This window comes from Deinococcus metalli (assembly GCF_014201805.1).
Classification (GTDB): Bacteria; Deinococcota; Deinococci; order Deinococcales; family Deinococcaceae; genus Deinococcus; species Deinococcus metalli.
On sequence record NZ_JACHFK010000011.1, the window covers coordinates 1 to 112,796 of the forward strand.

At 71.1% G+C, this 112,796-nt stretch carries 106 protein-coding genes, 4 tRNA genes and 1 pseudogene (1 of these 111 running past the window's edge); 54 read left to right on the forward strand and 57 right to left on the reverse strand.

Annotated elements, in window-relative coordinates; genetic code table 11:
• The 5 genes from HNQ07_RS24525 to HNQ07_RS17910 all read right to left on the reverse strand — a co-directional run.
• On the reverse strand, positions 1–92 hold a 92-nt coding region (locus tag HNQ07_RS24525; RefSeq protein WP_221275291.1), incomplete at its 3' end, for a GTP-binding protein.
• Between the two features lie 152 nt (positions 93–244).
• A tRNA-Thr gene (locus HNQ07_RS17895) sits at positions 245–319 on the reverse strand.
• A gap of 8 nt (positions 320–327) precedes the next feature.
• Positions 328–400, reverse strand: a tRNA-Gly gene (locus HNQ07_RS17900).
• Positions 401–421: 21 nt separating this feature from the next.
• Positions 422–507: transfer RNA gene (locus HNQ07_RS17905), tRNA-Tyr, on the reverse strand.
• A gap of 9 nt (positions 508–516) precedes the next feature.
• Positions 517–592: transfer RNA gene (locus HNQ07_RS17910), tRNA-Thr, on the reverse strand.
• 236 nt (positions 593–828) lie between these two features.
• On the opposite strand from HNQ07_RS17910, the gene HNQ07_RS17915 reads away from it, so the two are divergent.
• The 3 genes from HNQ07_RS17915 to msrB all read left to right on the forward strand — a co-directional run bounded on the left by HNQ07_RS17915 (position 829) and on the right by msrB (position 5,228).
• The gene (locus HNQ07_RS17915; protein ID WP_229832157.1) at positions 829–2,769 is read left to right on the forward strand and encodes an ABC transporter ATP-binding protein; all 1,941 of its coding nucleotides are present in this window, start codon (positions 829–831) and stop codon (positions 2,767–2,769) included.
• A complete protein-coding gene (locus HNQ07_RS17920) occupies positions 2,766–4,631 on the forward strand; it encodes an ABC transporter ATP-binding protein (RefSeq protein ID WP_184114308.1) in 1,866 nt (621 codons plus the stop codon). Before HNQ07_RS17915 ends, HNQ07_RS17920 begins: the two co-directional genes overlap by 4 nt.
• Positions 4,632–4,766: 135 nt before the next feature.
• The gene (gene msrB, locus HNQ07_RS17925; protein ID WP_184114316.1) at positions 4,767–5,228 is read left to right on the forward strand and encodes a peptide-methionine (R)-S-oxide reductase MsrB; all 462 of its coding nucleotides are present in this window, start codon (positions 4,767–4,769) and stop codon (positions 5,226–5,228) included.
• A gap of 136 nt (positions 5,229–5,364) precedes the next feature.
• Here msrB and HNQ07_RS17930 read toward each other — a convergent pair whose 3' ends face one another.
• Together HNQ07_RS17930 and HNQ07_RS17935 are read right to left on the reverse strand one after the other, a co-directional pair.
• Positions 5,365–5,892 (reverse strand): CAP domain-containing protein, encoded by a 528-nt coding sequence (locus HNQ07_RS17930; RefSeq protein WP_184114318.1) that lies wholly within the window; start codon positions 5,890–5,892, stop codon positions 5,365–5,367.
• A gap of 106 nt (positions 5,893–5,998) precedes the next feature.
• Complete coding sequence (locus HNQ07_RS17935) at positions 5,999–8,056, reverse strand: phosphodiester glycosidase family protein (protein ID WP_373298101.1); 2,058 nt, start codon at positions 8,054–8,056, stop codon at positions 5,999–6,001.
• A 147-nt stretch (positions 8,057–8,203) separates the two neighbouring features.
• Between HNQ07_RS17935 and mglB the strand changes: the two genes are divergently transcribed.
• Positions 8,204–8,689, forward strand: a complete 486-nt coding sequence (gene mglB / locus HNQ07_RS17940; RefSeq protein WP_184114320.1) for a GTPase-activating protein MglB — start codon at positions 8,204–8,206, stop codon at positions 8,687–8,689.
• 52 nt (positions 8,690–8,741) lie between these two features.
• On the forward strand, positions 8,742–9,332 hold the full coding sequence (gene mglA, locus HNQ07_RS17945; protein ID WP_184114322.1) for a GTPase MglA: 591 nt from the start codon (positions 8,742–8,744) through the stop codon (positions 9,330–9,332).
• 72 nt (positions 9,333–9,404) lie between these two features.
• Here mglA and mnmE read toward each other — a convergent pair whose 3' ends face one another.
• A complete protein-coding gene (mnmE, locus tag HNQ07_RS17950) occupies positions 9,405–10,724 on the reverse strand; it encodes a tRNA uridine-5-carboxymethylaminomethyl(34) synthesis GTPase MnmE (protein WP_184114324.1) in 1,320 nt (439 codons plus the stop codon).
• Between the two features lie 73 nt (positions 10,725–10,797).
• Positions 10,798–11,370 (reverse strand): DUF4258 domain-containing protein, encoded by a 573-nt coding sequence (locus HNQ07_RS17955; RefSeq protein ID WP_229832159.1) that lies wholly within the window; start codon positions 11,368–11,370, stop codon positions 10,798–10,800.
• A 342-nt stretch (positions 11,371–11,712) separates the two neighbouring features.
• Between HNQ07_RS17955 and HNQ07_RS17960 the strand changes: the two genes are divergently transcribed.
• Together HNQ07_RS17960 and HNQ07_RS17965 are read left to right on the forward strand one after the other, a co-directional pair.
• Positions 11,713–12,579: a GNAT family N-acetyltransferase gene (locus tag HNQ07_RS17960; RefSeq protein WP_184114328.1), complete on the forward strand. Its 867-nt coding sequence runs from the start codon at positions 11,713–11,715 to the stop codon at positions 12,577–12,579.
• A 259-nt stretch (positions 12,580–12,838) separates the two neighbouring features.
• Complete coding sequence (locus HNQ07_RS17965; protein WP_184114330.1) at positions 12,839–13,156, forward strand: hypothetical protein; 318 nt, start codon at positions 12,839–12,841, stop codon at positions 13,154–13,156.
• A gap of 13 nt (positions 13,157–13,169) precedes the next feature.
• Here HNQ07_RS17965 and HNQ07_RS17970 read toward each other — a convergent pair whose 3' ends face one another.
• Positions 13,170–13,814, reverse strand: a complete 645-nt coding sequence (locus HNQ07_RS17970) for a DUF305 domain-containing protein (RefSeq protein WP_184114332.1) — start codon at positions 13,812–13,814, stop codon at positions 13,170–13,172.
• A 45-nt stretch (positions 13,815–13,859) separates the two neighbouring features.
• Here HNQ07_RS17970 and HNQ07_RS17975 point away from each other — a divergent pair, with 45 nt between their 5' ends.
• The 5 genes from HNQ07_RS17975 (at position 13,860) to HNQ07_RS17995 (ending at position 19,408) form a co-directional block, all read left to right on the forward strand.
• The gene (locus HNQ07_RS17975; protein WP_184114334.1) at positions 13,860–14,663 is read left to right on the forward strand and encodes a YdcF family protein; all 804 of its coding nucleotides are present in this window, start codon (positions 13,860–13,862) and stop codon (positions 14,661–14,663) included.
• Between the two features lie 525 nt (positions 14,664–15,188).
• Complete coding sequence (trmFO, locus tag HNQ07_RS17980; RefSeq protein WP_184114336.1) at positions 15,189–16,607, forward strand: methylenetetrahydrofolate--tRNA-(uracil(54)-C(5))-methyltransferase (FADH(2)-oxidizing) TrmFO; 1,419 nt, start codon at positions 15,189–15,191, stop codon at positions 16,605–16,607.
• Between the two features lie 37 nt (positions 16,608–16,644).
• Positions 16,645–16,908, forward strand: coding sequence for a hypothetical protein (locus tag HNQ07_RS17985; protein ID WP_184114338.1), 264 nt, complete (start codon positions 16,645–16,647; stop codon positions 16,906–16,908).
• An 83-nt stretch (positions 16,909–16,991) separates the two neighbouring features.
• Positions 16,992–18,299, forward strand: a complete 1,308-nt coding sequence (gene murD, locus HNQ07_RS17990; protein WP_229832162.1) for a UDP-N-acetylmuramoyl-L-alanine--D-glutamate ligase — start codon at positions 16,992–16,994, stop codon at positions 18,297–18,299.
• Complete coding sequence (locus HNQ07_RS17995; RefSeq protein WP_184114340.1) at positions 18,296–19,408, forward strand: FtsW/RodA/SpoVE family cell cycle protein; 1,113 nt, start codon at positions 18,296–18,298, stop codon at positions 19,406–19,408. The genes murD and HNQ07_RS17995 overlap by 4 nt, the downstream gene beginning before the upstream one ends.
• A gap of 10 nt (positions 19,409–19,418) precedes the next feature.
• Here HNQ07_RS17995 and HNQ07_RS18000 read toward each other — a convergent pair whose 3' ends face one another.
• The 4 genes and pseudogenes from HNQ07_RS18000 to ychF form a co-directional block, all read right to left on the reverse strand.
• A complete protein-coding gene (locus HNQ07_RS18000; protein ID WP_184114342.1) occupies positions 19,419–20,924 on the reverse strand; it encodes an FAD-dependent monooxygenase in 1,506 nt (501 codons plus the stop codon).
• A gap of 39 nt (positions 20,925–20,963) precedes the next feature.
• Positions 20,964–21,494: a TrmH family RNA methyltransferase gene (locus HNQ07_RS18005; RefSeq protein ID WP_260323077.1), complete on the reverse strand. Its 531-nt coding sequence runs from the start codon at positions 21,492–21,494 to the stop codon at positions 20,964–20,966.
• Positions 21,471–21,704: pseudogene (locus tag HNQ07_RS24530) on the reverse strand (hypothetical protein); the annotation flags it as partial. The pseudogene HNQ07_RS24530 and the gene HNQ07_RS18005, both read right to left, overlap by 24 nt.
• A gap of 149 nt (positions 21,705–21,853) precedes the next feature.
• Complete coding sequence (gene ychF / locus HNQ07_RS18010) at positions 21,854–22,951, reverse strand: redox-regulated ATPase YchF (RefSeq protein ID WP_184114350.1); 1,098 nt, start codon at positions 22,949–22,951, stop codon at positions 21,854–21,856.
• A 310-nt stretch (positions 22,952–23,261) separates the two neighbouring features.
• Between ychF and HNQ07_RS18015 the strand changes: the two genes are divergently transcribed.
• Positions 23,262–24,080: a GAF domain-containing protein gene (locus tag HNQ07_RS18015; protein WP_184114352.1), complete on the forward strand. Its 819-nt coding sequence runs from the start codon at positions 23,262–23,264 to the stop codon at positions 24,078–24,080.
• A 352-nt stretch (positions 24,081–24,432) separates the two neighbouring features.
• On the opposite strand, the gene HNQ07_RS18020 is transcribed toward HNQ07_RS18015, so the two are convergent.
• Positions 24,433–24,690, reverse strand: a complete 258-nt coding sequence (locus HNQ07_RS18020; protein ID WP_184114354.1) for a hypothetical protein — start codon at positions 24,688–24,690, stop codon at positions 24,433–24,435.
• Between the two features lie 159 nt (positions 24,691–24,849).
• On the opposite strand from HNQ07_RS18020, the gene HNQ07_RS18025 reads away from it, so the two are divergent.
• Entirely contained in the window at positions 24,850–25,389 is a 540-nt protein-coding gene (locus tag HNQ07_RS18025; RefSeq protein WP_184114356.1) for a GNAT family N-acetyltransferase, read from the forward strand.
• A gap of 7 nt (positions 25,390–25,396) precedes the next feature.
• Here HNQ07_RS18025 and HNQ07_RS24450 read toward each other — a convergent pair whose 3' ends face one another.
• From HNQ07_RS24450 to HNQ07_RS24455, 4 genes are all read right to left on the reverse strand, one after another.
• Complete coding sequence (locus HNQ07_RS24450; protein ID WP_184114358.1) at positions 25,397–26,953, reverse strand: GGDEF domain-containing protein; 1,557 nt, start codon at positions 26,951–26,953, stop codon at positions 25,397–25,399.
• A complete protein-coding gene (locus HNQ07_RS18035; RefSeq protein ID WP_184114360.1) occupies positions 26,950–28,560 on the reverse strand; it encodes an HD domain-containing phosphohydrolase in 1,611 nt (536 codons plus the stop codon). Before HNQ07_RS18035 ends, HNQ07_RS24450 begins: the two co-directional genes overlap by 4 nt.
• A gap of 145 nt (positions 28,561–28,705) precedes the next feature.
• Positions 28,706–30,238: a glutamine-hydrolyzing GMP synthase gene (gene guaA / locus HNQ07_RS18040; protein WP_184114362.1), complete on the reverse strand. Its 1,533-nt coding sequence runs from the start codon at positions 30,236–30,238 to the stop codon at positions 28,706–28,708.
• Between the two features lie 95 nt (positions 30,239–30,333).
• The gene (locus tag HNQ07_RS24455; protein WP_184114364.1) at positions 30,334–32,214 is read right to left on the reverse strand and encodes a PEGA domain-containing protein; all 1,881 of its coding nucleotides are present in this window, start codon (positions 32,212–32,214) and stop codon (positions 30,334–30,336) included.
• Positions 32,215–32,326: 112 nt separating this feature from the next.
• Here HNQ07_RS24455 and HNQ07_RS18050 point away from each other — a divergent pair, with 112 nt between their 5' ends.
• The 7 genes from HNQ07_RS18050 to HNQ07_RS18080 all read left to right on the forward strand — a co-directional run bounded on the left by HNQ07_RS18050 (position 32,327) and on the right by HNQ07_RS18080 (position 38,262).
• On the forward strand, positions 32,327–33,382 hold the full coding sequence (locus tag HNQ07_RS18050) for an Mrp/NBP35 family ATP-binding protein (protein ID WP_184114366.1): 1,056 nt from the start codon (positions 32,327–32,329) through the stop codon (positions 33,380–33,382).
• A gap of 124 nt (positions 33,383–33,506) precedes the next feature.
• Positions 33,507–34,151 carry a helix-turn-helix transcriptional regulator gene (locus HNQ07_RS18055; RefSeq protein WP_229832165.1) on the forward strand — a complete coding sequence of 215 codons (645 nt, stop codon included), beginning with the start codon at positions 33,507–33,509 and terminating at the stop codon, positions 34,149–34,151.
• A gap of 19 nt (positions 34,152–34,170) precedes the next feature.
• The gene (locus tag HNQ07_RS18060) at positions 34,171–34,767 is read left to right on the forward strand and encodes a 2'-5' RNA ligase family protein (RefSeq protein WP_184114370.1); all 597 of its coding nucleotides are present in this window, start codon (positions 34,171–34,173) and stop codon (positions 34,765–34,767) included.
• 144 nt (positions 34,768–34,911) lie between these two features.
• On the forward strand, positions 34,912–36,681 hold the full coding sequence (locus HNQ07_RS18065; RefSeq protein ID WP_184114372.1) for a hypothetical protein: 1,770 nt from the start codon (positions 34,912–34,914) through the stop codon (positions 36,679–36,681).
• The gene (locus HNQ07_RS18070; protein WP_184114374.1) at positions 36,678–37,121 is read left to right on the forward strand and encodes a pilus assembly FimT family protein; all 444 of its coding nucleotides are present in this window, start codon (positions 36,678–36,680) and stop codon (positions 37,119–37,121) included. The genes HNQ07_RS18065 and HNQ07_RS18070 overlap by 4 nt, the downstream gene beginning before the upstream one ends.
• Complete coding sequence (locus HNQ07_RS18075) at positions 37,118–37,543, forward strand: PulJ/GspJ family protein (RefSeq protein ID WP_184114385.1); 426 nt, start codon at positions 37,118–37,120, stop codon at positions 37,541–37,543. Before HNQ07_RS18070 ends, HNQ07_RS18075 begins: the two co-directional genes overlap by 4 nt.
• Complete coding sequence (locus HNQ07_RS18080) at positions 37,540–38,262, forward strand: PulJ/GspJ family protein (RefSeq protein WP_184114387.1); 723 nt, start codon at positions 37,540–37,542, stop codon at positions 38,260–38,262. The genes HNQ07_RS18075 and HNQ07_RS18080 overlap by 4 nt, the downstream gene beginning before the upstream one ends.
• A gap of 57 nt (positions 38,263–38,319) precedes the next feature.
• Here HNQ07_RS18080 and HNQ07_RS18085 read toward each other — a convergent pair whose 3' ends face one another.
• From HNQ07_RS18085 to HNQ07_RS18120, 8 genes are all read right to left on the reverse strand, one after another.
• On the reverse strand, positions 38,320–39,408 hold the full coding sequence (locus HNQ07_RS18085; RefSeq protein WP_184114395.1) for a bifunctional 3-deoxy-7-phosphoheptulonate synthase/chorismate mutase: 1,089 nt from the start codon (positions 39,406–39,408) through the stop codon (positions 38,320–38,322).
• A gap of 242 nt (positions 39,409–39,650) precedes the next feature.
• Positions 39,651–40,055, reverse strand: coding sequence for a globin domain-containing protein (locus HNQ07_RS18090; RefSeq protein WP_184114397.1), 405 nt, complete (start codon positions 40,053–40,055; stop codon positions 39,651–39,653).
• Positions 40,056–40,125: 70 nt separating this feature from the next.
• On the reverse strand, positions 40,126–40,899 hold the full coding sequence (locus HNQ07_RS18095) for a DUF2705 family protein (protein ID WP_184114399.1): 774 nt from the start codon (positions 40,897–40,899) through the stop codon (positions 40,126–40,128).
• Between the two features lie 52 nt (positions 40,900–40,951).
• On the reverse strand, positions 40,952–41,896 hold the full coding sequence (locus tag HNQ07_RS18100; protein ID WP_184114401.1) for an ABC transporter ATP-binding protein: 945 nt from the start codon (positions 41,894–41,896) through the stop codon (positions 40,952–40,954).
• Positions 41,897–42,053: 157 nt separating this feature from the next.
• Positions 42,054–43,463, reverse strand: a complete 1,410-nt coding sequence (locus tag HNQ07_RS18105; RefSeq protein ID WP_373298119.1) for a superoxide dismutase family protein — start codon at positions 43,461–43,463, stop codon at positions 42,054–42,056.
• Positions 43,464–43,473: 10 nt separating this feature from the next.
• On the reverse strand, positions 43,474–44,727 hold the full coding sequence (locus HNQ07_RS18110; protein ID WP_184114405.1) for a PQQ-dependent sugar dehydrogenase: 1,254 nt from the start codon (positions 44,725–44,727) through the stop codon (positions 43,474–43,476).
• Between the two features lie 92 nt (positions 44,728–44,819).
• Positions 44,820–45,716, reverse strand: a complete 897-nt coding sequence (locus tag HNQ07_RS18115; protein WP_184114407.1) for an alpha/beta fold hydrolase — start codon at positions 45,714–45,716, stop codon at positions 44,820–44,822.
• Positions 45,717–45,959: 243 nt separating this feature from the next.
• A complete protein-coding gene (locus HNQ07_RS18120; protein ID WP_184114409.1) occupies positions 45,960–46,817 on the reverse strand; it encodes a 1,4-dihydroxy-6-naphtoate synthase in 858 nt (285 codons plus the stop codon).
• Positions 46,818–47,364: 547 nt separating this feature from the next.
• Between HNQ07_RS18120 and HNQ07_RS18125 the strand changes: the two genes are divergently transcribed.
• A complete protein-coding gene (locus HNQ07_RS18125) occupies positions 47,365–47,901 on the forward strand; it encodes a DUF6174 domain-containing protein (protein ID WP_184114411.1) in 537 nt (178 codons plus the stop codon).
• A 3-nt stretch (positions 47,902–47,904) separates the two neighbouring features.
• Here the strand turns inward: HNQ07_RS18125 and HNQ07_RS18130 are convergent, their stop codons facing one another.
• The 3 genes from HNQ07_RS18130 to HNQ07_RS18140 are packed head-to-tail and all read right to left on the reverse strand — an operon-like array spanning position 47,905 to position 49,939.
• Positions 47,905–48,816 carry a bifunctional riboflavin kinase/FAD synthetase gene (locus HNQ07_RS18130; RefSeq protein ID WP_184114413.1) on the reverse strand — a complete coding sequence of 304 codons (912 nt, stop codon included), beginning with the start codon at positions 48,814–48,816 and terminating at the stop codon, positions 47,905–47,907.
• On the reverse strand, positions 48,813–49,313 hold the full coding sequence (locus tag HNQ07_RS18135) for an NUDIX domain-containing protein (RefSeq protein ID WP_184114415.1): 501 nt from the start codon (positions 49,311–49,313) through the stop codon (positions 48,813–48,815). Before HNQ07_RS18135 ends, HNQ07_RS18130 begins: the two co-directional genes overlap by 4 nt.
• A gap of 32 nt (positions 49,314–49,345) precedes the next feature.
• Positions 49,346–49,939: a CGNR zinc finger domain-containing protein gene (locus HNQ07_RS18140; protein WP_184114417.1), complete on the reverse strand. Its 594-nt coding sequence runs from the start codon at positions 49,937–49,939 to the stop codon at positions 49,346–49,348.
• 376 nt (positions 49,940–50,315) lie between these two features.
• On the opposite strand from HNQ07_RS18140, the gene HNQ07_RS18145 reads away from it, so the two are divergent.
• The 6 genes from HNQ07_RS18145 (at position 50,316) to HNQ07_RS18170 (ending at position 57,182) form a co-directional block, all read left to right on the forward strand.
• Positions 50,316–51,491, forward strand: coding sequence for a hypothetical protein (locus HNQ07_RS18145; RefSeq protein WP_184114419.1), 1,176 nt, complete (start codon positions 50,316–50,318; stop codon positions 51,489–51,491).
• A 131-nt stretch (positions 51,492–51,622) separates the two neighbouring features.
• Positions 51,623–53,026 (forward strand): mercuric reductase, encoded by a 1,404-nt coding sequence (locus tag HNQ07_RS18150; RefSeq protein WP_184114421.1) that lies wholly within the window; start codon positions 51,623–51,625, stop codon positions 53,024–53,026.
• 54 nt (positions 53,027–53,080) lie between these two features.
• Positions 53,081–54,058 (forward strand): SDR family oxidoreductase, encoded by a 978-nt coding sequence (locus tag HNQ07_RS18155; protein WP_184114423.1) that lies wholly within the window; start codon positions 53,081–53,083, stop codon positions 54,056–54,058.
• Between the two features lie 588 nt (positions 54,059–54,646).
• Positions 54,647–55,522 (forward strand): ABC transporter ATP-binding protein, encoded by an 876-nt coding sequence (locus HNQ07_RS18160; RefSeq protein ID WP_184114425.1) that lies wholly within the window; start codon positions 54,647–54,649, stop codon positions 55,520–55,522.
• Complete coding sequence (locus tag HNQ07_RS18165; RefSeq protein WP_184114427.1) at positions 55,519–56,403, forward strand: ABC transporter permease; 885 nt, start codon at positions 55,519–55,521, stop codon at positions 56,401–56,403. The genes HNQ07_RS18160 and HNQ07_RS18165 overlap by 4 nt, the downstream gene beginning before the upstream one ends.
• A 47-nt stretch (positions 56,404–56,450) precedes the next feature.
• On the forward strand, positions 56,451–57,182 hold the full coding sequence (locus HNQ07_RS18170) for an MBL fold metallo-hydrolase (RefSeq protein ID WP_184114429.1): 732 nt from the start codon (positions 56,451–56,453) through the stop codon (positions 57,180–57,182).
• Here HNQ07_RS18170 and HNQ07_RS18175 read toward each other — a convergent pair.
• The 3 genes from HNQ07_RS18175 to HNQ07_RS18185 form a co-directional block, all read right to left on the reverse strand.
• Positions 57,179–57,652, reverse strand: a complete 474-nt coding sequence (locus tag HNQ07_RS18175) for a MaoC family dehydratase (protein ID WP_184114431.1) — start codon at positions 57,650–57,652, stop codon at positions 57,179–57,181. The genes HNQ07_RS18170 and HNQ07_RS18175 overlap by 4 nt on opposite strands.
• Positions 57,649–58,509, reverse strand: coding sequence for an HpcH/HpaI aldolase/citrate lyase family protein (locus HNQ07_RS18180; protein ID WP_229832167.1), 861 nt, complete (start codon positions 58,507–58,509; stop codon positions 57,649–57,651). The genes HNQ07_RS18175 and HNQ07_RS18180 overlap by 4 nt, the downstream gene beginning before the upstream one ends.
• Positions 58,510–58,594: 85 nt before the next feature.
• Positions 58,595–59,233: a hypothetical protein gene (locus HNQ07_RS18185; protein ID WP_184114433.1), complete on the reverse strand. Its 639-nt coding sequence runs from the start codon at positions 59,231–59,233 to the stop codon at positions 58,595–58,597.
• A gap of 233 nt (positions 59,234–59,466) precedes the next feature.
• Between HNQ07_RS18185 and HNQ07_RS18190 the strand changes: the two genes are divergently transcribed.
• Positions 59,467–59,946, forward strand: a complete 480-nt coding sequence (locus HNQ07_RS18190) for a GreA/GreB family elongation factor (protein ID WP_184114435.1) — start codon at positions 59,467–59,469, stop codon at positions 59,944–59,946.
• Positions 59,947–60,124: 178 nt separating this feature from the next.
• Complete coding sequence (gene aspS / locus HNQ07_RS18195; RefSeq protein ID WP_184114437.1) at positions 60,125–61,474, forward strand: aspartate--tRNA(Asn) ligase; 1,350 nt, start codon at positions 60,125–60,127, stop codon at positions 61,472–61,474.
• 59 nt (positions 61,475–61,533) lie between these two features.
• Here aspS and HNQ07_RS18200 read toward each other — a convergent pair whose 3' ends face one another.
• From HNQ07_RS18200 to HNQ07_RS18210, 3 genes are all read right to left on the reverse strand, one after another.
• The gene (locus tag HNQ07_RS18200; RefSeq protein ID WP_184114439.1) at positions 61,534–62,133 is read right to left on the reverse strand and encodes a tetratricopeptide repeat protein; all 600 of its coding nucleotides are present in this window, start codon (positions 62,131–62,133) and stop codon (positions 61,534–61,536) included.
• Between the two features lie 98 nt (positions 62,134–62,231).
• The gene (locus tag HNQ07_RS18205) at positions 62,232–62,708 is read right to left on the reverse strand and encodes an FKBP-type peptidyl-prolyl cis-trans isomerase (protein ID WP_184114441.1); all 477 of its coding nucleotides are present in this window, start codon (positions 62,706–62,708) and stop codon (positions 62,232–62,234) included.
• Between the two features lie 107 nt (positions 62,709–62,815).
• Complete coding sequence (locus HNQ07_RS18210) at positions 62,816–63,898, reverse strand: CAP domain-containing protein (protein WP_184114443.1); 1,083 nt, start codon at positions 63,896–63,898, stop codon at positions 62,816–62,818.
• Between the two features lie 61 nt (positions 63,899–63,959).
• On the opposite strand from HNQ07_RS18210, the gene HNQ07_RS18215 reads away from it, so the two are divergent.
• The 7 genes from HNQ07_RS18215 (at position 63,960) to HNQ07_RS18245 (ending at position 73,657) form a co-directional block, all read left to right on the forward strand.
• Positions 63,960–65,159, forward strand: a complete 1,200-nt coding sequence (locus tag HNQ07_RS18215; RefSeq protein WP_184114445.1) for a molybdopterin molybdotransferase MoeA — start codon at positions 63,960–63,962, stop codon at positions 65,157–65,159.
• Positions 65,160–65,428: 269 nt separating this feature from the next.
• On the forward strand, positions 65,429–66,790 hold the full coding sequence (locus HNQ07_RS18220; RefSeq protein ID WP_184114447.1) for an alpha/beta hydrolase family protein: 1,362 nt from the start codon (positions 65,429–65,431) through the stop codon (positions 66,788–66,790).
• A gap of 83 nt (positions 66,791–66,873) precedes the next feature.
• Entirely contained in the window at positions 66,874–67,149 is a 276-nt protein-coding gene (locus tag HNQ07_RS18225; protein ID WP_184114449.1) for a hypothetical protein, read from the forward strand.
• 89 nt (positions 67,150–67,238) lie between these two features.
• Complete coding sequence (locus tag HNQ07_RS18230; RefSeq protein ID WP_184114451.1) at positions 67,239–67,622, forward strand: MmcQ/YjbR family DNA-binding protein; 384 nt, start codon at positions 67,239–67,241, stop codon at positions 67,620–67,622.
• A complete protein-coding gene (locus HNQ07_RS18235) occupies positions 67,619–68,167 on the forward strand; it encodes a class I SAM-dependent methyltransferase (RefSeq protein WP_184114453.1) in 549 nt (182 codons plus the stop codon). Before HNQ07_RS18230 ends, HNQ07_RS18235 begins: the two co-directional genes overlap by 4 nt.
• 196 nt (positions 68,168–68,363) lie before the next feature.
• A complete protein-coding gene (locus HNQ07_RS18240; RefSeq protein WP_229832169.1) occupies positions 68,364–68,768 on the forward strand; it encodes a hypothetical protein in 405 nt (134 codons plus the stop codon).
• Positions 68,769–68,770: 2 nt separating this feature from the next.
• Positions 68,771–73,657, forward strand: coding sequence for a DUF4132 domain-containing protein (locus tag HNQ07_RS18245; RefSeq protein ID WP_184114455.1), 4,887 nt, complete (start codon positions 68,771–68,773; stop codon positions 73,655–73,657).
• A gap of 69 nt (positions 73,658–73,726) precedes the next feature.
• On the opposite strand, the gene HNQ07_RS18250 is transcribed toward HNQ07_RS18245, so the two are convergent.
• From HNQ07_RS18250 to HNQ07_RS18260, 3 genes are all read right to left on the reverse strand, one after another.
• Positions 73,727–75,112: a serine hydrolase domain-containing protein gene (locus tag HNQ07_RS18250; protein WP_184114457.1), complete on the reverse strand. Its 1,386-nt coding sequence runs from the start codon at positions 75,110–75,112 to the stop codon at positions 73,727–73,729.
• A 129-nt stretch (positions 75,113–75,241) separates the two neighbouring features.
• Entirely contained in the window at positions 75,242–77,914 is a 2,673-nt protein-coding gene (alaS, locus tag HNQ07_RS18255; protein ID WP_184114459.1) for an alanine--tRNA ligase, read from the reverse strand.
• A 380-nt stretch (positions 77,915–78,294) separates the two neighbouring features.
• A complete protein-coding gene (locus HNQ07_RS18260) occupies positions 78,295–79,329 on the reverse strand; it encodes an AfsR/SARP family transcriptional regulator (RefSeq protein WP_184114461.1) in 1,035 nt (344 codons plus the stop codon).
• Between the two features lie 103 nt (positions 79,330–79,432).
• Between HNQ07_RS18260 and HNQ07_RS18265 the strand changes: the two genes are divergently transcribed.
• Positions 79,433–80,932, forward strand: a complete 1,500-nt coding sequence (locus tag HNQ07_RS18265; RefSeq protein WP_184114463.1) for an amidohydrolase — start codon at positions 79,433–79,435, stop codon at positions 80,930–80,932.
• A 4-nt stretch (positions 80,933–80,936) separates the two neighbouring features.
• Here HNQ07_RS18265 and HNQ07_RS18270 read toward each other — a convergent pair whose 3' ends face one another.
• The 3 genes from HNQ07_RS18270 to arsB all read right to left on the reverse strand — a co-directional run bounded on the left by HNQ07_RS18270 (position 80,937) and on the right by arsB (position 85,501).
• The gene (locus HNQ07_RS18270; RefSeq protein WP_184114465.1) at positions 80,937–81,524 is read right to left on the reverse strand and encodes a hypothetical protein; all 588 of its coding nucleotides are present in this window, start codon (positions 81,522–81,524) and stop codon (positions 80,937–80,939) included.
• 51 nt (positions 81,525–81,575) lie between these two features.
• Positions 81,576–84,056, reverse strand: a complete 2,481-nt coding sequence (gene leuS / locus HNQ07_RS18275; protein WP_184114474.1) for a leucine--tRNA ligase — start codon at positions 84,054–84,056, stop codon at positions 81,576–81,578.
• A gap of 167 nt (positions 84,057–84,223) precedes the next feature.
• On the reverse strand, positions 84,224–85,501 hold the full coding sequence (arsB, locus tag HNQ07_RS18280) for an arsenical efflux pump membrane protein ArsB (RefSeq protein ID WP_184114476.1): 1,278 nt from the start codon (positions 85,499–85,501) through the stop codon (positions 84,224–84,226).
• A 123-nt stretch (positions 85,502–85,624) separates the two neighbouring features.
• Between arsB and HNQ07_RS18285 the strand changes: the two genes are divergently transcribed.
• Positions 85,625–86,719 carry an acyltransferase family protein gene (locus HNQ07_RS18285; protein WP_184114478.1) on the forward strand — a complete coding sequence of 365 codons (1,095 nt, stop codon included), beginning with the start codon at positions 85,625–85,627 and terminating at the stop codon, positions 86,717–86,719.
• 30 nt (positions 86,720–86,749) lie between these two features.
• On the opposite strand, the gene hpt is transcribed toward HNQ07_RS18285, so the two are convergent.
• Positions 86,750–87,277, reverse strand: coding sequence for a hypoxanthine phosphoribosyltransferase (hpt, locus tag HNQ07_RS18290; protein WP_184114480.1), 528 nt, complete (start codon positions 87,275–87,277; stop codon positions 86,750–86,752).
• A gap of 62 nt (positions 87,278–87,339) precedes the next feature.
• On the opposite strand from hpt, the gene trpC reads away from it, so the two are divergent.
• From trpC to HNQ07_RS18320, 6 genes are all read left to right on the forward strand, one after another.
• Entirely contained in the window at positions 87,340–88,131 is a 792-nt protein-coding gene (gene trpC / locus HNQ07_RS18295; RefSeq protein ID WP_184114482.1) for an indole-3-glycerol phosphate synthase TrpC, read from the forward strand.
• An 81-nt stretch (positions 88,132–88,212) separates the two neighbouring features.
• On the forward strand, positions 88,213–88,923 hold the full coding sequence (locus HNQ07_RS18300; RefSeq protein ID WP_184114484.1) for a TVP38/TMEM64 family protein: 711 nt from the start codon (positions 88,213–88,215) through the stop codon (positions 88,921–88,923).
• Between the two features lie 52 nt (positions 88,924–88,975).
• A complete protein-coding gene (gene purM / locus HNQ07_RS18305) occupies positions 88,976–90,031 on the forward strand; it encodes a phosphoribosylformylglycinamidine cyclo-ligase (RefSeq protein WP_184114486.1) in 1,056 nt (351 codons plus the stop codon).
• Positions 90,028–90,741 (forward strand): histidine phosphatase family protein, encoded by a 714-nt coding sequence (locus HNQ07_RS18310; protein WP_184114488.1) that lies wholly within the window; start codon positions 90,028–90,030, stop codon positions 90,739–90,741. Before purM ends, HNQ07_RS18310 begins: the two co-directional genes overlap by 4 nt.
• On the forward strand, positions 90,738–91,682 hold the full coding sequence (gene meaB / locus HNQ07_RS18315) for a methylmalonyl Co-A mutase-associated GTPase MeaB (RefSeq protein ID WP_184114490.1): 945 nt from the start codon (positions 90,738–90,740) through the stop codon (positions 91,680–91,682). The genes HNQ07_RS18310 and meaB overlap by 4 nt, the downstream gene beginning before the upstream one ends.
• Positions 91,679–92,209 carry an isoprenylcysteine carboxyl methyltransferase family protein gene (locus tag HNQ07_RS18320; protein ID WP_184114492.1) on the forward strand — a complete coding sequence of 177 codons (531 nt, stop codon included), beginning with the start codon at positions 91,679–91,681 and terminating at the stop codon, positions 92,207–92,209. Before meaB ends, HNQ07_RS18320 begins: the two co-directional genes overlap by 4 nt.
• On the opposite strand, the gene HNQ07_RS18325 is transcribed toward HNQ07_RS18320, so the two are convergent.
• Positions 92,200–92,649 (reverse strand): hypothetical protein, encoded by a 450-nt coding sequence (locus tag HNQ07_RS18325; protein WP_184114494.1) that lies wholly within the window; start codon positions 92,647–92,649, stop codon positions 92,200–92,202. The two genes, HNQ07_RS18320 and HNQ07_RS18325, sit on opposite strands and share 10 nt — an antisense overlap.
• 156 nt (positions 92,650–92,805) lie before the next feature.
• Here HNQ07_RS18325 and HNQ07_RS18330 point away from each other — a divergent pair, with 156 nt between their 5' ends.
• The gene (locus HNQ07_RS18330) at positions 92,806–93,972 is read left to right on the forward strand and encodes an MFS transporter (protein ID WP_184114496.1); all 1,167 of its coding nucleotides are present in this window, start codon (positions 92,806–92,808) and stop codon (positions 93,970–93,972) included.
• A gap of 51 nt (positions 93,973–94,023) precedes the next feature.
• Positions 94,024–94,593 (forward strand): hypothetical protein, encoded by a 570-nt coding sequence (locus tag HNQ07_RS18335; protein ID WP_184114498.1) that lies wholly within the window; start codon positions 94,024–94,026, stop codon positions 94,591–94,593.
• 13 nt (positions 94,594–94,606) lie between these two features.
• On the opposite strand, the gene HNQ07_RS18340 is transcribed toward HNQ07_RS18335, so the two are convergent.
• Positions 94,607–95,659, reverse strand: coding sequence for an LLM class flavin-dependent oxidoreductase (locus HNQ07_RS18340; protein WP_184114500.1), 1,053 nt, complete (start codon positions 95,657–95,659; stop codon positions 94,607–94,609).
• 64 nt (positions 95,660–95,723) lie between these two features.
• Positions 95,724–96,539: a class I SAM-dependent methyltransferase gene (locus HNQ07_RS18345; protein ID WP_184114502.1), complete on the reverse strand. Its 816-nt coding sequence runs from the start codon at positions 96,537–96,539 to the stop codon at positions 95,724–95,726.
• 77 nt (positions 96,540–96,616) lie between these two features.
• On the opposite strand from HNQ07_RS18345, the gene glcF reads away from it, so the two are divergent.
• From glcF to HNQ07_RS18360, 3 genes are all read left to right on the forward strand, one after another.
• Positions 96,617–97,894 (forward strand): glycolate oxidase subunit GlcF, encoded by a 1,278-nt coding sequence (gene glcF, locus HNQ07_RS18350; protein WP_184114504.1) that lies wholly within the window; start codon positions 96,617–96,619, stop codon positions 97,892–97,894.
• Positions 97,895–98,009: 115 nt separating this feature from the next.
• Complete coding sequence (locus HNQ07_RS18355) at positions 98,010–99,449, forward strand: FAD-binding oxidoreductase (RefSeq protein ID WP_184114506.1); 1,440 nt, start codon at positions 98,010–98,012, stop codon at positions 99,447–99,449.
• Between the two features lie 69 nt (positions 99,450–99,518).
• Positions 99,519–100,178, forward strand: a complete 660-nt coding sequence (locus HNQ07_RS18360) for an FAD-binding oxidoreductase (protein WP_184114508.1) — start codon at positions 99,519–99,521, stop codon at positions 100,176–100,178.
• Positions 100,179–100,245: 67 nt separating this feature from the next.
• On the opposite strand, the gene HNQ07_RS18365 is transcribed toward HNQ07_RS18360, so the two are convergent.
• The 8 genes from HNQ07_RS18365 to HNQ07_RS18400 form a co-directional block, all read right to left on the reverse strand.
• Positions 100,246–100,938 (reverse strand): hypothetical protein, encoded by a 693-nt coding sequence (locus HNQ07_RS18365; protein ID WP_184114510.1) that lies wholly within the window; start codon positions 100,936–100,938, stop codon positions 100,246–100,248.
• Complete coding sequence (locus HNQ07_RS18370) at positions 100,935–101,675, reverse strand: class I SAM-dependent methyltransferase (protein ID WP_184114512.1); 741 nt, start codon at positions 101,673–101,675, stop codon at positions 100,935–100,937. The genes HNQ07_RS18365 and HNQ07_RS18370 overlap by 4 nt, the downstream gene beginning before the upstream one ends.
• A 19-nt stretch (positions 101,676–101,694) precedes the next feature.
• Positions 101,695–102,903: a polysaccharide deacetylase family protein gene (locus HNQ07_RS18375; RefSeq protein ID WP_229832171.1), complete on the reverse strand. Its 1,209-nt coding sequence runs from the start codon at positions 102,901–102,903 to the stop codon at positions 101,695–101,697.
• Positions 102,900–104,024 (reverse strand): MGDG synthase family glycosyltransferase, encoded by a 1,125-nt coding sequence (locus HNQ07_RS18380; RefSeq protein WP_229832173.1) that lies wholly within the window; start codon positions 104,022–104,024, stop codon positions 102,900–102,902. The genes HNQ07_RS18375 and HNQ07_RS18380 overlap by 4 nt, the downstream gene beginning before the upstream one ends.
• Positions 104,021–105,166 carry an LptF/LptG family permease gene (locus HNQ07_RS18385; RefSeq protein WP_184114514.1) on the reverse strand — a complete coding sequence of 382 codons (1,146 nt, stop codon included), beginning with the start codon at positions 105,164–105,166 and terminating at the stop codon, positions 104,021–104,023. The genes HNQ07_RS18380 and HNQ07_RS18385 overlap by 4 nt, the downstream gene beginning before the upstream one ends.
• Before the next feature lie 135 nt (positions 105,167–105,301).
• On the reverse strand, positions 105,302–105,730 hold the full coding sequence (gene fabZ, locus HNQ07_RS18390; protein WP_184114516.1) for a 3-hydroxyacyl-ACP dehydratase FabZ: 429 nt from the start codon (positions 105,728–105,730) through the stop codon (positions 105,302–105,304).
• 92 nt (positions 105,731–105,822) lie between these two features.
• Positions 105,823–106,869: a rod shape-determining protein gene (locus tag HNQ07_RS18395; protein ID WP_184114518.1), complete on the reverse strand. Its 1,047-nt coding sequence runs from the start codon at positions 106,867–106,869 to the stop codon at positions 105,823–105,825.
• Positions 106,870–106,957: 88 nt separating this feature from the next.
• Positions 106,958–107,212 (reverse strand): hypothetical protein, encoded by a 255-nt coding sequence (locus HNQ07_RS18400; protein WP_184114520.1) that lies wholly within the window; start codon positions 107,210–107,212, stop codon positions 106,958–106,960.
• Positions 107,213–107,319: 107 nt separating this feature from the next.
• On the opposite strand from HNQ07_RS18400, the gene HNQ07_RS18405 reads away from it, so the two are divergent.
• The 4 genes from HNQ07_RS18405 (at position 107,320) to HNQ07_RS18420 (ending at position 110,362) form a co-directional block, all read left to right on the forward strand.
• Positions 107,320–107,577 carry a hypothetical protein gene (locus HNQ07_RS18405; RefSeq protein WP_184114522.1) on the forward strand — a complete coding sequence of 86 codons (258 nt, stop codon included), beginning with the start codon at positions 107,320–107,322 and terminating at the stop codon, positions 107,575–107,577.
• Positions 107,578–107,608: 31 nt separating this feature from the next.
• On the forward strand, positions 107,609–108,775 hold the full coding sequence (locus tag HNQ07_RS18410) for an acyl-CoA dehydrogenase (protein ID WP_373298121.1): 1,167 nt from the start codon (positions 107,609–107,611) through the stop codon (positions 108,773–108,775).
• A 76-nt stretch (positions 108,776–108,851) separates the two neighbouring features.
• On the forward strand, positions 108,852–109,859 hold the full coding sequence (locus tag HNQ07_RS18415) for a potassium channel family protein (RefSeq protein ID WP_184114523.1): 1,008 nt from the start codon (positions 108,852–108,854) through the stop codon (positions 109,857–109,859).
• Positions 109,860–109,930: 71 nt separating this feature from the next.
• Complete coding sequence (locus HNQ07_RS18420; RefSeq protein ID WP_184114525.1) at positions 109,931–110,362, forward strand: DUF4174 domain-containing protein; 432 nt, start codon at positions 109,931–109,933, stop codon at positions 110,360–110,362.
• Between the two features lies 1 nt (position 110,363).
• On the opposite strand, the gene HNQ07_RS18425 is transcribed toward HNQ07_RS18420, so the two are convergent.
• The 3 genes from HNQ07_RS18425 to ilvD form a co-directional block, all read right to left on the reverse strand.
• Entirely contained in the window at positions 110,364–110,897 is a 534-nt protein-coding gene (locus HNQ07_RS18425) for a GNAT family N-acetyltransferase (protein WP_184114527.1), read from the reverse strand.
• Positions 110,894–111,805 carry a restriction endonuclease gene (locus tag HNQ07_RS18430; protein WP_184114529.1) on the reverse strand — a complete coding sequence of 304 codons (912 nt, stop codon included), beginning with the start codon at positions 111,803–111,805 and terminating at the stop codon, positions 110,894–110,896. The genes HNQ07_RS18425 and HNQ07_RS18430 overlap by 4 nt, the downstream gene beginning before the upstream one ends.
• 89 nt (positions 111,806–111,894) lie before the next feature.
• Positions 111,895–112,796, reverse strand: partial view of a dihydroxy-acid dehydratase gene (gene ilvD / locus HNQ07_RS18435; protein ID WP_184114531.1) — the 3' portion only. 790 nt of this gene lie beyond the right edge of the window; only the last 902 of its 1,692 coding nucleotides appear in the window; its start codon lies off the right edge, out of view — the gene reads right to left on this strand; the stop codon is at positions 111,895–111,897.

Here is a 112,796-nt window from a genome sequence, read left to right on the forward strand (position 1 = left end):
GCCGCGGTCAGGGTGGTCTTGCCGTGGTCCACGTGTCCGATCGTCCCCACGTTCACGTGGGGCTTGTTCCGCTCAAACGTTCCTTTCGCCATGTTGGTGTTCCTCCTGAAATGGATCTGCCCGGACGGCCGGGCAAGCCTTGCCAGTGTACTCGCCCCCCTGGAAAACGCCAAGAGTCCATGCTCCAAAGCGCCTGAGGGGTTCAAGGAAGGCACGGCCTGCAGATTCTGCAGGCCGTGCCGGATGGAGCTTCTGGTCGGGATTGAACCGACGACCTCTCCCTTACCAAGGGAGTGCTCTACCACTGAGCTACAGAAGCGGAGAAAAAGCGGGAAACGAGACTTGAACTCGCGACATTCAGCTTGGGAAGCTGACGCTCTACCAACTGAGCTATTCCCGCGCGCCGTGCTCGATGAAGATGTGGTGGGCAGGGGCGGATTCGAACCGCCGTACACGTACGTGAACAGATTTACAGTCTGTCGCCTTTAACCACTCGGCCACCTACCCACACGTTGATGGAGCCACCCAGGAGAATCGAACTCCCAACCTTCCGATTACAAGTCGGGTGCTCTACCAGTTGAGCTAGGGTGGCACCGTTCCCGCACGCGGGCGTTGGGTGCCCTGAGCGCGGAAGCGCCCGCGCAGGCGCGTTCACTTCCGGCTGGGAATAGTAGCACCGGCCCCCAGGGGTGTCAATCGTTCCTTAAGTCGCCTGCCGGATGCGCCATTACGCGCATTGCGCGCCTGGCCAAGGAGCGTATGCTGGCCCCGCACGGGCGCCGGCTGCGCCCCGATGGTCCTGATTTCACGTTCAGAACGAGGTTTCCCTTGGAAAGTCTACGCACGCTGTGGCCGTACCTGATGTTTCACCGGCGGCAGTATGTGATCGGCCTGCTGGCGATTGCCATCGCCAACGCCGTGAACCTGCTGCCGGCCTATTTCATCCGCTGGACGATCGACGGCCTGACCGGCCAGATCGACACGGACCCCACCACCCCCGGCCTGACCCTGGCCCGGGCCGGTCTGTACGCCGTGGGCATCGTCGTGGCGGCCCTGATCGCGGGCGGGTTCACGCTGCTGATGCGGCGCATGATCGTCGTCGCGTCCCGGCAGAGCGAGTACGAGGTGCGGCGCGACATCTTCGCCCACCTTCAGACACTCGACAAATCCTACTACGACCGCGCCCGCACCGGCGACCTGATGAACCGCTTGACCGGCGACCTGGGTGCGGTGCGCGAAATGCTGGGCTTCGGCGCGTGGCAGATCGTGAACATCGTGTCGGGCTTCGTCACAGCCTTCGCGGTGATGTTCAGCCTGTCGTGGCAGCTCACGCTGATCGTGATTGCCCTGATTCCGATCATCGTGGGCATCCTGTCGTACCTGGCGCGGCAGATCAACGTGCGCCACAAGGCCGCCCAGGAACAGAACAGCGCAATCGCGGCGATGGCCCAGGAGAACTTCAGCGGCGCGCGCGTCGTGAAGGGCTACGCCATCGAGGACCGCGAGATCGAGACGTACCGCGAGATGAACCTGGAGCTGCTGCGCCGCAACGTCGCCCTGACGAAGGTGGACGGGCCGCTGCGGTCGTTCACCACGCTGCTGATCGGCGTGGCCTTCGGGCTGATCCTGCTGGTCGGCGGCCGCCTGATCCTGTACGGCGGCGCGGGCGGCGCGTTCACGGTCGGGATGCTGGTGCAGTTCCTGATCACGGTGGGCCGCCTGACCTTCCCGATGATGATGATCGGCTGGATCACCGGCGTGACCCAGCGCGGCCTGGCGTCGTGGCTGCGGCTGCGCGAGCTGCTGGACGCCGGGGCGCAGATCCACGACACCCCCGGGCGCACCGACCCCACCATCCACACGCTGCGCGGCGAGATCGCCTTCGAGCACGTGAGCGTGCGCTACGGCGGCATGAGCGTGCTGGACGACGTGAACCTGCACATCCCGGCTGGCACCTTCGTCGGCGTGACCGGCCCGACCGGCAGCGGTAAGACCGTGCTGATGCAGCTCCTGACGCGCAGCCTGGATCCCAGCAGCGGCACCGTGCGGATCGACGGCAACGACATCCGCTACATTCCGCTCTCGCGGCTGCGCGAGCACATCAGCGTGGTGCCGCAGGAGCCGTTCCTGTTCAGCGACACCATCGCCAACAACATCGGCTTCGGGATCGAGTCGCGTGACCTGCCCATCGTGCCCACCGGCGTGAGCGTGGTGGGACTGCCGGCCACGCCGAACGTGCCGCAGCAGCCGGACCTCGCCCGCGTGCGCAACGCCGCGCGGCTGGCCGGGCTGGACGGCGACATCGAGGGCTTCCCCGACGGCTACGACACCATGCTCGGCGAGCGCGGCGTGACGCTCTCCGGCGGGCAGCGTCAGCGCACTGCAATTGCCCGCGCCATCGTGCGCGAGCCCGCCATCCTGATCCTCGACGACAGCCTGTCGGCCGTGGACACCGAGACCGAGCGCCGTATTCTGGACGGCCTGCGCGAGGTCAGCCAGGGCCGCACCGTGATCCTGATCGCGCACCGGATCAGCACCCTGCGGCACGCCGACCGCATCGTGGTGCTCGAGCACGGCCGCGTGACCGAGCAGGGCAGCCACGAGGAACTCGTTGCCCTGGGCGGCCACTACGCTGAACTCGAGCGCCTCCAGCGCCTCGCCAGCGACCTCGACGCCGACGGCGAAGCGGTCAGCGATCCCGAGCACGCGGCCGACGACCTCGAAGACCGTCTCCCCCGGGGAGCACAGGACGTGAAGGTGAAGTCATGACCCAGCCCGAAGACGCCTTCTCCAAGAGTTTCGACGCGCACCTGACGCGGCGCGTGCTGGGCTACCTGAAGCCCTACCGCGGCCTGGCGGTGCTGGGCGTGCTGCTCGCGCTGGTCACCGCGGCGCTCCAGCCGCTGCCCACGCTGCTCCAGCGCTACGCCATCGACCACGCGCTCCAGCCGTACGCGAGCAACCCCGCGCAGAACCCGGCGCCGCTGTTCCAGGTGCTGCTGATCGCGTCGCTGGGGTACATCGCCATCCAGGCAGTCGCGTTCGCGGTCACGTACTTCTCGACCCTGGCGATCGGCTACCTGGGCCAGAACGTGCTGCGCGACATCCGCGCCGACGTGTTCACGAAACTCCAGCGCCTGCAACTGAGCTTCTTCGACCAGAACCCGGTGGGCCGCCTGATCACGCGCGTGACCAGCGACGTGGACGCCATCAACCAGTTCATCACCGGCGGGCTGATCTCCCTGATCACCAGCACGTTCCTGATCATCGTGTACATGGTCGTCATGCTGACCATCGACTGGCGGCTGTCGCTGATCGCCTTCACGGTGCTGCCCATCCTGTATTTCGCCACGAACTACTTCCGGGGCAAGATGCGCCTGGCGTACCGCGACACCCGCATCCAGCAGGCCATCGTGAACACCAAGCTCAACGAGAACATCACCGGCATGCTGACCGTGCAGCTCTTCGGCCGCCAGCGCCGCAGCGCCCTGGATTTCGACGGGTCCAACCGCGCCCTGCTGACGGCCAACGAGACCAGCGTGAAGTGGTTCTCGCTGTTCATGCCGGTCGTGGCGGTCCTGGGGCAGGTGGCGGTGGCGCTGGTGCTGTACTTCGCCGCGCGGCAACTGCTGGGACCTGACGCGGTCGGCACCGGCCTCAGCGCGGCCGTGACGGTCGGGACGCTCTTCGCGTTCGTGCAGTGGACGCAACAGCTGTTCCAGCCCATCCAGGACCTCAGCGACGTGTTCAACACCCTGCAGGCCGCAATGGCCAGCAGCGAGCGCATCTTCGGCGTGCTCGACACCGAGGAGACCATCACCGACAAACCCGGCGCCCAGCGGCTGGAGCACTTCGCGGGCCGGGTGGACTTCGACGGCGTGTGGTTCGCGTACGACGGCAGCGTCACGGCGGACGTCCCGGACAGCGACGACCGCTGGATCCTGCGCGGCCTCGACCTGCACATCGCCCCCGGCGAGAGCGTGGCCCTGGTCGGCGCGACGGGCGCGGGCAAGACCAGCGTGACCGCCCTGGTCTCTCGCTTCTACGACGTGCAGCGCGGCAGCGTGAAGGTGGACGGCGTGGATGTCCGTGACCTGGCGCAGCACGACCTGCGCCGCCACGTAGGCGTGGTGTTGCAGGACGTGTTCCTGTTCGCCGGCACCATCGAGAGCAACCTGACCCTGAACAACCCCGAGATCAGCCACGAGCGCGTGGTGGAAGCCTGCAAATACGTCGGCGTTCACGACTACATCCTGTCGCTGGAGGACGGCTACCGCACGGAAGTGCGCGAGCGCGGCGCCACGCTGTCGACCGGGCAGAAGCAGCTCCTGGCCTTTGCGCGCGCGCTGATCCAGAACCCCGACATCCTGCTGGTGCTGGACGAGGCCACCGCGAACGTGGACACCGAGACCGAGATCCGTATCCAGGAAGCGCTGGAGAAGGTCATGCTGGGCCGCACCAGCGTCATCATCGCCCACCGCCTGAGCACCATTGAGCACTGCGACCGGATCGTGGTGATGCGCAAGGGCCGCATCGTCGAGCAGGGCAGCCACCGTGAACTGCTCGACAAGGGCGGCTACTACGCCCGCCTGCACCGCCTCCAGTACGCCAAGGGCGAAGCGGCGGACTGACGCGCAGATGGACATCCTGACGGGCACCGGCCTTGCTGGCCGGTGCCCGTGTCCGTCGGCTCCGGCCGAGCCCGAAGAATCCATGAAGCGGCGCCCGCCACGGTTGCGCCCCCCGGTCCCGCCTACACTCCGCGCATGACCAGCACCGACAAGGCCGCGTTCGTCAAGCCCTCGGACGCCGAACTGCGCGGGCAGCTCACGCCCATCCAGTACCAGGTGACGCAGCACGAGGGCACCGAGCGGGCCTTCACCGGCGAGTACTGGGACCACACCGGCGACGGCATCTACGTGGACGTCGTGTCCGGCGAGCCGCTGTTCTCCAGCCGGGACAAGTACGACGCCGGCTGCGGATGGCCCAGCTTCACGCGGCCCATCGAGAAGGTCGGCCTGACCGAGAACACCGACTACAAGATCGGGTACGCCCGCACCGAGGTCCGCTCGCCCGTCGCGGACTCTCACCTGGGCCACGTCTTCCCGGACGGCCCGCGTGACCAGGGCGGCCTGCGCTACTGCATCAACTCCGCGGCGCTGCGCTTCGTCCCGGCAGACCGCCTGGAGGCCGAGGGCTACGGCGAGTACGCGGCCCAGTTCCGCTGAGCGGGGCTGACGTCAGGTCCGCTCAGCGGGGATGACGGGGAGGGGTGCCGGACAGGCGCTCCTCCCCGTCATCGTGTGGAATGTTCCAGAGGGTGGACGGCTCTCCAGGCTGTGCGGGCTGCCGTGCGGCTTCCTGTTATTTCTGCGTGCCGAAATCCTGCACCCAGTACGTGCCGTACTTGCCGCTGCTGGCGGGCGTGTACCCCACACCGATCTCGCGCAGGTCCGGCGCCATCATGTCCGCGCAGTGGCCCTCGCTGTCCAGCCACGCCTGCACGACCTCCTCGGGCGTGACCTGACCGGCGGCAATGTTCTCGGCCACCACGGACCACGTGTAGCCGGAAGCGGTGACGCGCTGGTCGAAGGTGCGGCCGTCCTGGCTGGTGTGGCTGAAGTAGTTGTTCACGGCCATGTCGTTCGCGTGCGCCTGCGCGGAGAGTTCCAGTTCTGCGTTGTACGTCAGCGGTGTGGTGGCGGCGTAGGGCGTGGTGCCGCAGGTGCGGGCCTGGGCGCGCGCGGCGTTCGTCAGGTCGAAGACCCGCTGCGCGAAGGCGGTCGACGGCGTGCCCGCCGTGACGTGCCCGGCGCTGAGGCCCGGGACGGCCGGCGTGGAACTGCACGCACTCAGGAGCAGCAGGAACAGGGCAGAGAGGGAGCGTCGCATCCTGACCGTATTCGACCCTGCGGAGCAGGACACGCGCCGTACGGTAGTGCACGCCGCGCCGCCCGGTCGGGGGCGGGGGGGCTGGGGTACGCCCGGACGCTGAAGTTCAGCGGGTGGCGTTCACGTCCCGCGGCACGAACACGATGGCGTTCGGCACGGCGCGGCTCCACACGGTGTTCAGGTACCCGCCCAGACCGCCGTAGCCGCCGGTCAGGTACGCGGTGGCGCTGCTGCCACTGTCCAGGCGCATGGCGACCTGCACGCCGGCTCCCGCCAGGGCCGTGGCGAAGGCCTCCGGGCTGCCGTACTCCAGAAACGCGATCACCGGCTGGCCGCCCATCATGCCGATCCCGACCTGACGGGTGGGCCGCCAGATACTGGCCGCCGTGTTGAAGCCCTCGCGGGCCGGGTCAAGCACCACCCGGCCGCCCGACACGAGCAGCGGTCCGGCGCCCAGCGCGTCCACGACCGTGGTCCACGGCGCGTCACTGGCCTGCCAGTTCAGCGTGACGGTCAGTGGGTCGTCGGCCGCGTGTGGGAGCTGCGGGAAGTGCTGTGGATCGAAGGTGAAGGCCAGCGTGCCCGCGGGCGGCACCACCGCGCCCACGCCGGCCCGCGTGACCGTGGTGGCGCCTGGCGCGAGCTGCAGGGTCACGAAGGTCGGGCCGCCGACGCTGGTGCGGCCGTCGCCCACGAAGGCGGTGAGCAGGCTGGCGTCGGGCCGGGCGCGCACGGCGTTCACGGTGATCGTCCCGAACACGCCGCCCAGCACGTAGCGCGGGCGGGGGTAGCCGAACACCGCCTGGCCCTGGGCGGTAAAGCCCACCGCGCCGCGTTTTTCCAGGCTGCCGGAGGTCATCACGCCGCCCAGCGCGACCAGATCCACCGGCAGGTTGCTGGCCGGGTCGAAGTACCCGCCGTTCACGCCCGCCACGCCGCCCACCGCGCGCACGAGGTCCGCCACGCCCGACGCGCGGCCTTGTGGAGCGCTCACCACGCGCGGCTGGAAGCGGGCGGGATCGAAGCCCAGCAGGTGCAGGGCGCCGCGCCGGGTGTAGGTCACGCCGTCCGGCAGCGCCGCCGGGTTCACGGGCGGCGGCACGCTGCTGTCGGTGTACGTCACGGTGTCCACCACGATGCGGTACGGGTCATCCAGCGTGAAGATGGTGCTGCGCCCGCCAGCCGTGTCCAGCCGCACCGCGCTGCCGCCCGGAGTGGTCTGGACGGCCAGGGTGTCTCCGGACGGCAGGGCCTGCGTCTGCGCCTGCGCGGTGACGCCCGGCAGTTGCAGGCTCACGCCCACCGCGCCGCGGTCCACGCTGTAGGGGGCCACGTCGCTGAACTCCAGCACCACGCGCTGCACCTCCACGGTGCGGTACATGGAGCGGCTGACCCGCACGGTGTCCAGGTTCGCCAGCGCCCGCGTCGAGAGGGGTGGCGGCGTGATCGGCACGCCCGGCACCAGGGGCGGCGCCGGCACGCCCGGTGTGGTCACGGGCGGAATCTCGGCCGTGACCGGCGCGGTCGGAGCCGGGGCCGGCGTCACGGGCGCCGGGGTCGCGGGGCTGGGCGACGGCGCGGGGCCTGGCACGATGGTCGTGGTGGCCGGGGGCGTGGTGCTGGGCGGTGTGGTGCTGGCGGGGGGCGGGCTGGCGGGCGCGGCCGGCGTGGTCGGCACCGCCGGCTTCACGGGCGAGGGCGTGGCCGGGGCGGGAGTTGCCGTCACCGTCCCGGAGGGCGGCAGCGTCGCGGCTGGCACGCTGGCCGGCGCGGCGAAGTCCAGCAGGGTGGGTGTGTCGGCCAGCACGCCCACGCCCAGCTGCGTCACGGCGGCCAGCGGCACCAGCAGGCTGCCCTCCAGCACCTGCGGCAGCGGCAGCGGCGCGGCCAGCGTGAAGCCCAGCGCCTTCCAGCCGCTCACCGGCGAGAAGCGCAGTTCCCGCGCGCCCAGCACCAGGCGCAGGTCTGCCGGATCGTTGCGGACCGCCACACCCACGCGTGGCAGCGCCCACACCGGCAGCAGCTCCACGCCGCCGATCATGCGGGAATCGATACTGGACGGCTGCATGAAGCCGCCGATCGCCACCGGCCGGGCCAGCGCGCTGCCCATCAGCGCCAGTCCGGCCGTCACTGCCCACCCCGCCACTCTGCGCCTGAAGGTCACGCGGGCGAGTGTACAGGCCGTCCCTGACGCGATCATGAACGCCTGACCCGCGGCCAGCGCGCGCCTGGCGCGATCACGAAGGATTTCACGCGGCGGGGCCGTTCCGTCAGGCTTGTGTGCGAGTCCGTACCCTATCCTGGCGGGCGTATGATCGAACCCTCACTTGAGCTGTACGGCGACGCCTACGAGCGCGTGGATCAGCAGCTTCAGGATCTCCTGGACACCACGGGGGTGCGCTACGGTCTGCTGGTCGACCGCAACGGCTTCGTGCTCTCGCACAAGGAGGCGCTGTGGGCGCCGCGCCCGCCGGCGCTGGACTCGGTGGCGACGCTGGTCGCCAGCAACGCCGCCGCCACCGCCGCCCTGGCGAACTTGCTGGGCGAGCGCACCTTCAGCGAACAGATCCACCAGGGCGAGAACGGCACGCTGTACGTGGAATCCGTCGGTGACCAGACGCTGCTGACCCTGATCTTCGACGCGAGCGTGCCGCTGGGCAAGGTGAAGGTGTACGCGAAGAAGACCGTGACGCAGATCGCCGCGATCCTCGACGAACTCAAGGACGCGCCCACCCCGCAGCTCGGCGAGGATTTCAACAAGGGCGTGAACGCGCTGCTCGACGACCTGCTCGGCTGATGTTCCCCCCGCGCTCCCTCACGACCCCCGGCCCGACACAGGAGACAGCGTCATGAGCACCATCAACTTCGCGGCCCGCGAAATCAACTGCAAGATCGTCTACTACGGCCCGGGCATGAGCGGCAAGACCACCAACCTCAAGCACGTCTTCTCGCGCGTGCCCGGCCACCTGCGCGGCGACATGGTGTCCCTGGCGACCGAGGACGAGCGCACCCTGTTCTTCGACTTCCTGCCGCTGGACCTCGGCACCGTGCAGGGCTTCAAGACCCGCTTCCACCTGTACACCGTGCCGGGCCAGGTGTTCTACAACGCCAGCCGCAAGCTGATCCTGCGCGGCGTGGACGGCATCGTGTTCGTCGCGGACTCCGCCCCGGATCGCCTGCGCGCCAACGCCGAGAGCATGCGCAACCTGCGCGAGAACCTCGCCGAACACGGCATCGACGTGCGCGAGGTGCCGATCGTGCTGCAGATCAACAAGCGCGACCTGCCCAACGCGCTGCCAGCCGACATGATCCGCGCCGTGATCGACCCCGGCAAGGAACTCACGATGTTCGAGGCGATGTCCGACAAGGGCGTGGGCGTGTTCGAGACCCTCAAGACCGTGAGCCGCCTGGTGCTGGAACGGCTGTCGAAGACCAGATAACTGCGGGCGCTGGACGGTGGGCTATGAGGGCACGATGTTCTTCATAGCCCACTGCTCATGGCGCACAGCCCGTCATTTGCCCACGCAGAAGTTCATGAATACGGCGTCCACCACGTCCTCCTGCACGTCCCGGCCGGTGAGTTCCGACAGGCAGCGCAGCGCCTCTTCCAGTTCGTAGCTCGCCAGGTCGTCGGGGAGGGTCGCGGCGGCCTCCACGTGGTCCAGGGCGCGCCGGGCGGCGTCGGCCTGCCGCTCGGTGGTCAGCCACGCCTCGCTGCGGGAGGTGTCGCCCAGCAGCGCCGTATTCACGGCGTCCCGCAGGGCGCTCAGGCCCTCGCCGGTCACGGCGCTCACGGCCAGGGCGCTGTCGTCCGTCCACGCGGGCGGCAGGTCGGCCTTCGTCCGCACGCGGATCACCCGCGCGTCCGGCGGGAGGGTCACCGGCAGGGTCTCGCGGGGAGCGGAGCCGTCCTCCAGCGCGATCACGAGGTCTGCGCCGCCCGCCAGGGTCAGGGCCTGCCGCACGCCCGCCGCCTCCACCTCATCTGCGGTGTCGCGGATACCGGCGGTGTCCACCAGCGTGACCGGCACACCTGCAAGTTCCAGACCCGCTTCCAGGTAGTCGCGCGTGGTGCCGGGAATGGGCGTCACGATGGAGCGCTCGTAGCCGACCAGCGCGTTCAGCAGGCTGCTCTTGCCGGCATTCGGGCGGCCGATCAGGGCCAGCCGCGCGCCGCGCGTGGCGACCTGCCCGGCCCGCGCGGTGCCCACCAGGGCGCGCAGTTCGTCGCGCGCGGCCGCCAGGGGCTGTTCGCGGTCCTCCTCCGGCACGCCTTCCTCCGGGTAGTCGAGCATCGCCTGGAGCGCCGCGAGGGTGCGTGTGAGGTGTGCGCCGATCCGCGCCACCCGTGTGCCGAGGGCGCCCGACAGCCCCAGCGCCGCCTGCCGCCGCGCGGCGTCCGTGTGCGCCTCGACCAGACCGAGCACGGCCTCGGCCTGCGCGAGGTCGAGACGCCCGGCGAGGTACGCGCGCAATGTGAACTCGCCGGGCCGAGCCAGCCGCGCGCCGAGTTCCAGCGCCCGCGCCAGCACGCGCGCCAGCACCGCCGGACTGCCGTGCGTCTGTACCTCGGCCACGTCCTCGCCGGTGTAGCTGCGGCCCTCCCGGAAGATCAGGCACAGGCCCTCGTCGAGCACCTCGCCGTCTCCGGCGACCAGCGTGCCGAACAGAAACCGGCCGCCCGGCGTGCGCGACGGCCGCCGCCGCCCGCGGAACACGCCGTCCGCGACATCCAGCGCCCGCGGGCCGCTCACGCGCACGATGCCCACCCCGGCGCTTCCCGGCGCGGTGGCGATGGCGGCGATGGTGTCCGAGAGGCCGGTGCGCGTCACGCGGGGCAGGCTAGCAGGCGCGGCGGGCGGGCGACCGTGCTGTGGTGTGCCGGTGCTCCTCCCGCCTGCCGCGTCACTTTTTCCAGCGGCCCCGCCCGCGGTGCCCGGCGCGCGGCGCGGGCGCGCTGGTGTGCGTGCGGATCTGGCCCTCGTCGTAGCGCAGCATGACGGCCAGCCGGGCGCGGCTGATGACATGGTGCGGCTGCTTGGGCACGAAGGCCGTCACGATGTCGATGTGACCGTCCCGGTAGTGCTGCACGACCACGTGCAGGGGCAGCGCCACGCCGCAGGCCTCGAAGCGCCCGCACACCAGCCAGCGGTGATCGTCGGGGTACACCGCCCGCACCCGCCCGGACAGCAGCACGTTCATGATGTCGTGCTCTAAGAAGCCCTCGGCGCGGGCGTGGCCGACGGCATGCGGGCACAGGGTGTAGCGGCCGTCGTACACGGCGTCGCGGAGTTTGGCATGGGCGCGGTGCAGCGAGAAGTCGTCGGTCAGTACGCCCGCGAGTTCCGCCTCGCGCTGCGGGGGCACCGGCGTAGGGCGCGAGACGCGGGCCGGCGGCGGCGTGGGCGCGCGGCGGGCCGCCTTCTCCGCGCGGGCCAGCTGGGCGCGCAGGGCGAGCAGGTCAGTGCCGGTCTGCACGGCGTCCCCGATACCAGATGGGGGACCATTCCGGTGTGGACGGGTGGACGGGGCGGCTTTCCCCGGCTTGCTGGACTGTTTCGTCACGGCGGCACCTCCGGTCACGGCACCCCTGCTCCTTGCTCCTGGGCGCACGGTCGCCCAAAACGGAAAACTCCCCTCAAACACGGCTTCGTGTTCGGTGGGAGGCAGGCGGCGTACCCTGTTCAGGGCATACATGCAGGATAGCACGCCGCGGCCCGCGCGGGGCGTGAAGCGGGCGGCAGACAGCGCTGCCCGGCCCGCCTACCCTGGGGAACGAAGCTCCGTCCGCGCCCCGTCCGCACCTGGAGGTTGCCCGCCATGATCCGCCCCATGCAGTCCACCGACGCCGCCGACCTGCTGGCCCTGCTGCACTGGATGGACGATGCCCCGGAACGCGAGGTGTTCGCCCCGGACGCCCGCGATCCGGCCGAACTGCTGCTTGAATGCGAGGACAGCCGCTGCCTGGTCATGGAGGACGACGCCGGCGAGGGGGTACGCGCGTACTGCGCCCTGTCGCCGTTCCGGGACGGCCTGGTGCTCGAAGGGCCGATCGGGGACGGCGGCCATCTGCGCGCCCTGGTGGGCCGGGCGGTGGACGGTGCCCAGGGACTGCCGGTGTACGCGTTCTGTGCCCGCGACAACCAGGACGTGCGCGACGCGCTGGAAGCGGCAGGGTTCGCGCCCATGCACACCACGGACTTCTACAGCGCGCCGCTGCCGGACCTGTCCCGCCGGGCCGCGCTGCCGGACGGGCACACGCTGCGCCGCACGCTGCCCATCGCGGAGTACCGCGCGCTGTACCGCGCCTCGGAGGACACCTGGGCCAACCGTCTGGACTGGACGCCCGAAGAGTACGACGCTCACTTCGGCCGGGACGACGTGCGCCTGCTGGCCCTGATGCGCGGCTCGCACGCGGTCGGCTTCGCGGAACTGGAGTTCAACCCGGACGCCGCCCGCGCCGACGTGACGTACCTCGCCGTGCACCCCGCCGAGCGCGGCCAGCGCTACGGGCAGCACCTGCTGGCCCTGGCGGCGGCCGAGGCACAGACGCACCCGGAACTGCGGACGCTGCGGGTGCGCGCCCACGACCACATGCGGCCCGCCCGTGCCCTGTACACCCACGCGGGCCTCACCCACTGCCGCGCGGTGGTCACGTACCTGCGCGACGGTGACGAGGACGTCTGAACGCAGGCCCCACTGAAGTCCGTCGTGGCCCTCGACCCGCAGGAGGGGAGTCCGGATGGGGTTCGTCCATCGCCTCCCGCTCATCTCGGCGTCAGACCTTCTCCGGTCTGGAGCCATCCGACTGCTCCAGATGATCCGCGGGCTGGTGGCAAAAACACCTCTGGCCCGGTCGGACGTGGCGTCACCGTGGGCGGACGCTCCTCGACACGACCGCCCCGCACACAAACGCGCGCCGCAGGGCGCAGTAGCCTCGGCGTCTATGGGCAAGAAAGACCGGAATGCGCCGCGCACCGCGTATGTCACCCTGCGCGACATGCCCGGCACCCGCGTGATGTTCTGGGTGGTGGACGAGTGCCCGTACTGCGGCGAGCGCCACCTCCACCTCGCCGGCAATCTGCGTGACGCCGACCCGGCCGACACGCTGGTCGAGGTTGCAGCCCCCTGCGCGCCTGAACGCCGCTACGAGCTGACCCTGCCGCCCCGCCCGAAACGCAAGGTTGCCAAGGACGAGCGCCGCAAGGCCCGCCGCGCTGCCCGCGCCGATACCCTCACCGACGACTGGGACGACGAGCCGTAGAAGCGGGCCGCCGTCAGTGCATCGGCATGTCGTGCGAGTCGCTGCCCATGTCCATGCCGGGCATCTGATCCGCACCGCCCGGCGTGGGCAGGGGAGACGCCCCACGCTGCTTCAGCAGGCTGTCCATCACGCGGATCTCGGCGGACTGCGTGGCATTGATCTGCCGGGCCAGCGCCTGCACCTCCGGCCGGGCCGGCTGGTCGAGCACCGGCCGCACCATCGCCAGCGCGCCCTGGTGGTGGCGGCGCATCAGCTGTAGGAACGTCACCTCGGCCCTCGCCTCCGGCAGGGTGTCCAGGGACGCCACCTCGGTCGGGGTGGCCATGCCCATCATGCGGGCGTGCTCGGCGTCCATGCCCGCCCCCGCCCACGGACGGTTCCACAGCGTCAACCACCCGCGCATCTGCCCGATCTGCTCCTGCTGCGACAGGATGATGTCCAGTGCCAGAGAGCGCAGCGTGCGGTCACGGCTGCGGTCGCGGATGCGGGTCGCCATGTCCACCGCCTGCGCGTGGTGCTGGATCATGCCGCGCACGAACGTCACCTCGCGGCTGGTCTCAGCGGGCGCCGAACGGCCGGGCGCGAACAGCGCGAAGGCGGCCAGGCCCGCTAGGAGCAGCAGGAGCAGCAGCGCGGGCCAGCGGGGACGGGGCGTCACGCGCCGGAGTATAGGGGGCGCTGTGGCCCGTACACTGGGCGCGGCATGAGGACATTCCAGGTCTCCCGTCTCTCCGGACTGCTGGAGGGCGCCGCCATCGGCGCAGCTCTGGGCGTCCTCGCCGCGTTCCTGGGCGAAGTGCGGGCCAGCGTGCCGGTGCTCCTGCTCCTGCTCGTCGTGTGTACGGTCGCTGGCGCATTTGGGTGGCCGCGCCGGGTGCTGCGCTGGGGCGCGGGCGCGGTGGCCGCGCTTCTCGCGGTGTGTGTGCTGACTCCGGTGCTGCGCGCGCCGCTGGCTGCCCTCACTCTGGCTCAGCCGCCCGGAAAAGCCGACCTGATCGTGGTGCTGGGCGGCGGCGTACAGTGCGTCTCGGGTGTGCTGGAGGCGTCCAGCGCCACGCGGCTGCTCCGGGGGCTGGAACTGTGGCGGGCCGGCTACGCGCCGGTCGTGACCGTCTCGGAACAGTCCGGCATCATCGGCCCGGCCGACTGCCCCAAGATGAGCACCCTGGAACGCGCGCAGATCGCGGCCCTGTACCCGCAGGGCGGCCCCGACGTCCTCACGCTGGCGCACGTCACCACCACCAAGGACGAAGCGGCGCGCGTCCGCGCTTACGCCCAGCAGCGCGGCTGGACGCGCATCCTGCTCGTCACCACGCCCAGCCACTCGCGCCGCGCCGCCGCGCTGTTCCGCGCGAACGGCCTGAACGTCGTGTCGGTGCCGGCGCGCGAAATCCGGTTCGACGACACGCTTCCCACGCCGCTGGACCGGCTGTGGGCGGTGCGGGTTCTGGCGTATGAGGGGACGTCGCGCGTCAAGAACTGGCTTGGCGGCACGCCGGAACGCTGAGGTTGGTAGTTCAGGTGCTGGCAGGGGTGGCGGCGCGGGGAAGATGGACTGGTTGTGAGGGTGGACGCCTGCGGCGGGCTTCCCCACCCCCCGGCCCCCTCCCCCGGAGGGGCAGGGGGAGAGCGCTGCGCTGGGCAGGTGGTCGCCACGTCGTTCAAGCTGGCCTGACACGGGGTCTCGTTAGCGAGGGGCCGCGTTCCTGCCTCATGCGTTGTCGCCGTCACCGCCCGCGCGCTTCGCGCACGACGGCTTTCAGTCAGTTGCAGGGTGGGAGCTTCGGTTTTAGCTGCTCCCCTTGTGGGGGACTCGCAGAGGCTGGTAGGCGGTTGCAAGCCATGCTCGCCTGTTCACCGTGCACAACCAAGCGGCGAGCTGAGATGGACGAGGAATGATCGATCTCACCCTCCCAGTCAGCGACTCCGTTCTCATGCCGGTTCCGCCCTCTGGAAGATCCTGCGGCTTTGTCGCCCCTCCCCGCACGTCCGCACACTTTCATTCACTTCCGTCACCTACACTGGCGGATTGATGAGCGCCGCCGAGTCCACCTCCACTCCCACCATTTCTGTCGTCGGGGCCGGTCTGGCCGGTTCCGAGGCTGCGCTGGCCGCTGCCCGGCTGGGCGTGCGCGTCCGGCTGCACGAGATGCGCCCCGTGAAGATGACGCCCGCGCACCGCAGCGGGAACTTTGCGGAACTGGTGTGCAGCAACTCCCTGGGCGGCGAGGGCGAGCAGCAGAGCAAGGGGCTCCTGCAGGCGGAACTGCGCGCGGTGGGCGGGCTGATCGTCGGGGCCGCGGACGCCTCGAAGCTGCCGGCGGGGAACGCCCTGGCGGTCGAGCGCGACGAGTTCAGCGGGCGCGTGACGCGGGCCGTGCGTGAGCATCCCCTGATCGAGGTGGTGGAGGGCGAGGTCACGGCCGTACCGGACGGCATCGCCGTGATCGCCTCGGGGCCGCTCACGTCCGACGCGCTGGCCGCGGATCTCGCCCGCGTCACCGGCAGCGAGCGCCTCAGCTTCTACGACGCCGCGGCGCCCGTGATCGCCGCCGATTCCATCGACTTCACGGTGGCGTGGCGGGCCGGGCGCTACGAGCAGAGCGCCGACTACGTCAACTGCCCCTTCACCAAGGACGAGTACCTCGCGTTCTTCGCTGCGCTGGAGCAGGCGCGCGCGCACACGCCGCACGACTGGGAGAAGCTGGAGTTCTTCGAGGGCTGCATGCCCATCGAGGAGATCGCCCGGCGCGGCGTGGACACCCCCCGCTTCGGGCCGATGTCGCCCAAGGGCCTGGACGATCCCCGCACCGGTCGCTGGCCGTACGCGGTCGCGCAGCTGCGCCAGGAAGACCGAGAGGGCCGCCTGTGGTCGCTGGTGGGCTTCCAGACCGGCCTGAAGTGGGGTGACCAGAAGGCGGTCGTGCAGCTCATCCCAGGCCTTCAGAACGCCGAGATCGTCCGTTACGGGGTGATGCACCGCAACACCTACCTGAACGCGCCGCAGGTGCTCGACGCGACGCTGGGCCTGCGCGCCGACCCGCAGACGCTTGTGGCAGGTGTGCTGGCCGGCACCGAGGGCTACCTGGAGTCCGCCGCGACCGGGTGGCTGGCCGGCACGAACGCCGCGCGGCTCGCGCTGGGCCGCGCTCCGCTGGTGCCGCCGGCCGAGAGCATGCTGGGCGGCCTGGTGCGCTACCTCGCCACCGCGAATCCGCAGGGCTTCCAGCCCATGAACGTGAACTGGGCGCTGGTGCCGGAGCTGCCGGCCACGGTGAATCCCACGACCGGCAAGGTGCGCAAGCTGGGCAAGCGCGAGAAGCGCCCCCTGCTGTACCGCCGCGCGCTGGAGGCCTTCGCCGCGTGGGCACGGGACGAGGCCGGGCTGGACGTGACTCCGCCCACGTGGCCCGCCGTGACGCAGGACGAGCCCGCCGTTCTCGCCACCTGAGACGCAACTTCTCCCGCGCCCATCCCGTACCGCTGGCATGACCGCCCTGCTGATCGTCGGGATCGTCGTGCTGGGGACTGTGTTTGTCGTCCGGTGGGTTGCCACGGCGGCGCGTCGCGGCGGCTGGTCGGCGGGGAACAGTCCGGAGACGTGGACGGCTGGCAGCGGTCTGGACGTCTGGACCAGCGCTGACGATGAAGACCGCTCCCACACTCACTCCACGGGTGGACATGACTCCGGTGGGGACGGCGGCGGTGATTCGGGCGGCGGGGATTCCGGCGGATCGTCCGGCGACAGCTGACGCCGGCCGGGAACGGCGTTCCCGACGCTGCCGCGACCGTGCCGCGCTCACCATCAACGCCGGTTTTCGCTTATGGTGTGGGCGTGAATCCAGCCGAACCGGTGCTCATCTACGGCCTGGGCCGCAGCGGCCGGGGGGTTGCCCGTTTCCTGGCGGCGCACGGCCTTCGCCCTGAGTGGCTCGACGCCCGTCCCGGCCCCGAGGACGACGCCCTGACCCGCGACCTGGGGCTGGAACGCGGCGATCCGCAGCGCGCCTACGCCACAGTGATCGCCGCGCCCGGCGTGCCCATCGACCACCCGGACCTGGAGGCGCTGCGCGCGCACGGCGCGGAGGTGATCGGGGAGGTCGCCCTGGCCGCCCGGATGCGCCCGCACCTGCCGATGGTCGGCGTGACCGGCACGGCCGGCAAGGGCAGCACCACCGTGCTGATCGCCCACCTGCTGCGGGAGTGCGGTGTGAACGCGCGGGAGGGCGGCAACATCGACCCGCCGCTGCTGGACGTGGTGGACGCCGCGGAGGTCGCGGTGGTGGAACTGTCGAGCTTCCAGCTCGAGCGCGTGCCCGGCCTGCGCCTCCCGGTGGCCGTGATCACGAACCTGGGGGTGGATCACCTCGACCGGCACCGCACCGTGGAGGCGTACCACGCCGCGAAACTCGCCATCACCGCCGGGCAGGACCCGGGCGACGTGCTGGTCGTCCCGGCCGGGCTGGACGTGCCCACCCGCGCGGCCTTGCGGTCCTTTGGCGCCGCCCACCTGCGTCTTGCGGACGGCACCGAGGTTTTGCCCGTCGGCGACCTGCCGGACGGCATTCATCCCGCAAACGCCGCCGCCGCGCTGCTCGCGGTGGAGGCCATGCTCGGGTTTCTGGGCCACCCCGTGGACGCCGGCGGGCTCGCGGCGGCCCTGCGCTCGGCCCGGCCGGTGTCCGGGCGCTTCGAGACGGTCGCCCACGTCGGGGACGTCCAGTTCGTCGAGGACTCCATCGCCACGCGCACCATTGCCGTGCAGGCTGCGCTGGAACGCGCCCGGCCGCCCATCGCGTGGCTGGTCGGCGGGCGGGACAAGGGCGCGGAGCTGGAGCCGCTACGCGCCGCCGCGCAGGGCCGCGTGCACCGCGTGATCGCCTTTGGGCAGGATGGCCCCGCGCTGGCCGCCGGTCTGGGCCTGCCCCATGACACCGTGAGCGGCGCGGACGGCGACGAGACCATGCGCCTCGCGGTGCGTGCCGCGCTGGACGCCCTGCCGGGCCACGGCACGGTGCTGCTCGCCCCGATCGGCACGAGTTTCGACCAGTTCCGCGATTACAAGGCGCGGGGCGACGCCTTCCGCCGCGCCGCGCAGGCCCTGGTGCCGGACGGCGCGGTGCCCGCCGGAGCGTCCGCGTGAGCCTGCAGCTCCTGATCGCGCAGGTGCTGCTGCTGGGGCTGGGCCTGCTCGGCGTGGCGGCGGTGCGCCCGGACTTGATCCTCGACCACGGCGGCAAGATCGTGCTCAGCCTGCTTCTCACGGCGCTGGTGGCCCGGCTGCGGCCGCGCGCGTACCTGCGGCTCGGGCCGGCGTTCTGGGGCTTCACGCTGCTGCTGCTGGTGCTGGTCCTGTTCATCGGCGTGGGCAGCGCGGAGAGTTCCGCCACCAAGCGCTGGCTGGACTTTCCCGGCCTGCGCTTCCAGCCCTCCGAACTCGCCAAGCTGGGGCTGGTGCTGATGCTCGCGTCGTTCTTCTCGCGCCGGGGCGTGCAGCACAAGCTGATCAGCGCCACCGCCATGATCGTCGTCACGACTGGGCTGGTCTTCGTGGAACCGGACCTGGGGTCCAGCGTGCTGATCTTCGGGCTGGGCATCGTGGTCATGTACGGAGCGGGCGTGCGGATCAGCAACATCGCCGGGTTCATGCTGGCGCTGGGCCTGGTGTCCATCCCGATTGCCGGCGTGTACCTGGAAAAGCACCCCTACATCGCTGACCGCCTGTTCGGACACATGAACCGCGAGGAGATCACGAAGGTGGGCCTCGACCAGATCGGGTACGCGCACCGCGACATGACCTTCGGCGGGCTGTGGGGCCAGGGCCCGGACGGCCTGCGCTTCGAGTACTTCGCCGCGCACACCGACATGATCGTGGCGGCGGTGGGCTTCACGTCCGGCCTGCTCGGCGTGGCCATGATCCTGCTCGCGTACTGGCTGATCATGCAGACTGCGCTGGAGACCTCGCAGCTGGCCGCCCGTATCCGCCCGATGACCGCCGAGATCCACGGCGCCAGCATCCTGGCGACCGGCGCGATGTTCATGATCGTGGGGCAGGCGGTCGTGAACCTGCTGGTGGCCGCCGGCTTCTTCCCGGTCACGGGCGTGCCGCTGCCGCTGGTCAGTTACGGTTTTTCCAGCATGCTCACCATGAGCGTCGCGCTGGGCCTGATCCACTCGGCGCTGCGCGAGGTGCGCCGCAACCTGCCCGCGGAAGTGAACGAGGCCGACGTGGTCGCCCTGCCCGCCGACTGACGCCGGGCGTTCACAGCCAGCGGTCTGTGTAGGCGTCCAGCCGCTCCCGGTCGAAGGAGGGGAGGGCCAGCCCCACGTAGCCGTCCGGCCGGATGACGTATATGGCGTCCTGCGCCAGCCCGGCCCGCTTCGCGCGGGCGCTGAAGGGAAACGCGCGGAGCGGCAGGTCGCGGACCCCGCACCATGTCAGCAGCGCGGGGTCCGGCGTACCGTACACGTGCACCTGCCACGACAGGCTCCGCAGCGCAGCGAAGTTGTCGCCCTCGCCCGCCGCGCCGCGCACCCACGGCAGCCGCTGGCCGCCCGCGATCCGCCCGGCCCGGCCCTCACTGAGTGGACTGTCCGGGTAGTGCAGCCGCGTCTGCGAGATGGTCAGAAACAGGAAGCGCCGCATGGGCCGGAAGTGCATCACGCGCGGCATCACCAGCGGCACCAGCACGGTGCGCACCCACCCCGCCAGCGCGGACGGGTTGACCACGGTCGTGAAAATCCGGTCCGTGGTGTTCACCAGCGACAGCGCGAAGGGCCGCCGCTCGGCGTCGTACGTGGTCAGCGCCGCCGGCCGCCCCCGCACCGCCTGCGCGAGTTTCCACGCGAGGTTCGACGCGTCCCCCAGCCCGGTGTTCATGCCCTGCCCGCCCACCGGCGTGTGCACGTGCCCGGCGTCCCCCAGGATGAAGGCCCGGCCGCGCTGGAAGGTGTCGGCCACGCGGTGGTGCACGCGGTACGTGGCGAACCAGTGCACCGCCGACACGCCCGCCAGCCGCGACGCCTCCAGCTGCGGCTGCACCGCCGGGAAGCCCACCGCCTCGTCCACGCCGGGCGGATACTCGCCCACCACGCGGTAGCGGTCCGGCTGCGGCATGGGGAAGAACGCCAGGAACTGGTGCGAGTCCAGTGAGAGGTTCAGGTTGCCCTCGCGCACGGCGCCGTGGGCGTCCACGTCGGCCACGAAGAAGCGCTGGCTGTACGTGCCGCCGCTCAGGGAAATGCCCAGGGCGTGGCGCACCACGCTGCCCGCGCCGTCGCACGCGGCCACGTAGGCGGCGCGCACGCCCTCGTCCTGCCCGGCGCGGCGGAACATGACGGTCACGCCGTCCTCGCCTTGCGTCACGGCCATCACCTCGGTCTGCCAGTCCACGGTCACGCCCAGCCGCGACAGCTCGGAGACGAGCAGTTCCTCGTTCTGGTCCTGCGTGAGGATGTACAGGTACGGGTGCGGCGTGAGGTCGTCTCCGACGTCCTTCAGGCGAACGGCCGCCCGCTGCATGCCCCGCACGAACAGGCTGATCCGGTCGAAGTGCCGCCCGCGGCGGAGCGCCTCCTCCCCGATGCCGAGCTGGTCGTAGAACTCCAGCGTCCGCGCCTGCACGGCGATGGCGCGCGTTTCCAGCACCGGCCCGGCCTTCAGGTCGGCCACGCGCACCCGCACGCCCAGCCGCGCGAGCCACAGCGCCAGCATCAGGCCCGTCGGTCCGGCCCCCGAGATCACCACGTCCGTCCCGCTCCCGGTCATGACTGTCACCTCTGCCTCAGGGTAGTCCTGCGCGGCCCCTCAGGTGGAGTGGCCGGCCCGGCGCTGCCGGCCGACCTCGTACCGCAGGACCGAGCCGGCCGCCGCGACGTTCAGCGAGGACGCCGAGCCGTGCATGGGAATCCGGACGACGTGGTCGCAGGCCGCCAGGAAGGCCCGGCTCAGTGGGTGGGCGTCGGCGTCCACCGCGCCGTCCTCGGCCGCGCCGATCAGGGGCACGTCCCCCAGCGCGCCGCGCAGCGAGTCGCGCCACGCCAGTACGTCTGGCACGCGCTCCATCTGCACCACCGGCACCGCGAAGAACGATCCGGTGGACGCGCGGATCACCTCCGGGTCGTACACGTCGGCCGCGTGGCCCACCACGATCAGCCCGTGTCCGCCCAGTGCGTCGATGGACCGCAGCAAGCTCCCCAGGGTGCCGGGCAGGCCTGGCCGGTCGATCACCACCACGCACAGGTCGGGGCGGGACTGCTGCCGTCCCGGATCGTCGGCAGGGATGGGCAGCACCGCGATCAGCTCCGACCGGTCGTGCCGGTCGCTGAGTTCGGCCATCCCGGCGTCCGGCAGCGTGTCGTGCACCTCGGCGCCGGCGCGCTGCACCACGCCCTGCGCCCACGCGGACAGCGGGCGCTCGCTCGAATGCGCCAGCGCCCGCACCCGCCAGCCGTGCGCGAGCGCCAGCGTGATCGCGCGGACACCCTCCACGAAGAACTCGCCGTGCCGGTGCCGCTTGTCCTGGCTGCGGCGCAGCGTCTGGAGGTGCTGGAAGGCCGCTCCCCGTGACCGGAGGTGAACAGTGCGCGCCCTGTCTCCCGACCCTACGCGGTGACGTGCTGCGCGGCGAGACGATCTGCGGCGGGTTCCACCGCCCTGGAGGCGTCACTGATGGAGACCGGCGGCTCCTCTGGCCCTCACATGTTGTGCAGCACGTTCATGATGTCGCCGTCCTTCATCACATAGTCCTTGCCCTCGGTGCGGACCCAGCCCTTGCTCTTGGCCGCAGCCCACCCGCCGGCCTCCACCATCTTGTCCCACTCGATGACCTCGGCGCGGATGAAGCCGCGTTGCAGGTCGCTGTGGATCTCGCCGGCGGCTTCCGGGGCGGTCTCGCCCCGGTGAATCGTCCACGCGCGGACCTCCTTCTCGCCGGACGTGATGAAGGTGATCAGGCCCAGCGTCTCGTATCCGACCTTCACGAGCTGGTCCAGGCCGCTCTCCTCGACGCCCAGATCGTGCAGGAACGCGCGCGCCTCGTCCTCGGGCATCTCGGCCAGTTCGCCCTCGATCTGCGCGCTGATCTTCACGACCTGCGCGCCCTCGGCCGCCGCGTACTCGCGCACCCGCTGGACGTGTGCGTTGTCCTGCGTCAGGTCGTCCTCGCCCACGTTCGCCACGTAGATCACGGGCTTGATGGTGATCAGACCGAACTCCTTAGGAATCGGCGCGTCGTACGATCCGGCCCGCGCCGGCCGGCCCGCGCCCAGCACCTTCAGGATCGCCTCGGCGAGGTCGAGCTGCTCGCGGGCGTCCTTGTCGCCGCCCTTGGCCTTCTTGCTCAGGCCCTGCACGCGCTTTTCCAGGCCCGCGAGGTCCGCGAGGATCAGCTCGGTGTTGATGGTCTCGATGTCGTCGATGGGATCGACGCGGTTTGCCACGTGAATGACGTTGCCGTCCTCGAAGCAGCGCACCACGTGCGCGATCGCGTCGGTCTCGCGGATGTTCGCCAGGAACTGGTTGCCCAGCCCCTCGCCCTGGGACGCGCCCTTCACGAGCCCGGCGATGTCCACGAATTCCACGAAGGTCGGAATGATCGGCGGTACCCGGTCCCCCTTCGTGAAGACCTTGCTCAGCGCGGCGAGGCGCTCGTCCGGCACCGTGACGCGGCCGACGTTGGGTTCGATGGTGGCGAAGGGGTAGTTCGCGGCGAGCGCCCCCGCGCGCGTGATGGCGTTGAACAGCGTGCTCTTCCCGACGTTCGGCAGTCCGACAATTCCGATGGCTAGTCCCATGCTCCTGACTCCTTCACTCGCCGGACTTGAGCGCCCAGGCGAGGCAACCCTGACAGTGTACGGGATGCCCACACGGGCGCGCCGGGAATGGCGCGGGCAGGTCCGGGCCGCAGCACCCGTGCGCCAGGGCGGCCGGCGGGGTTCACGTCCTCATCTCCGCTGGGCATTGATGAAGCGCGCTTGGCCGTTGACCTACCCGGCTCCCGACCCCAGGCGCTATCATCAAGGACCAAATCCACCAGCCTGTGTTCCCGGTGTGCACTCCCTGGTCTCCTGTCTTCGGACCCACCCACACCCGGAAGAGGCACGCATGGACAAGCTCACTGCGAAGGTGGAGCACGCCCGTCTGACCGAACTCCACCGCCACGCCATCGTCGGCACGCCCCCAGAGCGGACCTTCGACCTGATCGCTGCGGGCGCCGCCCGCCTCGCCCACACCCCGATCGCGCTCGTGACGTTCGTGGACACCCACCGCCAGTGGATCAAGGCGGCCGTGGGTGCCGACCTCCAGAACACGCCGCGCGACGTGGCGTTCTGCACGCACGCCCTCGCGTCCTCCCAGGTGCTGGTGGTGCCGGACACCACGCAGGACGCCCGGTTCCGGGACAATCCCCTGGTGACCGGCGCACCGCACCTGCGCTTCTACGCCGGCGCGCCCATCATGACCGGCGGCGTGGTTCTCGGCACCGTCTGTGTGCTGGACACGCAGCCCCGCCACCCCACCGACCACGACCTGCAGGGTCTCGCGCAGCTTGCCCGGATCACGGCGAACCTGCTGGAGCACCGGCGGCTCGGCACGCCCTACGCCACCGTCACCGCGGGCCTGCCCATCGCGTTTCTGGTGGTGGACGGCCAGGGCGGCGTGACCCGTGTGAACGCCGCCGCGACCCCCGCCCCGAGCACCCCGTGGGACACGGCCGGCCGGGACCTCACGGAGGTGCTGCCGGTCCGCTGGAGCGAGGGCCGACATGAGGACGAGATCCGCGGCGCGCTCGCCCGCGGCACGCCCTGGACCGGCCGCGTGACCCTGGCCGCCCCGGACGACGCGGGCGTGGAGGCCATGCTGACGGTGGTGCCCTCCCGGCTCGGCCACAGCGCCGCCCTGTACGTGTGGAACTACCAGGACTGAGCGTGGTCCCGGCGCGGCCGGGCACGGCGCCATTCAGGGCGTGAACGGGAGGGTGGCCGGAACGAGCCGCCGCAGGTCGTGGATGACCGGCTTGCCCAGGTCCGGATACCCGAGCGTCTGCACCGTTCGCTCTCCGAAGCTGCCGAGCAGGAGGGATCTCTGCCCGTCCGGTGTGGGCTGCGGCAGGCACGTGATCTCACGCCCACCCGCAGGGCGCGCATGATCCGGCGGCCGTCATCTGGCGGCACGGCCAGCATGGCCTGATGCAGGGGAATGGTCGTGTCGGCCATGTTCGCAGGGGACACGCTCGGGTCGGACACCGGCCTCAACGCCGGGGCGCATGAATGGCGGATCAGATCACCCGGCCCAGATGACCCGAGACCAGGGCGCTCAACTCGTCCACCAGACCGGCGTGGACGCGGCGGTGGCCGCCAGTGCGCAGCATCCGCCCGGCGACCTCGACCTCCAGCGTGAAGCGCGGCTCGCCCCCTTGCCCGCTCACCACGCAGATGATGCCGGGACATACATCGTCCAGGAGGGCCAGATGGTTCCGGCTGTCCGGTGGAAGCAGGTGGGACAGTTGCGTGAGGGTGACGGGCAGGCTGGTCATGCGGTCAGGATGCCGGGCTGGCCCTCAGTGCGCCCTGACAGCCGCCAAGGATGAAGGGGGAGAGGGGGCCGCCCACGCCACCCGCTCCGGGCCGTAGTCTTGTGCCATGTCCGGTTCCCCAATCCGGCGTGACGTCCCGGTGTGCCGGAGGGCGGCGCGGTGACTCCCGTGGTGCTGGTCACGCCCCGCCTGCACCTGCGGCCCCTGAGCGCGGCGGACGCTCCGGTGCTGGCCGCGTACCGGGCCGATCCGGCCGTGGCGGCCTTTCAGGGATGGACGCTGCCCTACACGCCACAGCACGCGCACGCGCTGATCGCGGAGATGGCTGGGAAGCAGCTGGGCGATGCAGGCTGGGTGCAGTACGGCGTGTCCCTCCCGGGGGGCGCGCTGGTCGGGGACGTGGCGCTGCGGACGCACGGTGCCCAGGCAGAATTCGGCGTGACGCTCGCGCCGTCCGCGCATGGCCGTGGGTACGCCACAGAGGCGGGGGCCGCCGTGATCGCGCACGCGTTCGGGACGCTGGGCCTTCACCGCCTGCACGCGAGCATCGACCCGCGCAACGTGCCCGTGGCGCGGCTGCTGGTCCGGCTGGGGTTCCGGCACGAGGGCACCCTGGTCGAGGCGTACGAGCACCGGGGCGCGTGGACCGACGACGCCCTGTACGGCCTGCTGCGCCGCGAGTGGGCCTCGCCGGACTGACCCGGCCTCAGGCGGGAGCCGGCGCGACCATCACGCGGTTGCGGCCGGCGGCCTTCGCGGCGTACAGCGCAAGGTCCGCGGCCTTGAGGGTGGCGGTGACGTCCTGCACGCCGTCAAGGGCGGCCACGCCGAAGCTGCCGGACATCACCAGCCCCGGCGCCAGGGTGCTCCACGCGGCGCGGTGCAGCGTGTCGCGCAGCCGCGCGCACACCGCGGCCGCGGCGCCCACCGGCACGTCCGTGAGGATCACGATGAACTCCTCGCCGCCCAGGCGCGCGAGCAGGTCCTGGGCGCGCAGTTCGGCGCTCAGCAGGCGCGTCGCCTCGATCAGCACGGCGTCCCCGACCAGGTGGCCGTAGGTGTCGTTCACGCGCTTGAACAGGTCGAGGTCCAGCAGCGCGATCGCGCTGGGGTGGCCCTGCTGGGCCCGGTCGTGCAGGCGGCCCAGCACCTGCATGGCCCGCGTGCGGTTGGGCGCGCCGGTCAGCGGATCGCGCAGCGCGGCTTCGGCCAGCGCCTGGGCGCGCACCTCGGCCTCGCGGGCCTGCTGCTCCACCTGCCCGACCAGGGCGCGCTGCTGGTGGTAGTCGCGGTACAGGTGCTCCACGCCGCGCGTCACGGCCTGCTGCGTCTCGAAGGCCTCGCGGTAGCGGCCGGCGCGGGCGTAGGCGTCGGCGAGCGTCTCGCGCGAGCGCACCTCCCACAGGCCGGACGCGGCGAAGTACTGCACGGCCTGCTCCGCGTCGCGGATGGCGCCCTCGGGATGCCCGGAGAGGGAATGCACGCGGCTGCGGTCGAGCAGCGCGCGGCCGTACAGCACCGGCAGGTCCGCGGTGTTCGTGAGCTGCACGTGCTCGTCGGCGAGCGAGCGGGCGGTGTGCAGGTTGCCCTGCCACAGGGCGTAGCGGGTCAGGGCGTCCAGCACGCCGGCTGCGTCCACCGCCGCCATGCCGCCCGACGACTGCGCGGCGCGGCGCAGGCTCGCCGCGGAGACCTGCACCTGGGCCTCCACCACCGCCCGCTGTTCGGGCAGGACGGTGCCGGCCAGCAGCGACTCCGAGGCGCTGACCACCAGGTTGATGTGGAAGGTGCTGTTCAGGTGCGTGGAGTCCGGCGTGGCCAGGCTGTGCATGTGCGGCGACTGCAGCAGTGCCAGCAGCAGCGCCAGCGCCGCGCCGTACTCCCGGCGCTCCAGCTCGTAGTGCGAGGCGTTGATGGCGACCAGCGCCACGCCGCGGGCGTCTCCGGCCTCGCGCGCCAGGGTGTCGGCCAGCGCGAAGCGGGTGCTGGCGCCCAGGTCGTCGTAACTGTCGGCCTGCACCAGCGCCAGCGCCACGTGCGCCTTGACCTGCAGCGGCGGGTCCCCGCTGGACCGCGCCAGTTCCAGGCACGTCAGGGCGTGCGACATCGCCATGCCCAGCTCGCCCAGGTCGAGGGCCAAGTACACCGCGTCGCGGTGCAGCAGCGCGCGGTCGGTCATGGTCAGGTCCGTGCGCTCGGCAAGCTGACGCTCCGCGTCCTGAAGCTCCATGCGCCGGGACGGCACGAGCGGCCCGGCCGTCACGACGGACCCCCGCCGCAGCCGCACAGCGCCACGAAGGCCTCGACGATGCCCGGGTCGAACTGCGTGCCCGCGCTACGCCGCAGCTCCGCGACGGCGGCGGCGTGCGGCCACGCGCGCTTGTACGGCCGCTCGCTGACCAGCGCGTCGTACACGTCCGCCACGCTGAAAATGCGGGCCAGCAGCGGAATCTGCGTGTCCCGCAGGCCGTCCGGATACCCGGTGCCGTCCCAGCGCTCGTGGTGGGACCGCACCACCGCCCGCACCTCACGCGGTACGAAGCACTCGTCGCGCAGCAGGTCGTCGCCGGTCACCGCGTGCTGCTGCATCAGTTGCCGCTCGTCCGGCGTGAGCGGCCCCGGCTTGAGCAGGATCGCGTCGGGCACCGTGACCTTGCCGATGTCGTGCAGGTACGCGCCCCAGCGCAGGTGCTGGATGGACGCCGCGTCCAGCCCCAGCGCCTCGCCCAGCCGCACCGCCAGGATGGTCACGCGGTCGGTGTGGCCGAAGGTCTCGCCGTCGCGGCCCTCGATCACGCGGCCCATGGCGCGCAGCGCCGCCTCGCGCGTCTGGCGCAGGTGCTCCAGGCCCGCCGCGCGTTCCAGCGCGTGCTCGATGCGCGCCGCGACCGCGTCCAGCAGGGTCAGGAGTTCCGCCGGGATGTCCACCCGCTCCCGCAGGTTCATCAGCGCGAGCACGCCCACTGCCCGCCCCCCGACGTGCAGGGGCGCCGCCACCGCCGAGCGCAGGAGGATCACGTCCGGCCGCGCGAACGGCGACGACCGGTAGTCCGGCACCGCGAGGCTGCGCCCCGTGGCGAGCACGTGCGCGATCATGCCCCGCGCCGGCTGGGGCGTGCCCAGCACCGTCTCCACCCGCGGGCGGAAGCGGTCGTCGCCCTCCAGGACCGTCAGGTTCACCAGCCCGCCGTCGTCCAGGTTGACCGCGATGCCGGTCGTGAATCCGCTGAGTTCCAGCAGGGTGTGCAGGCCCTCCCGGGCGATCTCCGCGGGGCTTGTCAGCTGTTCCAGCCGGGCGGACAGCGTCGCCAGCCGCTCGGCCTGGCGGGCGTGCTGCCGGGCGTGGTCCAGCGCCTGCCAGCGGCTGAAGGCCACGCCCGCCGCCTGGCCGAGCAGCAGCAGGGCGGCGGCGTCCGCCTCGGTCAGGCGCTCGTCACTGCCGGTCGTGTCGGCGGTGAGCACGCCCAGCACCCGGCCGTCCGGGTCGATCAGCGGCACGCCCAGGTACATCCCCGGCGACCGCCGGCCCGACACGAACGCCGCCTCGGGCTCGATGTGTGCCTGCTCGACCAGCTGCGCCTTCCCGGAATCGATGACCCGCCAGCCCAGCGCCTCGCCCCGCGCCAGGAAGCGCCCGCGCGCCTCGCTCGCCAGGTGCCCGGCCGCCGCGACGACCTCCAGCATGTCCCGCTCGGGCCGCAGCAGCATCACGGTGGAGGTGGTCGCGCGCGTGGTGCGCAGCGCCTGCTCCACGCAGCGCGTGAAGGCGTCCGCTGCCGACTGGGCCAGCAGCACCACGGACGCCACGTCCAGCGCCGGTTTGGGCTGACGGCGGGTCCACGAGACCTCGCTCAGGGCCGGGGTGGGCATTATGCCCGCTCCCGGCGCGGCGCCCGGAAGCAGCTCCGTGGAGTCGAGCGGCGGTGCATACCAGTACTGTACGCCGCCCGCCTGTCAGGGCTCTGACGGAAACCGACCCGGGGGTCACTTCACGCCGGGGGCAGGCGCGCCGGGCTCACTCCCACTCGATGGTCGCGGGCGGCTTGCCGGTGATGTCGTACACCACGCGGTTGATCTCGTGGACCTGGTTCACGATGCGGTTACTCATGGTCGCCAGGAACTCGTACGGCAGCCGGGCCCACTCGGCGGTCATGAAGTCGTCGGTGGTCACGGCGCGCAGCGCGGCGGTGTACGAGTACGTGCGCTCGTCGCCCATCACGCCCACCGACTGGATCGGTGTGAGGATCGCCAGCGCCTGCGAGCAGCCGTCGTACAGCCCGAACTCGCGCAGCCCCGAGATGAAGATGTCGTCCACCCGGCGCAGGATGTCCATCTTCTCCTCGCTGATGGCGCCCAGACAGCGGATCGCCAGGCCCGGGCCGGGGAAGGGATGGCGCATGCGGATGTGCTCCGGCAGCCCCAGCAGGCGCGCGATCTCGCGCACCTCGTCCTTGAACAGCGTGCGGAAGGGCTCGACCAGCTTGAAGTTCAGGTCGTCTGGCAGGCCGCCCACGTTGTGGTGGCTCTTGATGTTCGCCGCGCCCGATTTGTCACCGTGCTGGCCCCCGGCGGACTCGATCACGTCCGGGTACAGCGTGCCCTGCGCCAGGAAGTCGAAGTGCCCCAGCCCGCGCGCCTCGCGCTCGAAGGCCCGGATGAACTCGCGGCCGATGATCTTGCGCTTCTGCTCCGGGTCGGACACGCCGTCCAGCGCGCCCATGAACTCGGCGCGGGCGTCCACCGTGATCAGGTTCACGCCCAGCGGCCGCAGCGCCGCCTCGACCTGCTCGCGTTCGCCCAGCCGCAGCAGGCCGTGGTCGATGAACACCGCTGTGAGCTGCTCCCCGACCGCGCGGGCCAGCAGCAGGCCCAGCGTCGAGCTGTCCACCCCCCCGGAGATCGCCAGCAGCACCTTGCCACTGCCCACCTGCGTCCGCACGTCCTCCACCAGCTCGTCGATGATGTGCTCGGCCGTCCAGTCGCGCGTGACACCGCAGATCTCGAGGAAGTTCGCCAGCAGCTGCCCACCCTTGGGCGTGTGCACGACCTCGGGGTGGAACTGCACGCCGTAGCGGCGCGTCTGCGCGTTCTCGATGGCCGTGACCGGCGTGTCCTCCGTCTCCGCGACCACCTCGTAGCCCTGGGGCAGGCGGGTCACGGAATCGCTGTGGCTCATCCACGCGACGAACTCGCCCTGGATGCCGGCGAACAGCTGCCCGCCGTAGCGCGTGAGGTCGGCCTTGCCGTACTCGCGCTTCCCGGCGCGCTTGACGTCCCCGCCCGCCTGCTGCGCGAGGTACTGCATGCCGTAGCACACGCCCAGGATCGGCACGTCCAGGTCCAGCACGCCCGGGGCGGGCCTCGGCGCACGGTCGTCGTACACGCTGCTCGGCCCGCCCGACAGCACGATGCCCTGGGGGCGTTCCTGCAGGATGCGCTCCAGCGGCGCGGTGCCCGGCAGGATCACCGAGTACGCGCCCAGCTCACGGAACCGCCGCGTGATCAGCCGCGTGAACTGACTGCCGAAATCCAGAATGACGACGCTCATCGCGCCCGATTGTGCCACGCATGGAGCAGGGACGGTCGAACCGTCTAAAAGTCAGGCAGTCGGACCGTTCAGAGGTTCGACGGTCCAGCCACCGGTCACGGCCCCAGGTTGATACTGACCGGCAGCGACCGCGGCACCGTCACGCTCAGCTCGCCCGGCGCGTAGCCGTCCGCCACCACCCGCAGCCGGTATGTGCCCGCCGCCGGCAGGTGCAGCTGCCCCGGCGCGCGGCCCAGCTCCTGGCCCGGAGTCAGGTTGGCGCCGGCGGGCGCCTGCTCCACCGTCAGCCGGGCGGTCGCGCCGGCCGCGCCGCGCAGCGTGAAGGTCACGTCACAGCACGCCGCGCGCGCGGCCGGGCGGGGCAGGTGCATGGCGATCCCGCCGGCCAGGGCCAGCACCAGGGCCGAGCCCAGCAGAGGCAGCAGCCAGCGCGGCGCGCGGCGCGGCGGGCGCGCCGGCGGGCCCTCGACCGTCTTGACCACCCGCCATGAGTCGTCCTCGTCCCAGCCGATGCGGATCGGCGCGCCCGCCACGTGCCGGGCCGGCAGCCGGCCACTCGGCGGCGGCTCCGGTACGGGCTCGGGTTCTGGCGGCCGGCGCAGCGATTCGGGCAGGCGCTCCACGGTGCGCATCTTCAGGGTGGGACGCGCCGTGCCCGGATCTGTGTGGCCGTCCTCCGGCGGCGTCCAGTCGGGCAGGTCGTCGCTGCCCAGCACGCCCGGTCCCGCGTCCGCGCCCCCGATGCGGATGGGCTCGGCGGGCCGGTCCTGCGCCTCGGCCCGGAGCCGCGCCGCCTTGCGGGCCGCGGCCGCCTGGGCGTCCAGCTTGGCCTGCTCCAGGCGCTCCGCGTTCTGCCGCCGCCGCCGCTCCTGCGGCGTCTCGACCGTGCCCGCCGGCGCGCTGGAGTACGCCGGCACGGGCGACCCGGTCGCCGGAACGTCGGCGCTGTCGGTCGCGGGCGGCGGGGAGTCCGCTGCCGCCTCCAGGACCGGGGAGCCCGGGACAGGTGCTGGCGTCGCGGATACGACGGGAGACTCCGCCGAGGCGTCGGGGGAGACCTCCACCGGTTCGGGAGCCGGAGGCGGCGCCGGTGTCACTGGGGGCGGTGCGGTCGGGCGGTCCTCCACCGGGGCAGCGGGCGGCGCCGCGCGGCTGGCCGGCGTGCGGTTGAGCACGGGCCGGGCCTTCTTCGTCCGGCCGGAACCCGCACCCGGCACCGGGTGCGGCAATGCCGGCGCCTCGACCGTGGGCGCGGCACCTGGCTCGCCAAGCACGATGGGCGACCCGTCGTGGGGCGTGTCCGCGACGGTATCGGCGGGCAGCTCTGGCGGTCGGCTCCCGGTCGTGGTCTCTGCCTGAGTGTCAGCCGGTCCGGGCTTGGCTTCTGAAAGTGCAGCCGTCACGGGTGGTGTCTCCTGCGCCGGAGCGGCTGTCGTCCCCGCAGACGGCGGGGCGTCCAGCAGGGCCAGCGCGTCGGTGGCCGTCATGGCGTCTGGCGCGTCCCGGAGGGGTTCCAGCGCCGCCGGGAGCAGGCCGATGTCCTCGACGGCCCGCACCAGGGCGCGCAGGTCCCCGCCGGTCGTGGGCTGGTCCTGCCACGGCAGCCCCATGCCGGCCAGGGCCACGCGGCCGTCCACCTCCCACAGCTGCGCGGCGCTGATGCCGCCGTGCGCGAGGCCCCGGCGGTGCAGCGGCCCAAGCGCGGTGAGGACGTCCCGCGCGGCCAGCAGCGGGTCGCTGGCCGGGGCGGCCTGCATGGGCAACTCCGACACGATGTACGCGTCCTCGCCGTCCATGCCGCGGTCCACGACCGGCAGCAGACTGGGGTGGTCCGGCAACTCCGGCAGGCGCGGCGCGAACGGCAGCACGTGCAGCAGCACCGGCATGCCGGTCAGGCGGTCCGTGGCCCGCAGCGTGCGGACCGGCCCGCCGCCCGGCATGTCCCGCACCGCCACATAGGGACCGATGGGCTTCACGACGGTGAGTATAAATGCTGGGCTGCCCCTGCCCCGCTGCCCGCGTGCGGACATGACCGTCTGTAACCCTGTGGCTTGCCGCGTGCGCCTGCATGCGGTACTAATGGCCCATATGCGTGAAGCCGTGATGGCTGCCCTGAGCACCGTGAATGACCCCGAACTGCACCGCGACCTCGTGTCCCTGGGCATGATCGAGCGGGCCGAGGTGGACGCGGCGGGCGTGGCCCACGTGAAGGTGAACCTCACCACGCCCGCGTGTCCGCTCAAGGGCCAGATCGAGAGTGATGTGCGTGAGGCCGTGCAGCGCGTGCCCGGCGTGCAGGACGTCGCCGTGACCTTCGGCGCGGTGGTGCGCGCGCCCGCTCAGTCCGCGCTGCCCGGCGTGAAGCACGTGGTGCTGGTCGGCAGCGGCAAGGGCGGTGTGGGCAAGAGCAGCGTGGCCGTGAACATCGCCGCGAGCCTCGCCCGCGACGGCGCGCGCGTGGGACTGCTCGACGCCGACGTGTACGGCCCCAGCGTGGCGCACATGATGGGCCAGGGCGCCGCGAAGGTCACCGCCACCGCCGACCGCAAGATGCAGCCGCTCGGCGCCCACGGCGTGACGTTCCTGAGCATGGCGAACCTTTCGCCGGCCGGGCAGGCGCTGGTGTGGCGCGGACCGATGCTGCACTCGGCCATCCAGCAGTTCGTCAAGGACGCCGCGTGGGGCGAACTCGATTACCTGATCGTGGACCTGCCGCCCGGCACCGGGGACGTGCAGCTGTCGCTGACGCAGACCGTGCAGGTCACGGGCGCCGTGATCGTGACCACACCGCAGGACGTCGCGCTGATCGACGCGGCGCGGGCCATCGACATGTTCCGCAAGGCCAGCGTGCCGGTGCTGGGCGTCGTGGAGAACATGAGCTACTTCGTCGCCCCCGACACCGGCGTGACCTACGACCTGTTCGGGCGGGGCGGCAGCCGCCGCCTGGGCGAGCAGTTCCCGCTGCTGGGCGAGGTGCCCATCGACATCGACCTGCGCTCGGACGCCGACCGGGGCCTGCCCGGCGTTCTGGCGCACCCGGACTCTGCCGCGTCGCTGGCGCTCGCCCACGTCGCCCGCACCCTGGCTGGGCAGATCAGCGTCCGTTCGCTCGCCAGCCTGCCGGATCAGCTCACCGTCGTATGAACTGGACTTCAGGTGGGCCGGAGGCGCATCCGGGTGGCGCTGGAGTGACATGCGTGCTGGACTGGGGCGTTGGAGTGGCGTGCCGGTCCGTTCCCAGCCCGTCGTGGACCCACAGAGGCCCGCTGTGAGCGCCCTGCCCGCCCTGGCCACGCCCATGCCCGAGCGCACCAAGTCGCGGCTGCTGGAACTCGTCAAGCGCCACGGCCCGCTCACCGCGCAGGACCTCGCGCAGCGGCTGGATGTCAGTGTTCCCGCCGCCCGCCGCCACCTGAGCGACCTGCGGGAGCAGGAGCTGATCGTGTGCCGCACCGAGCGGCCCGGCGGGCGTGGCCGGCCCCAGCACGTCTTCACCCTCACCGACCGCGGCGAGGCCGCTTTTCCGAAGACCTACTCCACCCTGTGCGTGGACGTGCTGCGCCACATCGAGGCGCTGTTTGGCGAAGGCGCGGTGCTGCGCGTGCTGGACGCCCGGAATGTCGAGGTGGCGGGCCGGCTGGAGCGCGAGCTGCCGCGCAGCATGCCGCTGGGGGAACGCGTGCGGGCCCTCGCCGCGCGCCTGGACGAGCAGGGCTTTGACACCGAGGTCGAGCAGGATGGCGACGTGTGGTACCTGGTGGAGCGCAACTGCCCGAACCTGACGGTCGCCCGGCAGTACCCGCAGCTGTGCGGTTCGGAACTGAGCCTCTACACGCAGGTGCTGGACGTGCCGGTGCACCGTGACCGCCGCATCGCCTGCGGGCAGGGCATCTGCCGCTACCGCATCGGCTGAGCGCTGCCTGTTTCCCGCCATGACCGCGCCGCTGCCCACCGCCATTGACCGTTCCCGTCCACTGAACTCGGTGGTCGCGTGGCCGCCCGCCGTGCTGGACACCTGGATGCGCCGGCTGCAGCAGGAACTGGGCGTCTCGGGCTTCGGCGCGCCGCACCTGAACCTGCGCGCGCCCTTCCAGACGCCGCTGGACACCCCGGACCTGGTGGCGGCCCTGCGCGCCGCGCTGCGCCACCAGCCGGCCTTCGAGGTGCGCCTGCGCGGCTGGAAGCGGCTGCCCGGCGTGATCTTCCTGGAGTGCGAGCCGGACCCGCCCCTGCTGCGCGCCCACGACCTGCTGCTGTCGGTCGGTCCCAGCACCCGCGCCGCCTACGACGGCGCCGAGTACCGCCCGCACCTGACCCTCGCGCTGGGCGTGCTGGCGTGGGGCGCCGATCTGCTGTGGGACGCCGTGCAGGGACGCACGCCGCCCGTCAGCGCGTTTACCGTGGAGGCCCTGAGCCTGACCCGCGAGTCGCGCGGCGAGGTGCAGGAACTCCACACCTTTCCCCTCCGGGGAGCGGACGCCGCGGCTGGTCCGTTCCCGGCCGGGGGCGTGGGCGCCGCGCCGCATTGACCCGCCGCGTGACTGCTCTGGCGTGATCCCGGCCGGTTGGGTGTGGCATCCCCCCCCGATGGGCGGATCATGAGACATTTCCCCGTCTTCATCTTCAGACCGTGATGACTCTGTCACACGGTTGTCAGGATGCTGGACAGCAAGATGAACACACCGGATGCCGATGTGAACGGACGCCGAAGCCCCGGCCGACGACTGCGCTTCCCGCGGGTCCCGGCGGCGCGGCGCGAGCAGGGGAGCACGGCCATCGTCACGGTGCTGATGACCGGCATGGTGCTCACGACCGTGATCGCGGCGACCACCCAGGTCAGCCTCGGCGCTCGCCGCAGCGCCGCCGACGACGCCACCAGCGCGCGCATGCTGCTCGGCGCCGAGTCCGGCATGGCCCGCTTCCTCGACTGCACGCGCGTGGGCCTGTACCTGGGCACCCCCGTGAACGCCGCCACGCTGGACGCCGCCCTGCTGGGCATCCCGTGCTCGTCTGGGACGCTCAAGACCTTCCTGGTCACGGGCGCCACGGTCACCATGAAGATCGTGCGGACGGTGCCCGCCACCTTCACCAGCGTCAGCGACCTGACGGCGGTGGACGTGACCGCCACGTCCACGAACGGCACGAACCGCAGCAGCGTCACCCAGCGCTTCACGGTCTCGCGGCTGAACCTGCCCAGAATCACCGTGCCCGGCGCGGTCACGTCGTATCCGGGCGTGGACCTGAACGGCAACGCCTCGATCGGCGGCGCCGATGTCAGCCTGCCGGACAGCGCCGTGTACTCCTCGTTCCTGTCGCTCAAGCGCCTGTCGCCCCTCAGCCTGACGGAGGGCACGCCGGTGGTGATGGACAGCAGTGCCAGCAACGCCCGGCTGCTGCGGTCGCTGCTCCCGGGGTCGTACGTGCGGATGCCGCTGGTGTCCAGCGTGACGGGGCTGGCGGGCGCCACCTCGCCCATCGGCACCTTCCGGGTGGAGGCCACGGATTCGGCCGCGCAGACCGTCACGCTGACGCCCACCAGCCTGCCCGGCTCGCTGCTCACCCCGTTCCTGCCGCTCACGACCGGCGCGGACCTGGTGCTCAACGCCCTGACCGCCGTCAGCGCCACCAGCATGACCGTGAACAACAGCGAGACCTTCGTGCAGGGTGACCGCGTCTCGGTGACCCTGGGCGTGCCCGCCGTGACGTACACGGCGACCGTGTCGGCCATGCCCACCACCGCCATGACGGGTTCCACCACGACCAGCACGACCTTCGCGGTCACGGGCTGGTCGCCGGCCCAGCCGCCCTCCGCGGCCCTGACAGGCTTCCGCCTGGGCCAGCCCGTGTCGAAATCCACCCTGGGCGTGGTCACGGCCGGCACCTTCAACCCGGGCAAGGACACCCCGGTGGGCGGCGTCATGCAGCTGGCGAGCACGTCCATCGTGCCCAGCCCCCTGAACGACACGCTGTTCACCAAGACCTTCGGCACCACCCCGGACGGCCTCAAGAGTGTGGCCCGCGTTCTGGACGAATCGCAGTTCTCGGCCGCCGGCCGGACGGTCTCGGGCGTGACGTGGCTGGATTCCACCACGCACTCGATCAACCTGAACTCCAACCCGAAACTCAACGGCACGGGCGTGCTGGTCGTGGACGGCGACCTGACCATCAACCAGACGCAGACCAGCACCTGCGACATGAGCGGCCTGCTGTACGTGCGTGGCAACCTGCGCATCCAGGGCAACCTGCAGCTGTGCGGCGCCATCGTGGTGGAGGGCAGCGTGCTCGACGCCAACGACCAGGTGGTCGCCATCGACTCCACCGACACCTCCTTCCTTGGCACCGGCCGCAAGATCCAGTACGACGCCAAGGTGCTCTACGACATCACCCAGGGCACCGGCCGCCTAGCCTTCACCCCCCAGAGCGGCACGTGGAGGCAGCAGTGAGGCGGAGTGCGCGTCAGGGCTACACGCTGCTCGAACTGCTGATCGCCCTGACGGTCCTGGCCCTGGTGCTGGGCATGGCCGTGCCGGCGTACCTGCGCTATCTCGCCAGCCTGGAAACGGCGCAGGTCGCCGGTGCGTACCAGCAGCAGCTCGAGGCCGCGCGCGGCCTGGCCCGGCGCGGTCAGCAGGTGCGCCTGAGCGTGGTGGCCGGGAGCGGCGCCGCGACCGTCGAGACCTACGCGTCGGGCACGTGGTCGACCGTGAACACGTACGCGCTGGGCAACGCGCGGGCCAGCGCCGCCACCAGCGTGACCATCTACCCGCCCTACGGCACCCTCGACCGGGCGCCGGTGTCCGTGACCTTCGCGTCCAGCCGCACCAGCGCCGTGACCCGCACCGTGCGCCTCATCAGCCTGATGGGCAAGAGCGTGACTCCATGACTACTTCCTCCCCGATGTCCACCACCCAGGGCTTCACACTCGTCGAGATGCTGGTCGCGATCGCGCTGCTGGCCGTCATCATGGTCGCCACGGCAGGTGCGCTGCCCAGCCTGACCCGCGTGAACCAGACCAGCAGCCAGGACCAGCGGGCAGTGCTGCTGATGCGCGCCGCGTTCGAGCAGGCCCGCCAGCAGCTCGACGCCAACTTCGACCGCACCACCCTGAGCCTCAGCCTGACCGGCAACGGCGAGGGCGGCGTGACCTGCAACGCGCCCACCATGACCACACTGCGCTCGGGCACCATCGGCGTCAGCACCGTCCAGCGGCCCATGCTGATCCAGGTGAACATCTCCTGCCGCCTGGGCAGCGGCACCGCCGCCCCGGTCCGCACCTACGCGGTGGACGTCGCGAGGCCCGGATGAAGCGCGCGGCCGGCTTCACGCTGGTGGAACTGCTGGTCGCCATGGCGATCTTCGCGGTCGTGACCATCGCCGCGCTCCAGCTCCAGGGCAGCAGCACGCAGCTCAGCGGCGCGCAGATCAGCCAGGCGCAGCGCCTTCAGACCCTCAGCGACACCAGCGGCTACCTCGCGGACCAGATCCGCGCGGGCGCCGGCGTGTACACGGGCCAGACCCTGCCGGACGGGGTGGGCGGCAGCAGCGCGTGCACGCCCAGCGGGGCGCAGCCGTGCGTGGCGGTGCTCGTGCCGGTCACGCAGCCCCTGACGTGCACCACCGACCCCAGCACCGTGATCGCGTGGCGCCTGCACGAATTCCGGTATGTGCCGCGCTCCAGCCTACCCGCCGCGTACAAGGGGGGCGGTTTGCAGGACGGAGACGCATACGGTCTGCTGGAGGTGCGGATCAGCGATCCCGCGAACCCCGCCCCGGCCCCCGGCGTGTGCGGCACCGAGCACGCGACCGCGCCGACCAGCGTCGCGGCGTACCAGACCAGCACCAGCTACGTGGTCGCGCCGCTCGCGGATGACCTGACGGTCACGGCTGGCAGCGCCCCCTTTGCCTTCGACGCGAGCACGAACATCGTGACGCTGCGCCTGCAGTCTGCGAGCCGCACGCAGGGCAAGCTGAGTCTGACCCCGGCCACGCCCTACGAACTCCAGGTCAAGATCCGCAACAAGTGAGCGCAATGGTCGCGCCCGCCCCAGTCTTCGGGGCGGGCGCGGTCCTCTGCACCGGGATCAGACGGTTGCGGGCACCTTCAGCAGGCTCGAGAGCGCGGCGGTAAAGGCGTCGTAGCCGGCGAAGTCGAGCTGCTGCTCGTTGTCGCTCAGGGCGGTGGCGGGGCTGGGGTGCACCTCGACGTGGATACCGTCCGCGCCGACCGCCAGGGCCGCCTTGGCGAGCGGGATCAGCAGGTCACGGCGCCCGGCAGCGTGCGTGACGTCTACGATCACCGGCAGGTGCGTTTCCTGCTTGGCGAGCGCCACGGCCGACAGGTCGAGCGTGTTGCGCGTCCACTTCTCGAAGGTGCGGATGCCGCGCTCGCACAGGATCACTTCGTTGTTGCCCTCCGAGAGGATGTACTCGGCGGCGTACAGCCATTCCTCGATGGTGGCCGACAGCCCGCGCTTGAGCAGCACCGGGCGCCGGGCGCGGCCCACCTCGCGCAGCAGCGCGAAGTTGTGCATGTTCCGCGCGCCCACCTGCAGGATGTCGGCGTACTCCGCGACGATCTCCACGTCGCGGGTGTCCATGACCTCCGTGATGAACAGCATGCCGTTGTCCTTGGCCACGCGGTTGCCGAGGATCAGGCCGTCCACGCCCATGCCCTGGAAGCCGTAGGGGCTGGTGCGGGGCTTGTACGCGCCGCCGCGCAGGATCTTCACGCCGCGCGCCGCGAGGAACTTCGCGGTCTCCTCCATCTGCTCCTCGGACTCGATGGAGCACGGCCCGGCGATGATGGTGGGCGCCGCGCCCCCGCCGATCCGCACGCCGTCGATGTCCAGCACGGTGTCCTCGCGCTTGACCTTGCGCGACACCAGCAGCTGCTTCTTGTCGTTGGATTCCTCCAGGGCCAGGCTGGCCTTGAAGATCTCCTTGAAGATCGCCTTGACCGCCGCGCCGGTGAAGGGGCCGGGGTTCAGGGCTTCCAGATCACGCAGCTGCTTGTCCTCGCGGGCGGGATCGTAGTGGTTCGGACGGCCCTCCTGCGTCTTGGCGTGCCCGATCTGGGCGACCACTTCACCGCGGCGGGACAGCAGCGTGAGGAGTTCGCGGTTGATCTGATCGACCTCGGCGCGCAGGTCATCAATATTCGACTGGCTCATGCTGCGCAGTCTAGTTAAGCGCATGGAGGGCGGAACGCACCGTACTAGTCAAATGTAAAGAGTTGTCCACCTGTGCTTCAGCCCACACATCACGCTTTCGCCGTCTGGGCGCGCGACCAGCATCTACGGTCACCGGATTGGTAAGCACCGGGAACGCGCGTTGGAAACGTTCCCATTCCGGTACGGCGGGCTGACCCGAATGGCGCTCTGGTGCAGACCTCACGCCCTGAAAAGGGCGCGGATCACGGGGTGTCCGGCGTGTTGACCATGTGCGCCGCCACGCGCTCCAGCGCGGCGTACAGTTCCCGCGCCTCGGGCGGGGCGATCTGCGGCGTGGCCTCCAGCGCCGCCGCCATGCACGCCAGCCACGCCCGCGCCCGGGTGGGCGTGATCTCGTGCGGGAGGTGGCGGGCCCGGAGCCTGGGATGGCCGAAGCGCTGGTGGTACAGCGGCGGTCCGCCCGTGAAGCCCGTGAGGAACGCGAGCTGCTTCTCGGCGGTGACGGTCAGATCGTCCGGAAAGATCGGCGCGAGGTCGGGGTCGGCCGCCACGCGCGCGTAGAAGGCCCGCACCAGCGCGGCCAGGGCAGCTGGCCCGATCCGGTCGTACAGGGGACCACCCTCGCTGAGGGTCAGGGGCGCGCTCATGCCCGCAGGCTAGCGCCGCCACACGTGAACGGGGGAGGACACGCGGCCCTCCCCCAGAGCCGCGCCGTGCTCAGACGTCGCGGCGGTCGAAGGCGAAGATACTCATCAGCCCGAAGCCCAGCGTGTAGATCAGCAGCAGGATCAGCGGCTGCGTGATGTCGCCCTGCTGCGCGTACAACCCCAGGTGCGACGTCAGCAGGATGCGCTGAATGGTCTCCGGGAACACCACCAGCAGCCGCATCAGGATCAGGGTGGCGAAGGTCGCCAAGGCGGCCGCGGCGGTGTTCAGATACAGCACGCCGTACAGCAGCGACAGCGCCGCGATGGGCATCAGCGCCACGCCCGCCAGGGCCGCGCCGCGCACGACCTCCGCGAAGGCCGCGCCGCCCGACAGCTGCCCCACGCCCACGAACAGCCCCGGCCCCAGGCCCGTGCCGCCCAGGAAGGTCCCGAAGCCCAGCGGGATGCCGGCCAGCAGCGAGCCGGTCACGGTGGTGATCAGCAGGATGAAGGGGTAGGTCAGCGCCACGATCAGCTTGCTGGCGATCACCTTCGTGCGGTTCACCGGGCGCAGCAGCAGCGGCGCGAGCGTGCCCTGCGCGACCTCCGCGCCGATCATCTCGGCGACCGTGAGGGCGATGAACAGCGGCAGCAGGTACTGGATGGTCACGCCGATACTCACCGCCGGGAGCTGCCACCCGCTGATCAGGTTCACGCGGATCAGGGCGCTCAGCCGCGGCGCGAAGGCCCACACCAGCGGCAGCAGGAAGGTCACCAGCAGCGCCAGCTTCACGCTCCGCGCGCCGAACAGCTTGCGGTACTCCAGCGCCAGCAGGGTCAGCATGGGCGGCCTCCGGGGACGGCGTCGGCGGGCAGGGCTCGGGGCTCGGTCATCATCACGCTTGCTCCACGCGTTCGCGGTAGTACTCGTACAGGTCGAAGTGGTCGGGACTCGCCTCGAACACCCGGATGCCCTCGGCGCTCAGGTGCGCCAGGGCGTCGGGCACGCGCGACTCGCCGCCCAGGTGCGCGATCGCGTACGGCGTGCGGGTGCTCACCTTGCGCACGAACGGCAGCCGCTCCAGCACCGCCGCGGCCGCTACCGGATCGTCTACGCGGAAGCGGTACGCGGCCTGCCGGGCGCGCAGGTCCACGGTGTCCACCAACCGCCCGCCCGTCAGGATGCCGACGGTATGGGCGTACGTGGCGATCTCGCGCAGGTGATGTGTGCTGAGGATCACCGCGCAGCCGCTGGTCGCCAGGCTGGTCACGATGCGGTGGATCAGGCCGATCCCGAGGGGGTCGAGGCCGCTGGTCGGCTCGTCCAGGATCAGCACCTTCGGCTCGGCCAGGATGGCGCTGGCCACACCCAGACGCTGACGCTGGCCCAGCGAGTACTCCTGCACGCGGCGGTCGGCCATGCGCGTCAGTTCCAGCAGCGCCAGCACCTCGCGCAGCCGCTCGCGCCCGATGCGGCGGCCGCCGGGCGCCATGGTGGACAGGTTGGCATGTACCTGCAGGTTCTGCGTGCCGGTCAGCTGCGGGTAGAACTTCGCGGGCGCCTCGACGACGGCGCCCAGGTACGCGCGGGCCCGCGAGCCGTCCGTGTGGACGTCACGGCCGAGCAGCCGCACCTCGCCGTCGGTAGGAAAGGCCAGGCCGCTCATGGTGCGGATCAGGGTGGTCTTGCCCGCGCCGTTGGGTCCGGTCAGGGCGTAGACCTCGCCCGCACGGATCGTCATGTGCACATCTTCAAGGACCGTGCTGGAGCCGTACTTCTTGTACAGGCCGCGCACCTCAACGGCGGGAATCGCCGGTGCGCCAGGTTTCGTCGCCGTCACCCGGACAGCCTAACCCAGGAATCTCCACTGAGTTCTTACAATTTTCACACCGGCACCGTGCCCGCAGAGGGCGCGGGCACGACGACCCAGAGCGGATCGCGGTGCCCGGCGCAGACGACCAGGGGCGCGGCGCGGGACGACACGCGCCGCCCGGCCCTCAGAACTTCCTGAAGCGGGTGAGCTTGAAGGGCGTTTCCGGCGTGCCGCCCTGCAACTTGTTCAGCTGTCCCTGCGTGACCACCAGATCGCTGCCGATGGCCGTGAGGGTGGTGGGGAAGCGCAGGCCGGCCAGCGGCTCCTCGGCCACCACGCTGCCGCCGGTGTAGTCGGCGTTCAGCGTGACCTTGCTGACCACCTGCTCGGCGTTGCGCGCCACGTACAGGGTGTGGCCGTCCAGTAGCAGGCCGTCGCCGCGGGTCAGGCCGCCCATCACCCGGCGGACCGCTTTCGTCCGCAGGTCGATGCGCCACAGGTCGCCGGTGTTCAGCTGCACGGCCAGCAGCGCCCGGCCGTCCGGCGTGGCGACGATGCCGTTGAGGTTGATGCCCGGGCCGTACTTCAGCGGCGTGCCCGCGAGGTCCAGCCACGCGCTGAGCGTCAGGTCCGGCGTCACGCGGTAGAGCACGGGCCGGGTGGAGTCCGTGACATACACGTTCCCGTCCGGAGCGCGCACCAGATCATTGATGTACGCGTTCGGCGACCTGGGCGTCTCCAGGATCGCCAGCGGGAAGCCGTCGGGGCTGAGTACGGTCACGGTGCCTGTCGCGCCGCCGGCGACCCACACGCGGCCCTGCGGATCGACTTTCAGGCCCAGCGCCGAGGTGCGGCCCTGGCCTCCGCCGGGCGCAAAGGTGCGGACGGTGCCGGTGGCGGCGTTCACGGCGTAGATGGTGCCGTTCGCCGCGCTGCCGGTGTACAGCACGCCCCGCTGGGCGTCGTAGGCCACGCCCTCCGGGAAGTCCTGCGGGCCGGGCAGCGGGTAGTCGCGCACCGTGAAAGCATTGCGTGTGATCACGCCGCAGCGCTCACGCGCGCCAGTCAGGCCCGCCGGATCGCTCTTGTAGTCGTCGGGTTTGGCGTGCACCACCAGCGAGCGGTTCAGGATGCCGGTCGCGCCGCTCAGGCTGAGTTTCGCGGTCGTGAACGTCGCCCGGCCGGTGCCGTCTGCGCCGACCGTCAGCATCGGCAGGTCGCCTCCGTGGCCGTACCTGTTGCCGGCGGTGGGCGAGTCGTGGTTGCCACTCATGCCCGGGTCGAAGTGCCCGCCCGCGCCGCCGAAGGGCACGATGGTGTTCGTCGCCGCGTCCACGCCGGGCGTGCAGCGGCCGAAGTCGTGCACGTGCAGGCCGTGCTCGCCGGGCGTGAGGCCCGAAACCTCCACGGTGACGCGCAGTCCGGCGCCCGCCGGCTCGAAGGTCGCCCGGCCGAGCACCTGCCCGGCGGTGTCCCGCAGCGCCGCCGTGGCGCGCAGCGGCGTGCTGGCCGGCGCCGGCATCGTCATGCCGTCCATTCCGCCGGCCAGGGCCGCGCCGGTCGCCGCCCCCAGGGCCAGGGCACCCCACACCATCAGCCGCATGTCACTTCCCTCCCGTGTACAGCACGCGGTACAGCACACCGCTCTGGTCGTCGGTGAACAGCAGGCTGCCGTCGGTGTAGGTCGCCACGCCGGCCACCCGGCCGAACTGCTTCCACACGTCGCCGTCCTGGTACACGAAGCCCGACACGAAGGGCTCGATGCGTTCGGGCCGGTTCTGCGCGTCGAACACCACGCGGCCGATTTCATAGCCGCTGGGCTCGCTGCGGTTCCACGACCCGCGGTACGCGACGAAGGCGTCGTTGCGGTACTCGGCGGGGAACTGCGTGCCGCTGTAGAAGGTCATGCCGATGGCCGCCGCGTGCGCGGTGTAGTTCAGCACGCTGCCCTGCGTGCCGGCGCAGTACGCCTCCTTGGTGATCTTGCCGGGGATGTTGCCCACGTTCACGTAGGGATCGGGCTGCTTGTCGCCATAGCAGTACGGCCAGCCGTAATTCTTGCCCCGCTCGATCACGTTCAGCTCCTCCGGGGGGATGTTGTCGCCGTGCCAGTCGCTGCCCTGATCGGCGCCGTACAGCACGCGCGTGGCCGGGTGCCACCCGAAGCCGATTGTGTGGCGCAGGCCGCGGGCGTAGATCTCGCGCGTCGAGCCGTCCGGGCTCAGGCGCAGCATGGTCGCTTCCTCAGGGTTGGGGCCCTGCACGTCGTTCGTGGTGGACCCGAAGGTCGCGTACAGGTAGCCGTCCGGTCCCCACTGGAGGTCGCGCGCCGAGTGCTGTCCCGCGTCGGGGAAGCCGTCCGCGAATACACGCGGCACGCTCAGCGAGCCGTCCGCGGCCATGTCCATCGCCCAGATGGTCTTCTCGCCGACCACGTACAGCTTGCCGTTGCGGACGTCCAAGCCGTGCGCGAGCTTCAGGTTCTGCGCCACCTGCCGGCGCTCGGCCGCCTCGATCCTGCCGTCGCGGTTGACGTCCCTGAGGTACCACACGTCGTTCTGCGCGCGACGCGACAGGTAGATGCCGCCGTCGGGCATCACGTGCAGCATGCGGGCGTTGCCCAGGCCAGTCGCCATCGCCTTGACCGTGAAGCCGGCCGGCACCTTCAACCGCAAGAGCTTGTCGGCCGTGAATTCCAGCGGGGTGGGCTCGTTGCGGGTGGCCGTCACCGTGGCGGGCGGCTCGCCCGGCGGGATGGGCCGGGGTGTCGGGGGCGCCGTCTGGGCCGGAGCGGTCTGGGCGAGCGCCGTGCCGAGCAGCAGCGCCGCGCCCAGCCGGTGGAGGGGGGAGTAGGTCATGTCGGGTGGCCTCCTGGAGGAAAGGGGACGGTCGGACGGAAGACGAGCGGGCGGCCCCGCGCGGGCGCGTCGGGGGCCGCTCTGGCGTCACGTCAGCGGACGGTGGGGAGCCACTTCAGCAGCGCGGCATTCACCTGCGCGGCCTTCTCGAAGGTGGCCGCGTGGCCCGCGCCGGGAATCTCCACCAGCGTGCTGCCGGGGATGGCGCTGTTCATCTTCAGCTGCAACTCGGTGGGCGTCAGGTTGTCCTCCACGCCGGCGATGATCAGCGTGGGCACCGTGATGGTCGGCAGGATCGGGTTCGCGTCGGGGCGGGCCGCCAGGGCGTTGCCGCCGCCGACCACACCGTTCAGGCTGGCGTTCTTCACCAGGGTGCTCAGGTGCGCGACCTGGTTGGGCATGGTCGTGCGGCTCACCGAGGTCAGCATGCGCGGCAGCAGGATCGGCACCAGGCTGGCCACGCCCTGCTGCTGGGCCTGCTGAGCGGTGCCGCGCCAGTTCGCGGCCTCGGCTACGCCGGCCGGCTCGGCGGTCGTGTCGATCAGGATCAGGCCCTTGAAGCGCTCGGGGGCCAGCTTGTACATCTGGAGCAGCGTCATGCCGCCCATGCTCATGCCGCCCACGATGGCCTTGTCGAGCTTCATGGCGTCCATGAAGGCCAGCATGGTCCTGGCGTAGTTCTCGATGCTGGCGTTGGCGTCCGGCGCCACGCTCTTGCCGAAGCCCGGCAGGTCCACCGTGATCACCTGGTAACCCGGCAGGGCGCGGTTGTTCTTGAACAGCTCGCCGTTCAGCGGGTAGCCGTGGATCAGGACCAGGGGCTGGCCGCTGCCGGCGGTCTTGTAGAACACGGTCGTGCCGTTCACCGAGACGGTGCCGCTGGTCATGGGCATCGCCATGGGCATGGACGCGCCGCCGGCGAGAGCGGGCGCGCCGAGCAGCGCGGTGAGGACAACAACGGACAGGGCACGCGGAGACAGGTTGCTCATGAGGACCTCGGGTGGGGCGCCTCCGGCTGGAGTGATTCAGCGCCGACCTGGTGACGACCGGGGTGTTGCCCACACGGCAACTGCTGACAGACCGAAAGGGGGAAGGGGAACTGGCGTCACCATCCCAAACGGGCCCACCCCCCGGGGGGAGCGGGCCACATTCTTAAGTCCTCGTCAGGATGCGCCGAAGGGGCGCTCAGCGCGGCGTGAACCCGACTTCAAGGTCCAGCTCAGCAACCGGCGTCACCGCTCGACGAACAGGGGCAGGCCACTGTCACGCACCGCGCCCACGGCCACGGCGCGGCGGTGCAGTTCCCGCACGGCCTGCTCGCCTTCCTCGCCCACGTCCACGCTGAAGCCGTTCACGTACAGGTCGATGTGCGCCTGCATCACCTCGTCTGACAGCTCCAGCGCGTGCTCGCGGACATACGCGCGCGACGCGTCCGGGTGGGCGTACGCGTACTCCAGGCTGGCCCGCACCGCCGCGTTCAGCTCGCGCTGCAGGTCCACCGGCAGGTCGCGCCGCACGAGGATCGCGCCCAGCGGCAGCGGCAGGCCGGTGTCCTGCTCCCACCACGCGCCCAGGTCCAGGCGCTTGCTCAGGCCGAAATTCTGGTATGTGAAGCGGGACTCGTGGATGATCAGTCCCGCCGCCACCGCCTGCCCGCCGGACTCGCCGCGCTGCACGGCGGGCATCACCTCGTCGTAGCGCATCCGCACGACCTGTACGTCCGGGAACACCAGCCGCAGCAGCAGTTCCGCCGTGGTCAGCGCCCCCGGCGACGCCACCACCTTGCCGTTCAGGTCCTGCACGTCGCCGCGTGTCACGATCAGGGGGCCGACGCCGCGACCCAGCGCCCCGCCCGCGCGCAGGGCCACGTAGTCCTCCATCACCTCGAAATACGCGCGGTAACTGATCTTGGTCATGGGGAGGCGGCCCTGCACGGCCCACTCGTTGAGGGTCTGCACGTCCTCCAGCACCTCGCGCACCGGCAGCGGTCCCCGCACCAGCCCCGCGTGCAGCGCGTGGAAGATGAAGGTGTCGTTCGGGCACAGCGAGTACCCGAGATCCAGAGTGTCCGGCAGCGTGGAGGACGTCATGCCCCGAGCGTACCGCCGGCGTGCCGGGACGATTGCAGTCCGGGGCCGCGCGTGGGTGCGGAGCGTGGGTCTCCGTGTGCCACTGCTGGACGGCTGACCCCTTCGGACTGCGTGCCCTCCTGTGTCCGGCCGGACACCGCGGCCCTGACCCGCGACCTGAATGTGGCGAGAGCGTGCTGGCAAAATGCCGGGACACCGAATTACACCTCTACCGGGCAGTCCACCGGCTTCGTGCCCGCAGAGCCGATCACCGTGACCGTGCGGGGCGGTGTGGTCACGGCCACCGCTCCGGCGGATCGTCCGGGTCTCGGCACCGTAAAAGACATGCACGACGTCATTGCCCGGTAGATCGCCGGCATGACCATGGCGGACTGCATGGCCGTGGGTGCCACCGACGACCCGGTGGACGGCCACCCCACCGAATTGTCGTGGGGCATCCTCAACGGAACATCGCGGACGGCTCCGGCGGCTGGCGCGTCACCGCGCTGGCGCCCCAGCCCCGACGCTCCTCAGGCGGCCGTCAGACCCGCCCGCTACGCTGACCGGCATGACTCACGCCCGCTCCATCCGCGCTGCGCTCGCCCTCCTCGCCGTCCTGAGCGTCACGGCCGCCCACGCGGGCGGGGCCGACGCTCCCGGCGGCGTGACGGTGCTGCCGCGCGCCTGCCGGGACGGCTATGTCCGGCCCGACTTCGCGGCCCTGACCCGCCAGCTCCGGGCGGCCCGTGCCCGCTGGGCGGCGGCCGGCGTGCGCGACTACACCTACGACCTGCACCAGATCGCCGCGCCCGTCCTGTTCCCGGACACCCGCGTGAGTGTCCGCGCGGGCCGCGCCGTCTCGAGCGCCATCCTGCCGGGCCAGGAGGGTGCGCCCAACCAGCTCGCCCGCAAGACCGTCGAGGAGCGCTTCGACGACATCGCCCGCACGCTGAGCCTGCGCCGCGCCGCCCCGTGCCCCGAGGTGCGGGTCAGCTTCGACCCGCGCTCGGGCTACCCCACGCACTTCTACAGCGGCCTGGGCGACGCCGGTATCATGGACGGCTTCGGCGAGTGGACGCTGACGAGGCTCACGCCCACCCGCTGAGCGCTAGCGCACGCCGGCCAGCGCTTCCCGGGCGGCCAGGGCGTCCCGCGCGATCTGGGCCTTCAGCTCGTCTAGGCCGCGGAACTTCTGCTCGCCGCGCAGGTGCGCGAAGAACTTGACCTGCAACTCCTGCCCGTACAGGTCGCCCTCGAAGTCGAACACATTCACCTCGAAGCGGCGCGACGTGCCGTTCACGGTGGGCCGGAAGCCCACGTTCGCCACGCCGTGCCAGCGACCGCCCCCCGGCAGCGACGGATCACCGATCACGACCACCGCGAACACGCCCAGCGGCAGGGCCTTGCCGTCCGGCACGCGGATGTTCGCCGTGGGAAAGCCGATGGTGCGGCCCAGCCGGTCTCCCTCCACGACCACGCCCTGCGCGTCGTAATGGCGGCCCAGCAGCCGCTGCGCGCCGGAGACATCTCCCACCTTCAGGTACTCGCGGATGCGGGTACTCTTGATGTCCTCGCCGCCGAGCTGGTGCATGGGCAGCGTGACCACCTCGGGCGCAACCGTCCGCAGGTCGTCCACGCCGCCGGCCCGGCCCTTCCCGAAATGGAAGTCCTCGCCCACCACGACCGTGCGCGGCCGGAGGGTGCGCAGGTCGTCCAGAAAGGCGTCTTTCGGCCGCGCCGCGAACTCCGGCGTGAACGGCACCGCCACCACCTCGTCCACGCCGTAGCGGGCCAGGAGGTCCAGCTTCTCCGGCAGCGTCGACAGGAACTCCACGCCCTGCATCAGCACCCGCGTGGGCGGATCGAAGGTGTACACCACGCTGGGCACGCGGTGCTGGCGCGCCTTGGCCTTGAGCTGCGCGATCAGCGCCTGGTGGCCCAGGTGCACGCCGTCGAAGGACCCCACCGCCACGACCGTCTCGGTATCCGGCCGCTGGGTGGGGGAGACGTACGTTTTCACCGCGGCGACCGCAGCACGCCGTACAGCGCCGCCGTGACGGTGGACGCGCTGCCCACCAGCGAGCCGTCCTTCAGGCCGTCCAGCACCGCCTGCGGCTTCATCCACAGCACCTCGATGTCCTCGTCCTCGTCGTGCGGCAGCTTGCTCTCGCGCAGGTTGGTGGCGTGGAAGACCGTCAGCGCCTCGTCGCAGAAGCCGGGGCTGGCGTAGAAGTGCGTGAGCTTCTCCATGTCGCCGTCCAGGCCGGCTTCCTCCTGAAGTTCGCGCCGCGCCGCCGACGCCGCGTCCTCGCCGTCGTCCACCAGCCCGGCCGGGGCCTCGACCGTGAACGCGCCGACCGCCCGGCGCTGCTGACGCACCAGCAGCATCTCGCCGGCGTCGTTCAGGGCCAGCACCGCCACGGCGTCCGCGTGCCGCACGATCTCCCACTTGCCGTCCATCAGTTCCAACCGCACGATATGCCCGTCGTAGATGACCTGGGTCTGCGCATTGCTCATGCTGAGACTGTAGTGGGTCTGGGGTTCCGCCGTCAGGACCGGTCGTGCCTGGCGCGGTAACGGGTCTGCTTGGTCACGTTGCCGCAGGTGGACATGTCGCACCAGCGGCGCGAGGCGTTGCGGCTGGTGTCGTGGAACAGCAGGTCACAGTCCGGGTTCTGGCAGACCTTGAGCCGGCCCGGCGTCAGGGTGTGCAGCAGCGTTGCCGCCGTGCGGGCCACGCCCACCGCCGGGTCGGACGGCCCGATGGTCTCGAAGGTGTGCCACTCGTGAAAGTCCGGCGGTTCGTGCCGGAGCTGCACGCGTTCGCGGCCCTGGTCGAGCACCGCGTTCAGGGTCAGCAGGCCGCGCGCGCTGTCGTCTCCGTGGGGCTCGCCGGTGGCCAGGGGGCGGTAGAGGGCGTCCAGCGCCGCCCGCAACCGACGGGCCGAGTACAGCGCCGCGTCCGGGTCGAGTCGGCCGGCGGCGTCCGGGCTGAGCAGTCCGGCCAGTCTGAACCACTCAACCGCGTGTTGACCGGAGCGCAGCAGATCATCTGGACCATCTGGTCGCCCCCGATGGACCAGGGTGTTGACCAGATCCAGGCTCGGATCACCGCCCACGAAGGGGAACTTGAAAGCCGCCACGCACTCAGTGTAGGCCGACCTGGGTGACCTGGCTCGGAGGAGAGAGGCATAACCATCTATGAATATTGACGACGGTTACAAGTGTGGGTAGTGTGGTGCGGGGGCGCGACGGATTCGGAGTTGAGCGTCGCCCACCTGGCCCGACAGTAGTGAATGGCCCTGAGACTGCTTTTAAGTGGAAACATCTTTAACTTCCAGGCGGTGATGATGTCATCACCCGTCAATTCGTTTTTAACGCCAATGTTAATGTATTGACGTAGTTGACATTGAACATCAAGGAGGACCAATGGCGTAGAGGGGGCAGAGGCAGGAGAACACGCTCCTCCTCAGCTGCCGACCCGTTCGCCTTGCCGTTCTCGCCATCTGGAGGATTCATATGCCCGTCACCACACGCCCGGCGCTGTCCCGTTCGCTGTTCCTCGCGGCCCTGTTGGCCGCCAGCCCCGCGCTGGCCGACGCCGACACGCAGCCCGCCCCGCCTTCCATCGGCGCGGACATTCCGCTGGTCTATTTCGGGCCGGCGCCCTCGACCGTCAATCCGAATCTGGTCGGGCCCAAACAACTGCTGACCGCCGGCAAGATCGACTTCGACAAGTCCACCATCACCCTGCCGCTCTACCGGGGACAGCTGCGCGACGGCCGCAACGTCTGGTACGTCCTGACCGATACCGACGACCGCGGCAACGCCGAGGCCCTGGGCCTGAACTACTCGGCCAAGCTGACCTACGCGGCAGTCGGCAAGGCCGTCCGCACGGCCACGCTGGGCAAGGGCGGCCTCCTGACCTTCGACCAGGGCACGGTGGACTTCGCGCCGGCTCGCCGGGTCGTGGCCGGAACGGCCAGCGCCTTCCCGCCGCAGGTCGCGCAGCCCGGCTCGGTCGGGGATGCCGCGTACACCCCGCTGGTGCGGATCACCAACGCCGGCGGCCACATCTACAACGCGCCGGTCGTGGCCTTCGACATCAGCGCCGAACAGCTCGGCAAGTTCTGCACGGCGGCGCCGGACTACAGCAAGGTGCACGACAAGGTCGTCAACATCTGCCCCGCAGGCGACGGCGGCGAGGTGACCCTGAGCCTGACCCCTGGCTTCAGCTTCGCCAAACCCGTGCTGTACCTGAGCACCGAGGCCAGCGACGCCCTGCCCGCCGCGATGGAGGGCGTGACGCAGGCCCCCGGCCTGAAGGACATCACGGTCGGCCACGACGACAGCGCCTTCAGCCCCGTCGAGCGGCTGTTCGCGGCGGTGAACGGCCCCACCGGGAAGGCCAACCCGCAGCGTCAGGGCTTCAATTCCGCGCTGAGCGGCGAAGGCAGTCCGCTGAACGTGCTGGGCGGCATCCCCACCGTCGCCACCGACTACAGCCCGCTGTGGGATCTGAACGTCTACGAGTGGACGAAGGCGTCCATCGCTGCCAGCTACCGCTCACGCCTGATCGAGGAGTTCCAGATTCTGGGCCTCGCGGAACGCGGCTTCATCACCGGCCCCGGCGGAGCGCCCTTCGGCTCGAGCGGCTTCATCGTGAACTGCCCCGTCGTCTGGCGATTCCTGTAAGAGTAGAGCGGACCCTGACGTGGGAGGCGGGGCCGGACGCCGCGCCTCCCCAAGCACTGACCCATTCGCCATGGAGGCCACCATGCACCGGACGCCCACGACCTGTTCCCGCCGCCCTGCGGTCATCGCCCATGCCTGAGACTGTTCCCTCCACCGCCGTCGTCATCGGGGCCGGGCAGGCGGGCGGGCCACTGGCCGGCGCCCTGGCCCGCGCGGGCTGGCACGTCACGCTGATCGAGCGCGAGCACGTGGGCGGCACCTGCGTGAACGAAGGCTGCACCCCCACGAAAACCATGATCGCCAGCGCCCGCGCCGCGCACCTCGCCCGCTCGTCCGCTGACCTGGGCGTGATGGCCGACGTGACGGTCGATCTGGGCCGCATCGTCGACCGCACCCAGGGCATCGTGAGGGACTTCCGCGAGGGCAGCGAGGGCGGTCTGCGCCGGGCCGGCGTCACGCTGCTGCGCGGCGACGCGCGCTTCACTGGTCCCCGGCAGGTCGAGGTCGCCCTGGACGGAGGCGGCACCCGGGCCCTGAGCGCCGATCACGTGTTCATCAACGCCGGTGCCCGTCCCCGCTGGCCCGACCTGCCCGGCGTGCACGACGTCGGCGCGCTGACCTCGAAGGAGGTCCTGCTGCTGCGCGAGCTGCCCACCCACCTGCTGATCCTGGGCGGCGGGTACATCAGCCTGGAATTCGCGCAGCTGTACGCCCGCCTGGGCAGCCGCGTGACCGTGGTCGAGAACGGCGAGCGCCTGCTGCCGCGCGAGGACAGGGACGTGGTGGACGCCCTGAAGACCGTGCTGGAGGGCGAGGGCGTGGACTTCCGTCTCGGTGCTGGCGCCCGCCGGGTTGCCCGCCACGGCGCGGAGATCGTGCTGGACGTGAGCGGTCCCAACGGCCGGGAGGCCAGCGTGACCGGCTCGCACCTGCTCGTCGCGGTGGGCCGCACGCCGAACACGGACACCCTGAACGTGGAGGCCACCGGCGCGGCCCTCGACCGGCACGGGTTCATCGTCGTGGACGAGTATCTCAGGGCCGCCGACGGCGTGTATGCGCTGGGCGACATCAAGGGCGGCCCCGCCTTCACGCACATCTCCTACGACGACCACCGGATCGTCCGGGATGCCCTGCTGCATGGCCAGCAGCGGAGCACCAAGGGCCGGACCGTGCCGTACACGCTGTTCACCGATCCGCAACTCGCCCGCGTCGGTCTCGACCGGCAGCAGGCCGCCGTGCTGGGCCGCCCCACCCGCATCTACACCCTGCCCATGACCAGCGTGGCCCGCGCCATCGAGACCGGGCAGACCGCGGGCCTGATGCGCGCCGTGGTGGACGACGCCAGCGACCTGCTGCTAGGCGTGACCGTTCTGGGGCCGGACGGCGGCGAGATCATGAGCGCCCTGCAACTCGCCCTCCAGGGTGGCCTGACCGCGACCGACCTGCGGAACGCCACCTTCGCCCACCCGACCCTGTGCGAGAGCATCAACAATCTGTTCATGGCAGCGCCCGAATCCCTCACCTGCACGTCCTGAAATGCGCGCCCCCGGCGCTAGAGTGGCGGCATACCACTTTCCCGGAGGGAACGCATGAAAGTCCTGTTCATCGGCGGCACCGGCATCATCTCCAGCGCCAGCACCCGATTCGCCCTGGAGCGGGGCGTGGAGCTGTACCTGCTGAACCGCGGCGAGTCCACCCGCCCCATCCCCGACGGCGCCAACGTCCTGCACGGCGATATTCGTGACCGGGCCTCGGTGACCGCTGCGCTCGGTGACCACACCTTCGACGCGGTGGTGGACTGGGTGGCCTTCACGCCCGAGCACATCGAGACCGATCTGGCGCTCTTCGCCGGCCGCACCCGTCAGTACGTGTTCATCTCCTCGGCCAGCGCGTACCAGACGCCGCCGCAGACCCTCCCCGTCACCGAGAGCACGCCGCTGCGTAACCCGCACTGGCAGTACTCCCGCAACAAGATCGCGTGCGAGGACCGGCTGATCCGTGCGTACCGCGAGGACGGCTTCCCCGTCACCATCGTCCGGCCCTCGCACACCTACGACCGCACGCTGCTGCCCTTCGACGGCGGGTACACGGTCGTGAACCGCATGCGGCAGGGCAAACCGGTGGTCGTCCACGGCGACGGCACCAGCCTGTGGACGCTGACGCACCACGCCGACTTTGCCAAGGGCTTCGTCCCGCTGCTGGGGCACCCCGCCGCCATCGGTGAGACGTATCACATCACCGGCGACGAATGGCTGCCGTGGAACGCCATCTTCGACACCGTCGCCCAGGCCGCCGGCGTCACGGCCGACCTCGTGCACATCCCGTCCGACGTGATCGCCGCCGCCGACCCCGAGTGGGGTGCCGGGCTGCTGGGCGACAAGGCGCACTCCATGGTCTTCGACAACAGCAAGATCAAGCGGATCGTGCCGGAGTTCGTGTGCACCATTCCCTTCTGGCAGGGGGCCCAGGAGATCATGGCGTGGTACGACGCCGATGCGTCGCGGCAGCGGGTGGATGCGGGGATGGACGCGACGATGGACGCGCTGGTGGCGAGGTTCAGGGGCTGAGCTGAGGAGCCCCACCACCCTGCCCCCTATCCCAGAGGGGCAGGGGAGCAGCGCTGCGCTGGGCATGTGGTCGCCATCTTGCTCGAGCTGGCGTCTGACGAAGTCTCGCCAGCGTGGGGCCGCGTTCCTGCCTCGGGTGTTGTCGCCGTCAGCGCCCGCGCGCTGCGCGCACGACGGCTTTCGGTCAGGGGCAGGGTGGGACACTTCGGTGTTGAACATCTCTTCCCAGGCGGCGGAGGCTGAGACCCGTAGACCTGCACAGCAGAGTGTGGTGCCACGGAGCAGCCAGCGGAGCGCGCGGCGAAGGCTTCCGGATCCTCTTACCTGGCCGGCCTCGTTTCCTCTCCTATGGTCGCTTCGAAACATCGCGGGGCAGACCCGCACCATCTGGCCGGCGAAAGGCAACATGAGGGCCTGTGCTGTACGCCGTTACGCGTATCGCGTGTGCCCGGGCTTCCGGCTAGGCTGGAGCCAATGAACGACGACGTCATCTTCCTGAAGCGTTGAGGCTTCGCCCTCGCGCGTGCCCCGCCGGTGCCGGCGTGCGGCCTGACGTCGTTCCTGCTCTCCTGCCCTGGAGGTTCCTCCATGACCCTGACCGCCCCCACCGCGGTGTCCCCGAGTTCGGCTCGGGATACGTCCGCACCGCACCGTGACCTGAGTGACCGCGAGGTGGCGCTGGATATCCAGCACCTCGTGAAGGCCTTTCGCAAGAAGTCGGGCGGCACGCTGCTGCGCCCGCAGTTCACGGACAGCCGCGCCGTGGACGACGTGAGTTTCCACGTGCGCCGCGGCGAGATCTACGGCGTGCTCGGCCCGAACGGCAGCGGCAAGAGCACCCTGATCCGCGCCATGAGCACCCTGCTGATCCCCGACGCGGGCAGCGTGAGCATCTTCGGGCTGGACGTCGTGCAGGACGAGGCGCAGGTGCGGCGGCTGCTCAACCGCGTGTCGGTGGACGCGGCGTTCTACAAGAAGCTCTCGCCGCGCGAGAACCTGCTGTACTCCGCGCAGCTGTATGGCCTCGACCGGCATGTGGCCGAGCAGCGCGCCCTGATCACGCTGCGCCGCCTGGGCCTGAAGGACAAGGCCTTCCAGGAGCCGCTCGAGGAGATGTCGCGCGGCATGCAGCAAAAGGTCGCCATCGCCCGCGCGTTCCTGACGAGCCCCATCGTGGTGCTGCTGGACGAGCCGACCACCGGTCTCGACCCCAAGTCGCGGCGGGACGTACAGGAGTTCGTGCTGGAACTCCGCGACCAGCACGACGCGACGATCATCCTGACCACGCACGACATGCCGGAAGCCGAGCGGCTGTGCGACCGCATCGCCTTCATCAGCGGCGGCAAGTTCGTCGCAGAGGGCACAGCCGAGGAGCTGCGCACGCTGGCCGGGCCGGGCAAGACGCTGGAGGACGCCTTCATCGAACTGACGGGCGAAGACCTGGACCACGAGGAGCAGTCATGACCACCCCCCACGCCGCCCCACCCACGCCCGCGCCCGATCCGGCGCGCACCACGCCGGGCACGCTGGCGCACCAGCTCCGCGCGGCCTTCGCGTTCGTGTTCCGCGACTACCACCTCACGCGGCGGTACTGGTCGTGGGTGGTGGTGTTCACCTTCTACGACATGGTCTCGGCCGCGTCGATCATGCTGATCGGGGTGGCGGCGCACAACCCACGCCTGACGCTGACGCTGCTGCTGGGCGCGGTGATGTGGTCGTTCCTGGGCCGGCTGTTCGGGGAGATCGCCAACAGCATCAGCTACGAGCGCTGGGAGGGCACCATCGAGTACACCTTCATGGCGCCGGTCAGCCGCCTGACGCACCTCGTCGGCGTGAGCCTGTTCGCGGGCGCGTACGCGCTGCTGCGCGGCGTGCTGGTGTTTCTGTTCATGGGCCTGTTCGTGGACATCGGCGCGAACCTCGGGCAGGTGCTGCAATGTCTGGTGGTGTTCATGGTGGCGTCGCTGGGCTTCATGGGCATCGGTCTGATGGCGGCGGTGCTGCCAGTCATGAGCACTGAGAACGGCGCGCAGGCCACCAACATCATCCAGGCGGTCTTCCTGCTGATCTCCGGCGTGTACTACCCGGTCAGCGTCCTGCCCGCGTGGATTCAGCCGATCAGTGCGCTGTCGCCGGCCACGTATGCGCTCGATGCGTGCCGCAAGATCCTGGGCGTGAACGGCACGGGCACGACCTTCGAGCCGGGCGTGGGCCTGGGCGGCGTGCTGCCGGAACTCGGCATTCTGCTGGTGTTCGGGGCGGTCACGATTCCGCTGGGGCTGTTCGTGTTCGGCAGGGCCGAGACGTGGGCCAAGCGCACCGGCAAGCTCAAGCGCGCCGGTTAAGGTTCACACAAGTGCCGTGCTGCTGGGTGCCGGCGTAGGCTCGCGGCATGCAGCGCGTGAACGACGTGATCGTCCTCGACCTCGAATCCACCGTGAACGGCAACCACATGGTGTTCCGCCCGTCGGCCATCGTGATGCCGGACGGCACCCTGACGCTGGTGGACACCGGCCTGCCCGGCATGGCGGGCGTCATCGACACGCAGCTGCGCGAGGCCGGATTCTCGCTGGACGACGTGAAGCAGGTCATCGTGACACACCATGACCTCGACCACATCGGCAGCCTGGAGGCGGTCGTGGGCCAGACCGGCGCGGACGTGCTGGCGCTGGAGGCCGAGGTGCCGTACATCACGGGCGAGAAGCGCTCGCAGAAGCTGCCCAGCGAGGAGCAGACGCAGCAGCTGCTGGCCGACCCGAACCTCGACCCGGCCCGGCGCGCGATGCTGACCCGTCCGCCCGTGCGTGTGCCGGTCACCCGCGCCCTGCACGACGGTGAGGATCTGCCCGGGGGCCTGCGTATCGTCGCCACTCCGGGGCACACGGTCGGGCACGCCAGCGTGTACGTGAGCGGCAGCCGGACGCTGATCACCGGCGACGCCTTGACCTCGCAGGACGGCACCCTGAAAGGCCCCAACGAGCGCGCCACGCCGGACATGCCGACCGCGCTGGAGTCCGTGAAGAAACTCGCCGGGCTGGACGTGCAGACCATCCTGGCGTACCACGGCGGCCTCGTCACCGAGAACGCGGACGCGCAGCTCAAGGAACTGGCGGCGCACCCCTAGTCGGGCCTCCGCCGCAGCAGCATCGTCCGGCGGCACTGCGCGACCAGCTCGCCCCGCTGGGTGTACGCGCGGTGCTCGACCGTGACCACACCCTGCGTAGGCCGCGAGCGGCTCTCGCGCGACTCGACCACCTCCGACTCGGCGTGGATCGTGTCGCCGTGAAACACCGGCTTCGGGAACGCCACGTCGGTCAGGCCCAGGTTGGCAACCAGCGTGCCCACGCTCAGCTCGTGCACGCTCAGGCCCACCAGCAGGCTCAGGGTCAGCATGGAGTTGACCAGCGGCTGGCCGAACTCGCTCTGCGCGGCCGCCTCGAAGTCCAGATGCAGCGGCTGCGGGTTCATGGTCAGGGTCGTGAAGAGGATGTTGTCCGACTCCGTGAGGGTGCGCCGCACGCGGTGCCGGATGACCGTGCCCACCGGGAGTTCCTCGAACCAGCGGCCCTGCGGGCGATCCAGATCCTCGTTCATGGGGTGTCCTCCACGGTCGCCAGGATGGCGCGTGCGCGGGCGAGCATGGGCTCGTCCACCATCTGCCCCTCGACACTGAAGGCCCCGTGGCCCGACGCGGCGGCCTCGTGAGCGGCGGCCAGCAGCGCGCGGGCGCGGGCGACCTCGGCCTCCGTCGCGCCGAAGACCTCGTGCGCCAGCGGCACCTGCGCCGGGTGGATGCACAGCTTCCCGGCGTAGCCCAGCGCGCGGCCCTGCGCGGCGTCCGCGCGGAAGGCGTCCGGGTCGTTCAGCGCCGTGACCACGATGTCCAGGGCTGCCACCCCGGCCAGCCGCGCGGCGAGCGCCACCCGCGAGCGGGCGTACAGCACCTCCAGCCCGCCGGGCGTGCGCGTGCCGCCCACGTCGGCCACATAGTCCTCCGCGCCGAAGTACGCCCAGCGCACCGCGTCCTCGCGCAGGATGTCGGCGGCGTGCCATACGCCCGCACCCGTCTCCAACCCGGCCAGCAGCGGCAGGTTCAGTCCGCGCGCGGCCAGAGCGTCCACGACCACTCGCACGTCAGCCACCGATTCCACTTTCGGAACGACCACGCCTGCGAGCTGCGGCGTGAGCACCGCCAGATCGTCCTCGAAGTACGGCGAGTGCAGGGCATTGACCCGCAGGAATACCGGCAACCTGGGCGCGGCAGCAATCAGGTCACGCGCCGCGTCACGGGTGAGCGCCCGCGCCGCCACCTTGGCGGCGGCGGGCACGGCGTCCTCCAGATCAAGCGCCACGGCATCAGGCCGGTTCCGCGGCAGCTTGGCCACGAGTTCGGGACGGTTGCCGGGGGCGAACAGCAGTGAGCGTGGGCGGGCAGGATGGGCAGGGAGCACGGAGCGAGGATAGCGGGCGAACTGTGTCGCCCGGAATGAGGCCGCAGGACGTCGAGGTGGTTCTGCGGCCTCGCGGCGCTGGACTCTACTCCTCGTCCTTCGAGCCGGGCAGCGGCGTGGTGCGGGGCGGGCCACCGTCAATCACGCCCGAGCCCCCCACGCGCGGGCCCTTGACCTCACCGCCGGCGTCCAGGCTGGGGTCGGCGAGTCGCGTGGTGCCGTCCGGGTTCTCCGGGGTGATCACGCTGAAGTCGGAGAAACTGCCCGGCACGCCATCGTCGAAGCTGGGCTCATCGTTGACGTTGTTGGGCACGAAGTCGTCGCCGTAGGCCACGGCGTTGTCCAGCATCTCGCTGCGCAGCGACGGATCGATACCGTCGTCGTAGGCGATTCCGGCGCCAGCCAGGGCATCGCTGCCCGGACTGCCTCGGTGCCCGCCGGTCACGTCGCCGGACACCGGGAAGTCGTCCTCGGTGCCCTCCACCGCGCGGATCAGCTCGGCGTTCGACTGGACATCCTGGTTGGCGGGGTCGTCGGTTTCCGGCAACGAGTAGTCGGTGGTGGCCCCAGCACTCAGGCCCCCGCTTGGGCGCAGGGCCTCATCGCTGGGCTCCTGGCCGTCACGGTCGATGTTCTCGCTGGTGGCGGTCGCGTCGTCCCCCAGGCGAACCGCGAGCTCCGGATCACTGTCGGTGGTGGGGTCGGGATTGATCGGGTCGGTCATGGACTCCTCCTCGGAGGCGGCCCGGCGGGGCCACGTGTTCTCTCGATTAGAACGGACGGGGCCGCGGGGCTCCGTGAGGAGGAAGGCAACGGAAGTTGGCCCAGCCCTCAGGTGGGCGTGGGCGGGGCCATGACGCAACGCTTCGTGAACTGGCCTTGGCTGATTTCTTGCCGGGCGCCGCGCCTCCACCGTTCACATAGAGCGGAGGCCAGCAACCGGCACAGGAGGCAGTGATGGCAGAACAGATCCCGATGACGGCGGACGGCTACCGCCGCCTAGAAGAGACCCTGAACAGGGAGCGTGGGCGCCGTGACGAGGCCGTCGCCCAGATTGCCGCGGTGCGCGACGACACCAATGGCATCGAGGATCGGAACCTCGAGGTCTCCCAGATCGATCTCCAGAGCACCGAGGCCCGGGTGCTGGAACTCGAGGACGTGCTGGCCCGCGCGGTGATCGTGGAGGGTCACGAGGCCCTGGGCCTGGTCGAACTCGGCTCGGTGGTCGTGCTGCGCGACGAGACCCATGACCGGGAGATGCGGGTTCGGCTGGTCAGCGCCGTGGAGGTCAGTGCCCTGACCGACGGCGAGACTCAGGTGAGTGACGACAGCCCCGTCGGTCAGGCCCTGCAGGGGCGCCAGCAGGGCGACATGGTGGAGGTGGAGGTGGGTGAGAGAACGGCACGCTACCGCATCGAGGCGGTGGAGCCCAGCTGACCCCTGCCTAGCCGGGGCGCGTTGACCCGGCTTTGTTCCCCGCTCTACACTCCGCCCCATGATGGCGGCACGTACTGATGCGAATAACGATCCCCGGTAGGGGACGCCTCGCCGTACGCCGCGCCCCCGACCCCGCACAGGAGTCGGGGGCTTTGCAGTGAACTTTCCAAGGAGCCCTATGACCACCCCAGCTAGCACCCCGTCCCAAGCCTCCGGCGCTTCCGTCCACTCCCTGCCCCGCACCCTGACCCGCGACCTCGCCGCGCACGACGGCCAGACGGTGCGGCTTCAGGGCTTCGTGCACGCGCGGCGCGACCTGGGCGGCGTGCAGTTCGTGGTGCTGCGCGACGTGTCCGGCCTGACCCAGTGCGTGGGCAGCGGCCTGCACCTGCCGCTGGCGGAGAGCAGCGTGGAGGTCGTGGGCACGGTCAAGGCGCACCCCAAGGCGCCGGGCGGCTTCGAGGTGCAGGTCAAGGACTTCCGCGTGATCAGCGCGGCCGTGGAGGCCCCGCCGGTCGAAATTCCCAAGATGGAATGGAACGTCAACCCCGAGACCATGCTGGACTACCGCGTGGTCACGGTGCGCGGCCTGAAGGAGCGCGCGGCGCTGCGGGTGCAGGCCGAACTCGTCGCGGGCTTCCGCGACCACCTGATCACGGAGGGCTTCACCGAGATCAGCACGCCGAAGATCGTATCGGCGGGCGCGGAGGGCGGCGCGAACCTGTTTCCCATCGATTACTTCGGGCACCCGGCGTTCCTGGCGCAGAGCCCGCAGCTGTACAAGCAGATCATGGTCGGCGTGTTCGAGCGGGTGTTCGAGGTGGCGGCCGTGTACCGCGCCGAGGAGCACGCCACCAGCCGCCACCTGAACGAGTACCTGTCGCTGGACGTCGAGATGGGCTTCATCACGGACGAGGAGGACGTGATGGCGCTGCAAAACCGCGTGTTGGTCGCCATCATGGCCCGCCTGAAGGAACGCGCGCAGGCCGAGTTCACGCTGCTGGGGGCGACCATCCCGGAGGTGCCCGCGCACATCCCGCGTATTCCGCTGCTTGACGCCCGCGCGCTGGTTACGGAGAAGTACGGCCACCAGGTGGGCGGCAAGGACCTCGATCCCGAGGCCGAGCGCCTGCTGTCACAGCACTACGCCGAAACCGAGGGCAGCGACTTCGTGTTCGTCACCAAGTACCCGCGCGCGGCCCGGCCCTTCTACGCGCACCCGGACGCCAACCCCGACGGCACCCAGAGCAGCGAGATCACGCGCGGCTACGACCTGCTGTTCCGCGGCATCGAGATCACGTCCGGCGGGCAGCGCATCCACGACTACGGCATGCTGATGGACTCCATCGCGGCGTACAAGCTGAACCCCACGTCGCTGGAGGGCTACACCGAGGTCTTCAAGTACGGCATGCCGCCCCACGGCGGCTTCGCCATCGGCGCCGAGCGCCTGACCGCGAAGCTGCTGGGCATCAGCAACGTCCGCTACGCCCGCGCGTTCCCGCGCGACCGCCATCGCCTGACGCCGTAACGCTGAGGGGTGAAGGCCGAGGGGGGGCATCCGGTGGGGTGTCCCCCCTCGGCTGTGCTCTAGCCGTCCAGGGCGGCCAGTCGGGCCTGCACCATCCGCACGCCCGCGTCGTCCTCGGCGCTCTGGAGCAGGGCAATGGCCCGCTCGAAGTGGACGCGCGCCGCCTGCGGGTGCCCTGCGTGGACGCTCACCTCGGCGCGCTCGCGCTCGGCACGGCCCAGCGTTTCGGGGTCGTCCGGCCCGGCCAGCGTCTCGCACTCGTCCAGCACCGCGCGGGCGTCGTCCAGGCGGCCCAGCGTGCGCAGGCTCATGGCGCGCTCCAGGGCGCCGACCGCCCGCTCGTGCTCGCGCCCGGCCCCGGTGCCCAGCAGCGCGAGTTCCTCGTCCAGCAGCGCCAGGGCCGCCTCAGGGTTGCCGGCCAGGCGCTCGGTGCGGGCGAGCTGGTGCACGGCGATGTGCTCCCACGGATCGCCGCGGTGCGCGTCCCGCAGGGTCGTGAACACCTCGCGCGCGTCGTCGTGGCGGCCGGTCAGCGCGTACACAGAGCCCAGCGCCATCATGCCGGCCCGGGACACCAGCAGCTCCCGGTCGGCGCGCAGCGTGGCCTCGGCCTGCGCGTAGTCCTGGTCGTCAATGGCCGTCCAGACGGCTTGCAGCATGCTCCACTGTACGCGCGGCCTGCCCCACGTGCGTGAGGGACGACACCCACACAAAAAAACCGCCCGCGCCGGCGGACGGTCATGGCAAGCCCGGGGGTTCAGTGGTCGTGCATGTCGGGCGTGTGGGCATGCCCGTGGTCGAGTTCCTCGGCGGTGGCGTCGCGCACGCCGAGGACCGTGACCTCGAAGTTCAGCGTCTCGCCGGCCAGTGGGGGGTTGAAGTCCACCTGCACGGTGTCTCCGTTCACGGCCACCACGGTGAAGGGAATGACGCTGCCGTCCTCCGACTGGGCGTAGTACGTCGCGCCGATCTCCACATCGTCCTCAAAGTCGGTGCGGTCGAGGTCCTCGACATTGTCCTCGTCGCGCGCGCCGTAGCCGTCCTCGGGCGCCACGGTCACCTGGATGTGGTCGCCGGCCGTGTGGCCTTCCAGGGCACGTTCCAGGCCGGGGATGATGTTGCTGTGGCCGTGCAGGTAGGTCAGGGGTTCGCCGGGCTCACTCTGGTCGATGACCTCGCCCTGGACGGTGAGTTTGTAATCGAGGTCGACAACCTTGTCCTGTGTGATGTTCATGGGATCTCCGTTCGGGTGGGGAAGGGGGTGCAGCCCCCGGAGTGTACCCCCTGCGTCCGTGATCCGGCACGCCCCGCTTCGCTCATCCGGGGATCATCGGCCGGGGTTCAGCGAATCCGGAAGGTCCAGCCCACGCGGCCCGCGTCCGTGGCGAAGCTCACGCGCACCTGCGCGCCGGCCGGCAGCGGGCGCCGGGGCAGCAGCACCGCCGCGCCCTGGGCCGCCAGCACGTTCCGGCCCACCCGCGCGTCCGCCTCCGACACGCCCCGCACACGCTGCGGCGTGAGCACGCACGCGGCCACCGCGCGGCCATTCACCTTGAGCGCTGCGCTCCGGACCCGTGCTCCCGGTCCGAGCAGCAGAGCGATGGGCGCCCCGACCGGCGGCGCATACCCCGCGCATGACGCGGTGGGATCGGGCCACTCGGACGTCGCGGCCGTGCGGTACGGACTCACCTGCCCCGGCGCGGGAAAGCGCACAGGGTACGCTCCGCGCCCGCCCAGGCCGCGCCGCACGTCCAGCACGGCGGCTGCCCGGACACTGCCCCTTCCGTCCTGCGCTCGTCCCAGCGCCACCCGGGTCAGGCGCGGGTCGATCAGCTGCGGCAGGTGGAAGGCGCCCGTCGCCCAGTACGTGACCGCGCGCTCCAGACCGGAATCCCTCCGGGACGACACGTAGTAGTGGCCCGGCGCACAGGCCTCGCCCGCCGCCGAGCGGTACGGACTGGCCGGGTCCTCGCGGTGCTCGGCGCGGTCGGCGCGCACGAGGTACCCGGCGTGCGCAGCGCACTGGGTGTCCCACGCCGGCACGCGGCTCACCGTCGGCAGGCCCGCCAGCGCCCTCACCGCGTTCACCGAGCCGGACGGCGCGGGCCCGGCCGGCCGCGACGCCGGGGGCCGCTGCACCGGGGACGCCGGAACGGGCGCGTCGTCTACCGGCAGGGTGCGCGTCACGCTGTCCGGGGCGGGCAGGATGTCCGGCGGCGTGGGAACGGGCGCCGGCGCCGAGGGAACCCGTGCGGGGGGGAGGGGCAGTGGGGACGTCGGCGCCGGGGCCGGAAGAGCGACCGGGGGCGGAGGTGGCGGCGCGGCCTGCTGCCACGGCAGCCAGCCCCCGGCCCACAGGCCCCACACGCCGAGGCCGAACAGCACGGCGAACAGCAGCAGCGCGAGCAGCGCCCGTCGGATCATGTGCAGTCATGGTACGCACGGGCCGCGCGGCGCGGCCCGTGCCGGCGCCTATCCTGCCTTCATGACCGCGCCCACGCCCACCCGCGACTTCCCCATGCACGTCAGCGTCGAGGAGGCCCGCGCCATGCTGGCCGCGCTGCTGCCCGCGCCCGGCACCGAGACCGTGGCCCTGGACCGCGCGCTGGGCCGCACGCTGGCCGCGCCGCTGCCCGCCCTGGTCAGTCACCCCAGCGCCACCGAGAGCGCTCTGGACGGCATCGCGTGCAGCGAGGCGGACACCGTCGGCGCCGCGCCGGGTGCGCCGGCGCGGCTGCGGGTGGTGGGCGAGAGCCGCGCGGGCGCGCCCTTCACCGGCACGGTCGGGCCAGGCGAGTGCGCGCGCATCTACACCGGCGCCCCCATGCCCGCTGGCACCGACGCCATCTGCCCGGTCGAGGAGCTGGTGGACGACGGCCCGGACGTCCTGCTGCGCCGCGCCGCCAGCCCCGCGGACGTGCGGCCCGAGGGGGGCGACTTCCGGGCCGGCGACCCGGTAATGGCCGCAGGGCTGCACCTGAACGCGCCGCGCGTGGCCCTGGCCGCCGCGCTCGGGCACCGCGACGTGCCGGTGCGCCGGCGCCGGCGCGTGGCCCTGCTGAGCACCGGCGACGAGGTGGTCGAACCCGGAGAGCCCCTGAGCGCCGGGCAGGTGTACGACAGCAACCGCTACGGGCTGGCCGCCATGCTGCGCGAGAGTGGCTGCGACGTGCTGATGCTGGGCCACGCCCCGGACTCGCCGGACGCCCTGCACGCCGCCATCGAGCGCGCGGGCGGCGCCGACCTGCTGGTCACCAGCGGCGGCGTCAGCATGGGCAAGTACGACTTCATGCGCGACCTGCTGATCGAGCACGGCCGCGTGGCGTTCTGGAAGGTGAGGATGCGGCCCGGCGGCCCCGCGCTGCTGGGCGGGTGGCAGGGCCTGCCGGTGATCGGCCTGCCGGGCAACCCGGTCAGTTCGCTGGTGGTGTTCCACGTGATCGTGCGGCCCGCTCTGACCGGCCAGCCGGTGCAGGCCCTGACGCTGCGCGCCGCCACCCCCTTCCGCGCGCTGCCCGACAAGACCGCGTTCTGGCGTGGCGTGATCGACGGCGGACAGGTGCGCGACTATGGCAAGCAGGGCAGCGGCATCCTGCGCTCCCTGAGCGACGCGGGCGCCCTGGTGATCGTGCCCGAGGGCCAGCCCGTCGCGGCCGGCGACGACGTGCAGGTCGTGCTGCTCTGAAGCCGAGGTCAGGCAAGGACACGCGATTCCGGCACCACCCGCCCGCTTGAGCAGGAGGGTCTGCTTCCACGCCGGCAGACCTCCAGACGGGGTCCAGCGAGTCGCCGGGTGCAGAGGAGGGCCACCCCATGCTGCTCCTCGAGTCATCTTCATTTGTTCTTGATCCGGCCCTGACGGGCGGGCGGCACGCTACCCTGTGCAGTGCACTGAACAAATGTTCACCGGCGCAGAGCAAGTGTCAGACGTGCTTGCGCCACGGAGGTCGATCCATGCAACGATCCAGGCTGTGCGTCACCCTCGCCCTCATCGCCACGCTGCCCCTGGGCACTCCGGCCGGAGCGCAGACCGCTCCAGCTCCCCTGACCGTGCCGGGTGACCTGCGTCCGGACGCCCCCGAACTCGCCGCGCGCGGGCAGTACGCCGTGGGGGTCCGCACTCTGAACTTGGTCAACAAGGGCCAGCTCGACCTCGTGCATGCGGGCAAGGAGGGCACGGTGCCCACCTACGACCGTCCCCTGACCGTGGAGGTGTGGTACCCCGCGCCCGGCGTGAGCGGCGGCGGCAGCACCACCTACACCGACGTGCTCGGCAGCGGTCCCGGCGATGCCAAGCGGCCCAACACGCCCTTCCAGATTCCGGGCCGGGCCACCCGCGACGCGTCCGCCGTGCAGGGCGGCCCCTTCCCGCTGGTGATCGTGTCTCACGGGTATCCCGGCAGCCGCTACCTGCTGTCATACCTGGCCGAGAACCTCGCCAGCAAGGGCTACGTGGTGGCGTCCATCGACCACACCGACTCCACCCACGGCGACAAGGCCGCCTTCGCCAGCACGCTGCTCAACCGCGCGCTGGACGACACGTTCGTGCTGAACGAGATGGCCCGCCTGGGCGCGGCCGGCAGCGGCTCGTTCCTGAGCAACGTCGTGAATGCGAACCAGACGGGCATCGTGGGCTACTCGATGGGCGGCTACGGCGCGCTGAACGCGGCCGGCGCCGGGTATGGCCCGCAGATGGCGCCGCTGGTGCCCGGCGGCGCGTTTGCGCAGCGGCAGGTGGGGCGGTACACGGCCGATCCGCGGATCAAGGCGGTCGTCGCCTTCGCGCCGTGGGGCGGGGACGCCGCCGTGAAGGCCATCGGTGTGAACTTCGGCGGCAAGTACGGCTTCTGGGAGGACGCCGGGTTGCAGGCGCTGAAGGTGCCCACGATGTTCGTCGTCGGCGACCGCGACGACGTGGCCTTCTACGAGGGGGGCGTGAAGCCGCTGTTTGAGAACGCGGTGAACGCCGAGCGCTACATGGTCGTGTACGAGAACGCCTCGCACAACAGCGCGCCGAACCCTGCGCCCGCCGCGTCGTACGGCAGCTTCGACGACTACATGCACTACGCCGAACCCGCGTGGGATTCGGGGCGCCTGAACAACCTCAACCAGCACTTCGTGACCGCCTTCCTGAACCTGAAGCTCAAGGGCGAGCAGGCGGCCGCCGCGTACCTGAACGTGCCGGTCACGCACTCCAACGACATCAAGTTCAGCCGCAACGCCGACGGCACGCCCAAGGCCGACGACACCTCCTGGAAGGGCTTCAAGGACCGCACCGCGCGCGGCATCGAGCTGTACCACCTGCTGCCTAAGTGACGCTGCCGGAGTGACGGGGCAACGTTCAGGGCGCCTTGAGGCGATCATCAAGGTTCCCTGACGTGCGCCCGCCACACTGAACCATGGCCCCTGACCCCACGACCCCCGACGACCGCGACCCGCTGCCCGTGAATCCCACCCTGATGCCGCACCACGCGCCCGCGCCGGAGCACGGGTCGGCCGATCAGGGCCCCATCCCCGACCACCTGCCGGACGCGCCGGCCATGCTTCCCACCAGCACCGAGGGCCTGAGCAGTCAGGAGGTCACGGATCTGGTCGGCGGCGGCGACGCGTCCATCGTGGAGGCGAACGAGGCGCTGGAGCAGGCCGAGGGCGTTGATCCGGTCACGGAGAGCTGAGCCCGGGGACCGCCGCACCACATCCGCCGGAGACCAGCGCTTCCGGAGGATGTGATGGCCCGCCTGGGGCACTGCACTACCCTGGGCGCATGCTGTCCATTCCCGACGTCCGGGCCGCGTGTGCGTCACTGCCGCATTCGCACGAGACCTTCCCCTTCGGACTGACCACGCTGGTGTTCAAGGTCGGCGGCCCCGGCTGGTCCAGGATGTACGCGCTGCTCGGGCTGGACGACGACCCGCCTGCGGTGTCGCTGAAGGTGGCGCCCGAGCGCGGCGACGAACTGCGCGCCGCGTACGACGCGGTCTCCGGTGCCCCGCACCTGAACAAGCGCCACTGGATCAGTGTGCCGCTCGACGGCCGCGTGCCGGACGCCGTGGTGCGCGACCTGCTGGCTGCCAGCCACGCGCTGGTCGTCCGGGGCCTGACCCGCGCACAGCGCGCGGAGCTGGGCCAACGCGGAGCAAACCTGTGAGCCGGCGCGTGATCATCGGGGCCGGCGAGCAGCGCTGGGACGGCTGGGTGCCCACGCAGCAGGCCGAGCTCGACCTGCTCGATCCGGCCAGCTTCGCGGCGTTCTTCGGCGACGCTCGCGCCGACGCGTTCCTGTGCGAGCACGTCTGGGAGCACCTGACGCCGGAGCAGGCCGCGGTGGCCGCCCGCACCGCCTTCGAGTGGCTGAGGCCCGGCGGCGTGCTGCGCGTGGCCGTGCCGGACGGCCACCATCCAGACCCCGCGTACCGTGCCCTGGTCGCCGTCCACGGCCCCGGCCCCGCGCACGACCATTTCGTGCTGTACACCGTGGAGACCCTCACGCCCGTGTTCGAGGACGCCGGGTTCCGCGTGCGGCCCCTGGAGTGGTGGGACGCGGCCGGTACCTTCCACCACGTCCCCTGGCGCGTCGAGGACGGCCCGGTGTACCGCAGTCGGCGGCTCGACCACCGCAACGCCGCGTGGCGGGAGGGTCGGGGCGGACCGGGTTTCACCAGCGTGATCGTGGACGCCGTGAAGCCAGGGTAGCCAGCGCCCGCACCCCGGCCTCGTGCCGGTGCTCCGCAGGTAGAGGGCAGACGCCGCACATGCCAGCAGGGGCCGCGCGGGCTGAATCTGGCAGGTGACGGAATCGAGCCCGAAATTACGCTATTTACATAGCGGTGGAATCCGGGTAAGCTGAACGGTGAAGCGCACCACTATCCCATCCGAACGAGGTTCCCGCATGATCGTCGAAACCAAGCTCATCGGCCGCCGCACTCCGTTTGAACGCCGTCCCATCGACCTGCCGGACGGCCCGCACACCCTGCGCGGGCTGCTGACGCATCTGGTTCACCACGAGGTCGCCGCGTACCACGAGCGGCAGGCCGGCGTGGGCGTGCTGCGCGTCATGACCGAGCGTGAGCTTCAGGACGCCGTGGCCGGGGGCCGCGTGGCGGTGGGGCCGCAGGAACGCGGCGTGGCCGTCGGCGCCGAGGACGCCACCCGCACCGCCCTGACCGCCTTCGGGGACGGCCTGTACTACGTGTTCATCGACGACCGGCAGGTGTCCGAGCTGGACGCGCCCGTGGCCCTGCGCCCCGACAGCACGCTGCTGATCGTGCGCCTGACCGCGCTGGCGGGGGGCTGAGCATGGACGTTCAGGACCTCCTGCGCTCCTACGAGCATCCGTGGAAGGCGGAGTTCGAGACCCGGCTGGGGACACTGCCGCCCGGCATCGTCGCGGTCATCCGGGACCGATCGAACGGAGTGTCCACGGCAGATCAGGCCCTGACGGATCTCCTGCACACCAGCGACGCCGCCACCCGCCACGCCATCGCCGCCGCGTTCTTCCCGCACTTCCCGGACGTGGCGGCCCGCACGCTGGACGCCCTGCTGACGCGGCATCCGTACCCGCAGGGCTACGCCCGCCGCGCCTTCCGTGCCCCCGGCCACGTCCTGGCCGCGGCGCACGCGCACGCGTGGCTGTGGCAGACGTGGCACGTGACCCGCGAGTACCCCCAGCCCATCGAGTGGTTCGCGGTTCACGCGGGCCTGATGAACGCGTGGCAGTCGCACGGCCTGGGCGTGCTGCTGGGACAGGCGATCAGTGACGGCAACGAGCAGGTCTTCCAGATCCTGCGCGACACGGCCGGCACGCAGCACCCGGTCGCCCGCATGGGCCGGCACGTGCCCGCCGCCCTGTTGTCCAGCACCCGCGAGGACGCCTGGGCCCTGGCCGAGGGGCTGCTGCTCGCCGCCCAGCGTCAGGAGGGGCTGCGGCAGGTGATCCTGGAGACGGTGGACGAGGCCAGCCCGGACGCCTTCACGCGGACGCTGCGGCTGATCCTGAACGAGGACCTGCTGCGCTTCGCCGCCACGCTGCGGGCCGCGTGCGTGTGGTTCGGCCTGAACTTCGACGTGACCGACGTGAAGACCGTCCGGGGACTGCTCACCCACGCGCTGGCCTTCCTGGAGGACGCAGGGGCCGCCCGGAATGCCGTGGTGTCCGGCCCAGCCGTGGACGCCTACCTCGCCCTGTTCGTCCTGGGGATGCGCGACGCCGTGCAGGCCGCCGATGTGGCCCGCCCGCTCCTGACGGACGCCGACCCCGCCCGCCGAATGGCCGCCGCGCAGTTCCTGATGGAGGCCGAACTGCTGACCGACACGGATCGGCGCACGCTGCTGCTGGACGCCGACCTGCGCCTGGCCGCGCTGGCCGGGAACGCCGTGAACCGCTGGAGCACGGGCAGCTCCCTCTTCACCTTCGAGGAATACGAGACCTACGTCCTGCGCCTGCCGGACGCTGCGCGGCACGATCCGCTGCTGTTCCCGTGGATGGGGCACGTTCCCGTCCGCGCGGAGGCGCTCGATGCCCTGACCGCCCTGCGGGGCGAGCGGCCCTTCACGGCGCTGGCCCCACACCTGAGCGGCATGAGCGTCTACGGCAAGAGCGCGCTGCTGCGCCAGCTGGGCGAACACGCGAAGGCCCACCGTCTGGACGCGCCGACACGGACGCTGCTGCTCACGCTGCTCCAGGACCGCAACAGCAGCGTGTCGCAGGAGGCCGTGACCGTCATGGCCCACTTCACCCCGCATCCGGACGAGGTCGCCGTGGTGCAGACCCTCCTGAAGCGCAAGAGCGCCGACCTGCGCCGGGGCCTGATCCGCCTGCTGGCCGCGGACCCGGACACCGCGCAGGCGAGCGCCACGGCGCTGCTGGGCACCACGAACGCCGAGCAGCGCCAGGCGGGCCTGCAACTGCTGCTGGAGACCGGTCGCCCCGCGCCCGAGGGCTTCAGCCCGAAGTCTGTCACCGAGCAGACGCTGCTGGCCCGTCTGACCGACCCCGCCTCACAGGTCACGCTGCGCGACGGCCTGGGGCTGTTCGACCCGGCGGGCGTGACCCGGCCCACGCCGCCCACCGTGCGGGAACGCCCCTACCCGGCCGACCTGCAACGCGGCGCAGAGCTGCTGCGCTCGCTGGACGCCCTGATCGTCGCGCACCGCGAGACGCCCCTGACCGGCGTCGGCTGGGACGGACAGGAGACCACGCTGCTCGGCAATGTACGTCCGTGGCACCTCCGCCCGGGCCAGGACGGGCAGCCGATGCCCCTGCACGACCTGTGGCAGGGCTGGTGGCAGTCGCGCCCGGAGGCCCAGGACGGCGACCTGACCCGGATGCTGTGGACACTGTCGCACTTCGTGGCGCGGACGGACACGACGGCCGGCGAACTGAGCGAGGAACTCGGATCAGGCGGCGACCTGGACGCGGAACTGCTGGAGATCCTTGGCCTCGACCAGGACGATCTCGAGACGCTGGCGGACACCGACGCCGATGAGCAGGCCGAGCACCGGACGGCCGTGACCGCCGCGGAGGCCATCCAGAGCCTGCGCCGCCGGACGCTGCATTGCACGCTGGGGCCACTGGTCGCCCTGCGTCTGGAGTGCACCGATGTGGTGCGGGCCGTGGTCAGTTTCCTGCACGGCGAGTCCGCCACGCCCACCGACACGGACATGGCGCTGGACGCGTGGGAGACGGCGCTGTCGTACCTGCCGCTCGACGCCGAGGTGCACGTCGATCCGCAGTATTCGTGGCGCAGCCAGGATCCCCGCGACCTGCTGTCGCCGCTGCGGCCGTCCGGCGCGTGGACGACGTGGACACCGCAGCAGATACGTCGCCTGTGGACGCTCGGCGTGTACCAGGGCGCGGCCTTCCCGAAGCTGCCCCGCCAGCGGCCGGCCACCGCCCTGCTGCTGCACGCCTACGCCCAGGGCTGGGCGACCCGGAGCGACCTGTACGACCAGCTGATCGGCGAGCGCCCGGAGCGGCAGGGCCACTACTACGGCAACGATTTCGACGACCTGAGCGCCTACACCCGCCGCACCGTGAAGGCGGAGCTGCCCACCCACCCGGACTGGCTTGCCGCCGTGGCTGCTGTCCGTGACCGCGTGCTGGAGGTTGAACTCGGGCGCGGCGATCTGGAGACCCCCGCCACCCGGCCCGCCCTGGCCGTGAACAGCCTCCACGGCGCGGCGCTGGCCCTGCGCCTGCTCGCGGGACTGGGGAAAAATCCCCTGAAACGCGGCTACCAGGGCAACAACGAGAGCCGGGACGTGACCTTCAGCCACCTGATCCGGGTGTCGTTCCCGCAGCCCGGCGACACACCTGAGGGCCTGCGTGCCCACGCCCTGGCCCTGAACATCCCGGACGCCCGACTGCTCGATCTCGCCATGTTCGCGCCGCAGTGGGCGACGCTGGTGGCGGGAGCGCTGGGCTGGCGCGGCCTGCACGACGGCGTGTACTGGCTGCACGCCCACACCCGCGACAGCAACTGGAGCGTTCCCGCCGATGTCCGCGAGTCCTGGGAGGCCGAGATCAGCGAGCGCACTCCCCTGAGCGCCACCGATCTCACCGAGGGCGCGGTGGACGTGGCGTGGTTCCACCGCACCTACAGGGCGCTGGGCAAGGGACGCTTCGCCGCGCTGCTGGACGCCGCCAAGTATGCGAGCAGCAGCGGCGGCCACAAGCGCGCCGAGCTGTACGCCCGCGCCGTCCTGGGCGAGCTGGACGAGACCGAACTCCGCGCCCGGATTCACGGCAAGCGCAGCCAGGACGCCGTGCGGTCGCTGGGGCTGCTGCCCCTGGCCCGCGCGAAGGGCAAGGCCGCGAAGGCGCTGGAGGAGCGCTACCGCGTGATCAGCGACTTCCGGCGCGAGGCCCGGCAGTTCGGGGCACAGCGGCAGGCCAGCGAGCGCCTCGCCGCCGACATCGGCCTCCAGAACCTGGCCCGCACCGCCGGGTACACCGATCCGCAGCGCCTCGTGTGGGCCATGGAGGCCCGCACCGCGCCCGACTGGACACAGACCGTCACGGTGGAGGGCGTGGCCCTGGGCATCGCCCTGGCTCCTGACGGCGAGGCCAGCGTGACCATCCAGCGGGGTGACCGGTCCCTCAAGACCCTGCCGCCCGCGCTGAAAAAGTTGCCGGAGGTCGTCGCCCTGCGCAGCAGCGTCTCGGAGCTGAATGCCGCCCGGACCCGGATGCGCGCCGCCCTGGAGGAGGCCATGATCCGGGGCGACCACCTCCAGCCGCAGGAACTGCGCGATCTGGCGGCCCACCCCGTCATCGCGCCCATGCTGCGCGGGCTGGTGTGGATCGTGAACGAGGCGCACACCGGGTGGTGGGACGGTGACACGCTGCACACGCCCGGCGGCCCGCAGGCCATCGGGGATCATGCCCTGCGGCTGGCGCACCCGCACGACCTGTGTGTGGGTGGGCACTGGACGGCCTTCCAGGCGCAGGTCATGGATCAGGGCCTCACGCAGCCGTTCAAGCAGGTCTTCCGCGAGTACTACCCGCCCACTGCCGCCGAGCTGGGCGCCCGACGCAGCACCCGCTTCGACGGCCACCACGTCCAGCCCACGAAAGCCGCCGCCCTGTTCAAGACCCGGGGCTGGATCACCGTCCCCGAGGAAGGCGTCCGCAAGACGTGGCACGCCGAGGGCATCAACGTCTGGATCGACACCAGCCTGGGCTACGGCACCCCCGGTGAAGTCGAGGGCACCCCCCTGACCGCCGCGTACTTCGTGCCGCGCGACGGGCAGGAGGCCATGCTCCTCTCCCAGGTGCCGCCGCGCGTGTACAGCGAGACCCTGCGCGACCTTGATCTGGTCGTGTCCGTGGCCCACGTCGGCGGCGTCGATCCCGAGGCCAGCCAGAGCACCGTCGAGATGCGCTCGGCCCTGCTGCGCGAGACGCTGCGCCTGCTGACCCTGGACAACGTCCGCGTCATGAACGACCACGCCCTGATCGACGGCCACCATGCCCGCTACACCGTCCATCTGGGCAGCGGCACGGTTCACCGGCAGCCCGGTGGGTTCCTGTGCATCATTCCCGTACACAACCAGCACCAGGGGCGGCTGTTCCTGCCCTTCGCCGACCCCGATCCGCGCACGGCGGAGGTGATCAGCAAGGTGCTGCTGCTGGCCGAGGACCGCAAGATTCAGGACCCGACAATTCTGGAACAGCTGCGGTGAGGGCCTCGGCGTCGGCAGTGCGGTGGAGGTGCGGACGTCAGTGGCGTGACGGGCGAAGGCCTCCGCCCGTCACGCGAGCGGCGGCAGCCCTACCCGCTCACGGTACGCCGCGAACGGCCACGCCCGGCCGCCCCCCTGCCGCACCCACTCGACCCGGCCGGCTGCGTCGCGCTGGACGCGGAACGGCTCGCCCACCGCGCCGAAGCCCGCCTCGGCGGCCGGCACCAGCGTGTCCGTATCCCGCACGGTCAGTTCCGTGATGCTCAGCGCCGGATCGCCCAGCGGCACCAGCGACACCAGCCGGCCACCCAGCTCCACGAGGTCGAACACGCCCCAGTCGGTCGCGTAGCGGCCAGTGAAGGAGTCCAGCGGCACGCCCGGCGCATCGGCCTCCTTCCGCTCCGGCGCCGTGGTCGCCACATCGATCAGCTTCACGAGGTTCGTGGCCCACTCCGTGGCTGGGCCGCCCAGGCAGTTCGTGAGCACGGAGACCGACAGGCCGGACTTCGGGTCGAGCCACGACTGCGTGATGTGCCCTGGGAAGCCCCCGGAGTGCCCCAACAGCGGGCGCCCGCCGACCTCGTCGATGATGAAACCCAGTCCGTACCAGCGCCGCGACGGCCGCGTCACCTCCGACTCCTTGCGCTGCATCATGCGTTTGGACGCGTCGGAGAGCAGTTCCGTGCGGCCCAGCGTGTGCGCGGCGAGGTACGCGCTCACGTCCTCGGCGGTGCCGTAGAACCCCGTGGCCGCCGCCATCGCCCGCGTGTCGGTGGACGGCAGCACCCGCCGCGCGTCGTTCCCCAAAAGCCGTCCGCTGTGCCCCGCCGCGAGTTCGGGCTCGCGCCGCGCCGGCAGTTCCGGCCCCACGTTCGCCAGCCCCAGCGGCCCCGTGATGTGCCTCGCCACGAAGTCCTCGTAGGACTGCCCGCTGGCCGCCTCGATGATCAGGCCCAGCAGCGAGTAGCCCATGTTCGAGTACTTGAAGTACACGTTCGGCGCGAACACTGCCTCGGCGCGGCACAGTTCGATCAGCACGTCCCGTTCCGGGAAGGCGTGGAGCTGCTGCCAGTAATCGCTGTCCGCTCCGTCGCGGTTGATGCCGGACTGGTGCCCCAGCAACTCCCGCACGGTCAGCCCCGCCGCCGGCGACCCCTCCAGCTCCGGCAGCCAGCGCCCCGCCGTATCGTCCAGGCGCACCGCTCCGGCCTCGACCAGTTGAAAGATTCCGGTCGCCGTGAAGGTCTTGGAATGCGACGCGATGCGGAACAGGTGCCGGGTCGTCAGCGCCTCGCCCGTCGCCTCGTTCGCCACGCCCAGCGCGAAGGACGCGGCCAGCTCGCCGCCCACCCGCACCGCCACCTGCACGCCCGGCACCCGCGCCAGGTCACGCTGGAACTCCAGCCAGGAGGTGAGGTAGGGGGCCAGGGTACGCACGCTGTCGAGAAGGGACATGGTGGAACGGTAGCGCGTCCGTCTCTAACGCTGGCCGCGGTCCGGTCTGGCTGGACGGTGCGTGCGGGCTGCGAGCGGAACGCGGTGGAGGCGCCCCGGTCACCCAGGACGCCTCCGCCAGTCGCCTGTTCAGAACGCCGTGTCGAGTGCTCCCAGCGCCGCGTCCGCGTCCGTGATGCCGGCCTGGGCCATGTCGGGCCGCCCGCCGCCCTTGCCGCCGCCCGCCGCCGCGAGCTTGCCCACGAGCTGCCCTGCGTGCGCGCCGCGCGTGACGGCGTCCTTGCTGGCTTTCACGACCAGTCCCTTGTCTCCGGCGACCACGATCACGTCCGCACCGCTCTGGTCGAGGAGCTTGTCGGCGGCGGCGCGCAGGTCGTTGCCCTCGATGCCCGCGAGTTTCAGCGTGGCGACGCGGAAGCCGCCCAACTCACGGGTCTGGGCCGCGCTGCCGCCGCCGCCCATCTGCGCCTCGGCAAGCTGACGGCGCACGCCCGCGGTCTCCTTCTCGGCCGCCCGGAGTTGCGCCTGCAGACCGCTCACGCGGGCCTCAAGGGCGTCCGGGCTGGTGTTCAGCAGCGCGGCCGTCTTCGCGGCGGCGTTCAGGCGCTCGCGCACCCAGGCGGTCGCGGCCTCACCGGCCAGCGCCTCGACGCGGCGGACCCCGGCGGCCACGTTCTCATCGCCCAGCAGCACGAAGGCGCCGATGTCGCCGGTGCGGGTCACGTGTGCGCCGCCGCACAGTTCCATGCTGCTCACGGTCTGCCCGCCGTAGTCCACGCTGCCGCCCACGCTGACCACGCGCACGGTCTCGCCGTACTTCTCGCCGAACAGCGCGGTCGCGCCGGCCGCCTTGGCCTGGGCAATGGGCATCTCCTGCCACGACACCGGGAAGTTCGCGCTCACCCAGCGGCTCACCAGGGTTTCCACCGCCGCGATCTCGTCGGCGCTCAGGGCCGCCCCGTGCGAGAAGTCAAAGCGCAGCCGGTCGGCGGCGACCAGCGAGCCCTTCTGCGCCACGCCGCTGCCCAGCACCGCCCGCAGGGCCGCGTGCAGCAGGTGCGTGGCCGTGTGGTGCCGCTGGATGGCCTGCCGCTCGCCGGACACCACGCCGCGCACCGCCGTGCCGTCGCGCAGCTCGCCGGACTCGACCTCCACGTCGTGCAGGAACACGCCCTGGGGCGTCTTGCGGGTGTCGCGCACCACGGCGCTGCCGCCGTCCCACTCCAGGCGCCCGGTGTCGCCGACCTCGCCGCCGCCCTCGGCGTAGAAGGGCGTGCGGGACAGCACCACGGTCGCCTCCGACCCAGCGGGCAGGTGGCTCAGGCGTTCGCCCGCGCCGACCAGCGCCACGACCTCACCGTCCGCCTGAAGGTGGTCGTAGCCGACGAACTCGGTGGGGGAGAGGCCGTCCAGCGCTTCCAGATTCCCGCCGAACAGCTCGGACTTGCCGTATTTGCTGCCCGCCCGCGCCACGTTCTGCGCGTTTTCCAGGCTCTCCGCGTACCCGGCCTCGTCCACCGTGATGCCGTATTCCTCGGCGATCTCCTTGGTCAGATCGACCGGGAAGCCGTAGGTGTCGTACAGCACGAAGGCGTCGTTGCCGGACAGGACCGAACCCTTCTCCAGGCCCGACAGCAACCCGCCCAGCCGCTGGATGCCGCCCTCGAGCGTCTTCAGGAAGCGCTCCTCCTCGGCCTTTACCGTCGCCTCGATCTTCGCGCGGTTGTCCTTGAGTTCCGGGTACGCGTCGCCCATGCGCTCGACCACGATGGGCACGAGCTTGTACAGGCTCGGCTCGCGCAGGCCCAGCAGGTACGCGTGGCGGCATGCACGGCGCAGGATCTTGCGCACCACGTACCCGCGCCCGGTGTTGCCCGGCTGGCTGCCGTCCGCCACCACCATGCTCACGCTGCGGAGGTGCTCGGCCACCACACGGTGTGACACGCTCTGCGGCCCCTCGTAGGGCTGGCCGCTCAACTCGGCGACCTTCGCCACGATGGGCGCGAACACGTCGTTCGAGTAGAAGTCGTACACGTCCTGCACGACGGTGGCAATCCGCTCCAGGCCCATGCCGGTGTCGATGTTCTTGAACGGCAGATCCTTCAGTACCGGCGTGCCGTCCGGCAGGGGTTCCTGACGGTCGAACTGCGGGAACACGCAGTTCCAGATCTCCAGAAAGCGGGCGCTCTCGCGCGTATCGGCGTACTCGGCCCAGGTGTCGTCACCGTACTTCGGCCCCCGGTCGTAGAAGATCTCGCTGCACGGACCGCACGGACCGTTCGGGCCTTCCTTCGGCGCGTCCGCCGGCCAGAAGTTCTCGTCAGCCCCGAAGCGCAGGATGCGTTCCGGCGGCAGGCCGTTCTCCTGCGTCCAGATGGTGAAGGCCTCCTCGTCGTCCTGATAGATGGTCGCGTACAGGCGCTCCTTGTCCAGGCCCATCCACTCGGGGCTGGTCAGGAACTCCCACGCCCACGTCAGCGCCTCGCGCTTGAAGTAGTCGCCGAAGCTGAAGTTGCCCAGCATCTCCAGCAGCGAGCAGTGCCGCAGCGTGCGCCCCACGTTCTCGATGTCCCCGATCCGCAGGCACTTCTGCGCGGTGGTCACGCGCTTGCTCGCCACGCCGTCGAACACGGCCGGGGCGCCCATGAACTGCTCTTTGAAGGGCTGCATGCCTGCCACGGTAAAGAGCGTGGTGGGGTCCGGCGCGACGGTGCTGTAGCTGGGCAGACGCAGGTGCCCCTTGCTCTCGAAGAAGTGCAGGTATTTCTCGCGGATGTCGGCGGTGGACAGCGGGCCAGTCATAAAGAACAGTCTAGCGCGGGGTGGGGAAGGCGGGGATGGTGGGCGGGAAGGTGGGTGCCTGCGGCGCGGCCCCACCCCCGGAGGGGCGGGGGGAGCAGCGCTGCGCTGGGCAGGTGGTCGCCATGCCGCTCGAGCTGGCCTAACACGGGGTCTCGTTGTCGTGGGGCCGCGTCCCCGCTCCGGGGATTGTCGCCGTCACCGCCCGCGCGCTTCGCGCACGATGGCTTTTGGTCAGTCGCAATGTGGGACGCTTCAGTTGGTGGCTCGGGCCTCGGCTTTACGGCAGGGACTTCGGTTACAACGCGATAGCCCTCTCACCCGGACAGGCGGAGGGCCATCACCGTGTTTGGCTACCAGACCTTCAGCGCGCTCTGCGCGTTTCAGTCCATGTCCACGGCCCACCACGCTTCGCGCTGGGCGGCCAGGCGGGCGCGGGGGTCGCCGATGGAGGCCAGGGCGCGGGCCAGGCCCTGCCAGTCGGGTTCGCTCATGGGGTCGATGGCCAGGGCGCGCTGGTGGAACTGGGCGGCGTCCTTGGCCTTGCCGGCCGTGGTCGCGGCCTTCGCGGCGATGCCGAGCAGGCTGAACTGCTTCTGCTCCAGGCGGGCGCGCACGTCGTCCACCCACGGCGAGTCCGCGCCGGGCAGGAAGTTGCCGTACTGGCCGATCAGTTCGCGCATCTCCTCCAGGCCCAGCGTGCCGGCCTCGGCCTGCGCGGTCAGGAGTTCAAAGCGCTGCACGTCGTACTCGGGGTTCAGGTCGCCGTTCAGGGCGTAGCGGCGGTTGGCGCTGACCACCGCGTCGTTGCTCAGGGACCGGCGCAGGCGGTGCAGGGTGGTGTGGAACAGCGAACTGGCGCGCGCCTCGTCCTTCTCAGGCCACAGGGCTTCAGCGGCTTCCCAGGACGTGACTTCCTTGTGCTCCAGCAGGTAGAAGAACAGTTCCAGCGCCTTGCGGCTCACCCACGACACCGGCGCGCCCTGCCACACGACCTGCGCGGTGCCCAGGCCCTTGGCCTGCATGCCGCTCTCGCCCTGGAGCGTCAGACCCGCGCGCCGCAGCCGGGCGTCCACGGCGGTGGTCAGGTCGGCGGGGGTAAACGGCTTGGGCAGGTAGTCGTCGGCGCCGAGGTTCATGCCGCGCCGCACGTCGCCCCGCTCGGCGTGGCTGGACAGCAGCATGAACGGTACGCTGGCAAGCTGCTGGTTCTCGCGGATCTTCTCCAGAAATTCCAGGCCGGTCATGTACGGCATGACCACATCGCTGATCACCAGGTCCGGCGTGAAGACCTTCAGGAGGTCAAGGGCCTCGACGGGGTGGCTGCTGGTGCGGACCTCGTGCCCGGCGCGTGAGAGGATCACGCTCACGAGCTTCAGGATGGCGGCGTCGTCATCCACGACCAGTATGCGGGGCATGAGGAAAGTCTAACAGGATCGCGGCCCAGGTGAGGACGCCCGTGTGGGCAACCCACGCCGTCTGCGACGTGTCCGGCCGCGCGGCGTGCCCTACCCTGTGGCCATGACCGCCCTCCTGACCGTCATCCACGCCCGTACCCTCACCCTGGACGACGCGCAGCCCGAGGCGCAGGCCGTGCTGGTCGGCGCCGGCCGCGTCCTGGCGGTGGGCAGCGCCGACGAGCTGCGCGCCGTAGTGCCGCGCGCTGAGGTGCTCGACCACCGCGACCTGCTGCTCACACCGGGCCTGTGCGACGCGCACATCCACCTCGTCATGTACGGAGCGTCGCTGGGTGAAGTGAATCTCGCCGGAGCGCGCAGCGTGGCCGAGGTGCAGGCGAGGGTGGCCCAGCGCGCCGCGACCACGCCCGCCGGCACGTGGATCCGCGGGGGCGGCTTCCTGCTGTCCGAACTCGGCCTGACCGGGTACCCGCCCGCCACGCTGCTGGACGACGTGAGCCCGCACCACCCGGTGCTGCTGTATTCCCGCGACCACCACATGACGTGGGTGAACTCTGCGGCCCTGCGCGCCGCCGGCATCACCGACACCACACCGGACCCGGAGGGCGGCAAGATCGTGCGCCCGCTGGGCTGCCTGCTGGAGGGCGCGTCGGACCTGGTGGCCGCCTGCCTGCCGGACCCCAGCGACGCCGAGTGGCTGGCCCACGCCAGGGCCGGCGCCGACGACCTCGCGGCGCGCGGCTTCGTCAGCGCCCACACCATGGCCTACGAGGAGATCGGGGCGCCGCGCGCCCTGCAGACTCTCGCGGCGCGGGGCGAGCTGCCGCTGCGGATCTGGGCGTGCCTGCCGCACCAGCGGCTGGAGCACGCGCGCGACCTGGGGCTGGCGGGCAGCGCGGGCGGGCGGTTCCAGTGGGGCGGCGTCAAGTTCTTCGCGGACGGCGCCCTGGGCAGCCGCACCGCGTGGCTGCACGCGCCGGGCTTCGCGGACGGCTCCGGCACCGGCATCGCCCTCGACCCGCCGGAGCTGATCGTGGAGCGCGGCCGCGAGGCGATCGCGCTGGGCCTGACGCCCGTCACGCACGCCATCGGCGACCGGGCGAACACCGAGGTGCTGGACGCCTACGACCAGCTCCGCGCCGACGCGGACGCGCGGGGCGTGCGCCTGCGGATCGAGCACGCCCAGCACCTGCGCCCACAGGATGTCCCGCGCTTCCGGGGTCTGACTGCCAGCGTGCAGCCCATCCACCTCCAGGCCGACGGCCCGATGATCCGCAGCCTGCTGCCGCATGTGGAGGCCAGCAGCTACGCCTTCCGGGCGCTGCGGGACGCCGGGGCGGTGCTCGCCTTCGGCAGCGACGCGCCGGTGGCGCCGCCGGATGTCCGCGCGACCTTCGCCGCCGCCGTGACCCGCGTGGACGATGCTGGCGAGCGTCTCGCGCCCGGCGAGGCCATGACCGACCTCGACGTGCTGCGCGCGTACACCCGTGGCCCCGCCATAGCCGCCGGCTGGCACGACGAGGGCGTCATCCGGCCTGGCGCGCGCGCGGCCTTCACGCTGTGGGACAAGTTGGGCGGGAACGCGCGGGCGCTGGTGTTCTAGGTGTTCACGGCGCGCTCCACTCGCCCCGCAGGCAGCGCAGCCTCACCTCCAGGCGCCGCACCGGCACCAGCACGGCCGCGCCCCACGCCCACACCGGCCCCTCCTCGGCCGCCGCCCGCTCGATCACGGTGCCCACCCGCGCCCAGTCGTGATCCGTGCCGCAGCCGGCCACCCGCAGCGCCGCCAGCAGGTCGCCGCGGATGTGCTCGTCCACCATCGCCACGCCGCAGGTCAGCGGCCCCATGAGCGGCCCCGCGCAGCCGGCGGCCACGACCGGCCACCCCCCGCCCTGCGCCAGAAACCCCCCGATGAACAGCGGCACCGTCCGCGTAAACCACGCGGGATCGTCGAACGCGGCCAGATCCGTGCAGCCCAGCGCCAGCACCCGCTCCTGAATCCGCACGAACGGCTCCTCGTTCGGCGTGGCGAGGGGCAGTCGCGCGGCCAGCGCGGTCCGGGTGGCCGCGCAGGCGTCCGGCGGGCCGGGCGACACCGCCTGGGCGCCGCTCCAGCCCAGCGCCGCGGCCGCCAGCACGGTCAGACCCAGCCCGGCAGTTGTCCGCAGGCCCCGCACCTCCGAACGGTACTGCACGGAGAGAGGCCCCGGAGCGTCGTGCTCCGGGGCCTATGACTTGAACCGCGCTCAGCCCTTCACGACGATGTTGATGATCCGGCCCGGCACATACACTTCCTTGACGGTGTCCTTGCCCTCCACGAAGCGGGCCACGTCCGGGTTCGCGCGGGCCGCCGCCATCGCCTCGTCCTGGGTGGCCGCCCTGGAGATGGTGACCTGTCCGCGCACCTTGCCGCTCACCTGCACGCCGATGGTGATGGTGTCGCGCGTGGCGGCTGCCTCGTCCACGGCGGGCCACGACTGCGTGTGCACGCTGCCCGGCTGCCCGCGCTGCGTCCAGATCTCCTCCGCGATGTGCGGCACCAGTGGCGCCAGCATGCGGCCGAAGATGTCCAGCGCCTCGTCCCATGCGGGCGTGCCGAACACCGGCGCGCGTTTGGCCTTCACCAGCGTGTTCGTCAGTTCCATCAGCGCGGCGACGATGGTGTTGAAGCTCAGGCGCTCGAAGTCTGCGCCGACCTTCTTCAGGGTGCTGTGCACCGCGTAGCGCAACTCGGCCTCGGTCACGGTCTCGGCGGGGCCGCTGCTTCCGGTCTCGAAGTACAGGTTCCACACGCGGCTCAGCCACTTGGCGGGGCCGTTGATACCCTGCGGGTCCCACGGGCCGCCCAGTTCCCACGGCGCGATGAACATCAGGTAGGTGCGCACGGTGTCGGCGCCGTACTCGCGCACCAAGTCGTCCGGATCGACGACGTTGCCGCGCGACTTGCTCATCTTCTCGCCGTCCTCGCCCAGGATCATGCCCTGGTTGCGCAGCCGCGCGAAGGGTTCGCTGTGCGCGGTCAGACCCATGTCGCGCATCACCTTGATCCAGAAGCGCGAGTACAGCAGGTGCAGGATCGCGTGCTCGATGCCGCCGGTGTACAGGCCCACCGGCATCATGCCGTCCTTGGCGGGATCGAAGGGCGCGGTGTCGTCGTGCGGGGACAGGAAGCGGTACATGTACCAGCTGGAGTCCACGAAGGTGTCCATGGTGTCGGTGTCGCGCTCGGCCGGGCCGCCGCACACGGGGCAGGTGGTGCTCAGCCACGCCGTGTCCAGCTTCAGTGGGCTCTGGCCGCCCGGGGTGAAGGCCACGTTGTCCGGCAGCCGCACGGGCAGCTGGTCCTCGGGCACCGGCTGCGCGCCATGCTCCGGGCAGTACACGAAGGGAATGGGCGTGCCCCAGTAGCGCTGCCGGGCGAACAGCCAGTCGCGCAGGCGGTAGGTGGTCTTCGCGCGCGCGATACCGCGCTCCTCCAGCCGCGCGACGATGCCGGCGATGCTCGCCTTGCCGCCGCTCAGGCCGTCGAACTCGCCGGAGTTCACGATGCGTCCCTCGCCGGTGTAGGCCTCGGCCGCGTCCGCCGCCATCGGCTCGGCACCGTCGGGGCGGATCACCTCGCGGATGTCCAGGCCGAAGCGCCGGGCGAACGCGAAGTCACGCTCGTCGTGTGCCGGCACCGCCATGATCGAGCCGGTGCCGTACGTGACCAGCACGTAGTCGGCCACCCAGATCGGCAGCTGGTGCCCGGTGATCGGGTGCGTGGCGTACGACCCGGTGAACACGCCGGTCTTCTCGCCCTCCTGCTGGCGCTCGACGTCCGTCTTGCGCCCGGCGGCGGCCACGTACGCCTCGACCTCGGCCCGCTGCTCGCCCGTGGTCAGGGCCGCCACCTTGGCGTGCTCGGGGGCCAGCACCATGAAGGTCGCGCCCATCAGGGTGTCCGGGCGGGTCGTGAACACGGTCTCTTCCCCCGCCGGCGTGTCGAAGGTCACCTCGGCGCCCACCGACTTGCCGATCCAGTTGGTCTGCATGAGCCGCACCTTCTCGGGCATGTCGGTGTCCGCGAAGTCCAGCAGCTCGTCGGCGTAGTCCGTGATCTTCATGTACCACTGGCTCAGGTTGCGCCGCTCGACCGCGGTGCCGCAGCGCTCGCAGCGGCCGTTCACGACCTGCTCGTTCGCCAGCACCGTCTGGTCTTTGGGGCACCAGTTCACCGGGCCGTCTTTCTTGTACGCCAGGCCGCGCTTGTAGAACTGAATGAAGAACCACTGGTTCCAGCGGTAGTACTCGGGGTCGCTGGTGGCAAAGCGGCGGCTCCAGTCGATCATGGTGCCCATGCGCTGGAACTGCCCGACCATGTACTCGATGTTCGCGTATGTCCACCCCGCGGGATCGACGCCGTTCTTGATCGCCGCGTTCTCGGCCGGCAGCCCGAAGGCGTCGAAGCCCATCGGGAACAGCACGTTGTAGCCGCGCATCCGCAGCCAGCGCGCCCGCGCGTCCGGCGCCACGTTCGCGTACCAGTGCCCGATGTGCAGGTTGCCCGACGGGTACGGGAACATGGTCAGCGCGTAGAACTTCTCGCCCGGCGCGTTCTCGTCGAAGGTGTACAGCCCGGCCTGCGCCCACGCGTCCTGCCACTTCTGCTCGATGGCGTGCGGGTTGTACCGCTCCATACGCGGCTCGGGAATGCTAATGGGACTCGCTTCGTTGGTGTGGGTCATGGGGAACTCCTTGGAACCGTGAGGTCAAAAAAACGCCCCGGCACGGGGCCGGGGACGCTCGAACGCAGCCTGTGGCTACTCGAGTCGTCCCCAGGTGCGAAGCGCAGAGCGGATCATGGCTCCAGTTTAGCCCATGATCGCCGGGCCTGCATCCGCCGTCCGGACCATCACCCCAGCCGCAGCCACAGGGCGATCAGGCCGACCAGCAGCACGGGCGGCGTGAGCACCAGGCCGGCGCGCAGGTACTCGCCCCAGGACACGCTCAGGCCGCGTCCCTTCAGCACGTGCAGCCACAGCAGCGTGGCGAGGCTCCCGATGGGCGTGAGCTTCGGCCCGATGTCTGCGCCGACGACCGCGCCGTACACCAGGGCCTGCTGCGCGTGTCCGCTCACGCCGCTGCCCTGGATGCCCAGGATGGCGGTCAGCAGGGCCGGCAGGTTGTTCAGGCCGGCGCTGAGCCCGGCCACACTCAGGCCCGACGCGAGGACGGCCGGCAGCGTGCCGTGTGCCGCCCAGCCCGCCAGCCACGCGCCGTACGCGCCGGTCACGCCTGCGCCGCGCAGGCCGTACACGACCGTGTACATGGCGAGGCTGAACGCCACGACGTTCCACGGCGCGCTGCGCAGCACCGCCCGGCTTCCCACGTTCCCGCTGCGCGCGGCGACGATCCACACGATCACGGCGCAGGTGCCGACCACGGCGCTCAGGGGCACGCCGTGGCCCTCGGCCAGGAACGCGCCCGCCAGCAGCAGCGGCGTGACCAGCCACCCGGTACGGAACACGCCCCAGGACTTCACGGCGCTGGCGGGGTCCGGCAGGGCCGTGAGGTCGTAGCGGCGGGGCAGCGTCCGGCCGTACACCAGCAGCAGGGTGCCCAGGCACGCGAGCACCACCGCGGCGTCCACCGGCAGCATCACGCCCGCGTAGGGGCCGAAGCCCAGCCGGAACGCGTCGGCGGCGATGATGTTGGTCAGGTTGCTGACGGTCAGGGGCAGGCTCGCGGCGTCCACCACGAAGCCCACCGCCAGGGCGACCGTCAGGGTCGCGGCCCGGTTCAGCTCCAGCAGCGCGGCGAGTTCCAGCACGATGGGCGTGAGGATCAGCACCCCGCCGTCGTTGGCGAAGAGGGCCGCGACCACCGCGCTGAACACCACCAGCAGCGCCAGCAGCCGCCGGCCGCTCCCGCCGCCCCAGCGCGCCACGTGCAGGGCTGCCCAGCGGAACAGGCCCGCCGCGTCGAGCAGCAGGCTCAGCACGATCAGGCCCACCAGGCTCAGGGTGGCGTTCCACGTGGCATGCCACAGGGTGGGTAGGTCGCCCAGGTGCACCACGCCGGTCGCCAGGGCTGCCAGCGCGCCCAGCGTGGCCGCCCGCGCCGGGCCGATCCCAAGGGGCCGCCAGATCACCACGGCGACGGTCAACAGCACGAGCAGGATCGCGAGCATCGCCCGCACCCTAGCGGGCAGGGTGGGGGCGGCTCCACTGCCACCTATCCAAGCCCGCTCGAAATCGCGGTTGTCAACCACAGATGAGCCGCGCGTGCGTGGCGCATCACCCTACAGTGGTCTATGACCGAAATCCGGGCACTGACTGGCATCCGGGCGATCGCGGCTCTGTGGGTGGTCCTGCACCACTATTACGAGTTTCTCGTGAAGCTGTGGCCGCCCCTGACCGTGATCGAGCCCGTCGCCGCTGGCGGCCGGCTTGGGGTGGAGCTGTTCTTCACGCTGTCGGGGTTCATCCTGACCTACACCTACGTGGACAAGTTCCGTGTGCCCACGGTGCCCGAGTACAAGCGCTTCCTGAATGCCCGCTTGGCGCGTCTGTATCCGGTACATCTGATGTGTCTGGCCGGGCTGGCGGTCATCGTTGCGGCCGGTCATCTGCTCCACCTGAACCTCAGAACCGGTGACATGTACACGCTGTCCGGCCTGCTCGCCAGCGTGTTCCTGGTGCAGGCGTGGGGTGACCATGCCTACGCGACGTGGAATTTCGTCGCGTGGTCCGTCAGCGCCGAGTGGTTCGCTTACCTGACGTTCCCGCTCACGGCCCTGTTGTTCTGGCGGGTCCGGACCATGTGGAGCGCGGTGCTGATCGCCGCCGTCGCGCTGGTCGTGACCATCATGCTGTTCCAGTACGGCGGCCTGTCGGCGGTGAGCCCTTTCGATCACCGTGGCCTGCTGCGGATCATCGGGTGCTTCCTGGCGGGCGCGATGATGTACTGGCTGTACCGGCACGGCGTCGGCCGCACGTGGGCCTGGTCGGTGCTGGTGCCGGTGAACGCCCTGCTGATCATCGTGGGCCTGTACGTCACCTCGGCGGCCACGGCGACGCTGCCTTGGTTCGCGCTGCTGATGCCGACCCTGATCCTGGGGCTGGCGTGGCATGACCGCGGCGCGCTCACGACCCGTCCGGCGCTGTACTGGGGCCGCGTGAGCTACTCGCTGTACATGACCCACCTGATCGTCAAGCAGGTCGTGGGCGAGGTGCTGCCGCCGGAGCGCTTCATGGGCAGCGTGGTGGGCTCGGTCGTCGGCACGCTGGTCTACCTGGTGCCGGTCGCGGTCGTCGCCATGCTGATGTACCACGTCGTCGAGGAACCGGGCCGGCGCCTGATCCGCCGTGTCGGATCACGGCGTGTGCAGCCGGCGGTGGCCAGCTGAGCCCCGGCCCCGCGCGTCACGGCGCGGGGGTCATTCCTGGCTGGTGATAAACGGCAGGTTGCGGTCGTACTGCGCGCGGTCCAGGCCGTAGCCGTACACGAAGGCGTCGGGGATGGTAAAGCCCAGGTACTCGACGGGCACCTCGACCTTGCGGCGGCTGGGCTTGCTCAGCAGCGCGGCGACCTTCAGGCTGGCCGGGCCGCGTCCCTCCAGGTACTGGAGCAGGTAATTCATGGTGATGCCGGTGTCCACGATGTCCTCGACCAGGATCACGTGGCGGCCCGACAGCGGGAACTGCAGGTCCTTGACGAGCCGGACCTCGCCGCTCGACTGCTTGGCGTTGCCGTAGGAGCTGGCCTGCAGGAAGTCGATGGTGCACGGCACGCCCAGCGCCCGGACGAGGTCCGCGTGGAACATGAACGCGCCGTTCAGCACGCAGATCAGGTGAGGTTCGCGGCCGTGGTAGTCGTCGCGGATCTTCGCGGCGAGCTCGTGGATACGGGCCTGGAGCTGCTCCTGGGTGATCTGGACGGGGCCGGTGCCGGGCGTGAGGCTCATAGGGGTCTCAGGCTAACATGCGGCCCCACGCGCTGGCCGGCGCCGCCCGTATACTCCGGCGCATGACGGGCCTGCCGAAGCTGAACCTGGAGAGCGTCCCCGGTGTGCTCGGCCGCATCGTGGCGGAGCGGGCCGCCGACTATGCGGACGTCAGCGCGGACGTGGGGCCGGCGCGCCCGGCGGCCCGGCGCTTCGAGGCGGCGCTGGCCGGGCCGGGCCTCGCGCTGATCGCGGAGGTCAAGCGTGCGAGCCCCAGCCAGGGCGCCATCGCGCTCCTCGACCCGGCGCAGGCCGCGCGGGCGTACGAGGTGGGCGGCGCGGCGGCCATCTCGTGCCTGACCGAGCCCCGCCACTTCGACGGCAACGCGCAGGCGCTGCTGGACGTGGTCGCCGCGGTAGACGTGCCGGTGCTGCGCAAGGATTTCGTGGTGCACCCCGCCATGCTGCGCGAGGCGGCCGAGTGGGGCGCGTCGGCGGCGCTGCTGATGGTCAGCGTGCTGCACGACGCGACCGGCGCGTACCTGGAGACCGCGCACACCCTGGGTCTGGACGCCCTGGTGGAGGTGCACAGCGAGCGCGAACTGGACATCGCCCTGGAGTGCGGCGCGCGGATCATCGGCGTGAACAACCGCGACCTCACCACGCTGCACATCGACCTGAACGTCAGTCCGCGTCTGATCCGCCGGGCGCGAGACGCGGGTTTCGCGGGCGTGCTGGTGGCGGAGAGCGGCTACCGGACCCCCGCCGACCTGGACACCGTGCGCGAGCTGGCCGACGCCGTGCTGGTCGGCACCAGCCTGGCGGGCAGCGGCGACCTGACGCGGGCGGCGCGTGACCTGATGGCCCCAACCTGATGACCGGGTGAGGTCACACCCCCGGCGACCCTCAACTTTGTGTGGGCGTTCGTTCAGACGCGACTGCCTACACTGGGAGGGATGACCACCGCCGTGCCCTCTCCGCCCCGCCACCTGCGCTGGGTGATCCTCGCTGTGGCGCTGCTGCTGCTGCTGGGTGTGGCGATGGTGCCGGACGTGCGGGACTTCCTGGCGCGCGGATATGCGGCGCTGCGCTCGACCGATCCGGCGGTCACGCACGCCTTCGTGGACTCGCTGGGATGGGCCGGACCGCTCGCGCTGGTGGCCGCGTTCATGATCCAGGCGGTGCTGCCGGTGCTGCCCGCCGTGTTCCTGATCGCCGTGACGGCGCGCGCGTACGGGCCGGTCGAGGGCTTTTTCATCGTGTACGCGGGCACGCTGCTGGGCGCGGCGGCCGGATACGCGCTGGGACGCGGCGTGGGCGACACGCTGGTGCGGTTGCTGGCAGGCGAGAAGGGGCAACGCAAGGCCCAGGCCTTTGCGGAGCGTTACGGCATCCAGGGCGTCCTGATGATCCGCCTGATGCCGGTGCTGTCCTCGGACGTGATGAACCTGGTGGCGGGCGCGGCGCGGATGGGCTTTCGGCCGTTCATGCTGGCCACGGCCGCGGGCGCGCTGCCGGTCACGGCGCTGGTCGTGTGGCTCAGCGGCAACACGCACCGCCTGCTCGTGGGACTGGTGGTGCTGTCGGCCGTGGTGGGCGGGGCGGCCCTGACGCGCTGGCTGCTGGCCCGCCGCGCGGCCCGGCGCACGCGGCCGCCGGTCGGGTAAACTGCGGGGAACCCCGTCCGGCTTGGCCGGGCGGCGGACCGCTGGGAGGGTCATGACGGACAGCAACAGGGGCGCTGCGGCGTCGGCGTATGAACGCGCGGGCGTCAGCATCGAGGCTGGGCACCGCGCTGTGGAACTGATGAAGGGCGCGGTGGCCCGCACGCACACCCCTGCCGTGCTGGGGGGCCTGGGCGGCTTCGGCGGACTGTTCCGCGCGGCTTTCGGGGACATGGTGGACCCGGTGCTGGTCGCCAGCACGGACGGCGTGGGCACCAAGACCAAGGTCGCCGTGAAGGTCGGCAAGCACGGTGGGCTGGGCGCCGACATCGTGAACCACTGCGTGAACGACATCCTGGTGCAGGGCGCGCGGCCGCTGTTCTTCCTGGATTACGTGGCGATGGGCACACTCCGCCCGGAGGTCGTGGCCGAGGTCGTGACCGGGGCCGCCCGGGCCTGCGAGGCGCTGGGCGTGGCCCTGCTGGGCGGCGAGACGGCCGAGATGCCCGGCGTGTACGTCGAGGGGGAACTCGACATCGTGGGCACCATCGTGGGTGTGGTGGACCGCCCGGCGCTGATCGACGGCTCGCGCATCGAGCCCGGCGACGCGGTGATCGCGCTGCCCAGCTCGGGCCTGCACACCAACGGCTTCTCGCTGGCACGCCTGGCGCTGGACGGCCTGGACTGGAATGAAGTCAGGGCCGATCTGGACGGCCGCACCCTGGCGGACGTGCTGCCCGTACCGCACCGCGCATATGTGGCCGCCTACGACGCCCTCCAGAGCGCCGGGGTGGACGTGCGCGGCATGGCGCACATCACTGGCGGCGGGCTGGTGGACAATCCGCCGCGGGTGTTCCCGGCGGGTGTGGGCATGCACATCGACACCACGTCGTGGACGGTGCCGCCCGTGTTCGAGCTGATCGTGGAGCGCGCACACGTCGAGCGCTCCGAGGCCTTCCGCGCGCTGAACATGGGCGTGGGCTTCCTGTTCATCGTGCCCGCCGCGCAGCGGGACACGGCCCTGAGCGCCCTGGGCGCGGCCGGCGAACGCCCGTGGGTGATCGGCCAGATGGTGCCCGGCTCGGGCGTGACCTTCGGCGGCCAGCCTTGAGCCAGCGGCTCGCCCCGACCGGCTTCACGCCTCCGGACCGCGCCAGCGCCACGGAGTTCTGGGTGATCCGGCACGGCGAGAGCACGTGGAACGCCGACGGCCGGTACCAGGGGCAGGCGGACGTGCCGCTGAGCCACATCGGCATCCTGCAGGCGGCCACGCTGGCCGAGCGCCTGACCGGGCAGCGGTTCGCGGCCGTGTACTCCAGCGATCTCAGGCGCGCGTCGCAGACGGCCCAGGCGGTGGCGGAGCGCCTGGAGGGAAACCCGCCGGTGCAGCTCGATCCGGGCCTGCGCGAGATCGACGTCGGGCAGCTCTCGGGGCTGGTGATCGCGGATATCCGCGCCCGGCACGCCGCGTATCTGGAGGCCCTGCGCGCCGATCCGTGGGCCACGCGGCGCCCCGGCGGTGAGAGCATGGAGGACCTGTACGGCCGCTGCGGCGCGGCCTTCCACGCGCTGCGCGCCCGGCATCCGGGGCAGCGGGTGCTGGTGTTCACGCACGGCGGCGTGGTGCGGGTGGCGGTGGGCCTGGCGCTGGGGGGCGTGCCGGCCAACGCGTGGTCGCGCCTGAGCGTCACGAACACCTCCATCACGCGCGTGCTGCTCGGCCACGACAGCGGCACGCTGCTGGGCTTCAACGACGACGCGCACCTGGAGAACCTGATCGAGGCGACCGAGGCGGACGACGTGCTCGGCCAGTCGCCGTGACCGCTGCTCCGGCCGACCTGGAGGGCCGCTACCGCGCCGGCGACCGCCGCGCCCTGGCCCGCGCCGTCACCCTGGCCGAGGCGGGCCTGCCGGGCGCGCGGCCCGTGCTGCGCGCCGCCCGTGCCCGCGCCGGGCACGCGGTCGTGCTGGGCGTGACCGGCAGCCCCGGCAGCGGCAAGAGCACGCTGGTGGCCGCCCTGATCGCGGCGCTGCGGGCGCGCGGGCAGCGGGTGGCGGTGCTGGCGGTGGACCCCAGCAGTCCGTACTCGGGCGGGGCGATCCTGGGCGACCGGATCCGCATGCTGCGGCACCACGCGGACGCCGGCGTGTTCGTGCGCTCGCTCGCCAGCCGCGGCGCGCTGGGCGGCCTGTCGGCGCGCACCATGCAGGTGCTGGCGCTGCTGGAGGGCGCCGGGCCGGTCGCCGCGGGCTTCGACTGGGTGATCCTCGAGACGGTCGGGGTCGGGCAGTCCGAGGTGGACGTGGCCGCCGCGTGCGACCACACCCTGCTGGTGCTGACGCCGGCCGGCGGGGACGGCGTGCAGGCCTTCAAGGCCGGGATCATGGAGATCGCCGACGTGATCGCTGTGAACAAGTCCGACCTGCCGGGAGCCGACCGCACCGTGCGCGAACTCCTGGCCGCGCAGGGCCTGGGCGCGCACGACGCGCACAGCTGGCTGGCCCCCGTCCGCAAGACCGTCGCCGAGAGGGAAGAGGGCGTGGACGCCGTGATCGCCGCCATCGAGGCGCACCGCGCGTGGCTGGGTGAGGCCGGCCTGCGCCGCCGCCGCGAGGCCCGCGCGGAGTTCGAGGTGCGCTCGCTGGTCCAGGAGCGCCTGCTGAAGCGTTCGCGCGAGGTCAGCCATGACCTGTACGCCCGCGTGGCCGCCGGCGACCTGGACGCCGAGGCGGCCGCCGACGAACTCCTGGGGCGCGCGTGACGGCCCGCACCCTCGCGCCGTGGCTGCTGGGCTTCCTGACCGCGCAGCGCGTGCTGGAACTGCGCGTCGCCCGCGCCAACGAACGCTGGGCGCGCGCGCACGGTGCGGTCGAATCCGGCCGCGAGCACTACCCGCTGTTCTTCGTGCTGCACCCCGCGTGGATGCTCAGCACCTATATAGAGGGCCGGCGCTCACGCGGGAGTGTGAACGTGCCCGCCCTGCTGCTGTTCGTGCTGGCGCAGCCGCTGCGCTACTGGGTGATCCGCACGCTGGGCCGCTACTGGAACACCCGCATCCTGATCGTGCCGGGCGGCACGCGCGTCACGGGCGGGCCGTTCCGGTACCTCAAGCACCCGAACTACGCGGTCGTGGCGCTGGAACTCGCCACCGCGCCCCTGGCCGTGGGCGCGTGGCGCAGCGCCCTGGCCTTCACGTTGCTGAACGCCGCGCTGCTGCTCCTGATCCGCATTCCTGCCGAGGAGCGCGCGCTGGCCGCGTATGGAGGCGACCCGCCCGCTCAGGGCTGAGGAAAGCGCCGCTCCATCACCAGGCCGCGTGGCGTGTCGGCCAGCTGCACCGCGGGCAGGATATGCAGGCCCTGCAACTCCAGGCGCGAGCGGCCCGGCTCGTTCGTCCGCTCGACCGCGCACGCCACCCACTGCACCAGGTAGCCCAGCTTGGAGGCGTGCACCACGACCTCCAGTTCCGGCAGGCCGTCCGTGAAGTGTTCGGTGACGATCACCGCCTGCTGGGTGCGCTCGGCGGGTTCGGCGCCGAAGGTCCACCACCCGGACTCCGGATCGCGGTGCACCAGCACGGCGGGCGTGCCGCGCAGCGCCGCGAGCGCCCGCGCCAGCGCCTCGGCGCCGGGCAGGCCGATCACCGCGTCGAATTCGGGCAGGCCCACCACGAACTCGTCCACGACGCTCTGGACGTCTTTCTCGCTCAGGTTGTGCAACCGGGACATCAACCGCTCCTCGCTGGGCAACAGGGACGAGACCACGGAACGGAATGACGACGCCATGGCGTCATGTTAGCGGAGTCCCGCCCGTCCAGACACCATCCCCCGGCGGCGTGGTCGCCGGCTGGCGGGCCGCCGCGCCCGCGCAGTAGCGTGCGGGACATGCAGGCCACCGCGACCGTCACCGCCGCCCGCCACGCCACGACCATCGCCGTGGCCGTGACCGCCGGGCACTTCATCAACGACGCGTACGGCGCGATGCTCACTCCCCTGACGCCCGCACTGCAAAGCCGCTACGGGGTCAGCATCGCCGCCGTCACCCTGCTCGCCAGCGTGTTCAGCCTGACCAGTTCGGTGCTCCAGCCGCTGCTGGGCATCCTCGGCGAGCGGCTCGACCGCCGGTATGCCGCCGCGCTGGGGCCGCTCATGACCGGCGTGGGCCTGACGCTGATGGGCTTCGTGCCGTGGTTCGGCGCGCTGGTGCTGCTGGTGGCCGTGGCGGGTTTCGGCAGCGGCTTCTTTCACCCGGCCGGCGCGGCGTATGTGGCGCAGTCCAGCCCGCCGGACAAACGCGGGCTGTGGGCCAGCGTGTTCAGCGCGGGCGGCACCGGCGGCATGGCGCTCGGCCCGGTGTTCGCCAGCGTCGGCCTCACGCACCTGCCGTGGTTCGCGCTGATCGGCGTCATCGTCGCCGCGCTGACCTTCGCGGTCACGCCCAGCGGCACCCAGCAGGCCCGGCGCGTGTCCGTGGCCGAGTACGTCGGCATCTTCCGCGGCCCGCTGGTGTGGCTGTGGGCCATGGCCGTGCTGCGCTCGCTCGCCAGCATGGGTTACAACGCCATGCTGCCATTCATCCTGCTCGGCCGGGGCTACGGCGCCCGTGAGGTCGCCATCACCCTCGCGGTGTTCGCCGTGTCCAGCGCCATCGGCGGCATCGTCGGGGGCCGCCTCAGCGACCGCTACGGGCGCACGCCGGTGCTGCGCGGCGCGATCCTCAGCACCCTGCCGTTCTTCGCCGCGCTGATCCTGAGCAGTCCCGCAAACTGGTGGTTCTACCCGCTCACGTTCATGGTGGGCGCGGCCGTGAACGCCAGCATTCCCGTCGGGGTCGTCACCGCGCAGGAGTACGCGCCGCAGCACGTCGCGGTCGCCAGCAGCATCATGATGGGCTTCTCGTGGGGCTTCGCGGGCCTGCTGGTGTTCGTGGTGGGCGCCCTGGCCGACGCCACCACGCCCACCGTGGCCGCGCTGTGCGCGCTCGCCCTGCTGGTGCCCAGCGCCGTGATCGCCACGCGGCTCCCCGAGCCGGCCAGAACCGCGTTCCGGTAAACCGTCCGCCCGGCGCCGCGAAAACCGCTACCGTCAGGGCCGGGAGGCGACGTGCGCGAATTCCATGCCCTGCTCCGCGAGTGGGAAACCTTCTATCTGCTGCTCGGCACCGCCGGGGCCACGCTGGCCGGTCTGATGTTCATCGCCGTGACGGTCGGTGAGCGCCTGACGCGGCGCACGCGCATGCCGCTGCTGCGCGCTCACCTCGATCCGGCGCTGCTGGCCCTGCTGCTCACGCTGATCCTGAGCGCCACGCTGCTGATGCCCAGCCTGACGCGCTTCTGGTTCGGGACCGTGCTGGTCGGCTCGGGTGCGGGCGGCGTGATCTACATGCTGGCCGTGCAGCGCGCCCTGCCGCCCCCGAAGCGCCGACGCTGGGACGGGCCGGACTGGATGTGGTACGCCGTGGCCCCGCTGCTCAGCAGCGGCCTGCTGATCGCGGCGGGCGCCCTGGCCTTCACCGGGCAGTCGCGCGCGGCCCTGACCACCGCCGCGCTGACCCTGATCCTGCTGCTGCTGATGGGCGTGCGCAACGCGTGGGATCTGGTGACCTTCAGCATCATGATGGACAGCCCGGAGCCGGGCCACGACGCCACCCCGCGCGACCCGCCGCCCGCGTGACCGGGCGGCGCGCTCAGTCCGCCGCGACGACCTCGCGGCCCTCGGCGCGGCGCACCGCGTCCATGATCAGCGCCAGGGCCTGACGGCGCCGGGCGGGATCGGGCACGTTCACGCTCAGGATCAGCTCGTCGGCCGCCGTGGCCTGCGCCAGGGCCAGCAGCTTTCCGGCCACCGTGTCCGGATCGCCGATGACCGCGCGGCGCCGCATGCCGTCCGCCACGGCGCGCTCCTGCGGCGTGTACGGGTACGCCTTCGCTTCCTCCACGGTGGGGAAGGGCGCACGCTCGCCGCGCGTCAGGCGCAGGAACATCAGGCCCAGCGGGAGGCTCTGCTCCTCGGCCTCGGCGGCCGTGGACGCCGTCACCACGCTGGCCGCCACGATCACGCGTGGTGCCGGGAACGCCGCGGACGGCTCGAAGGCGGCGCGGTACACGTCCGCCGCGTGCCGGGCCAGCGCCGTGTCCGGGTTGATGTGCCACGCGAAGGCCAGCCCCGCGCCCACCTGCGCCGCCACCCGCGCGCCGTGCCCGCTGCTGCTGAGAATCCACAGCGGCGGAAACAGCTCCTCGCCCGCCGGCGCCGCCACGGTGCCCGCGAACGGATGACCGGCCGGGAAGTCGCCGGTGCCGTACGCGATCAGGTCCGCGAGCTGGTGCTCGAAGGGCTCGTCCATCAGCATGCCCTGACCGCGCAGCGCCCGCGCGGTGCGGCCGTCCGTACCCGGCGCGCGGCCCAGCCCCAGGTCCACCCGGCCCGGTGCGAGGGCGCCGAGCAGCCGGTAGCCCTCCGCGACCGACAGCGGCGCGTGGTTCGGGAGCATCACGCCGCCCGAGCCCAGGCGGATGCTCGACGTGACCTGCGACGCCGCCGCCAGGATCGCCAGCGGCACGCTCGACGCCAGCGCGCCCATGTTGTGGTGCTCCGCGACCCAGTAGCGCGCGTAGCCCAGCGCCTCGGCCTCCTGCGCCAGCCGCAGCGCCTCGCGCACGCCCCCCGCCGCGTCCATCCCCAGCGGCACCGGCACCAGATCGAGAACGGACAGCGGCAGGGGAGAAGAAGGGCTCATGCAGCGGAGTGTGCTCCGGAAACCGGGCACAGACGCTGGGTTGGGTCACGAAGCGGGCGGTGCCTCACTGCGCCCGGCCGCCGCGCCACGCGCCGTACAGCGCCGTCATGAAGTGATCGGTGACCGAGCCGCCCAGGTGCTGCACAAGCTCGCCCACCTCACGCACGGCTGTGCCCGCCGCGGCCCACGTGGGAAATGTCCCGAACAGGGCGGTGGCCTGCGCCGCGTCCAACTCGACCGACCAGCGGAACAGCGCGTGCTGGACGTCGCCGAAGAACCCACCGATCTGGAGATCGGCCGTTCGGTCGTGGAGCTGGAGGGGAGCCACGCCCCTGTCCGAGACCAGGCCGTGCGCCTCCTCGATGCGGCGCAGGCCGGTGCGGAAGGGCGTGCTGTGCGCCGGGTCACCGAACAGCGTCCACCACACGGCCAGCGCTGCGCCGGCCCGGGTCGCGCGGGCGAGCTTCGGGACCATCACGGCCGGGTCGAGCCAGTGGAACGACGTGGCCGCGACCGCGAGGTCGTAGCGGTGGTCGGGCAGCCGCACATCATGTGCATTCCCGACGATGACCGTCAGGCGTGGGTCGGGCAGCGTCCGGCGCAGGTAGGCGGCCATCGTATCTCCCAGCTCCACGGCGTCGATGCTGGCCACGCCGCGCGCGAGCAGGTCGCGCGTCGCCTGCCCGGTGCCCGGCCCCAGTTCCAGCACCGTCATACCGGGCCGCAGGGCACCCCAGGCCTCCAGCTGGTCGTACAGGGCGGCCGGGTAGGCGGGACGCGCCGCGTGATACAGCGCGGCGACCCGGTCGAAATGCAGGTGGTCGCCAGCCATGCGGCCACTGTACCGGGCCGTGCGGGCGGGCAGATCGATGTTCCTCACACCCCTAGTCCACATGGTCCACGTGCCCATTCGTCCCGCGTGGCCGCGCCTATCCTGTGCCGTATGGAGCGCCGCCCTTGAACAACGACATTCCCGCGCACGTGCCCGGCGGGCAGGGCCAGGTGATGGCACACGCGGTGGACGCCTGCGTGCACTGCGGCTTCTGCCTGCCCGCGTGCCCCACCTACGCGCTGCTGGGCGATGAGATGGACAGCCCGCGCGGCCGCATCATCCTGATGAAGGAGGTGCTGGAGGGCGGCCTGCCGCTGATGGACGCCGCGCCGCATCTTGACCGCTGCCTCGGCTGTATGGGCTGCGTGACCGCGTGCCCCAGCGGCGTGCCGTACGGCGAACTGATCACGGCCTTCCGCGGCTGGAGCGAGCCGCGCCGGAACCGCAGCCCCCTCGACCGCGCCAAGCGCTACGCGATCCTGAAAGCCCTTCCCGCCCCGAAGCTGTTCAGCGTGGCGGCCCGCGTGGGCCAGTACGCCAAGCCGCTCGCGCCCGTCCTGCCCGACATGCTGCGGAGCCCGCTGGACCTGCTGCCCGAGCACGTGCCCGCCATGCAGCCCAGCCCGGCCCTCACGCCCGCGCGCGGCCAGCGGCGCGGCCGGGTGGCGTTTCTGGTCGGCTGCGCGCAGCAGGCGCTCACACCGAACTTCAATGCCGCGACCCTGCGGGTGCTCGCCCGCAACGGCATCGAGGTCGTGGTGCCGGACGGCCAGGGCTGCTGCGGCGCGGCGGCGCTGCACACCGGCGCGCGTGGCGAGGCCCTGAAGCTGGTGCGCGCGAACCTGGAGGCCTTCGACCCGGACGACTACGACGCGATCCTCTCCAACGCGGCCGGCTGCGGCGCGGGCCTGAAGGAATACCCGATGGTGCTCCGGGGCGAACCCGACGAGGCCCGCGCCCACGCCTTCGCCGCGAAGGTCATGGACATCAGCGAGTACCTGAACGGGCTGCTCCTGGACGGCACCCTGGAGCCGATGGTGCCCACGTCCAGGCCCCTGAACGTCGCGTATCACGACGCGTGCCACCTCGCCCACGCGCAGGGTGTGAAGGCCGCGCCGCGCGCCCTGCTGCGCGCCATTCCCGGCGTGACCGTGCTGGAAGTGCCGGAGGGCGACCTGTGCTGCGGCAGCGCCGGCACCTACAACCTCGAACAGCCGGAACTCGCCACCCAGCTCGGCCAGCGCAAGGCGAAGAACATCCTTTCGACCACGCCCGACGTGATCGCCAGCGGCAACATCGGCTGCCACACCCAGATCCAGAGCCATGTGCGGCGGCAGCGCAGCGCCGTGCCGGTCATGCACACCATCGAAGTGCTGGATCTGGCGTACCGGGGGGAACTGTGAGGAGGATGGAGCATAGAGGACGGAGGATGGACGAGAGAGGCAATTGCTTTTCCATCCTCTATCACCCATCCTCCCTCCATCACCCATCACCCATCCTCATCGCTGGAGGCGCCCCATGATGCCCGAGAAGCAGGCGCTCACCACGACCTCGCCGGTACGTGGGCCGGTGTCCGGCGGGCACGCCTCGAACGCGCTGGCGGCCGGGCTGACGCGGGCGCTGGGGCCGCGCAAGGTCCTCTCCAGCGTCTCGGAGCGGCTGAACTACCGCTACGACGCCATCCAGTTCGGCGTCACGCCGCTGTGCGTGGTGTTGCCGGAGAGCACGGCGGACGTGGTCGCGGTGGTCAGGGCGGCGCGGGCGGCGGGCGTTCCCATCGTCGGGCGCGGCGCGGCCAGCGGGCTGTCGGGCGGCGCGGCCCCGATGGTCGAGGCGGTGGTCGTCTCGTTCACGCGCATGACCCGGCTGGAGATCGACGCCGCGCGGCGTGAGGCGCGGGCGCAGCCGGGCGTCATCACCCTGAAGGTCTCGGAGGCGGCCAGGCCCTTCGGGCTGGTGTACCCGCCGGACCCGGCCAGTTTCCGCACCAGCACCATCGGCGGGAACCTGGGCGAGAACGCGGGCGGTCCGATGTGTTTCAAGTACGGTGTGACCGGCGACTACGTGAAGGCGCTGGAGTTCGTGGACGCGGACGGGGGCGTGCACACGCTCACGCGGGACGCCTACGACCTCGCCGGGCTGCTGATCGGCTCGGAGGGCACGCTGGGCCTGATCACGGACGCCACCCTGCGCCTGAGCACGCCCGCGCCCTACACGCGCACCCTGATGGCCCACTTCCCGGAGGTCGGGCAGGCGGCCGAGGCCGTGAGCAGCGCGATCGCGGCGGGCGCGGTGCCCAGCAAGCTGGAATTCATGGATCAGGCGTGCACCAACGCCATCGAGGACTACCTGCACCTGGGCCTCCCGCGCGACGCGGGTGCCCTGCTGCTGGTCGACACCGACGGCGACGATCTGGAGACCGTCGAGGAGGAGCGCGACCTCGTCGAGCGGGCGTGCCTCGCGGCGGGCGGTCAGGTGCGACGCGCGCATGGCGACGCCGAGGCCGCCGCGCTGTGGCAGGCGCGGCGCAGCGTGTCCCCGGCGCTGGGCCGCATCCGGCCGCAGCGCATGAACGAGGACATCGTGGTGCCGCGCAGCGCCCTGCCGGAGGTCGTGCGTGAGATCCGCGCCCTGGGCGACGCCTCGGGCCTCACGCTGGTGCAGTTCGGGCACATCGGGGACGGGAACCTGCACCCGAACATCCTCTTCGATCCGCGCCGCGAATCCGCCGAGGCTGTGCACGAGCTGGCCCACAAGATCGCGCTGGTCGCCATCCGGCACGGCGGCGTGCTCAGCGGCGAGCACGGCATCGGCACCATGAAACGCGACTTCATGCGCGATGCCGTCGATCCCGTCACGCTGGGCGCACTGCGCGACGTCAAACGTGCCCTCGATCCGGCCGGCGCACTGAACCCCGGCAAGATCCTGCCGGACGGGGAGGGGATGGAGCATGGATGACGGAGGATGCAAAGTGCGGGTGTCCATCCTCCATCCTCCATCCCCCATCCTCCGTGCCAGAGGCACGTCATGACCATCCTCGATCTCTCGCCCGGCGACCAGACCGTCACGGTCAGCGGCGAAACCGGGCTGCTGGAGGTCTACTCGGCGCTGCCGGCCGGGCTGTATCCGCCGTTCCCACCCGTCGAACTGCCGGGCGGCGTGGGCGGGCTGGTCGCGCGGGGCGGCTTCGGGCAGACCTTCTTCTTCGGGGCGGAGGTGCTGGGCGTGACGTTCCGCGCGCCGTCCGGGCGGGTCGTGCGGGCGGGCGGACGCACCGTGAAGAACGTGCAGGGCTACGACCTGACGCGGCCCTTCGTGGGCAGTTTCGGCGCGCTGGGTGACGCGCTGGAGGTCACGCTGCGGCTGCGGCCCGGCGTGACGTGGCGGCACGTGACCGCGCCTGGCACGCTGGCCGACGTGCCCACCCCCTCCGCCCGCTTCGCGTGGGAGCACGCGGGCACGGTCCACCTCCTGCACTTCGGCCATGCCCGCGAGGTCGAGCAGGCCCTCTCGGCCCTTCCCGGCGCGCGCGAGGAATCCGCCCACGCCGACCTCCGCTCCCTGTTCCCGGACGGCCTCGGCGTGGGCGATGGAGGGCCGCTGCGCGACGGGCGCTTCGGCTGGGTCAACGGGGGAGGGGCGCCCGCCATGCCCGCCTTGTTCGGCACCCTGGCGGCGAGTCTATAGAGGTGGTCGGAAGCGAGTCGCAATAGCGACATGGCGCGTCTTGGTCTCCTTTTATATTCCGGAGCGTTTATTGAATAGTTTTGCCTGAGGCAGCTCGAAAGATCTGAATCGGCGCGAGATCGACAGCCAGGACAGCATCCTGATCGTTCAGGTCACGGCGATCTTTCCACGCAGCCACGAATTGCGCCTGGCACACTTCACCAACTCGCAGGGCGGGATACCGGACAGTCAACCCGGAAGCGGAGGACTCAATGCAGTCGAACTCAAAAAATGCTGGATGTTCGGCAAACCGCCGTAGAGGCAAACGAAAACCTTGCTGCTCCGCGTAAAATGAGAGTCCGCATTCAGGATCAATCGTTCCGAGCACAAGCTGAGTCAATTCGTGCTCCCAGGATCGATAAATGACGGACTGTCCGGAACCCCACCCTGTCTCTGTCCAGAAGGGTTCTTCTCCCAACGAGCAAGTAAACTCCAGCACCTGACGCTGAGGCAGATCAAAGTCCGCCTGAACCGTCCAGATCACCCCCCAGCATTGATCTACGGTCTGTCCAGGTAGTAGACCTGGATCAAGCGTACCCAGCAGCAACTCGCCCCTTGCGCCAGCAACCTCAAACGTCGTGCGGATGAACGTGGTTCCGGGAACTGGTTGGAATTCATCCAGAGGGGTGGTGGCAGGATGGATGCTCGCCCTGAGCACAAGTTCTCCCAGCGGTGTGGAGACGGTCGCCGCGCCCTGACTGCCAATATCCCGCTCCTTCACAGCGCCCGCGTCTGGAACACCATCACGTCGCTGCCCCGCTCCAGCGGGCCGCCCTGAAACGAGCCGGTCACGCGCGGCGACTCGAAACCCGCGTAGCGCAGCAGCCACTCGACCTCGTAGCGGGTGTAGTAGCGCTGGGTCAGGGTGTAGTGGCGGCGCTTCAGGGTGCCGTCCTGGGCCGTGGTGTCCACGTGGTACTCGGTGGTGATGTGCTGCCGTACCTTGTCGTGCCGTTGCACCAGGAAGACGTCGGTGCGGCTGCCGTCCGGCGTGTGGAAGGTCTCGCCCTCGTGGCGCAGGGTGTTCGCCTTCCCGAAGCGCGGCACGTACAGGTCGAAGGCGAAGGGTGCCCCGGTCCGGAGGTGCGCGTGGATGTTTTCCAGCGCCTGGAGCTGCTCGTTCGGTGTGTACAGGTGCATCAGGGCGTTGAACGGCGCGATGGCGAGGGCAAACGTCGTGTCCAGCCGGAAGGTGCGGGCGTCGCCCTGCACGAAGGCCACGTTCAGGTGCTCCTTCTCGGCGCGCTCCTCACCGCGTTCGATCATGCGGCGGCTGGGTTCCAGCCCGGTCACGTTCACCCCGCGCCGCGTGAGGTACGCCGTGACGCGGCCGGTGCCGGCGCCGATTTCCAGCACCGGCCCCGCCGCCCGCTCGCCCAGCCCGGCGTAGAAGTGCAGGTCGTCGCGGTACAGGTCGTACTGGTGGTCGTACAGGTCGGCGAAGGCGTCGTAGTCCACGCTGCCGATCGTAGCGCCCTCACCCGAAGCGGTGCAGGAAGGCCCCCCGGGTCATGATGCTCAGCTGCGGCGGCCGCGCGTGCGGCGGCGAACCGTGGCCCAGCCGCAGGATGTTCGCCCACAGCCGCAGCCGGGCGGTGGTCGCAGGCGGCAGCGCCACGGTGTGGAAGCCGTGCCGGGCCATCAGCGGCCACAGGGCGCTCAGGCAGTACACGACCTGCACGTCCGCGTACTCGGGCCGGGTGCGCAGGTCGCGGGCCAGCAGGGCGAGGTCGCGCGCCCCCTGCACCATGCTGCGCGCGGCGCCCTGATCCACCAGCAGCGTGTTGTTCACGTGGAACTCCACGGCGGGCGTGCCGCGCGGCACCGCTGGGCCATCGTCCAGATGCACGCCGTCCAGCGGGAACGGGATGCGGGCCACCCGGAAGAGCGTGTCGGCCCGGTCGCCCAGGGGCCGGATGCCGCCGACGCGGTCAAACATCCGGTCCAGGGCCGCGAAGGCGCGGCGGCGCACGTCGGCGGGCGTGCCGGGCCGCAGGCCGGGCAGGTCGCGCAGGGTGGTGAGCGCGTAGCCCCGTGCCCGCAGATCGTCCAGCAACTCCGGGAGCATGGGCACCGTCACGCGCGCGCCCGGTCCTGCGTCGTGCAGGACGACCACAGCGCCCGGCGTCACGCGCCGCAGCAGCCCAGCCCGCACGGCGTCCGGGGTGGCGTGCGCGGCCCACTCACCGCCCTCGACGCTCCAGTGGGCGCCGGTCAGGCCCGCGCGGCGCTGGCCCAGCCACGTCGCCAGGGTGTAGGCCCCGTGCGGCGGGCGGTGCAGCGTGACCGGTCGGCCCGTGACGGCCGCGATGCGCCGCGCGGCGTCGCCGGGATCGCGCCATGCACCCCACGGACTGCGCCACCACGCGTGTACATGCTTCACGGCATGTGCCTCGACCTGATGACCCTCCGCGAGCATGCGGGCGATCAGCGCCGGCTGCGCCTCGGCCCGGCCGGCGAACACGAAGAAGGTCGCGTGGGCCTGGGCGCCGCGCAGCGCGTCCAGCACGGCGGGCGTGGTGACAGGGTCCGGGCCGTCGTCGAAGGTCAGGGCCAGCGCCCGGCGCGACTGCGGCCCGGCGCGCAGCACGCCCAGGTTGGCCCACTGCGCCAGCACGTACGGCACGCCGACGTACCCGGCCACCAGCCCGGCGAGCGCGCCCAGGGCAGCCCGGCGGGCGTTCACGCGCGGCCCGAGCGGCGCAGCAGCGCGGCGGCGACCCGGTCGGCGGCGTCCGGCACGCCCACGGCGCGGGCGGCTGCACTCATGGCAGGGTGGACATCGGCGTCCAGGGCGCGCAGTACCGCGCCGCGCAGATCGTGCCGGTCCCGCGCCCACGTGGCCGCGCCGTGCCGCACGAGGTAATCGGCGTTGTGCTCCTCCTGGCCGGGAATGGGTTCGTGCACCACGAAGGGCACGCCCAGGGCGGTCGCCTCCGCGACGGTCAGGCCCCCTGCCTTGCCCACCACCAGGTCCGTGGCGGCCAGCAGTTCCGGGAAGGCGGTGGAATACCCGAGCTGGTGGATGGTCGCGCCACCCACCTCCTCCACGCCGCGGCCCGTTGCGCCGGCCATCACCAGCACCTGCACCCGCCGGCCCAGCGACGCGAGCTCCGACACCACACCCGCCAGCGCCCGGTACGCGCCGGTGCCGCCGCCCGAGATCAGCACCAGCGGCTGGTCCGGACGCAGGCCGTGCTGCTCGCGCAGCGCGCCGCGGTCTGCGCCGATCAGACCGCGGTACACGGGCGCAATTGGAATGCCCGTCACCTCGATGCGGTCTTCGGGAATGCCCCAGCGGGCCATCTGCTCCCGCGCCTCCTCGCTCGGTACGAACACGGCGTTCGCCTCGGGCCGCGCCCAGTGATGGTGGATGCGGTAGTCGGTGACGACCAGCGCGTTCAGGAACGTCGCGCCTAATTGCTGCCCGGCCGCGTGCGCCAGCGCCACGGACGTCGGGTAGGAACTCAGTACGATCTCCGGCCGGGCCCGCCGCACGTCGCGGCGCATGCCGCCCAGGCCCAGCCACGAGAACGTGCCGGTCACGGCGCGCGGCTCGGAAGCGCGGTCGGTCCACTCGTAGAACGCGCGGTACATGCCGGGCGCGTGCCGCAGCCACAGGGCGTAGGTGCCGGCCGTGACGGCGCGCTCCAGCGGATTGAGATACGACAGGAAATCTGCGTGCAGCGCTTCGAGCGGCGGGCCGGCGGCGCGCAGGGCCAGGTCCACGGCGTGCTGCGCCTGGTGGTGTCCGTTGCCGAAGGACGCCGACAGGATCAGGGCGCGCAGCGGGGCCACGTCCGTCACGCTCGCCTCAGCAGCGCCAGCCCACCGGCGGCGAAGACCACGTTCGCCAGCCACACGCCCACCTCCGGCAGTGCGGGCACGACGGCCGCAACGGTCAGGCCCACGAAGAACAGCAGGTAGTACGCGACCGCGATGATCAGCGCGATGCCCAGGCTGACGCCCAGCGTCCGTCCGAAGCGCAGCGCGAAGGGCAGCGCGGCCAGCGCCAGCGCCAGATTCCCGAAGGGCAGGGCGAGCTTGCGGTTCAGGTTCACCCGCGCGGACTGCCGGTCGGCGGGCGTCGCGGCCGGATCGCGCAGCACCGTCAGCAACTCGGGCCAGCCCTGGGTGTCGGCCCCGATCACGTCGGCGTACTGGGCGAGCGTGCGCTTGCGGCTCAGGCCGGTGTCCACGTTCAGCGCGTCCGTGGCCTTCTCGGGAATCACCACGTTCGGGAACGCGGCCTGCACGGCCGTACGGAAGGCGGCTGGATCGTTCTCCGGCACCTTCGACAGCGCGGCGGCGGCGGCGTAGTCCACCGTGAACACGCCGTAGTCCAGCAGGCTCAGGCGGTTGTCCTCAAAGGTGCCGCGCCGCGCGAAGATCAGCGTGCCGGTGCGCGGAGAGTCCTTCGACCACTTCTCCAGCCGCACGTCCATCAGCTGCCGCGTGGCCGCGTCGTATCCGCCCAGCGAGAGCGTCAGGTTCCCGCCCAGGTCCACGGTGCGCCCCACGAGCTGCTGGAGCCCCGCGCCCGTCAGGGTGTCCCAGTACAGCGCGCGGGTCTCGACGTTCGCGCGGGGTGCTGCCCACAGGCTCAGCCACACGCCCAGCAGCGTGACCAGCAGGGCCACCACCGCCACCGGCCGCGCCGCGCGCCCCAGCGAGACGCCGCCGCCCTGCATGGCGACGAGTTCTCGCTCGGTGTTCAGGCGCCCGAAGGCCACGACGGTCATCAGGACAATGCCCATCGGCAGCACCTTGACCAGCGTGTCCGGCACCTGCGACGCGATCCAGCGCGCGATCAGCGCCACAGGTACGCCCGAGAGCCACTGGCTGGACACGAAGAAGTACCCGAACGACAGGATCGCCGTGAACAGCAGCGTGCCCGCCAGCAGCGGCGGGATCAGCTCGGCCGTGACGTAGCGGGTCAGTCGGGTCATGTCGGACGTCCGTGTTTCCAGGGCAGGCCGTGGACAGAGTGGTGGGCCCGTCTACCGCTCATGTCCGGTAGGTCACCCATAGGCGCTTCGCCCGGGGTCGTCTTCGGCCCACCATGGTTGCATATCAAGCGCTGCTTAGCCCTTCCCGACGGCGAACAGGATGGTCGCCTCGGCCGCCACCACGCCGTCCACCTCGGCGCGGCACGTGGTCTTGCCCAGGCCGCGGCGCGCGAACTCCAGCTTGGCGTGCAGGTGCAGCTGGTCGCCGGGCACCACCTTGCGCTTGAAGCGCGCGCCCTCGATGCCGGCCAGGTAGCCGATCATGCCGGGCTCCAGCGAGTCGCGCATGCAGAAGAAGCTCGCCTGCGCCAGCGCCTCGATGATCAGCACGCCGGGCATCACGGGTTCCTGCGGAAAGTGGCCGGGAAAGAACGGCTCGTTGATGCTGACGTTCTTCACGGCGTGCACCACTCCGCCCTCCACGCTCAGCACCCGGTCGACGAGCAGGAACGGAAAGCGGTGCGGCAGGGTCGTGAGGACGTCCTGAATCATGATCGGGTCCATGGAGGCTCCTTGATGGGGGCTGCGGGCTCTGGGCAACGAAAAGAGGAGACGCTGAGGGCGGTCTCCTCTCTGACCTGGAAACTCACAGTCCCTCAGCGGCGCAGGTAGTTGTCGCTGGACACCAGCGAGTCGCCCAGCACGGGGATCATCTCCAGCGCCATGCCGGTGCCGACCGCGACCGCCTCGACGGCGTTCTCGGCCACGGCCACCGGAATGCCGGTCGTCTGGCGCAGCAGCTCGTCGAAGTTGCGCAGCAGTGAGCCGCCGCCGGTCATCACGATGCCGCGGTCGATGATGTCGCTCACGAGTTCGGGAGGCGTGATCTCGAGCACACGCTTGACGCCCTCGACGATCTTCGTGACCGGCTCGGACAGCGCCTCGACCACGTCGCGGCTGTCCAGACTGATGGTCTTGGGCAGACCGTTCACGAGATCGCGGCCGCGCACCTCGGCGGTCAGGTTCTCGGCGTCGTCGAGCAGCATGGCCGCGCCGACCTTGACCTTGATCTCCTCGGCGGTGCGCTCACCGATCAGGACGTTGTGCTTGCGCCGCACGTAGCGGATGATGCTCTCGTCGAACTCGTTGCCGGCCACGCGCATGGATTCCGACACCACGATGCCGCCCAGCGAGATCACGGCGACGTCGGTGCTGCCGCCGCCGATGTCCACGACCATCGAGCCGATGGGTTCGGCGATCTTCAGGCCCGCGCCGATCGCGGCGGCGAGCGGTTCCTCGATCAGGAAGGCGCGCTTGGCGTTGGCGTTCAGCGCGGCCCGCAGCACGGCGCGTTTTTCCACGTCGCTGACATTGCTGGGCACGCCCACCATCAGCTGCGGCTTGAAGCCGAAGAGTCGCCCGGCGCTGCCCTGCACCTTCTGCAGGAACATGGTGATCATCTTCTCGGTCAGGCCCTCGTCGGCGATCACGCCGTCCTTGATGGGCCGCACAGCCACGATGCCGCCCGGCGTGCGCCCGATCATGCGGTACGCCTCCTCGCCCACGGCCTTGACCTGCTTGCTGTCGCGGGCCATGGCGATCACGCTGGGTTCCTGCAGCACCAGGCCGCGGCTCTTGCTGTAAATCAGGAACGTCGCCGTTCCCAGATCGATTCCGATGTCTTCTGACAGCCTCACACTCATCCTCCGGGGCAAACCATCCAATCGTAGCACGGTGGATGAGGACCGCCTGAACCGATCTTCAGGTGGCGCGGGAGCGCCAAAAGCCGCGTCAGGACCGCGGTTTGATGTAGGCGGCGAGCGCCGCGACCAGCCCGGTCACGCCGGTCAGGATGAGGGCGCGGTCCAGCGGCGCCGCCCGCTCCAGCCCGACCTGCGCCAGGGTGCTGGCGCTCAGGGTGCCGATGGAGCGCAGCAGCAGCGGCGAGTCGGTGTTCAAGGTCGCGAAGGCCCCCAGCGTCAGGGCGCCCAGCGCCAGCGCCAGAATGGCCAGGGCGACCACAGCCAGCCACGCGACGATTTTCAAGGCAGGTCCTTTCTCACGGTACCGGCGCATTCTAGAGGTGAACCCCAGCTCTGCCGTGAAGTAGTTCATACCGCGCGCCCCGGACCGGAGCTGGCTACACTCGGCGCATGCCGCTGCCCGCCCGCGTCCGCGTGACCCGCCCACCCCTACCGCTGGCCCCGGCGCTGCGCGTGGCCGCCGCCCGCCTGTGCCCGGGCGCACCGGTGGACGCCCTGGCCGGCGCGGCCCTGGCGATCGCGGGCGGTGCGGTGATCGGGGCGGCGCTGCGCTGGGAGGGCGGCGCGGCGCAGGCCGTCGAGACCGGGTGGCGGGGCCGGGGCATCGAGGACGCGTTGCAGGACGCCCTGACCGCTGCCGAAACCTAACGCCCGTTTGGTACGCTGGGGCATGACCTCCATGACCGTCCCCGCCGAGGGCATGGCCTTTGCGCTGTCCGGCGACCAGCGCTTGATCGTGCAGCACGTCCGTGACTACGCCCGCGCCGAGATCGCTCCCCACGCCGCCGCCTTCGACCGCAGCGGCGAGTTCCCGCGCGACCAGCTGCGCGGCCTGGCCGAGCTGGGGCTGCTGGGCGCCACCGTGCCGGAGCGCTGGGGTGGCGCGGGCCTGGACTCGGTGACCTACGCGTTGTGCCTGGAGGAAATCGCCGCCGCAGACGCCAGCGTGGCCGTGATCGTCTCGGTGCAGAACGGCCTGCCCGAACAGATGATCCTGCGCTACGGCACCGACGCTCAGCGCGAGGCGTATCTCCGGCCACTGGCCGAGGGCCAGCACCTGGGCGCGTTCTGCCTCACGGAATCGCAGGCGGGCAGCGACGCCGCCAGCCTGACCCTCAGGGCCACGCGCGACGGCGACGACTGGGTGCTCAGCGGCACCAAGGCGTGGATCACCTCTGGCGGTCAGGCCGACACCTACCTCGTGATGGCCCGCACTGGCGGCCCCGGAGCGCGCGGCGTGAGCTGCTTCATCGTGCCCAGCGGCACGCCGGGGCTGAGCTTCGGTCGGCCCGAGGAGAAACTCGGGCTACACGCGTCGCACACCACCACCGTCACGTTCGAGGACGTCCGCGTGCCGCACGCGAACGTGGTGGGCGAGGAGGGGCAGGGCCTGATCATCGCCCTGGCCAGCCTGGACGCCGGGCGGATCGGGATCGCCATGCAGGCGCTCGGGATCGCCCGCAGCGCGCTGGAACACAGCGCCCGCTACGCCAGCGAACGCGAACAGTTCGGCAGGAAACTCCGCGAGTTCGAGGGCGTGTCGTTCAAGGTCGCGCGCATGGCCGCCCGCATCGAGAGCGCGCGGCTGGTGGCCCTCAAGGCCGCGTGGCTCAAGGACCAGGGCCAGCCGTACGGCAAGGAGGCGTCCATCGCCAAGCTGCTCGCCAGCGAGGCGGCCGTGGACAGCGCCCGCGACGCCATCCAGATCTTCGGCGGCAACGGCTACAGCCGCGAGTATCCCGTCGAGCGGCTGTACCGCGACGCGAAGGTCACCGAGATCTACGAGGGCACCAGCGAGATCCAGCAACTTGTGATCAGCCGCGCGGTCTTCGCCGACTTCGCCTGATCCCCGCCGGCGGCGCTCCCCACACCCGGCGGAGGGACCGTCACGGGCTGGCGGGCTTCGCGCCACAATGACGCCCATGCTCCGGCAATTCCTGTGGCTTCCCGGCGTGTTCCTAGTGCTCGCCGTGCTCGCCGACCTGATCGTCACGTGCCTCCAGGCCGGCGAGGGCCGCCTGAGCCGCGCCGTCCACCGTCCGCTGTACGCGCTGGTGCAGGTCACCGCGCGGATCAGCGGCCGGCGCCGCGTGCTGTCGTGGACCACGCCGGTGCTGATCATCGGCACCCTGACCGCGTGGACGCTGCTGGTGTGGATCGGGTGGACGCTGGTGTTCTGGTCGCAGCCCGGCGCGCTGCTGGGCGCGGACAGCGGCCTGCCCGCCACCCTGTCCGCCACGTTCTACTTCGTCGGGTACACCCTCAGCACCCTCGGCCTGGGCGAGATCGTCGCGCCGGACCCCGTGTGGCGGATCGTGACGGACGTGGCCGCCATCAGCGGCTTTTTCCTGCTGACCTTCGCTATTACGTTCGTCGTGCCGATCGCGCAGGCGCGCAGCGACCGCCGCGAACTCGCCCTGCACCTGCACCGTGCGGGGCCGGGTGCCCAGGCGCTGATCCTGCGGGCACACACGGACCACGACCGGGGCCTGCTGAGCCTCACCACGGACCTGCACTTCATCCTCAACCGCATCGACGCCGCGCACATGAACTCGCCGCACCTGCACCGCTTCCACGACCACGACCGCCAGGACTCGCTGGACATCAGCCTCCCCGCGCTCGGCGAGGCGCTGCTGATCCTCGAGGGCGGCCTGAGAACGGGCGCTCCCCAGGGCCTGCGCCGCGCCCTCGCGTCCGTGGACAGCCTGACGCGCACCTTCGAGCGCATCCACCACCGGCCGCTGCCGCCCGTGCCCCCGCCACCGGACCTCCACCCGTTGCGGTCCGCCGGGCTGAACGTCGCCCCTCCGGAGGACTTCCACGCATACCTGCACACCCATGAGGCCCTGCGCCGCCGCCTGCACGCCATGGCGCAGGCCGGCCAGTGGCGCTGGGAGCAGATCGCCCAGGTGCAGGACGACTTGGAGTAGGGACCCTGACGCTGAACGCGTTCCCAGTCCGGCTCCAGGCGTGTCCTCATGGCGGGCCGACACACTGGAGCATGAGCGTTCCCGCCCTCCTCGCCGTCGCTGCCCTGGCCGCCCCCTTCACCCTGAACGAAGGCGGCGCAAATCGCCCGTGGTCGCTGACCAGCGCTCTAGGCCGCGAGCGCGTGCTGATTGTGCGCAACCCTCCTGCCGCGTACCTGAACGACCTGCGTGCCCAGGACACCGCGCTGCAGGTGCGCGACCTGCGCGTGGTCGCCCTGCTTCCGCCCGGCGATCCCCGACTCACTGGCCCCCGCACGCTGATGCTCACCGTGCTCGCCGATCCCGGCGGCACCGTCGGTGCCCAGTACGGCCCGGCAGCGCTGATCGGCAAGGACCGTCACATCAAGGCCCGCTATCCCGGTCCGCCCCGCCTGGAGACCGTGGGCGCCCTGATCGACACCATGCCCATGCGCCAGCAGGAGCGCCGCGAACGCGGCCGCTGACCTACCGCACGCGCGTCAGCACCAGCACCCGGTCTGCCGGGCTGCCCGCCCCGCCCGTCACCGCGAAGCCCACCCGCTCTGCCAGCCGCACGGACGCTCCATTCTCCGGACTGATGATGCAGAAGGTCTGCGCGCCCGTCACGTGCCCGTCGCGCCAGGCCAGCGCCGCCGAGACCGCCTCGTGCGCGTAACCTTGCCCGTGCGCCCACGGCAGCGTGACCCAGCCCGCCTCCGGCACGGCGTCCAGCTCCGGGTGCTCCGCCAGCACGTCGCGCTTGAAGCGGCCCAGCCCGACCTCGCCTACGAAGCGGCCCGATGCCCGGTCCTCCACCACCCAGTACCCGAAGCCCAGCAGCGCCCAGTGCCCTGGGTGCCGCAGCAGCCGCGTCCACACGTCCTGGCGCGACAGTGCCTTGCCGGTCGTGTACCGCGTGACCACCGGGTCCTGCCACAGCGCCACGCAGTCGCTCAGGTCGTCCATCCGGTGCGGGCGCAGGGTCAGGCGAGGAGTGGTGAGGGTCGGGGCGGTAATCATAGTTCGTCAAAGTACTCTAGGTCGACACGGCGAACACGGTAGGTCTCGCGCGTGATGACGCCGACGCTGTAATCAATCATCAGTCTTGCGAGCGTCGCTCCATTGATCAGGATGATGTTGCCGATCTGCGCGGCCGTTCTCTGCGCGCCGTCACTGAACGTAGACGTGGTGATGAATACGCCCTTGGACGCCCTGTGGTATGTCAGGCTGCCTGCAAACGTCCGTATTTCCGGGCTGTGCACAGGGTTCTGCCATTTTTTCGCTTGAATATAGACGCGGTCCAGACCAAGAGGGTCTTGCTTGATGACGCCGTCAATCCCGTTGTCTCCACTCTTCCCCAACGCCATGCCGGCGTCACGGACGCTGCCTCCGTATCCCATGGCGACGAGCACGGCGACCACCAGGCGCTCAAACTGCTGAGGTGACACTCCCTGCACTTGGGCCAGAACATCATTGACGAGTGCGGCATCCAGGGACGCAGAGAGGGTCTCGAGCTGTTCTTCCGGAGAGAGTGAAGGCGCGGGCGCACTGGGCAGGCTTGACGCCGCAGCGTCTGTCTGTACGCTTCCACCTTGGAACTGCACGAACTCTGGGAAGGCGAACAAATCCTTGGTGGAAATAGAGATTGGTTGCTGCGAGATCAGCTCCAGTCCGCGCGGTGTGATGGCAACCATGCCGCGCTGTGGACTGTGCAGTGTTCCGGCCTTGAGAAGGTAAGTCTTGGCCCACCCGATCCGGTTCATATAGGTGGCCTGACGACCACTCGGCAGCATCTCTGCCAGATCGGATTCGCTGAGCGCGAATTGAGTGGCGAGCCGGGCGTAGACGTCGCGCACCTTCCAGGCCTGCCCATCACTCACCGCAACAAGCAGCGGACGCATAAATGCTTGGTAGTCCGGTACAGGCACAATTCAGCCTACCGTAGAGCACTGGGCCGCCCACCCGAAGGTGCGGCGGCCCGGCGTTGTCCTGTCCCGCTGACGGTCTTCCCAGCGTCTCAGTCCGTGTACGCCCCCACGCTGGCGCTGCTGACGAGCTTGGCGTATTTGGCGAGCACGCCGCGCGTGTAGCGCGGTTCCGGCGCGACCCACGCGGCGCGGCGGCGCTCCAGCTCGGCGTCGTCCACGTGCAGCGTGAGTTTCAGGGTCTCGGCGTTCAGTTCGATGGTGTCGCCTTCCTCGACCAGGGCGATGGTGCCGCCCACGTACGCCTCGGGGGCGACGTGCCCGACGACCAGGCCGAAGGTGCCGCCGGAGAAGCGCCCGTCGGTGATGAGCCCGACCGAGTCGCCCAGGCCCTTGCCGATGATGGCGCTGGTGGGGGAGAGCATCTCGCGCATGCCGGGGCCGCCCTTGGGGCCTTCATAGCGGATCACCAGGACGTCGCCGGCGTTGATGCGGTCGTCCATGATGGCGTGCATGGCGGCTTCCTCGGAGTCGAACACGCGGGCGGGGCCGGTGATCTTGATGTGCTTGAGGCCGCTGATCTTGGCCACGCTGCCCTCGGTGGCGAGGTTGCCGCGCAGGATGGCGAGGTGGCCCTCGGTGTAGATGGGCTGGTCGTACGGGCGAATGACGTCCTGGCCCTCGTCCGGCACGTCCTTCTCGTCTGCGAGGTTCTCCGCGATGGTCCTGCCGGTCACGGTCAGGCAGTCGCCGTGCAGCAGGCCCTCCTTGAGCAGCATCTTCATCACGCGCGGAATGCCGCCGACGACGTGCAGGTCGGTCGCCACGTACTGGCCGCTGGGTTTGAGGTCACAGAACACCGGCGTGCGTTCGCGGATGCGCTCGAAGTCCTCCAGCGTCAGGTCGATGTCGCAGGCGTGGGCAATCGCCATGAGGTGCAGCACGGCGTTCGTGGAGCCGCCGACGGCCATGATGACCGTGATGGCGTTCTCGA

Excerpts from the sequence above, each read along its gene's own strand:
- HNQ07_RS17920 (WP_184114308.1), top strand. The coding sequence starts at position 2,766 with ATGACCCAGCCCGAAGACGCCTTCTCCAAGAGTTTCGACGCGCACCTG.
- msrB (WP_184114316.1), top strand. The coding sequence starts at position 4,767 with ATGACCAGCACCGACAAGGCCGCGTTCGTCAAGCCCTCGGACGCCGAA.
- HNQ07_RS17930 (WP_184114318.1), bottom strand. The coding sequence starts at position 5,892 with ATGCGACGCTCCCTCTCTGCCCTGTTCCTGCTGCTCCTGAGTGCGTGC.
- mglB (WP_184114320.1), top strand. The coding sequence starts at position 8,204 with ATGATCGAACCCTCACTTGAGCTGTACGGCGACGCCTACGAGCGCGTG.
- mglA (WP_184114322.1), top strand. The coding sequence starts at position 8,742 with ATGAGCACCATCAACTTCGCGGCCCGCGAAATCAACTGCAAGATCGTC.
- HNQ07_RS17960 (WP_184114328.1), top strand. The coding sequence starts at position 11,713 with ATGATCCGCCCCATGCAGTCCACCGACGCCGCCGACCTGCTGGCCCTG.
- HNQ07_RS17965 (WP_184114330.1), top strand. The coding sequence starts at position 12,839 with ATGGGCAAGAAAGACCGGAATGCGCCGCGCACCGCGTATGTCACCCTG.
- HNQ07_RS17975 (WP_184114334.1), top strand. The coding sequence starts at position 13,860 with ATGAGGACATTCCAGGTCTCCCGTCTCTCCGGACTGCTGGAGGGCGCC.
- trmFO (WP_184114336.1), top strand. The coding sequence starts at position 15,189 with ATGAGCGCCGCCGAGTCCACCTCCACTCCCACCATTTCTGTCGTCGGG.
- HNQ07_RS17985 (WP_184114338.1), top strand. The coding sequence starts at position 16,645 with ATGACCGCCCTGCTGATCGTCGGGATCGTCGTGCTGGGGACTGTGTTT.
- HNQ07_RS18000 (WP_184114342.1), bottom strand. The coding sequence starts at position 20,924 with ATGACCGGGAGCGGGACGGACGTGGTGATCTCGGGGGCCGGACCGACG.
- HNQ07_RS18005 (WP_260323077.1), bottom strand. The coding sequence starts at position 21,494 with ATGGCCGAACTCAGCGACCGGCACGACCGGTCGGAGCTGATCGCGGTG.
- ychF (WP_184114350.1), bottom strand. The coding sequence starts at position 22,951 with ATGGGACTAGCCATCGGAATTGTCGGACTGCCGAACGTCGGGAAGAGC.
- HNQ07_RS18015 (WP_184114352.1), top strand. The coding sequence starts at position 23,262 with ATGGACAAGCTCACTGCGAAGGTGGAGCACGCCCGTCTGACCGAACTC.
- HNQ07_RS18020 (WP_184114354.1), bottom strand. The coding sequence starts at position 24,690 with ATGACCAGCCTGCCCGTCACCCTCACGCAACTGTCCCACCTGCTTCCA.
- HNQ07_RS18035 (WP_184114360.1), bottom strand. The coding sequence starts at position 28,560 with ATGCCCACCCCGGCCCTGAGCGAGGTCTCGTGGACCCGCCGTCAGCCC.
- guaA (WP_184114362.1), bottom strand. The coding sequence starts at position 30,238 with ATGAGCGTCGTCATTCTGGATTTCGGCAGTCAGTTCACGCGGCTGATC.
- HNQ07_RS18050 (WP_184114366.1), top strand. The coding sequence starts at position 32,327 with ATGCGTGAAGCCGTGATGGCTGCCCTGAGCACCGTGAATGACCCCGAA.
- HNQ07_RS18060 (WP_184114370.1), top strand. The coding sequence starts at position 34,171 with ATGACCGCGCCGCTGCCCACCGCCATTGACCGTTCCCGTCCACTGAAC.
- HNQ07_RS18065 (WP_184114372.1), top strand. The coding sequence starts at position 34,912 with ATGAACACACCGGATGCCGATGTGAACGGACGCCGAAGCCCCGGCCGA.
- HNQ07_RS18075 (WP_184114385.1), top strand. The coding sequence starts at position 37,118 with ATGACTACTTCCTCCCCGATGTCCACCACCCAGGGCTTCACACTCGTC.
- HNQ07_RS18080 (WP_184114387.1), top strand. The coding sequence starts at position 37,540 with ATGAAGCGCGCGGCCGGCTTCACGCTGGTGGAACTGCTGGTCGCCATG.
- HNQ07_RS18085 (WP_184114395.1), bottom strand. The coding sequence starts at position 39,408 with ATGAGCCAGTCGAATATTGATGACCTGCGCGCCGAGGTCGATCAGATC.
- HNQ07_RS18090 (WP_184114397.1), bottom strand. The coding sequence starts at position 40,055 with ATGAGCGCGCCCCTGACCCTCAGCGAGGGTGGTCCCCTGTACGACCGG.
- HNQ07_RS18095 (WP_184114399.1), bottom strand. The coding sequence starts at position 40,899 with ATGCTGACCCTGCTGGCGCTGGAGTACCGCAAGCTGTTCGGCGCGCGG.
- HNQ07_RS18105 (WP_373298119.1), bottom strand. The coding sequence starts at position 43,463 with ATGGTGTGGGGTGCCCTGGCCCTGGGGGCGGCGACCGGCGCGGCCCTG.
- HNQ07_RS18110 (WP_184114405.1), bottom strand. The coding sequence starts at position 44,727 with ATGACCTACTCCCCCCTCCACCGGCTGGGCGCGGCGCTGCTGCTCGGC.
- HNQ07_RS18115 (WP_184114407.1), bottom strand. The coding sequence starts at position 45,716 with ATGAGCAACCTGTCTCCGCGTGCCCTGTCCGTTGTTGTCCTCACCGCG.
- HNQ07_RS18120 (WP_184114409.1), bottom strand. The coding sequence starts at position 46,817 with ATGACGTCCTCCACGCTGCCGGACACTCTGGATCTCGGGTACTCGCTG.
- HNQ07_RS18125 (WP_184114411.1), top strand. The coding sequence starts at position 47,365 with ATGACTCACGCCCGCTCCATCCGCGCTGCGCTCGCCCTCCTCGCCGTC.
- HNQ07_RS18135 (WP_184114415.1), bottom strand. The coding sequence starts at position 49,313 with ATGAGCAATGCGCAGACCCAGGTCATCTACGACGGGCATATCGTGCGG.
- HNQ07_RS18145 (WP_184114419.1), top strand. The coding sequence starts at position 50,316 with ATGCCCGTCACCACACGCCCGGCGCTGTCCCGTTCGCTGTTCCTCGCG.
- HNQ07_RS18150 (WP_184114421.1), top strand. The coding sequence starts at position 51,623 with ATGCCTGAGACTGTTCCCTCCACCGCCGTCGTCATCGGGGCCGGGCAG.
- HNQ07_RS18155 (WP_184114423.1), top strand. The coding sequence starts at position 53,081 with ATGAAAGTCCTGTTCATCGGCGGCACCGGCATCATCTCCAGCGCCAGC.
- HNQ07_RS18160 (WP_184114425.1), top strand. The coding sequence starts at position 54,647 with ATGACCCTGACCGCCCCCACCGCGGTGTCCCCGAGTTCGGCTCGGGAT.
- HNQ07_RS18165 (WP_184114427.1), top strand. The coding sequence starts at position 55,519 with ATGACCACCCCCCACGCCGCCCCACCCACGCCCGCGCCCGATCCGGCG.
- HNQ07_RS18170 (WP_184114429.1), top strand. The coding sequence starts at position 56,451 with ATGCAGCGCGTGAACGACGTGATCGTCCTCGACCTCGAATCCACCGTG.
- HNQ07_RS18175 (WP_184114431.1), bottom strand. The coding sequence starts at position 57,652 with ATGAACGAGGATCTGGATCGCCCGCAGGGCCGCTGGTTCGAGGAACTC.
- HNQ07_RS18185 (WP_184114433.1), bottom strand. The coding sequence starts at position 59,233 with ATGACCGACCCGATCAATCCCGACCCCACCACCGACAGTGATCCGGAG.
- HNQ07_RS18190 (WP_184114435.1), top strand. The coding sequence starts at position 59,467 with ATGGCAGAACAGATCCCGATGACGGCGGACGGCTACCGCCGCCTAGAA.
- aspS (WP_184114437.1), top strand. The coding sequence starts at position 60,125 with ATGACCACCCCAGCTAGCACCCCGTCCCAAGCCTCCGGCGCTTCCGTC.
- HNQ07_RS18200 (WP_184114439.1), bottom strand. The coding sequence starts at position 62,133 with ATGCTGCAAGCCGTCTGGACGGCCATTGACGACCAGGACTACGCGCAG.
- HNQ07_RS18205 (WP_184114441.1), bottom strand. The coding sequence starts at position 62,708 with ATGAACATCACACAGGACAAGGTTGTCGACCTCGATTACAAACTCACC.
- HNQ07_RS18210 (WP_184114443.1), bottom strand. The coding sequence starts at position 63,898 with ATGATCCGACGGGCGCTGCTCGCGCTGCTGCTGTTCGCCGTGCTGTTC.
- HNQ07_RS18215 (WP_184114445.1), top strand. The coding sequence starts at position 63,960 with ATGACCGCGCCCACGCCCACCCGCGACTTCCCCATGCACGTCAGCGTC.
- HNQ07_RS18220 (WP_184114447.1), top strand. The coding sequence starts at position 65,429 with ATGCAACGATCCAGGCTGTGCGTCACCCTCGCCCTCATCGCCACGCTG.
- HNQ07_RS18225 (WP_184114449.1), top strand. The coding sequence starts at position 66,874 with ATGGCCCCTGACCCCACGACCCCCGACGACCGCGACCCGCTGCCCGTG.
- HNQ07_RS18230 (WP_184114451.1), top strand. The coding sequence starts at position 67,239 with ATGCTGTCCATTCCCGACGTCCGGGCCGCGTGTGCGTCACTGCCGCAT.
- HNQ07_RS18240 (WP_229832169.1), top strand. The coding sequence starts at position 68,364 with ATGATCGTCGAAACCAAGCTCATCGGCCGCCGCACTCCGTTTGAACGC.
- HNQ07_RS18245 (WP_184114455.1), top strand. The coding sequence starts at position 68,771 with ATGGACGTTCAGGACCTCCTGCGCTCCTACGAGCATCCGTGGAAGGCG.
- HNQ07_RS18250 (WP_184114457.1), bottom strand. The coding sequence starts at position 75,112 with ATGTCCCTTCTCGACAGCGTGCGTACCCTGGCCCCCTACCTCACCTCC.
- alaS (WP_184114459.1), bottom strand. The coding sequence starts at position 77,914 with ATGACTGGCCCGCTGTCCACCGCCGACATCCGCGAGAAATACCTGCAC.
- HNQ07_RS18260 (WP_184114461.1), bottom strand. The coding sequence starts at position 79,329 with ATGCCCCGCATACTGGTCGTGGATGACGACGCCGCCATCCTGAAGCTC.
- HNQ07_RS18265 (WP_184114463.1), top strand. The coding sequence starts at position 79,433 with ATGACCGCCCTCCTGACCGTCATCCACGCCCGTACCCTCACCCTGGAC.
- leuS (WP_184114474.1), bottom strand. The coding sequence starts at position 84,056 with ATGACCCACACCAACGAAGCGAGTCCCATTAGCATTCCCGAGCCGCGT.
- arsB (WP_184114476.1), bottom strand. The coding sequence starts at position 85,501 with ATGCTCGCGATCCTGCTCGTGCTGTTGACCGTCGCCGTGGTGATCTGG.
- HNQ07_RS18285 (WP_184114478.1), top strand. The coding sequence starts at position 85,625 with ATGACCGAAATCCGGGCACTGACTGGCATCCGGGCGATCGCGGCTCTG.
- hpt (WP_184114480.1), bottom strand. The coding sequence starts at position 87,277 with ATGAGCCTCACGCCCGGCACCGGCCCCGTCCAGATCACCCAGGAGCAG.
- trpC (WP_184114482.1), top strand. The coding sequence starts at position 87,340 with ATGACGGGCCTGCCGAAGCTGAACCTGGAGAGCGTCCCCGGTGTGCTC.
- HNQ07_RS18300 (WP_184114484.1), top strand. The coding sequence starts at position 88,213 with ATGACCACCGCCGTGCCCTCTCCGCCCCGCCACCTGCGCTGGGTGATC.
- purM (WP_184114486.1), top strand. The coding sequence starts at position 88,976 with ATGACGGACAGCAACAGGGGCGCTGCGGCGTCGGCGTATGAACGCGCG.
- HNQ07_RS18325 (WP_184114494.1), bottom strand. The coding sequence starts at position 92,649 with ATGTCCCGGTTGCACAACCTGAGCGAGAAAGACGTCCAGAGCGTCGTG.
- HNQ07_RS18330 (WP_184114496.1), top strand. The coding sequence starts at position 92,806 with ATGCAGGCCACCGCGACCGTCACCGCCGCCCGCCACGCCACGACCATC.
- HNQ07_RS18340 (WP_184114500.1), bottom strand. The coding sequence starts at position 95,659 with ATGAGCCCTTCTTCTCCCCTGCCGCTGTCCGTTCTCGATCTGGTGCCG.
- HNQ07_RS18355 (WP_184114506.1), top strand. The coding sequence starts at position 98,010 with ATGATGCCCGAGAAGCAGGCGCTCACCACGACCTCGCCGGTACGTGGG.
- HNQ07_RS18360 (WP_184114508.1), top strand. The coding sequence starts at position 99,519 with ATGACCATCCTCGATCTCTCGCCCGGCGACCAGACCGTCACGGTCAGC.
- HNQ07_RS18385 (WP_184114514.1), bottom strand. The coding sequence starts at position 105,166 with ATGACCCGACTGACCCGCTACGTCACGGCCGAGCTGATCCCGCCGCTG.
- fabZ (WP_184114516.1), bottom strand. The coding sequence starts at position 105,730 with ATGGACCCGATCATGATTCAGGACGTCCTCACGACCCTGCCGCACCGC.
- HNQ07_RS18395 (WP_184114518.1), bottom strand. The coding sequence starts at position 106,869 with ATGAGTGTGAGGCTGTCAGAAGACATCGGAATCGATCTGGGAACGGCG.
- HNQ07_RS18405 (WP_184114522.1), top strand. The coding sequence starts at position 107,320 with ATGCCGCTGCCCGCCCGCGTCCGCGTGACCCGCCCACCCCTACCGCTG.
- HNQ07_RS18410 (WP_373298121.1), top strand. The coding sequence starts at position 107,609 with ATGACCGTCCCCGCCGAGGGCATGGCCTTTGCGCTGTCCGGCGACCAG.
- HNQ07_RS18415 (WP_184114523.1), top strand. The coding sequence starts at position 108,852 with ATGCTCCGGCAATTCCTGTGGCTTCCCGGCGTGTTCCTAGTGCTCGCC.
- HNQ07_RS18420 (WP_184114525.1), top strand. The coding sequence starts at position 109,931 with ATGAGCGTTCCCGCCCTCCTCGCCGTCGCTGCCCTGGCCGCCCCCTTC.
- HNQ07_RS18425 (WP_184114527.1), bottom strand. The coding sequence starts at position 110,897 with ATGATTACCGCCCCGACCCTCACCACTCCTCGCCTGACCCTGCGCCCG.